At 46.1% G+C, this 115,343-nt stretch carries 76 protein-coding genes (1 of these 76 only partly in view); 39 read left to right on the top strand and 37 right to left on the bottom strand.

Annotated elements, in window-relative coordinates; translation table 11 throughout:
* Both FN124_RS20500 and FN124_RS20495 read right to left on the bottom strand, forming a co-directional pair.
* On the bottom strand, nt 1-2,982 hold the 5' portion of the coding sequence (locus tag FN124_RS20500) for a hypothetical protein (RefSeq protein WP_142686613.1). It extends 225 nt beyond the left edge of the window; only the first 2,982 of its 3,207 coding nucleotides appear in the window; it begins with the start codon at nt 2,980-2,982; its stop codon lies beyond the left edge, outside the window.
* A gap of 38 nt (nt 2,983-3,020) precedes the next feature.
* Nucleotides 3,021-4,064, bottom strand: a complete 1,044-nt coding sequence (locus FN124_RS20495; protein ID WP_142686612.1) for a tail fiber protein — start codon at nt 4,062-4,064, stop codon at nt 3,021-3,023.
* Between the two features lie 426 nt (nt 4,065-4,490).
* On the opposite strand from FN124_RS20495, the gene FN124_RS20490 reads away from it, so the two are divergent.
* Nucleotides 4,491-5,939, top strand: a complete 1,449-nt coding sequence (locus tag FN124_RS20490) for an amino acid permease (protein WP_142686611.1) — start codon at nt 4,491-4,493, stop codon at nt 5,937-5,939.
* Here FN124_RS20490 and FN124_RS20485 read toward each other — a convergent pair.
* Both FN124_RS20485 and FN124_RS20480 read right to left on the bottom strand, forming a co-directional pair.
* Complete coding sequence (locus FN124_RS20485) at nt 5,929-7,113, bottom strand: hypothetical protein (protein ID WP_142686610.1); 1,185 nt, start codon at nt 7,111-7,113, stop codon at nt 5,929-5,931. The genes FN124_RS20490 and FN124_RS20485 overlap by 11 nt on opposite strands.
* A gap of 23 nt (nt 7,114-7,136) precedes the next feature.
* Complete coding sequence (locus FN124_RS20480; RefSeq protein WP_142686609.1) at nt 7,137-7,574, bottom strand: hypothetical protein; 438 nt, start codon at nt 7,572-7,574, stop codon at nt 7,137-7,139.
* A 114-nt stretch (nt 7,575-7,688) separates the two neighbouring features.
* Here FN124_RS20480 and FN124_RS20475 point away from each other — a divergent pair, with 114 nt between their 5' ends.
* Nucleotides 7,689-8,087, top strand: coding sequence for a VOC family protein (locus FN124_RS20475; RefSeq protein ID WP_142686608.1), 399 nt, complete (start codon nt 7,689-7,691; stop codon nt 8,085-8,087).
* Nucleotides 8,088-8,091: 4 nt separating this feature from the next.
* Here the strand turns inward: FN124_RS20475 and FN124_RS20470 are convergent, their stop codons facing one another.
* The gene (locus FN124_RS20470; protein WP_142686607.1) at nt 8,092-9,459 is read right to left on the bottom strand and encodes a glycoside hydrolase family 140 protein; all 1,368 of its coding nucleotides are present in this window, start codon (nt 9,457-9,459) and stop codon (nt 8,092-8,094) included.
* Nucleotides 9,460-9,543: 84 nt separating this feature from the next.
* On the bottom strand, nt 9,544-11,136 hold the full coding sequence (locus FN124_RS20465; protein ID WP_142686606.1) for a hypothetical protein: 1,593 nt from the start codon (nt 11,134-11,136) through the stop codon (nt 9,544-9,546).
* Nucleotides 11,137-11,255: 119 nt separating this feature from the next.
* On the opposite strand from FN124_RS20465, the gene FN124_RS20460 reads away from it, so the two are divergent.
* From FN124_RS20460 to FN124_RS20445, 4 genes are all read left to right on the top strand, one after another.
* Nucleotides 11,256-12,383 (top strand): hypothetical protein, encoded by a 1,128-nt coding sequence (locus FN124_RS20460; protein WP_142686605.1) that lies wholly within the window; start codon nt 11,256-11,258, stop codon nt 12,381-12,383.
* Nucleotides 12,384-12,543: 160 nt separating this feature from the next.
* Nucleotides 12,544-13,341, top strand: a complete 798-nt coding sequence (locus FN124_RS20455) for a hypothetical protein (RefSeq protein WP_142686604.1) — start codon at nt 12,544-12,546, stop codon at nt 13,339-13,341.
* A gap of 11 nt (nt 13,342-13,352) precedes the next feature.
* Entirely contained in the window at nt 13,353-14,252 is a 900-nt protein-coding gene (locus FN124_RS20450; RefSeq protein WP_142686603.1) for a LysR substrate-binding domain-containing protein, read from the top strand.
* 79 nt (nt 14,253-14,331) lie between these two features.
* On the top strand, nt 14,332-14,601 hold the full coding sequence (locus FN124_RS20445; RefSeq protein ID WP_142686602.1) for a hypothetical protein: 270 nt from the start codon (nt 14,332-14,334) through the stop codon (nt 14,599-14,601).
* Nucleotides 14,602-14,748: 147 nt separating this feature from the next.
* Here the strand turns inward: FN124_RS20445 and FN124_RS20440 are convergent, their stop codons facing one another.
* From FN124_RS20440 to FN124_RS20415, 6 genes are all read right to left on the bottom strand, one after another.
* Nucleotides 14,749-15,825 carry an oxidoreductase gene (locus FN124_RS20440; RefSeq protein ID WP_142686601.1) on the bottom strand — a complete coding sequence of 359 codons (1,077 nt, stop codon included), beginning with the start codon at nt 15,823-15,825 and terminating at the stop codon, nt 14,749-14,751.
* A 70-nt stretch (nt 15,826-15,895) separates the two neighbouring features.
* A complete protein-coding gene (locus tag FN124_RS20435; protein WP_142686600.1) occupies nt 15,896-16,474 on the bottom strand; it encodes a Crp/Fnr family transcriptional regulator in 579 nt (192 codons plus the stop codon).
* A 72-nt stretch (nt 16,475-16,546) separates the two neighbouring features.
* Nucleotides 16,547-18,154: a tetratricopeptide repeat protein gene (locus tag FN124_RS20430; protein WP_142686599.1), complete on the bottom strand. Its 1,608-nt coding sequence runs from the start codon at nt 18,152-18,154 to the stop codon at nt 16,547-16,549.
* A gap of 27 nt (nt 18,155-18,181) precedes the next feature.
* On the bottom strand, nt 18,182-19,189 hold the full coding sequence (locus FN124_RS20425; RefSeq protein WP_185937284.1) for a PorP/SprF family type IX secretion system membrane protein: 1,008 nt from the start codon (nt 19,187-19,189) through the stop codon (nt 18,182-18,184).
* Between the two features lie 454 nt (nt 19,190-19,643).
* Entirely contained in the window at nt 19,644-20,360 is a 717-nt protein-coding gene (locus FN124_RS20420) for a DUF92 domain-containing protein (RefSeq protein ID WP_142686597.1), read from the bottom strand.
* Between the two features lie 69 nt (nt 20,361-20,429).
* Nucleotides 20,430-21,185, bottom strand: coding sequence for an MBL fold metallo-hydrolase (locus tag FN124_RS20415; RefSeq protein ID WP_142686596.1), 756 nt, complete (start codon nt 21,183-21,185; stop codon nt 20,430-20,432).
* Nucleotides 21,186-21,255: 70 nt separating this feature from the next.
* Between FN124_RS20415 and FN124_RS20410 the strand changes: the two genes are divergently transcribed.
* The 3 genes from FN124_RS20410 (at nt 21,256) to FN124_RS20400 (ending at nt 23,724) form a co-directional block, all read left to right on the top strand.
* Nucleotides 21,256-22,116 carry a phosphatase PAP2 family protein gene (locus FN124_RS20410; protein ID WP_260607532.1) on the top strand — a complete coding sequence of 287 codons (861 nt, stop codon included), beginning with the start codon at nt 21,256-21,258 and terminating at the stop codon, nt 22,114-22,116.
* 68 nt (nt 22,117-22,184) lie between these two features.
* Nucleotides 22,185-22,928, top strand: a complete 744-nt coding sequence (locus FN124_RS20405; RefSeq protein WP_142686595.1) for a hypothetical protein — start codon at nt 22,185-22,187, stop codon at nt 22,926-22,928.
* Complete coding sequence (locus FN124_RS20400; RefSeq protein ID WP_142686594.1) at nt 22,906-23,724, top strand: SUMF1/EgtB/PvdO family nonheme iron enzyme; 819 nt, start codon at nt 22,906-22,908, stop codon at nt 23,722-23,724. The genes FN124_RS20405 and FN124_RS20400 overlap by 23 nt, the downstream gene beginning before the upstream one ends.
* Here the strand turns inward: FN124_RS20400 and FN124_RS20395 are convergent, their stop codons facing one another.
* Together FN124_RS20395 and FN124_RS20390 are read right to left on the bottom strand one after the other, a co-directional pair.
* Nucleotides 23,725-25,551 (bottom strand): alpha-1,3-galactosidase-related protein, encoded by a 1,827-nt coding sequence (locus tag FN124_RS20395; protein ID WP_142686593.1) that lies wholly within the window; start codon nt 25,549-25,551, stop codon nt 23,725-23,727. It abuts the gene before it with no gap.
* Nucleotides 25,552-25,587: 36 nt separating this feature from the next.
* Nucleotides 25,588-26,847 carry an NRAMP family divalent metal transporter gene (locus FN124_RS20390; RefSeq protein ID WP_142686592.1) on the bottom strand — a complete coding sequence of 420 codons (1,260 nt, stop codon included), beginning with the start codon at nt 26,845-26,847 and terminating at the stop codon, nt 25,588-25,590.
* Nucleotides 26,848-27,446: 599 nt separating this feature from the next.
* On the opposite strand from FN124_RS20390, the gene FN124_RS20380 reads away from it, so the two are divergent.
* Together FN124_RS20380 and FN124_RS20375 are read left to right on the top strand one after the other, a co-directional pair.
* A complete protein-coding gene (locus FN124_RS20380) occupies nt 27,447-30,599 on the top strand; it encodes a SusC/RagA family TonB-linked outer membrane protein (RefSeq protein ID WP_142686591.1) in 3,153 nt (1,050 codons plus the stop codon).
* A gap of 26 nt (nt 30,600-30,625) precedes the next feature.
* Nucleotides 30,626-32,104: a RagB/SusD family nutrient uptake outer membrane protein gene (locus FN124_RS20375; RefSeq protein WP_142686590.1), complete on the top strand. Its 1,479-nt coding sequence runs from the start codon at nt 30,626-30,628 to the stop codon at nt 32,102-32,104.
* Nucleotides 32,105-32,729: 625 nt separating this feature from the next.
* On the opposite strand, the gene FN124_RS20370 is transcribed toward FN124_RS20375, so the two are convergent.
* Nucleotides 32,730-35,378: an alpha/beta hydrolase family protein gene (locus FN124_RS20370; RefSeq protein WP_142686589.1), complete on the bottom strand. Its 2,649-nt coding sequence runs from the start codon at nt 35,376-35,378 to the stop codon at nt 32,730-32,732.
* Nucleotides 35,379-35,432: 54 nt separating this feature from the next.
* On the bottom strand, nt 35,433-38,102 hold the full coding sequence (locus tag FN124_RS20365) for an outer membrane beta-barrel protein (RefSeq protein ID WP_142686588.1): 2,670 nt from the start codon (nt 38,100-38,102) through the stop codon (nt 35,433-35,435).
* A 281-nt stretch (nt 38,103-38,383) separates the two neighbouring features.
* Here FN124_RS20365 and FN124_RS20360 point away from each other — a divergent pair, with 281 nt between their 5' ends.
* The 3 genes from FN124_RS20360 (at nt 38,384) to FN124_RS20350 (ending at nt 41,046) form a co-directional block, all read left to right on the top strand.
* Nucleotides 38,384-40,015 carry a hypothetical protein gene (locus FN124_RS20360; protein ID WP_142686587.1) on the top strand — a complete coding sequence of 544 codons (1,632 nt, stop codon included), beginning with the start codon at nt 38,384-38,386 and terminating at the stop codon, nt 40,013-40,015.
* A 47-nt stretch (nt 40,016-40,062) separates the two neighbouring features.
* A complete protein-coding gene (locus tag FN124_RS20355) occupies nt 40,063-40,638 on the top strand; it encodes a TlpA family protein disulfide reductase (protein ID WP_185937283.1) in 576 nt (191 codons plus the stop codon).
* A gap of 135 nt (nt 40,639-40,773) precedes the next feature.
* Entirely contained in the window at nt 40,774-41,046 is a 273-nt protein-coding gene (locus tag FN124_RS20350; RefSeq protein ID WP_142686585.1) for a hypothetical protein, read from the top strand.
* Nucleotides 41,047-42,585: 1,539 nt separating this feature from the next.
* Here FN124_RS20350 and FN124_RS20345 read toward each other — a convergent pair.
* Nucleotides 42,586-45,252 carry an alpha/beta hydrolase family protein gene (locus FN124_RS20345; protein WP_142686584.1) on the bottom strand — a complete coding sequence of 889 codons (2,667 nt, stop codon included), beginning with the start codon at nt 45,250-45,252 and terminating at the stop codon, nt 42,586-42,588.
* 309 nt (nt 45,253-45,561) lie between these two features.
* Between FN124_RS20345 and FN124_RS20340 the strand changes: the two genes are divergently transcribed.
* The 5 genes from FN124_RS20340 to FN124_RS20320 all read left to right on the top strand — a co-directional run bounded on the left by FN124_RS20340 (nt 45,562) and on the right by FN124_RS20320 (nt 55,433).
* The gene (locus tag FN124_RS20340) at nt 45,562-48,903 is read left to right on the top strand and encodes a SusC/RagA family TonB-linked outer membrane protein (RefSeq protein WP_142686583.1); all 3,342 of its coding nucleotides are present in this window, start codon (nt 45,562-45,564) and stop codon (nt 48,901-48,903) included.
* 27 nt (nt 48,904-48,930) lie between these two features.
* Complete coding sequence (locus tag FN124_RS20335) at nt 48,931-50,370, top strand: RagB/SusD family nutrient uptake outer membrane protein (protein WP_142686582.1); 1,440 nt, start codon at nt 48,931-48,933, stop codon at nt 50,368-50,370.
* Nucleotides 50,371-50,466: 96 nt separating this feature from the next.
* On the top strand, nt 50,467-53,163 hold the full coding sequence (locus FN124_RS20330; RefSeq protein ID WP_142686581.1) for a glycoside hydrolase family 2 protein: 2,697 nt from the start codon (nt 50,467-50,469) through the stop codon (nt 53,161-53,163).
* 284 nt (nt 53,164-53,447) lie between these two features.
* A complete protein-coding gene (locus tag FN124_RS20325; protein ID WP_142686580.1) occupies nt 53,448-54,455 on the top strand; it encodes a hypothetical protein in 1,008 nt (335 codons plus the stop codon).
* A gap of 159 nt (nt 54,456-54,614) precedes the next feature.
* Nucleotides 54,615-55,433: an SDR family oxidoreductase gene (locus FN124_RS20320; protein ID WP_142686579.1), complete on the top strand. Its 819-nt coding sequence runs from the start codon at nt 54,615-54,617 to the stop codon at nt 55,431-55,433.
* A gap of 120 nt (nt 55,434-55,553) precedes the next feature.
* Here FN124_RS20320 and FN124_RS20315 read toward each other — a convergent pair whose 3' ends face one another.
* The 3 genes from FN124_RS20315 to FN124_RS20305 all read right to left on the bottom strand — a co-directional run bounded on the left by FN124_RS20315 (nt 55,554) and on the right by FN124_RS20305 (nt 60,837).
* Complete coding sequence (locus FN124_RS20315) at nt 55,554-56,936, bottom strand: tetratricopeptide repeat protein (protein WP_142686578.1); 1,383 nt, start codon at nt 56,934-56,936, stop codon at nt 55,554-55,556.
* A 79-nt stretch (nt 56,937-57,015) separates the two neighbouring features.
* Nucleotides 57,016-59,799: a family 78 glycoside hydrolase catalytic domain gene (locus FN124_RS20310; protein WP_221887840.1), complete on the bottom strand. Its 2,784-nt coding sequence runs from the start codon at nt 59,797-59,799 to the stop codon at nt 57,016-57,018.
* Nucleotides 59,800-59,820: 21 nt separating this feature from the next.
* Nucleotides 59,821-60,837 carry a zinc-binding alcohol dehydrogenase family protein gene (locus FN124_RS20305; protein WP_142686576.1) on the bottom strand — a complete coding sequence of 339 codons (1,017 nt, stop codon included), beginning with the start codon at nt 60,835-60,837 and terminating at the stop codon, nt 59,821-59,823.
* 215 nt (nt 60,838-61,052) lie between these two features.
* Between FN124_RS20305 and FN124_RS20300 the strand changes: the two genes are divergently transcribed.
* From FN124_RS20300 to FN124_RS20265, 8 genes are all read left to right on the top strand, one after another.
* Nucleotides 61,053-61,613 carry an RNA polymerase sigma-70 factor gene (locus tag FN124_RS20300; protein WP_142686575.1) on the top strand — a complete coding sequence of 187 codons (561 nt, stop codon included), beginning with the start codon at nt 61,053-61,055 and terminating at the stop codon, nt 61,611-61,613.
* Between the two features lie 95 nt (nt 61,614-61,708).
* The gene (locus tag FN124_RS20295) at nt 61,709-62,695 is read left to right on the top strand and encodes a FecR family protein (protein ID WP_142686574.1); all 987 of its coding nucleotides are present in this window, start codon (nt 61,709-61,711) and stop codon (nt 62,693-62,695) included.
* 101 nt (nt 62,696-62,796) lie between these two features.
* On the top strand, nt 62,797-66,207 hold the full coding sequence (locus tag FN124_RS20290; RefSeq protein ID WP_142686573.1) for a TonB-dependent receptor: 3,411 nt from the start codon (nt 62,797-62,799) through the stop codon (nt 66,205-66,207).
* Nucleotides 66,208-66,218: 11 nt separating this feature from the next.
* The gene (locus tag FN124_RS20285) at nt 66,219-68,003 is read left to right on the top strand and encodes a RagB/SusD family nutrient uptake outer membrane protein (protein ID WP_142686572.1); all 1,785 of its coding nucleotides are present in this window, start codon (nt 66,219-66,221) and stop codon (nt 68,001-68,003) included.
* An 11-nt stretch (nt 68,004-68,014) separates the two neighbouring features.
* Nucleotides 68,015-69,247, top strand: a complete 1,233-nt coding sequence (locus tag FN124_RS20280) for an acyltransferase family protein (protein ID WP_221887839.1) — start codon at nt 68,015-68,017, stop codon at nt 69,245-69,247.
* A gap of 25 nt (nt 69,248-69,272) precedes the next feature.
* Nucleotides 69,273-70,130 carry an AraC family transcriptional regulator gene (locus FN124_RS20275; protein WP_142686571.1) on the top strand — a complete coding sequence of 286 codons (858 nt, stop codon included), beginning with the start codon at nt 69,273-69,275 and terminating at the stop codon, nt 70,128-70,130.
* A 116-nt stretch (nt 70,131-70,246) separates the two neighbouring features.
* The gene (locus FN124_RS20270; protein ID WP_142686570.1) at nt 70,247-70,882 is read left to right on the top strand and encodes a class I SAM-dependent methyltransferase; all 636 of its coding nucleotides are present in this window, start codon (nt 70,247-70,249) and stop codon (nt 70,880-70,882) included.
* Nucleotides 70,883-71,125: 243 nt separating this feature from the next.
* Nucleotides 71,126-71,722 (top strand): short chain dehydrogenase, encoded by a 597-nt coding sequence (locus tag FN124_RS20265; RefSeq protein ID WP_142686569.1) that lies wholly within the window; start codon nt 71,126-71,128, stop codon nt 71,720-71,722.
* 78 nt (nt 71,723-71,800) lie between these two features.
* Here FN124_RS20265 and FN124_RS20260 read toward each other — a convergent pair whose 3' ends face one another.
* The 10 genes from FN124_RS20260 to FN124_RS20215 all read right to left on the bottom strand — a co-directional run bounded on the left by FN124_RS20260 (nt 71,801) and on the right by FN124_RS20215 (nt 86,847).
* Nucleotides 71,801-72,199: a hypothetical protein gene (locus tag FN124_RS20260; protein WP_142686568.1), complete on the bottom strand. Its 399-nt coding sequence runs from the start codon at nt 72,197-72,199 to the stop codon at nt 71,801-71,803.
* Nucleotides 72,200-72,345: 146 nt separating this feature from the next.
* On the bottom strand, nt 72,346-73,305 hold the full coding sequence (locus tag FN124_RS20255) for an FAD:protein FMN transferase (RefSeq protein ID WP_142686567.1): 960 nt from the start codon (nt 73,303-73,305) through the stop codon (nt 72,346-72,348).
* 2 nt (nt 73,306-73,307) lie between these two features.
* Nucleotides 73,308-75,116, bottom strand: coding sequence for an FAD-dependent oxidoreductase (locus FN124_RS20250; protein ID WP_221887838.1), 1,809 nt, complete (start codon nt 75,114-75,116; stop codon nt 73,308-73,310).
* Nucleotides 75,079-76,236, bottom strand: a complete 1,158-nt coding sequence (locus tag FN124_RS20245) for a hypothetical protein (protein ID WP_142686566.1) — start codon at nt 76,234-76,236, stop codon at nt 75,079-75,081. Before FN124_RS20245 ends, FN124_RS20250 begins: the two co-directional genes overlap by 38 nt.
* Nucleotides 76,237-76,245: 9 nt before the next feature.
* Nucleotides 76,246-78,720, bottom strand: coding sequence for a hypothetical protein (locus tag FN124_RS20240; protein WP_142686565.1), 2,475 nt, complete (start codon nt 78,718-78,720; stop codon nt 76,246-76,248).
* A gap of 8 nt (nt 78,721-78,728) precedes the next feature.
* Nucleotides 78,729-80,411, bottom strand: coding sequence for a RagB/SusD family nutrient uptake outer membrane protein (locus tag FN124_RS20235; protein ID WP_142686564.1), 1,683 nt, complete (start codon nt 80,409-80,411; stop codon nt 78,729-78,731).
* Nucleotides 80,412-80,423: 12 nt separating this feature from the next.
* On the bottom strand, nt 80,424-83,750 hold the full coding sequence (locus tag FN124_RS20230) for a TonB-dependent receptor (protein ID WP_142686563.1): 3,327 nt from the start codon (nt 83,748-83,750) through the stop codon (nt 80,424-80,426).
* A gap of 313 nt (nt 83,751-84,063) precedes the next feature.
* Entirely contained in the window at nt 84,064-85,257 is a 1,194-nt protein-coding gene (locus tag FN124_RS20225; protein ID WP_142686562.1) for a FecR family protein, read from the bottom strand.
* An 82-nt stretch (nt 85,258-85,339) separates the two neighbouring features.
* On the bottom strand, nt 85,340-85,939 hold the full coding sequence (locus FN124_RS20220) for an RNA polymerase sigma factor (RefSeq protein ID WP_142686561.1): 600 nt from the start codon (nt 85,937-85,939) through the stop codon (nt 85,340-85,342).
* A 131-nt stretch (nt 85,940-86,070) separates the two neighbouring features.
* The gene (locus FN124_RS20215; protein ID WP_142686560.1) at nt 86,071-86,847 is read right to left on the bottom strand and encodes a 3-keto-disaccharide hydrolase; all 777 of its coding nucleotides are present in this window, start codon (nt 86,845-86,847) and stop codon (nt 86,071-86,073) included.
* A gap of 238 nt (nt 86,848-87,085) precedes the next feature.
* Between FN124_RS20215 and FN124_RS20210 the strand changes: the two genes are divergently transcribed.
* The 7 genes from FN124_RS20210 to FN124_RS20180 all read left to right on the top strand — a co-directional run bounded on the left by FN124_RS20210 (nt 87,086) and on the right by FN124_RS20180 (nt 98,142).
* Nucleotides 87,086-88,612, top strand: a complete 1,527-nt coding sequence (locus tag FN124_RS20210) for a tetratricopeptide repeat protein (protein ID WP_142686559.1) — start codon at nt 87,086-87,088, stop codon at nt 88,610-88,612.
* A gap of 237 nt (nt 88,613-88,849) precedes the next feature.
* Entirely contained in the window at nt 88,850-91,606 is a 2,757-nt protein-coding gene (locus tag FN124_RS20205; protein ID WP_142686558.1) for a TonB-dependent receptor, read from the top strand.
* 23 nt (nt 91,607-91,629) lie between these two features.
* Nucleotides 91,630-92,895, top strand: coding sequence for a right-handed parallel beta-helix repeat-containing protein (locus FN124_RS20200; protein WP_142686557.1), 1,266 nt, complete (start codon nt 91,630-91,632; stop codon nt 92,893-92,895).
* A gap of 18 nt (nt 92,896-92,913) precedes the next feature.
* The gene (locus tag FN124_RS20195) at nt 92,914-93,999 is read left to right on the top strand and encodes a phytase (RefSeq protein ID WP_142686556.1); all 1,086 of its coding nucleotides are present in this window, start codon (nt 92,914-92,916) and stop codon (nt 93,997-93,999) included.
* Nucleotides 94,000-94,009: 10 nt separating this feature from the next.
* Nucleotides 94,010-95,398, top strand: a complete 1,389-nt coding sequence (locus tag FN124_RS20190) for a purple acid phosphatase family protein (protein ID WP_142686555.1) — start codon at nt 94,010-94,012, stop codon at nt 95,396-95,398.
* Complete coding sequence (locus FN124_RS20185; protein WP_221887837.1) at nt 95,385-97,196, top strand: cytochrome-c peroxidase; 1,812 nt, start codon at nt 95,385-95,387, stop codon at nt 97,194-97,196. Before FN124_RS20190 ends, FN124_RS20185 begins: the two co-directional genes overlap by 14 nt.
* A gap of 94 nt (nt 97,197-97,290) precedes the next feature.
* Entirely contained in the window at nt 97,291-98,142 is an 852-nt protein-coding gene (locus tag FN124_RS20180; protein WP_142686554.1) for an aldo/keto reductase, read from the top strand.
* Between the two features lie 191 nt (nt 98,143-98,333).
* On the opposite strand, the gene FN124_RS20175 is transcribed toward FN124_RS20180, so the two are convergent.
* A complete protein-coding gene (locus tag FN124_RS20175) occupies nt 98,334-99,215 on the bottom strand; it encodes an SDR family oxidoreductase (RefSeq protein ID WP_142686553.1) in 882 nt (293 codons plus the stop codon).
* A gap of 107 nt (nt 99,216-99,322) precedes the next feature.
* On the opposite strand from FN124_RS20175, the gene FN124_RS20170 reads away from it, so the two are divergent.
* Nucleotides 99,323-99,715, top strand: a complete 393-nt coding sequence (locus tag FN124_RS20170) for a winged helix-turn-helix transcriptional regulator (RefSeq protein WP_260607531.1) — start codon at nt 99,323-99,325, stop codon at nt 99,713-99,715.
* On the opposite strand, the gene FN124_RS20165 is transcribed toward FN124_RS20170, so the two are convergent.
* Nucleotides 99,704-100,657: a hypothetical protein gene (locus FN124_RS20165; RefSeq protein WP_142686551.1), complete on the bottom strand. Its 954-nt coding sequence runs from the start codon at nt 100,655-100,657 to the stop codon at nt 99,704-99,706. The genes FN124_RS20170 and FN124_RS20165 overlap by 12 nt on opposite strands.
* 103 nt (nt 100,658-100,760) lie before the next feature.
* Here FN124_RS20165 and FN124_RS20160 point away from each other — a divergent pair, with 103 nt between their 5' ends.
* From FN124_RS20160 to FN124_RS20145, 4 genes are all read left to right on the top strand, one after another.
* Nucleotides 100,761-101,702, top strand: a complete 942-nt coding sequence (locus FN124_RS20160; protein WP_142686550.1) for a helix-turn-helix transcriptional regulator — start codon at nt 100,761-100,763, stop codon at nt 101,700-101,702.
* Nucleotides 101,703-101,755: 53 nt separating this feature from the next.
* Nucleotides 101,756-102,817, top strand: coding sequence for a winged helix DNA-binding domain-containing protein (locus tag FN124_RS20155; RefSeq protein ID WP_142686549.1), 1,062 nt, complete (start codon nt 101,756-101,758; stop codon nt 102,815-102,817).
* Between the two features lie 61 nt (nt 102,818-102,878).
* The gene (locus tag FN124_RS20150) at nt 102,879-103,682 is read left to right on the top strand and encodes a HipA family kinase (protein ID WP_142686548.1); all 804 of its coding nucleotides are present in this window, start codon (nt 102,879-102,881) and stop codon (nt 103,680-103,682) included.
* Nucleotides 103,660-104,046 (top strand): DUF3037 domain-containing protein, encoded by a 387-nt coding sequence (locus tag FN124_RS20145; RefSeq protein ID WP_142686547.1) that lies wholly within the window; start codon nt 103,660-103,662, stop codon nt 104,044-104,046. The genes FN124_RS20150 and FN124_RS20145 overlap by 23 nt, the downstream gene beginning before the upstream one ends.
* A gap of 196 nt (nt 104,047-104,242) precedes the next feature.
* Here FN124_RS20145 and FN124_RS20140 read toward each other — a convergent pair whose 3' ends face one another.
* The 5 genes from FN124_RS20140 to FN124_RS20120 all read right to left on the bottom strand — a co-directional run bounded on the left by FN124_RS20140 (nt 104,243) and on the right by FN124_RS20120 (nt 114,961).
* Entirely contained in the window at nt 104,243-106,714 is a 2,472-nt protein-coding gene (locus tag FN124_RS20140; RefSeq protein ID WP_142686546.1) for a glycoside hydrolase family 95 protein, read from the bottom strand.
* A gap of 328 nt (nt 106,715-107,042) precedes the next feature.
* Nucleotides 107,043-109,301: a DUF7133 domain-containing protein gene (locus FN124_RS20135; protein WP_142686545.1), complete on the bottom strand. Its 2,259-nt coding sequence runs from the start codon at nt 109,299-109,301 to the stop codon at nt 107,043-107,045.
* 12 nt (nt 109,302-109,313) lie between these two features.
* On the bottom strand, nt 109,314-109,727 hold the full coding sequence (locus tag FN124_RS20130) for a c-type cytochrome (RefSeq protein WP_142686544.1): 414 nt from the start codon (nt 109,725-109,727) through the stop codon (nt 109,314-109,316).
* A 192-nt stretch (nt 109,728-109,919) separates the two neighbouring features.
* Nucleotides 109,920-112,439 (bottom strand): AfsR/SARP family transcriptional regulator, encoded by a 2,520-nt coding sequence (locus FN124_RS20125; RefSeq protein ID WP_142686543.1) that lies wholly within the window; start codon nt 112,437-112,439, stop codon nt 109,920-109,922.
* Between the two features lie 143 nt (nt 112,440-112,582).
* Nucleotides 112,583-114,961 carry an ABC transporter permease gene (locus FN124_RS20120; protein ID WP_142686542.1) on the bottom strand — a complete coding sequence of 793 codons (2,379 nt, stop codon included), beginning with the start codon at nt 114,959-114,961 and terminating at the stop codon, nt 112,583-112,585.
* Between the last annotated feature and the right edge of the window lie 382 nt (nt 114,962-115,343).

Raw genomic sequence — 115,343 nt, 5'->3', positions numbered from 1 at the left:
GGTTGCGCCTGCCGGCAATTTATGTTCATAATAGGTCCAGCCTCCGGTTGTCATGCCCGTTACTACCGTTGTTCCACTTATGGTGGCAGCCCCGGCTTTACTCCAATAACTAATGATATGCACATTGGCACTGTTAATACCCGAGGCAGTGATGGCGCCTTTGGTAAGATCATACACCTTTTTCCCTGTTATAGCTGCCGTGTTATTTACCGGTATCCCGCTGAAGTTCCAATTTCCTTTTCCATCTGCCTCAAAACTGGTGTAGGCTATATCGCTCGTGGCTGCATTATTAACCTGCGCTATAGCATTTTGCCTGTTATAATCCCATACAATAGCAACGGATGGCGCATTTCTGGCTGTATATTGTAGTACATTACTATTTGCATCATAAGCATCCAAACTAATCAGCTGGTTATAACGGCTGTCAGTTTGCAAAGTGCCCGCATTAATCTTAACGGGTACAAAATCATTAATCAAACTACCAACCCGTAACTCCTGCCGTTTATCAATTTTAACTGCTTTGTTCGTTAACAGCTTGTAATTAGTTAATTGCGCTCCTTTTACGAAGGTTCCCGACAACCCTTCTGTTCCTGAAATGCTTACCCATTGTTCTAACGGCACCGCCTGCATATTCCTGCGCAACATAGTATCTATTACAGCATTGCCGGTAGTAGTAGCTGTTCCGGTTAACAGGTCGGCTGCATAACGGTCATTCGTTGTTACCGTATTTCCTTTACTATCGGTTGTAATAGTCCGGGAAACCTGCTGATGCTTAAAATTGTCGTACTTGAACAATTTTGTAACGGTTACGGATTTTGTCTGATCATCCGAGTCGTAGGTAGTAGTGGTAGATGATGTAAGATAGTTGTCATCGGATGAGATGGAATAAAAAGAATAGAGATAGCTGTAAGAATCATGATAGTCGGCACAGAAGCCTGTTCTGGCAGCAAGACTTACATCAGAGGCACTTGATTCATCACTGATAATTGTCTTCCCTACGGCAAACCCAACATTATTATAAAACGTTTCAGGGAAGGCCGTATACTGATAGGTATCTTCCTGTACTTTACGGTAAGTAGCCCCCGTTCTCAGGTATTGAGTTTTATTCAGTAACTGGCCCCTGACATAAAAATAACTGTTTAATATCGGCATGCCTGTCATAGAAGCCGTTTGCAAAGCATCCGGGCGATCGCTAAACAAGTATTCCGTTTTCCCTGAATTATTGATCCCATCACCAATGTACTCCCTCACATTTGTATATGCAACTGGTACAGCATCATAAGGCTCAATGTCGATGATTGGAGAAGAAACATATGAAGTTACATTTTTGGTCGCCATTGTTACCGGACAGGCAAAATGCGGGTTAGTCCAAAAATATCGCTGCGTTTGGTTCATTTTGAAAAAATGATTCCTTAAAGTGAAGTTCGGCCGGGCGCTTAAATATTCATATGTCTTTATTACCGGCCTTGCTTTGCCTCCAGCTGCACTCTTTATTGTTTTAACTCTTAATCCCCCTGCAAGTTTCTCTACCCCGGATTCCTCATACCTGTTAGCCTCATACTCAAACTCCGTATAGCCACCGGTAGGATAGTTAATCCTTTTCAAAACGCATGCCTGCATGTATTCATTGTCGGGATCACGGCCGTTGGGAATATTACTCCCAATAGTGATGGTATTCAAATTATATGGGACCGACATCTGTGGTATCAGGGAATTATTTGGTTTCCCATTGTAATAGCCCCAAAAATCCCTACTGGCAGACGTATACTCAGGAAGTATCTTGTTGGTATTATACTCAAACCGATACTTTTGAATTAACTCACCGCTTCCTCCCAACACCGCCAGGGAATCCAGCCTTAATCTTTTAGTTGCGGCGTTTGTTCCCTGAATAAAATAGCTTTTATAAAACTGTATACTTTTAATAAGTTTAAATTGTGATGTAGTATAATCGTAGGAATATACTTTTATTGCATTGAGTGCATATTTACCTGCTGCAGGATCTTCCCTTAGTGTTCCTGATAACTCAAAAACAACTTTACCACCGCTGAAATTGATCTCCTTTAATTGTTCCTGAAAAGTAAGGCTTGTATTGTCTGCACCAGTAACCAATTGAGGGTTAGAATAATATACTGGATTACTTGGCTCATAATTATGTACATTGTCTTCAACCGTCCATATCTCCGTTGCATCCGGTATATCAACCCTGTCTTGCCCTGTATTGTAAGAAAAAGAAATGGTATCCCTGTTATCCTGTGATATCATACTTTCCAACAACCAGGCAGAAGTTGCAGGCAGTGTTCCCCCGCTGGTTGAAACTACCGTGCTTTCTTTGGCTGTTCTGCCAAAGCTGTATTTATTTCCTTGCTCATCCTGTATATCAAAATAAGGTAACCCTGCAATATTTGTATTAATGGCGAGCGGCGAAAATGGCAGCATGGCAATTTTATAGTTATCGTTACCGTTAAAAAAGAATTTGCCATTCCGCCCATTGAAACTATAACTGTAGATATCGGGTTGTGCATCATACAGTTTAGATTTAAGTGAACTAAGGTATTGCAAACTAGCAGTTGACTCGGGATTTACTGTTGCTGCCGGCTGAAGTTTACCGGAAAGATACCCATTAGGAAATTCATCAGCTATGCCCATAATCCTCCGTGTAATTTGCCCCCCGGTAATTACCGACCATCCCAAACCAGCCCATCCTGCTTTTTCATTTACTTTAAAACCTGACGCATGATAGCTCAGGGTAATAGGCATTTTAAAATCGCCGGACACAACTTCATATAATGGAATAGATATATCCGGTAAACCCGAAAACATATTCACAGGATAGTCGCCATACTTATCCATCCCCGCTACATTAGGCGATTTAGGAAAAACAGTAGGAACAAAATACGCATTGGGCGAATTCTGCGCCTGCGAATATCCTATACAACCAATAACATCAACAAGCATTAACAAAACAACTAATAATGATTTCATAAAGGGATTTTAATGTGACGAAAGTACAGGACAGAATATTACTTACTCCGGGACTTCATCCTCTCCATTTCCTGCCATTGTCTTTCATTCTCTTTCTTTAATTCAATGATATATAAAGTAAGTTCTTCTATCTTCTGCAGCAGTTTCTTATTCATATCTCCAACATCCAGCCCATTTTTCTGTACTTCTGTTTCAGATGGAATTTCAGGCAAATGTCCATTCTTCCTAATAAAACGCTCTACTTCCTGCAGAGATGGTAACTGATAGTTGGAATGAAACACAAAATCAGCCCAACTGCCCTGCGTTACCTTCACTTTCCTTGCTCCAATAGTCCCTTCTACGGCCAGCTTATAATTTCCGGGACTGGTAGTGCCGATCCCAACATTTCCCACATTGTTAATAGTCATTCTGATGGTGGTAGCTGCGTTTGTCCGGCCGGTTTCAAAATAAAGATTGCTGGATGCGTTGGCAGCTGAGATATGAAGATCACTATAACTCTCTATTACGTTATCCTTCCGGTAACCTGTTACCGCAAAACCGACGCTTGCTGTTCCCATATATAACAGAGAATTAGGGATACTTTTGTTCTCCAATCTTATCAGGTTATCAAGTGTACTGTCAGCTGATTCTATTGTTAGTTTTGCTATCGGCGTCAATGTTCCTATACCAATGTACCCATTAGGTTTAAAGGTCATCCAGGGAGAAGGATGAGGAGAGTCTGCAGTTGTATTCCCTCCTATATAAGCATAGTTAACTGTTCCATTGTTACTGTTCACACCAAAAGCGGCGAGCTTCCCTGTTCCATTGTAGGAAATACTGAACTCACGGGCCCAAGTGCCAGTGAAATTAACATCCATATTAACACCCCAGGGATAATTTGATGGATTAGTAAGTTTAATAGCCCCCGTATTAACATGTAATAAAGCTGAGGGCGAAGAAGTACCAATGCCAACCTGTCCGCTTGATGGAAAGATATTCTGGGAATAGGCAAAAGGGCTGATAAGAAAAGCAAAGAAAAATAAGAAAAAATACTTCATAGTCGGGCTATTATGGTACAGGGTTGATAAATACTGATTTTCCATCCGTGTTATAGCCTGTCCGCTATAACGCTAAATGGCACCAGGGGTAACGCTTATAATAAACAAAATGACTTCGGCTAAATAACTGATGTATTCTCTTTCACACAAAATACCGGGTTATACTTTCAATTCATTGCTAAATTATAATAAATATTAAAACTCCAAAATCTTTTTTTAATATCCACACCCTTTTGAACTATTTCATTCACATATTAGTGTAATGTATACCATAAAGGCAGCTTCAGCAGGCAAATTTGGCACCATCCATGCAAATCCGTAAAGCAACAGATCTGTCTTTCCGTGAAGAAAAACCAGGTATATTAATGAAAACGACAATTACAGAAAACAGGTGTATACTGATGAAATATATCTGGGTTTCGGTTTGTGCCAAAATTACCTCAAATTGCAGCCTTATCCACCTAACAGACATTGAGCAGCACAAACCAAACAACCGAAGAAAAAAGCCTTAAAAGAGGATTACAGAACAGGCATATCCAGTTGATCGCCCTCGGCGGCGCCATTGGCACCGGCTTATTCCTGGGCATAGGCCCTGCCGCAGTACTGGCAGGCCCCTCTGTAATTTTAGGCTACGCCCTGGCCGGCATTATTGCTTTCTTTATCATGCGCCAGCTGGGCGAAATGGTGGTGGAAGAACCGGTTTCCGGCAGCTTCAGTCACTTTGCCTATAAATACTGGGGCTCATTTGCAGGTTTTTCTTCCGGGTGGAATTACTGGATCCTTTATATCCTGGTGAGCATGTCGGAACTTACAGCCATAGGTGTATATGTACATTTCTGGTGGCCGGAGATTCCCCTATGGTGCTCCAGCCTTTTCTTTTTTGTGGCTATTAATGCGTTAAACCTCAGCTCCGTTAAAGTATATGGAGAAGCCGAGTTCTGGTTTTCGATCATAAAAGTAGTGGCCATAATAGCCATGATCGCTTTTGGTATCTATCTGCTGGTCAGCGGCAGCGGCGGCGAACAAGCCAGTATACAAAACCTGTGGAACGACGGTGGCTTCTTCCCACGGGGATTATTAGCCGCCGATGGCAAGGGCGGCTTCCAGGGATTATTTGCCGCCATTGCGCTCATTATGTTTTCTTTCGGCGGACTGGAATTAATCGGTATCACCGCAGCGGAGGCCGACCGGCCGGAGAAAACCATACCCAAAGCTACTAACCAGGTTATTTACCGCATCCTGATCTTCTATGTGGGCGCTCTCGTCATTCTGTTTTCACTGTCGCCCTGGAAAAGCATTACTACAAACAGCAGCCCGTTTGTAATGGTATTTGAAAGCCTGAAAGGATTTCAGTTCAGCCTCTTTGGCAAAACTGTCTATTTCACCAGCCTTATCGCAAATGTGCTGAACCTGATCGTTCTCACGGCAGCGCTTTCTGTGTACAACAGCTGCGTATACAGCAACAGCAGGATGTTATATGGTTTGTCGAAACAAGGCAATGCTCCCGCTTTCCTGTCTCACCTGAACAAAAATCATGTACCGGTAAAAGCAATTCTGGTATCAGGACTGTTTGCTGCTATCTGCATAGTGATAAATAAAGTGATCCCTGAAAAAGCGCTCGAGATACTAATGTCGCTGGTGGTGTCAACACTCATCATCAACTGGCTGATGATCACCGTAGTGCACCTGAAATTCAGGAAAAGCAAAAAAGCAGATAACATCCGTACTAAGTTCCCTTCTTTTATATACCCTGCCTCTAATTATATTTGCCTGGTATTCCTGGTAGGCATACTGGCGCTGATGTGGATCACCGGCATGAAACTACCGGTGGAACTGATCCCGGTGTGGATGGTGTTTTTGTATGTGTGTTTTTTGTTAGTGAAGAGGAATAAGAGGTCTGCCACGGCTACTACTTCATGACCTGGTTAAATCCATATCTCAAATTAATACTCGCTATAAACGCACTGAAAGGATCTTTCTCTTTCAGGTAGTTATCAATACCCGCTTCCGCCACGATCCAGATGCTTTTAGAGATCCGGAACTCGGTACCAAAATTAAACAACAGGGATTTTTCAAAGCCATCATAATTCTGGTACTTAAACTGCGTTTCGGCAAATCCCCTGAAGCTGGCGGTGCCCAGGTAGTAACGCACATTCACAGTTGCATTGATAGCGGTAGTGTCTTTAAACTCCGACCGGGGCAAACTGAAGCTACCGCCCAATAATAACTGGCTGCTTTTCCCGATACCTAATGCCCAGGTAACCCAGGTGTTGAAAGAAGCAAAGCCGGCGTTCTTAATCAGTGAATCGCGCGACTGCCCCACCCAGGCAATAGCGCCATCCAGGCGGCTGGTGTTCCAATGCTCGCTTTTAAACTTTTCTATAAGACTATCTACAGCAGTGTAGTATTTTTTCTTATCCTTGTCATATCCTTTTTTAAAGGCATCATAACTTGCCTGTAAGGCGGTATCCGGGTTTTCTTTGAGATATTCTTCTGCTTTGTTTTCCGCGAAATCCCAGAATTCGGCATCATGGTCTTTTCCATACTGCGCGCGTTCTACCGGAGGTATTTCTTTGTGAACAATAATGATCCAGTTATTCTTAAACTCCCTTAGCACCAGCTGTTCCTGTTGTTGTGCAATAAATACCTCCTTTCTTCTGGCGGCATTCAATAACAGGTCGTCCCTTTTCCGGACAATAGAAAACCGGTAGCCGACAGCCAGCCTGGAAGATACATTCCCCGAATCAACGATAGCGCCTATACTAAAAGAGGAATTATACCAGAATCTTCTTTTCCCATAATCTTCCAGTGTCCAGTTTTTGCTGGCCAGTTTACCGGGAGAAAATTCCACAGCAAAGTTGCGGGGAATCACGCCCTGTCCGTTTGAATAAAATGGCGATAAGCTAAGGGCAAACTTTTGAATATCTGAAGGGCGTAACAGGTTGGATGGATCAGCGCCCAGCGCCTTAAACGCAGGCATGTCCGGAACGGAAAAGTTCAACAGGTAATACTCTGTACTATCTGTTTTAAACTGCGCGGATGCCTGGAAGGACACAAGCAGCAGTAACAGGCACATCTTTCTAAATGGTAACATACAAGGGTTTTAAGGAAATGGAATCAATTTTTTTTGGCAGACAGCTGCAGCAGGATATCTTCTGTTTTACCGGTAACATCGTCGCCTAAAATAGCGATAGCGCCATAACCAATTTGGTCGCTCCCTATTACTTTCGCAGCATCAAAATCATCTCCCTGTAACACGCTTACCTTTAACTTATACCCGTTATCATCTTTATATCTTCTCACTCTGAAAGAGATATCCAATACTCTTTTGTCAAAATTTATCAACGGTTCTCCGGGTTTATAATCATTTTGCACCAGGTAGTAGTCCGGCTGGGGAAGTTCGTTACTGTTTTGCCGGAGGGGCTTTGTTAAAATGGGCAGTTCATCGGCGGTAGCTGCCCACATCTGGTAGATGTAAGTAATAAAATAGATGCCGGTCATTTCGATCCTTATCCATAGTTTTCCGCCATTCGGGTCATAGGATACCTTTTTCATGATATACAGATTAGGACCTAAAAATAGATATTTAAATTTATTCTTCTTTGCTGCTGACATAGGGTTGTCATCCCCTCATTCTACTTTTACATCACACCATAAAAAAATACAAATATGCTAAGAGGATTTGCCACACAAACGTTTTTTGCCGCCGACCATGAAGCTGCAAAAAAATGGTATACAGCGCTAACCGGTATCCCACCTTACTTTGAAAGGCCCGGCTATGCCGAGTTCCGCCTGGGCGATTACCAGCATGAACTGGGTATCATCGATAGTAAATATGCGCCTGCTCAGGCCGGCAAAGGCCCCGGCGGCGCCATTACTTACTGGCATGTGGATAATATACAGGCAGGATTGGAAAAATTGCTTGGCTTAGGCGCTACCGTATTTGAACCTGTTACGGAACGGGGCCATGGGTTTGTAACGGCTTCTGTTGTAGATCCTTTTGGCAATATCCTGGGCATCATGTACAACCCTCACTATGTGGAAGTGCTGAACGCCAATACCAAATAGCGCCTCAATGTGCTGCTTCTACTACCAGCACCCAGTCGTTCCCTGCACCGGTGGCAGGCGGCGTAAAGGTAACAGCCGGTGACTGTTTTATAACGCCGATACTTGTTTTCTCCGCACTGCGTGGGTTAAACCACCAGCAGTTCAGTGCTGTTGCCTTTATAACAGCGGTGTTTACCTTCAGCGGTGTACCAATGGGCAAATACACCATGAGGTAGGTGCCTGCAGCATCCCTGAAGGCTTCCATATGGGCGGCGCCTTCTCCCTGGCCGGACAGGATCAGCGAAAGATCCGGTACACGGTTTAGTGCGCCGTGGATATTAATAAGCCGGCGAAGATAACCGGCCTGGAAAGCACCGGGCCGATCCAGCGCATTCATCCAGCCCCGGTCGGGATAATTAATGGCGGCTTCACGCGCGCTCATGAATTGCCACACTGCATGATGCCCGTAAGTAACGCCGCAGGCGCCGGCAAATACAGAGCGGTATAATTGCTTGCGTACATCATAGTCCCTGAAATAGCCATTGTCGGGGTCCCACTTGGGCCAGGGATTTACGGGATGGTCCTCGTAATTGGGCTCCGCATCCAGCACAGGCCTCAGCGGCGAACGTTGCCGGTCTTTCCGTACAAATTCCCAGCATGGTACATCATGCCCGCTGCCATGCCCGCTCTGGAACATATGGATGTTCAGCCAGGATTCCTGTTGCAGCCACTGGGAACTGCTGCTGCCCCCGGAAGGATGGTAAGCAATAATACATTGCCCCGCAGTGCCGTCCTGTATACCCTTTGCCATAGCCCGCCATACAGGGCGCCAATCGCTGCTGTCATTTGCAGCCGGGCGGTCGCCTCCAAGTATCCAGATAATGTTTTTATCATCCCGGTACCTGCTGCCTATCCATTTCCCATAGGCGTATGCGTTAGTGCTATCAAATACCACCGGGCCTTCGCCCCATAGCTTTGTAACTTTATCGCCCCAGGTAGGAAGCAGCCCTATATACAGTCCCCTTTGCATTGCCCAGCGGATGGTACTATCGATCAAAGTGAAATAAGCATTATTGGGAGTAGCCGGGTTTTCATCCAGGAAGGGAAGCTGCTCGTAGCGGTTGGGCTTGCGGAGACCATTAAACTCCGCCAGTACCACCGCTTGTATTACAGTGAACCCTTTATTGACGCGGTTATCCAGGTAGTATTTTATTTCAGCGGTATCCAGCCGGTGGAATAATTCCCAACCGGTATCGCCTAACCAGAAAAAGGGTTGTCCGTTTGCATATTGGAGATAATGTCCATCGGGCGATACGCGTAAACGCTCCGGTGTTTGCGCCCGGATGCCAATACAATAAAGAAGGCTGCACAGGAGCAGTAACTTATTTTTCATAACGGGAATATTCCTCAGAAAAATAAAGATTTCCGGGAATAAAAGCAGTAATTAATACTTTTTCGGGAGATAAACCGGCAGCAGTTATTGCTGCAATTCAATCACGCTACCGTTTTTCGTAAAGCGGGTATCCTTTACGGCGCCGGTGCCGGAAAACCGGTATTGTACGCCTACAATGTCGGAAGGTGGATTGGAGAAGGTCAGCTCAGCGGCGGAGCTATCATTCACATAAAACCGCATATGCCTGTTTTGGGTAACCACACGCAGCTTTACCCACTGTGCGAGGTTGGCGCCAAATTTAGAAAGGTCGGTATTCCGGCTGTCGATGGTCGTGCCTGCGGCAAACAGGGAAAGCTCTCCTACACAGCCAGGCGCACACAAGGGAATAAAGATCACATCATTTTTACACAGGATCAGCACTTCCACCCGCTGGCAGGCGGCGGTCCCCTGCCGGAAACCACTTTTCAGTGTAGTTTCAAAAGTAAAGTCATCATTCCGGAGGTCGCCGAACGATTGCACATAAAAAAAACGCAGTGCCGGTGGAACAGGTTGCAGGGGCAGATGGTATTGTGATAACAACGCTTCCTCCACTTCCACACCATTTCCTTTCATCACTTCGTTCTTCCGGAAATACAATGGAGTACCGGATTGCTGCTCTACCAATGCGAGCCATCCACCTGAGCCAATCATCAGGTCATGCTCTTTTACAATTTGTTTATTGACTATTAATTTCGCCCTGAAATAACCTGGTGTGTAGTATATAGTGGTAAAGGTGTTTTCTTTTGCAGGTACCGGTACCTTCCTTCTTATGTCCCAGCTTTGAGAAATGAAAACGGAATCTTTTCCTGCCGCAGCAGCGTTGTAGTTGAAAACAACGGAATTGGGAACTCCCTCTCTCACTATTTTATTGCTGCTGAATGAAAAAGCGGCGGTATTAAGCGGTTTCCCGGGTTTGGTATTGGATAACAGTAAAGCATATACGAGGATGCCCAGTGGTAACAGGGCCAGCAGCCAGTACGTCCATTTGCGGTGTTTTCGCGGTGCTGCAATCGGTAAAATGCCAGCACCGGTTGTTTGGGGGTCATATGCCGCGCGGCTGTTTGTAGTATTCCCTGCCGAAATATGACCGGATGTTGTACCAGCCAACGTATTATTGGCCGATGTGACATCGGTACCTGCTACAATATATGACGTATCAGCCACCTTATTATTAGCGTCAGCACCTGCGGCAATATGCAATGTATTATTAGCCAACGTAGCATCATTACCCGTTGCAATATCACCGGGTAATGGCCCGGCCACCGTATTGACCGTTGCTGCCGCATCGCCTGGCAATGACCTCTGATCACCGGCTCCTCCCGGTGTAGCATCCCCGGTTGCCGGGGAAGCCCCCGGCAACAGCACTATAAGGCGTTTAAACTCCCGCCAGTCGGCATACCCGGCAAACTGCGCCAGCGTATTCAACGTAGTGGTAGCCGGCATATTGGTGTATTTCAGTTTCCCCCACAACCGTTTCAGGGTAGTAACACTCAGCATTACCCCGGTGGCTTCTTCTATCGCCTCGCTTAGTTTTTCAAAATCATAGGTGGTCCACTCGCTGCCGTCACCACGGTTTAACCGGGCTTCTGCCAGCTCCAGGCACTTTCTTATATAATTTATTTCAAAACTATTATTCATTTCCAGGTAATCTGTTACAAGCTTGCACGGATTTGCACATACTTGATGCGCCGATGTTTCGCCCTGAAATTAGTTATTATTCAGATTTGCCGGAGCATTTAAAATAAAAAACAACCGTCATGACAAAAACCCGCACCGCGTGCCTATTCCTGTTGCTCCCTTTATGCGCAGCAGCACAAAAAAAGAAAAACGGTCCCCAGGATGTTATCAAGGTACCACTCCAGGCCGAACATTGGTCGTTCCAACCAGGCACCGTGGAGTTCATCACCTATAAGTCGGTACCGGCCATGAAGCTGCTGAACAGGAACGATACCGCCGTCCTGAAACAGCTGGATTTTACAAACGGTACCATCGAATACGATGTGCAGGCCACATCGCCTTTCACTTCGTTCTACTTCAGGCGCATCAGCCGTAAAGAGAATGAGTGCTTTTATTTCCGTATCCCTTCATCAGGGAAAGGCGATGCCGTACAGTATGCTCCCACCCTGGATGGTATTAACATGTGGGATATGCTGCCACAGTACCAAACCGCCGCATGGATCAATAAGGACGACTGGAACCATGTGAAACTGGTCATTTCCGGCAGGCAGATGCGTGTATATGTTAATGATACCTCGAAGCCGGCGCTGGAAGTACCTTACCTGGAAGGCAATACCCGGCACGGCGGCATCGCATTCGACGGGCAGGCCATTATTGCAAACGTAGTAGTGAAGCCCGACCAAACGGAAGGACTGCCCTCCAGCGAGGGAACAGATATCACCAACAATGATCCCTCCTACCTGCGCACCTGGCAAATCACACAGCCAATGACCACCCCTGAAAAAATAGATTTCAGCAAGGCCTGGATACCAGGTAAGGATACCCCCTGGGAAACCATCCGGGCCGAAAGAAGAGGACTGGTCAATGTGACCCGGAAGTTTGGCAGCGCAGAAAACCGCGCCCGGCGCATCGTGTGGCTGAAAACAAATATCCGTTCCACCGTGGCGCAAACACGGCAGGTACAACTCGGATTTAGTGATGAAGTATGGGTATTTGTAAACGATAAGCCGCTGTATACAGATAAAAACCTCTACGGTTACCCGATACTAAAACAACCGGATGGCCGTTGTTCCGTTGAAAACGCATCCTTTGCGCTGCCGCTGGTTGCCGGCAACAACGAAGTGCTGATTGGCCTGGCCAACGATTTTTACGGCTGGGGAATCATGGCCAAACTGGACAAATTCGAAAATATGACTTTTGATAAATAACCCTCCTCCCGCCAGGCAGCCCCCGTGCCGGCTGCCTGGATCTTCAGGGATTACCGCATCCCCGTCTCCTCCCGGGAAAATAACCGCTCAAAAAAATATCACACAGAAATAAGTACCTGGATAGTGGAAGTTTATTTTGTTTCCAATAACTTTAGGTACCATGAAACAAACATTGGCAGATACTGAGCTCACCGGGCCGGTAAGGCAAATGAAATATGCTACCACAGACCCCGATGGCAAATACTACGGGTATGAGCTTTCCTTTTTTGATGAAAAAGGATTACTGCTCAAATGGGAGGATTATACCGCAAGCCATCAGCTGGATAAAACCCTCTTGTATACTTTTGACGACAATGGCAACCTGCTGGAAAAAACACTGACCTCCGCCACCAAAGGCCCTATCTATAAAAACAGTTACTTCGAAAACGGGGAGCTGAAAGATTGCACAGAGTATTATGGGGAAGATACCTATTATACCCGGTACGATGAATCCGGCAATGTATTGCAACAAATGGAAAACAATGACCCTATACCGCCGGAGGAAGATCCATACAACGAGCAATGGGAAACCAATATCCATACGGATACCGATGGATGCCGGGTAGAAATTACCCGCTATTACTCCTTCGGCGCATTGCAGGAAATCACCAGGTGTAAATACAATACCCGCCAGCAACTGCTGGAGGAATATAAATTCCAGGACACTACCGGTTTTGACGATAATAATGCCGTGGAAACCACTACCTGCCAGTATAATGAACAGGGGCATCTCACAACAAAAATATCCGACAGGATCACTACTGCCGGTACGGTGGAAAGAACGGTATACCGGTATCAATTTACCTACGACCTCCACCACAACTGGATAGAAAAAGTAGAGATCATGAATAATAAGGTAACGGATTATAAAGACAAAGTCCGTTTTATCCGCCGGAGAGAGATCTTATATGCTCCATAAAATTTGCGCACATGCTATCTAACCGTCACCAGATCTTTATGGAAGTAGCCCACCAGAAAAGCTTTTCAAAAGCCAGCCAGGCCTTATTCATTTCCCAGCCTGCTGTAAGTACCCATATTAAAGGACTGGAAGAACAGTATAAAACCAAACTGTTTGAAAGAAAAGGATTACAGATAGAACTGACCGAAGCAGGCCAGCTGCTGTACAACCGCTTGCTTACAGTACGCCATATTCAGCAGGAAACGGAATTCGATATTTCGGTGATCCACGACAAACAACAGGCTACCGGCATGCTCAACCTGGGCGCCAGCACCACCGCCGCGCTGTATATATTACCCAAAGTGATGTCTGCCTTTCACCGGGAATACCCCCTGGTAGATATTTCACTGCTCAACCGGAACAGTGAAATAGTATTGCAGGCGCTGCTCGACAAAGAAATCAATATCGGCGTTACGGAAGAAAAAGGACAACTGAGCAATATCACCTACCAGCCTTTTCTGAAAGACCGGATTGTAGCCGTGTGCAGTCATGATAACCCGCTGGCCCGCAAAAAGAACTACCCACTGAAAGATATCCTGCAAATGCCCGTTGCCATCAGGGAACGTGGCAGCGGCACACTGGAAGCGCTCAAAAAAGGACTTCAGAAAAGCAAGATCCGGCTGAACGATCTCAAAATAAAAGTAAGACTGGGAGGAACCGAAGCCCTGAAAAATTTCCTGCTGGAATCCGGCTGCGTAGGATTCCTCTCTACACGCTCTATTGCAAAAGAACTGCAGCACGGGGAACTGACCATCCTCAGCTTCGATACATTGCGGATAGAACGCAGCTTTTATTTTATACAGCGCAAAGGCGAAACCAGCGATCTCAATAAACGCTTCATCAAAATGGCCAGGTCCATTTATAATTATTAATTATAGGTCATAATATTTTCATATAGCCAGGATTATAAGCTAAGGGCTACATTTGAGCCATACAAAATAACCTGCTGACATGAACATGCTTTTTTATTACGACGAATTATACAAAGCTGCTGTAGAAAGAATTAATAAGCTGGTAGATATTTCTGTTGCCCAGAAAAACGCCCTGATCCAGCGGTTGAAAAGCCAGGCGCCATTTTTGGCTACCACTACAGAAGATATAGATCTCGTAGCCCAGAAGATGATGAACTCCCTGGGCATGGTATTGTGCCCGGATGCCGCTGCAGACTTTGCCGGAGGCAGCAAGCTCCTCGAAATGGAAATGCTGAACAACGGCGAATAACCTATCGCCTCTTTTGTGGTTAAAATTTCCCCTGCCGGGGAAATTTACCAGGTCCCGGGCAACCTGATCAATGTACGGGGAAATTACCCGGCCAGGGGAAGCACCTGTTAATGCACCGGGAATTTACCCTTTCCACGAAAGAACCTATCATTGTACCGGCGGGAAAGGTTCTGCCATGGCGCGCTCAAAAGCAATGAACGGCGTCCCTGCCGCTACACGTGCTGGCCAGTCGGGGTTGGCGAGTGCCGCCTTTCCAAGGGAAATAAGATCAGCATGCCCTTCCGATAATGCCCTTCCGGCCACGGCCAGCTCTTCCATGCCGCCGTTGGCAATTACCGGCACCTGTACTATACGTTTAGCCATTCCCGTAAGCGTTTCCCCGTGCGCATAGGCGCCCAGCTTTTCCCAGGTGCTGCCTTCTCCTGAAATATGCACATAATCCGGCGCCGTTTTTTTCACTTCTTCCAGCAAGGCAGTTGCAGTAACGGCGCCATCCGGCCAGCGATAGCTGAAGTTATTCACTTTGCCTTCCGACAAGCGCAGCCCGATAATAAACTGCGGAGGCACCACCTGCCTGATGGCAGTAATAATTTCAGCGATGATACGGAAACGGTTGGCTACAGATCCACCGTATTCATCCTGCCGCAGGTTGGTGTATGCCGTTAAAAACTGGTCGGGCAGGTACCCATTGGCGGCATGTACCTCTATCCCGTGAAAACCGGCAGCTACCGCGTTAACAGCCGCTGCGGCATATCCTTTCACAGCGGTGGCAATATCAGCATGCGTCATAGCGGCAGGCACCGGGAAAGGGCCATCGCCACCGCCGTAGGAGCGCAGCTTACGGCCCAATGGTATTACTGCAGAAGGCGCCAGCGTATGCTGTAAATGCTGTGATAGGGCGCCGGCATGCATCAGTTGCGCGATAAATAAACTGCCGTGCGCCTTTATTTTCCCTGCCAGCTCCCGCCAGCCTGCCACCTGTTGGGGAGTGGCTAATCCCGGCTGATGCGGATATGCCTGGCTGGCTACTGTATCTGTATATAGTCCCTCCGTGATAATGATCCCAAAGCCACCGGCAGCAAAGCGTTCATAGTAATCGTGCATAGCCGCTGTGGGAATACCCTGCAATGTAGCGCTGGCGCGACTCATAGGCGCCAATACAATCCTGTTCTTAATGGTTTGCTGCGCCAGCGTAAGCGGCGCCAATACCGGATGTGTGCTCATATATAAAACTTTAGGGCAAAGTTGTGCACTTCCTCACCTTTGAAAAATGATAAATGATAAGAAATCGTGGTTATAACGATTCCTTTGCGATCTTATGCCGTAAACGGCTCAATGATTCAGGGGTAATACCCAGGTACGCCGCCACCTGGTGCTGGGGCAGGCGTGTTTCCAGGAAAGGGTACCGGCTTACAAAACTGCGGTACCGTTCTATGGCCGGCTTTTGCAGCGACAGGATACGGCGCTGCAGGGAGACATAGCCACGCTGGGAAATAATGCGGTAATAACGCTCCACTGCGGGTATATCGTCAAACAATTGTTCCAGCTGCTGCCGGTTGATACGCAGTACCTCGCCCCCTTCCAGCACGTCAATATTAAACAGGGAGGGAGCCCCGGTAAGCAGGCTGTCGAGATCAGTGACCCACCAGCCTTCTACACTGAACTGTAATACATTTTCCCTGCCGGCAGCGTCTCTTTCGTATTGACGGCAACAACCTTTCAATACAAAAAACTCGTGCCGGCAAACATCGCCTTCCCGCAACAGGAATTGCCGGCGCCGGGTACGCACAGGCTCAAAATAACCGGGAATACGTTTCATATCCGCTTCGCTCAGCGATACATGTTGAAGGATACTGTTGATCAGCAGGTTCATTTTTCAAAGATAGCCCCGCGCAGGAATGCTTCAAAGAAATAATCCTGCCGCACTTACATCTCCCGTAAATAATTACTGTTGTACCGGGCAAATATCTTTCTTCAATATCTCCCCTTCCTTCATGCCACGTGTAGTGAATGGAATGGTTTCCATGCGCCGGCCACCGGGATAGTGGATACGGATCTCATAGTCGGTATCTTTTTCCAGTGTGAGCGTGATTTCACGGCCGGGCTGCCCGATAAAGCACCAGCCAATTTGCCGTTGTTTGTTATAAATATAAATACACGCTTCGGCCAATGGCGCACAAACTGTACCTGTGAAGGGGATCACCAGGCCGGGGGGTACCTGGTTAAGCGTATACGTATATACGGGAGGCGTGGTAATACTATAGATATCATCACTTCCTTTGCCGCCGGTCCGGTTGGAAGCAAAGTAAGTGTTCCCGTTAGCTTCGGCTACAAAATAAAAATCATCGCCGGGGGAATTGGTCGGGTAACGGAGATTTTCCGGTGCGCTCCACTGTGCTTTACTACCGGAGCTGTGGAAGATATCCAAACCACCCATGCCCGGCCACCCTTTACTGGAAAAGTACAGGCTGCCATCGGGCGCTATAGTGGGAAATTCTTCTGCTTCAGGTGTATTGATGCCGGGTCCGCAGTTGACCGGCGCTCCCCATTTCCCATCTCCCTGTTTTTCGCTGTACCAGATATCCGTAGCTCCTTGTCCGCCGGGCATATCAGCTGCAAAATAAAGCGTGTTGCCATCCTTACTGAGTGCGGCATGGCCTACAGAATATTCATCAGGTTTGTTATAGGGAAAGGGGATCAGTTCTCCCCATTTGCCGTTTGCATCTTTAACCGAGGAAAATAATTCCAGGCGGCGGTAGCCATACTTCACCTTATTTTCCTTTACGGCAGGAATACGGCGGTCGGCGTTTGTCATGGTTACATAAGCAGTGCGGTAATCTTTATCAAAAACAGCCGGCCCTACATGGTATTTCGACCAGTTAAACGCCGGCGAGAAATCATTGATATATACATTCCCGTAATTGGCTGTATCGCCTATATAAAGGCCCTGGTAATCGGCACGGGTACGGCCATATACATTCCTGTTGAAATGGCTGCCATTCTGCAGCTGGTTACGGTACAATGAATCCGATACAAACACAATGCCGCCGGGGTAGCCGGTGGCGCCCCAGTCGGACCCGACAGTGTTGAGCCTTTCCACATTACGGATGGCCACCGGTGTGGGCGACTGTATCCATTCCTGTGCGACGTCGCATCCGGCAATGCGGTTTTTCACCCGTTCCTGGTTACCTGTTTGTGCATACTGTGTGTAAGCGGCTTTTGCTTCGGCGTATTTACCGGTGCTTTTCAGCATATCACCATAATACAGCCCTGCATCGGCCGGGGCATCGGAACGGGTCAGCAGTTTGGCATACCAGCCGGCGGCGGCTTCATATTCATTCATATGCCGGTAGGAATCGGCCAGTCGTTCCAGCACCAGGGTGCTGGTTTTATCCTTTTTCTTTGCGGCAATCCTTTCATACAGGGATGCCGCTTTCGCATAGTCGTATTTATCGTAATAAACAGCCGCCTGCTTATCCAGCGATAATTGTTCCTGTGCCTGTAAAAACTGTATGGAGAAAGTAAGCAGTATTATACCAGCATATTTTTTCATAGCGTCTGTTTAAATGAATAGCCTGTTTTAGAAGTATCTCGGACTGATCACCCTGGCTTTTTTACCGGGGAATAAATAACCGATGGATAGTTCATGTGATCCGCTCTGGAAAGACGACATTTTGCTTACTGTAAGATCATAGGCGTATCCTAACCTGAATTGATTGGTGATATTAAACTGTACCAATATACTGGCCGCGTCCAGCTGTTCAAGGTCTTTATCCAGCGCCGGCTTGCTCCATATTTTCACACCGGTGCGGTAAGAGCCACCCGCCCAAAGCCGGTCGGCGATAAGGAACAACGCGGTAAGATCCACATTGGTAGGTCCTTTAAAGTCTTCTTTTACCAGGATAGATGGCTTGAACTTTACCGTTTCAGACAGGTCGAACATGATACCGGCGTTTACATAGAGGTGCTGTGTTTTACGGATGGTTTTATACTGGTATCCTTTCCAGTAGTAGCGGGACGCATCCGTGTAAAGAGAAAAAAGGTCCATTACGGAGGCACCCACGTAAAATTTAGGGGTGAAGTAATAGATGCCAAACCTTGCATCGGGGATCCAGGTAGATGCCCTGCCCATAGGAATGGTAGGATCGTTGTCGTCGTGGTATACAAGGGCATTGCCATCAATGGCGTATTGGGTAACGCCCGCTCCCACCCCCAGGCATAAACGTTTGTCGCCGTCTTCATTCAGCGGTATACGGTAGGAGTACATCCCGTAAATAGAGGTAGCGTCCTGCGGGCCAAGCTTATCGTACATTACCTGCAGGCCCAGTCCTACCCGGTTATCCCTGGAAGCGTTCAGGGAGCCGTCTAAAGATACACCACCTGTTTGAGGCCCACCCGGGAAATTCACCCATTGTTTCCTGTAAATGGCATTGGCAAACAGGTCTTCCTTGTAACCTGCATAGGCAGGGTTCACGCTCAGCATATTAAAAACATACTGGCTGAACTGTAAGTTCTGCTGCGCCTGGGTTAATACCGGCTTATACAGGAGCCCCGAAAACATCAGCAACAGCATTAACTTTGATCTCATGTTCATGCTCATACGAAATCCTTTAAGATATCAGTAAGTAATAAATGACCCCGGTAACCGGGTGCTGCTAACCAGTGCTGTACATTCTTTCAGTATGAAGAAGTATATCATTATTGAGGTCTTTTCAGTCCGGACATCCTGAAACCGCCATCTTCGTTCGGGGGTATTAATTGGGGACGAAGGTCACTATGCTGCTTTTGGTCGACAGCATCCTTTTCATCAGATCTTTCAGGATAATAGTTATACTTGCTTTTCTTCCATAGAATATGAGCTACCAATCTGTTTTGCGTACAGCAACGCAAGATACCTTCATAGCAACCTGAAGAGTACCTTCCAGCCATTACAACAATAAAACCGGCAAAAGGTTTAGTAAATTTTTTATCCGGGGAAATTAACTTTGCAATTACGCAGGAGTCCTTCCTATAAGTGCCGCCCGGTAAAGAACACTTATCTGTTACAACAGGTACAGCAGCATGGCCGTAATAGCGCCAAACAAAGTATTTCCAAAGTTCACTGTATCATTGCCGATTATGTGTTTCCGCTCCAGCGTAGCACCCAGCAGGGAATCCACCAGGTTGCCCGCAATACCTGCAATGGCTACAAACCATACGCTTTCGTCCATACCAAAACAGATACCGTAAAGCAGTGCCAGGATACCTGCTCCCGCTGCACCCAGCAGGGTGCCTTCCAGGCTAACCACGCCGTCCAGTCCTTTGGCTTCTTTTTCAAAGGTGAGGATATTGTAGAAGTTACGGCCGTACACCATTCCCAATTCTGACGACAACGTATCTGCGGTTGCCGCAGCCAGGCTGGCCGCCAGCATCATCTGGTACATATCGTCGATGTCGGGGTTTATTAATGCCAGCAAAGCCATAATGGCGGCTACTCCTCCATTGGCAAACACCTGGCCGGCGCTCCGTTGCTCCGGGTGGGTTTGCCCGGGTAATATTTTCAGCTGTTTTTTGTGAGAGGTGGCAGCTACGCCCATTATAAAAAAGGCGCCAAGCAATAATAACCCACCATAGCCGGTACCGGCTACCACCAGCAGGCCCACAACGGCCGCCATTACGCCACCGCCGGGAGTGAGCTTACGCTTTTTCACGCACAGCACGGCGATGGCGATAATAACGGCCAGTGTGATAATTGTTTCGAAGAAAAAAGATAAATGCATAATGAGCCGCAAAACTATACAAATATCCTGTAGTTATGCTTTTCGTAGGTACATAAACGATAGTTCCAATTATTTCGCATACCAATCGCGCAGCCTCACATCAATTCCTTTGTTGCCTGCATCCACCAGGCTTTTGAACTTATTTACATCACTGAGCCCGTCTTTACCGCGGTAATGATAAGGATATACTACCTTGGGCGCAAAGGCCAGTACAGCATCTGCCGCTTCTGTTACATCCATTGTATAGGGCAGGTTCATACACACGAAAGCCACGTCAATATTTTTCAGCGCCCTCATTTCAGGAATGCCCTGGGTATCGCCGGAGATATAAATGGATTTGCCGCCTGCTTTCAGCACATACCCGTTACCCCTGCCTTTGGTATGCATGGCAGTGGCGCTTTCAGGAAGATTGTACATCGGGATGGCGTTGATGGAAATTCCTTCCACCTTTTTTGATTCACCATTCTTCAGGGTAATCACCTGGGCAGCAGGTATGCCTTCCAATTTGGCGGTTACCACTGCCGGCGCAATAATAAGTGTGTGGGCCTTTTTCAGGGCATTGATAGTAACCGGGTCGAAATGATCGCCATGAATATCCGTTACCAGGATGATGTCCGGCGCCGCCAGGCCTTTATGTGGTTCAGCGCCACCCGCGGGGTCCACATAAATGGTTTTACCGGCTACTGACAACACCAGATCCGCATGATTAACGGGCTGGATGGTAAGCGGGCCTTTGGAGGTAGAGATCACGTCTGGCGTAACTCTCTGTGCCATAGCATTGCCGGTGGCAAGCAATAATAAAAGCGCGAAGAAACAGTTTTTCATACTACTGATAATTATAGCCCTAAAGTTAAACAATTCCGGCGCTGCTCCTCTTTAAAAAAATACTACATTCGTGCTCTCTGCAAAGTATTCACTGATGGGATTCCGGCTTATTTTCCTTTTACTGTTTGTTTTTTCTTTCCGCGTACAGGCGCAGTCCGACAGCAGCCTGCCCGTTATTCAGGCAGACAGCAACCATACAAATATCAAATCCGGCGATACCCTGATACGGTACCGCATAAACGGCGTTTACCTGGGCAGCATCTGGCAGGATTTAAAATACACAGTGGCAAGGCCTGCGCACTGGCAGAAAAAGGACTATATCCGGCTGGGCGTAGTAGCCGGTGTAACAGGCGTATTGCTGGCAGGGGATTATGGTACGAAGCAATTCTTTGTGCGTCATCAGTCGAATTTTGTTACCAGTGTAACCGACCAGATAGAGCCCTTTGGCAACGCCTATTCCCCCTACCTTGTAGCCGGCATGTATGTAGCGGGCGTTCTTATAAAAGACCGCAACCTGGAGCACGGCGGGCTGATGGCCGCTAAATCGCTGATCATCTCCACCGCCATTTATGCCACCCTGAAAAGTATTATAAGAAGAGGGCGCCCTACCTATTATGATTCTCCGTTCAGCTTTAACGCTCCTTTCAGTAAGGATAAACAACATACCTCCTTTCCTTCAGGTCATAGCCTCACCGTAATGACCGTAGCTACCGCCTTTGCAGAGCTGTATGGAAAAGATCATCCCTGGGTGCCGTGGGTATCTTATGGTATTGCCGGTCTCACCGGCGCCACCCGCCTGTACGAGAACCGGCACTGGAGCAGCGATGTATGGGTAGGCCTGGCATTAGGCCATTTTGTAACAAAAAGCGTTTTCCGGCATCACCGGGAACTGGAGCATAAAAAGGCTATGCAGCTGAGGCTGGCGCCGTGATGCGGATTTTGTCTGAGTCAGACAAAATCCGTGTATCTTTCCATAAGTTTTAATTCCAAAAGTATTGTATGAAGAAGATTGCAGCGGTTCTTTTATCCGTATTTGCCTACAGCGTTTGTTTTTCCCAGGAAGATGGAACATGGGTGGAGCCCAGCAAGGAAAGCCAGGCTTATCACGAATACCGCCTGAAAATAAGCAGGCCACCGGATGGACTGGAAAAAGTGCTGGCCCTGGTGGCCAAAGCCGGATCAGATGAAAACGACAATGTTGCTTTGCCCCAAAAGGAATATATGGCGTTATCCATGCGGGAAAAGCTCACCTATCACCTGATCCATGCTGAATCGTATAGCCAGAACTGTGATGCCATGCCTCCTGTCCCGGATGAACATAAAAAGATCTTTGCGCAACTACCGGATGCCTTCGGCGAATACAGCTGGAGTCAGCGCCAGTCGCGCTTCCTGGCGGCTAACCGCGATTCCGCCATAGCGCTCATCAGCAGTTCCATCCAGCGGAGCAACCGGGTAGGCGTTAATTATAAGAAGGCGATCATTGAAGTCAATGGCCGGGAAATGATCCCGTTGCTCATCAGCACCTATAACAAGGATCATAAAGATCATGATATACTTACCTTGCTGATGATACTGATGAAGAATAATGAATATGCGCCTTTCCTCTCCTCTTCCTCTTACAAAAAACTGTATGCCGATGAAAGTACCAGTTACCAGGCGTTCCTGAACTTCAACACTGCCAATGAAGCGCTGATCATTGAGCGGGCTACTGCATTTTACAATGGGCTTCCTAAAAAAGGTTAGTACTGCATTACTGGTGTTAGGCAGCTACTGCTGCTTTGCGCAAACGCCGGGTGGTTACGTGCTGGTACCTGCCGGCAATTACCATGTTGGCGGGCACCGGCATATGCTCAACCCGGCGCGGCGGGTAACCGTGGATAGCTTTTATATTTCCGTATACGAAACCACCAACCGGCAGTTTGCCGCTTTTGTGGCAGCCACCGGTTATATCACCAATGCAGAGCAACGGCATGATGCATTGGTATTTGCCCCAGGCCTGCGGGAGTTTGAATGGAACAATGATTCTACCGCCTGCTGGCGGTTTCCCAATGGCGTAAGCGCCGGTGGCATTGAAAATAAAATGGAGCATCCCGTTACCTGCATCAGTTACAACGATGCGGTGGCCTATTGCAAATGGGCCGGGGTAAGGCTTCCTACGCTGGATGAATGGGAAATTGCTTCCCGGGCAGGCACTGCCACCACTTATTTTTTTGGAGAGAAAAAAGCGTCTATAGGCCGCTACGCCAACATATGGCATGGGAAAGACCATTTGCAGGCCGACAGTTCAGATGGTTACCTGTACACGGCGCCTGTTGGCAGCTTTCAGCCCAATGCCTGGGGCCTGTATGATATGTACGGGAATGTATTCGAATTTTGTTCCGGTAAAATAAAACCGGATGAAAGCCCAACCCTGGCGCATGCCCGCGGCGGGTCCTGGTGGTGCAGTCAGGCTTCCTGCTCCTTCTTCAACTCCGTGGATATAGGCCGTGTACATAAACGGGCCTCTTTCAGCAACCAGGGTTTCAGAACGGTAAAATAATTATGGCCTTACTTCCACCGGCAAGTCTGTTTTTACCGTTTTAGTTTTCATGTCCTGCAACAACACCATTGGTTTAAAAGGCGCCTGCCATTCATTACCGTTTATTTTTACCCCTTCACAGGCGGTAAGCCGGAAAGCAGGGCGTGGCGCTCCCGGGGGCAGGAAGTTGTTCAGCCAGGTAACACGGTTACGGGTAAACGATGAGTTGCCGGTACTGCGGGCTGTTAACACCGGGTAGTCGTAGATCCTGAATTCATTATCTTCTATCCTGATGTTATGATGCACCATATAGCCCTTCAGTAACTGGTGGTTTTCCGGTGCTATGGCAATCACATAATTGTTATCCGGCGACAGGTTATACCCGCATCCTTCAAAGGTATTACCGCTGATCTCCACATCTGTTACCGGCCCTGATTCAAACCAGCTGGCTGCATCGTCTGCAATGAGGATGGCATGCATGCCTGTCCGGTAAAACCGGTTTCCCGCTATCACCACTTTTTTACGGGTGGTTACCAGCAATCCCCTTGTATTCACCGCCTCAAACAGGCAATTCCGTACCGTGAGCGATGGTACCCAGGTGATATTCTCAAGACAGTCGCCGGCAATGATGCTTTCCGGCAGGTCTTTGTCCAGCGTCACTTCCATTTCCCTTTCACTGATCATGCGGGCTGCGGTCACCCGGCCTTTGGCGTATCCTTCCAACGTAGCCGCATGTACGAAACCGATGCTGTCGCCGGCAAAGAATGCCTGGAACCCATACGTCTGGTGGTGCATAAAACGCAGTTTCAGTACCCGTGGACCAGGTTTGCCGGTAATGACCAGGTGAGTGCCATGCACATTCACCGGATCGTCGTGCAGCCCTTTAAAATGCGAATCTGTAATGGTAATATCTCCTTTGCAGCCGGAGAAGTGCATCCCGTCGGCAAAAGCAGCCATCACGCGGCCGCTGTTTTCACCGGGCATAATCTGTATATGACTGTAGTGAAGATCTTCAGAGAACTGCGATACAATACCAAGACCATGCATATAACGCATGTTGATATGTTCCAGCCGAACGTTACGGCAATGATTGATGAAGGCGCCTACCTGGTCGCGGATACCGTCCCTAACCGTAAATACATTGCCGGGCCCGCCTTTGAAGCCGGAGAAATCACCGTTGAACTGCACCGTATGGGGAGCTATGGTAACGGCTTTACTTTTTTGAAACGGGGCCCAGGAAGAATAGGTGTAGACACCTTTAGCCGTATCGGCCAGTACTGCATGGAATATCTTCATGCCCCAGCGGGGACCATGCCATTCCAGGTGCTGATCAATAATACTGTACCTGGAATCCGGATGTATGGCGGCAATCACCATTTGGGGAGTGACTGTTTTCAGCGTCATCTCCGACATGGAAGGGCGTTCCGCATCTATGGTTACATGCCGCATAGTGATATGTTCGCAATGGTCAAATACCCAGGTGGTCATCTTCCCATGAAAAACAAATTCCGCTCCATTGCCTTCAATGGTAAGATCTTTGAAGTGCTCAAAGAACAACCCGATGGTCTTCGTTTTCTCAGGCACTTCTGTTTCGCTGGAGGTGTTGGAAATAAAATATACTTTCTTCACGGCGCTGTCAGGGTAAAAGTCGTAACGTCCGGGGGCAAACTCCAGTATAGCCCCGGGCTTATCCTTACAGGCTGCAATGGCCTGCTGCACGCGCGTGGTGGCGTCTGTGAAAGTATTCGGCGCAAGACCAAAACTATTTACGTGTATACGTTCCTGTGAGATAACGGTTAAAGAGAACAAGATACCGGTACCGGTAAATACCTTTCTTAAAATATTCATTTCGCTGGCAGTGATTAAAAATATCAAAACGGGAAATCAGAACAGGAACCAGATCATGGCCACCGCGGCGGCAGTCATTAATAACAGGGTAAGTCCGCCCAGGATATTGGACAGCTTCGAATTGGTATGTTCTTTCATGATCTTCTTATTATTACCTATATGCATGATCATCACAATCATTACCGGGGCTGTAAGCCCATAGGCAATAGCGGTGTACAACAACGCCTTTATGGGGCTCACACCCAGGAAATCGAGCGATAGCCCTACTACCAGGGAAATGATGATAGAAATATAAAACGGTTTGGCCTGGGAAAACTTTTTATCCAGGCCGGCCTGCCACCCCAGTGTTTCTGCCAGCATATACGATTGAGAACCTGCCAATACAGGGATGGCCAGGAGCCCCGTACCCAGTACCCCGGTGGCAAAGATCAGGTAAGTAAGCTTACCTGCCAGCGGTTCCAGTGCTTTAGCGGCCTGGTCTACCGTATCTATTTCCCTTACACCGGCGGGAAACAGCACGCTGCCGGCGGTGAGGATAATAAAGAACATAACCATATTGGAGAATAACATCCCGGTATTCACATCTGTTTTCATTTCGCCCAGTATCTTTTTATCTACTACAATGCCTTTACCGTTGTGTGCCTGGTCTTCTGCTTCCATAGTGGTTTGCCAGAAAAAGAGATAAGGCGAGATGGTGGTGCCAAGAATAGCCACGATGATAGAAAAGAAATCCTTGTTATACTGGATAGTGGGAATAAAAGTATGTTTGGCAATATCACCCCAGTCCTGTTTTATCATAAAGGGCACGATAACATACAGGAGCAGCGACAGGCAAAGCCATTTCAGGATCATCGCAATTTTCTCATAGGAAAACTGTATGATCACGAACATCATAACGGCAGTGATCAACACACAAAAAACTGACACCGGCACTGCCGGGAAAATCATGTTGCACACTGCGCCCATGCCCTGGATATCGGCGCCTATGTTCAGCGTAATAGCGGGGAAGCTGAACAGCAGCATAATGTATAGTACCGGCCGGGGATAATTATTTTTAAGCGTAACGGTCAGGCCCTGGCTGGTAACGAGCCCAATGCGGGCGCACATGCCCTGGATAGCCGCCATCAGCGGGAAGGTGAGCAAGGAAGTCCATAAAGTAGCCAGCCCGAATTGTGCGCCGGCCTGCGAATAAGTGGCAATACCGGACGGATCATCGTCACTGGCGCCGGTAATAAGCCCGGGGCCCAGCTTTTTAAAGAATACAGTCAGCTTGTTGGGAGTAGCTTTTTTATCCATACGGCAAGTTAATGGAAATCCATCGTTTTTGCTAACCAGATCCTAAGGCACCCGCTCCCACTGGAAGCCGGAATTGTTGACCACACGGATGCTACCGGTAAAACCCGCTCCATTTACTTCCGGGATCCCAATGGCAACCTGCCGGAGGTAAGTAATTATATTTCAAAATAAACATCCCGCGTAATATTGTTTTTATCCCAAAAACGATATACTTTTATGTTGCGAATGAGAATCATCCAGTTTGTTTGCAGCTTTTACCCGCTGTAACTGAACATGGACCCTATAACCAAAATTTGAACACGCTGTACTGATTGTTTTTGCTGATTAATTTACCGTAGATATCCATGGTGGTGGCGTTGCCAGCTACGGCCGGGTTTCTTTTATTAAATCATTTACATAACAGATCACTGCACTGGTTCCCGTAAGGTTCCGGGAAATATTTCTGTTGAACAACAAGATCATCTTTAAACCAAAATCTGAATAACATGAATAAGGCGGGCGCCCATGCTGCATAATACCCGATGAATTAATAAACCAAAATCTGAGGCAAGGCTGCCCGCCACAATATTTCTTATATATCTAAACCAAATTGAAACCGTATGAAAAAAGGTTTACTACTATGGCTTTTACTAGCCATCGGTGTGGTGCATGCCTATGCCCAGACCCGAACGATTACAGGTAAGGTAACAGATGCATCGGATGGTATGGAACTACCAGGCGTATCTGTTATTATCAAAGGCACCAAAACCGGCGTGGTATCTGGCCCCGACGGTAAATTTTCTATCCAGGCAGATGCCGGTGCCATCTTACAATTTTCTTTCGTGGGTTATGAAACAAGAGAAGAAAAAGCAGGCAACCGCCAGAACATCCAGGTTGCTTTAAGCAGCAGTAATAAAGTACTGAGCGAAATACTGGTAACCGGTTATGGAGAACTGAAAAGAAAAGATGTTACCTCTTCTGTGAGCCATGTATCAGCCGGACTTGTAAATAACCGCCCTGCCACCAGCTTTGACCAGGCCCTCACTGGCCGCGCTGCCGGTGTGAATATCAGCACCAATTCCGGTGTACTGGGCGATAACGTGAACATCCGCATCAGGGGTATCAACTCTATTACTAACAGCTCTCAGCCACTGGTAATAGTAGATGGTATACCGGTGAATTCTGTTACTAACCTGAACGTTTTCAACAGTGGTAACGGTACCCGTTATAACCCGCTGGCAGACATCAACCCGAACGATATCGAGTCTGTAGACGTACTGAAAGATGCCGCCGCCAGTGCCCTGTATGGTTCCCGCGCTGCTGCCGGTGTTATTATCATTACCACCAAAAGAGGTAAGAACGGCACTGTCAATGTAAACTACAACGCATATGTAGGTGCCAGCACCGCAGTACGTTTACCTAAACTGCTGAACGGCGACGATTTTACCATTATCCAGAATGAAAAAGCAAAGAATGCCACCAAAACAGGCGGTACTGCACCTATCCTGGCTAAAGACATTGACCTCAATGGCGATGGTAAAGCAGACCGCACCAACTGGCTGGATGAAGTGTTCCGCACCGGTATTATCCAGAATCACCAGTTATCACTAACAGGCGGTACCGAGAAAGCAAAATTTTATGCTTCCGGTGAATATGCCGACCAGCAAGGTATGGTGCTCGTTAACCGCCTGCGCAGGGGAAGCATCCGTATGAACCTGGATGTTACACCTAAAAAATGGCTGAAATCAGGTATCTCCGTATATAGCTCCAAATCGCTGAACAACGGTGTACTGTCCGACGGATACCTTGCAGGATCTACCTTCTCTGCATACAACGCAATGCCAAACGTACCGGTTTACGACAAAAACGGTAACCTGTATATTAAGTCCAGCAACGGTGACCTTGCAGATGGTAACAACATCACTACCAATAAACTGAACCGCTTCTTCCACCCGCTGTCTAACCTGGAGTTTGGAAGAAACGACAACACTTCCACCCGTGTGCTTTCCAACGCCTACGTGGAAATTGAACCTATTGCCGGTTTAAAGATCACTTCCCGTTTTGGGGTTGACTTACTCCAGAACTTTGAAGACCAATACAGCGGTCCATTACAGGCAGGTCTGGGATTAGGCAACAACGGCCTGGTGCAGGAAAACCTCTTCCGGCAAAACCTCTGGAACTGGTCTAACTTCGCCACCTATACGAAAGCTATCAACAATCTGCACTTCATCAGTGCTACTATAGGCCAGGAATCGCAGCATACCGAGCAGAAACAATTATACACCGGCCAGGGTAACCTGGCAGACTCTTATTTTAAAGAGATCTATGACGGTTTATTTGCCGGTTCAGATAACAGTTATACCGGTGGCGGCAGGAATGCCAACTCCTTCGAATCCTTCTTCGGTAAAGTAGGTTATAACTACGGATCAAAATATTATTTTGATGCAACCCTGAGAGCGGATGCTTATTCCGACTTTGGTTCCAATAACCGCCGTGGTTACTTCCCTGGTGTATCCGTGGGTTGGAGGATTTCTGAAGAAGGTTTCTTCAAAGACAATATTTCCGTGATCAGCGACCTGAAACTCCGGGCCAGCTACGGTATGGTAGGTAACTCCAATATCCGCGCCTATGCTTTCCGTTCCCTGTATGGAGGCGGACAATACGGTGATATAAACGGGTTTGGCGTTGCACAGATCGGTGACCCTAACCTTCAATGGGAAAAATCAAAGAAACTGGATATAGGCGTTGACGTTACCCTGCTGAGAAACAGGATCACTTTTGTGGCAGACTACTTCCACAGCAACATCGACCACCTGATCCTTGATGCGCCTATCCTGGCTACCGTGGGTACTCCATGGGATCCCGTTACCGGCGCTGTTGGTTCTATCCTCACCACCAACATTGGTACCATGTGGAACAAGGGGCTGGAATTAACGCTCAATACCCAGAACATCGCTACAAAGGATTTCACCTGGAACTCCAGCATCAACTTCACCTTTATCAAAAACAGGGTGACTGCCACTGCAGATGGATCTGATATCATCAAAGTAAATAACAGGGTGAGCGTAGGCAAAACCATGGGCGTTTTCAAGCTCATTGAATGGGGCGGCGTAAACCCCGATAACGGCAACCCGATGTACTACAATGCCAAAGGCGAACTGGTGATGTACAACCTGGATCCTAACGTGCCTACCGCCAGGAAATGGACCTCTCCCGACGGCACCAAACAAATGGCTGCTGTTACTGCTTCCGACGCGCAATACATGGATAAATCCGGCTACCCCACCTGGTATGGCGGTTTCAATAACACCTTCAGCTACAAAGGCATTGACCTGAGTATCCTGCTACAATACAGCGGTGGTAACTATGTATACAACGCCACCCGTGCAGCCCTGATGAGCAACTATTTCCAGAACAACCTGGAAGAGATCAAAAACAGGTGGACTCCTGAAAACAAAAACACAGATGTTCCAAAACTGGTACTCTCCGATGCGCCTACCAACCAGGCCTCTACCCGCTGGCTCGAAAAAGGCGACTTCCTGAGAGCGCGTGAGATCAGCCTCGGTTATACCTTCCCTGGTATCAAAGAAAAGATCGGTTTGAACAGTCTCCGTTTATATGCCCTGGTACAGAATGCCTTTATCATCACCAAATATAAAGGTGCAGATCCTGAAATCAATACCAACCGCGAAAGCAATATCAACTACGGTACCGATAACAGGGGTATGCCTTTACCAAGAATATACATGGTGGGCTTAAATGTTGGATTCTAATTGTTAGCGATTAAAAAAACTGAATTATGGAATTAAAATATAAACCGAACCTCCGGAAAAAAACAAACATCAGCCTGGTCATTGGCGCGGCGGCAATAGCTTCCTCAATGCTATTTTCCTGCTCCAAAGTAAATGACCAGATCCCCTTCTCCAAACTAACGCCTGATGAGGCGTTCAGCACACCGGAAAGGATAGAGAAATCGGCTATCGGTATGTATGATGCCCTGCAGAACGCAGAGTTCCTGGGTGGCCGTGTGCTTATTTACTCAGATGTAAGGTCTGTTGATGTAAACATTTCCTCTTACTTTGGTAATGTGCCTACTTTCAATATGCTCTCTAATAACGTGTATGCGTTCAACTGCTGGTCAGGCGGATACCGCACTATTTTTGAAGCGAACTATTTCTCACAAAACCTAAAGGACCATGAAAGCGTAGTGGGTCCCCAGGTAGCTGCCGGCTATTACGCAGAAGCCAAATTTATCCGGGCGCTTACTTATTTCTTCCTGGTAAATACCTATGCGCAAACCTATACTTTCCAGGCAGATGCGGGTCATTTAGGTGTTCCCCTGATCCTTACTGCTGCGAAAGACGGCGGCGAAGCCATAGATCCCAAGAATAAGGTTCCCCGTAATACAGTAAAGGAAGTGTATGACCAGATGATCAAAGACCTCACCGAAGCAGCTGCCGCACTGCCTGTTACTTCCGGTGATGACTACAATGACCGCAGCCGCGCTACCAAAGGAGCCGCGCATGCACTCCTGTCACGCATCTACCTGTATGAAGGCAACTGGGCCAAAGCCCGCGACTATGCAGACAGCGTGCTCCTCTCGTCTTATGGATATGACCTGGATGCTACTCCTGCAGATGTATGGTCTTCCGGCAACTACCAGAGCTCCATGGAACGTATCTTCTCTGTAGCCATGAGCTCCGGCGATAACCCTAACACCAACAATGCGATTGGCCAGCATTATGGCAGTTCCGGCCGTGGTGATATCACCATCAGCCAGGACTACCTGAAGCTTCCTAATTTTGACCGCTTCACCGACCTGCGTGCCAAACCATTGTTCACCTATGCGATCAGTAATGGCGACACCACTGCTTTCTATACAAAGAAATTCTTTGGCGCCAGCACTGTGGATGCCTGGGTACCTATAGTACGCCTGGCAGAAGTGATGCTTACCAAAGCAGAGGCATTGGCCCGGCTGAGCCCAGCTGTTGCAGATCCAGAGGCCATCATCCTGCTGAACAAGATCAGAACAAGGGCTAAGGCTAAAGTACTTGCCCCCCTTACACAGGCAGCACTGATCAATGACATCCTCACAGAGCGCAGGATAGAACTGGCTTTCGAAGGACATGGTGAATTCGACTTCCTGAGAACACACCGGAACATTCCTGCTCACGGTGGTGTTGATGAACAGGCGTGGAATGATAATGCCGTGGTGTTTCCACTGCCTAATGCGGAAGTGGAACGTAATCCGAATATGAAACAGAACCCGGGGTATTAAGGGTTTTGTTATAAGGAAGGGGCCGACCGGAGAGGTTGGCCCCTTTTTTTTGTGGGAGTGTTTTTTTCTCCTATCTACACTAAATCCGGCTAGTTATATTCTTTCAAATATTTCGAAACCACCTTGTGATTGGGAAAAGGCCTGAATATACGAGGTTTCCTATTTGTGGAAATTTAAATAGGTACATAACAGTTTCTTATCTCTATTTAAACATCTATTGGTGATGTCTGTTTTTTGTAGCCATATAATTCTATATAAAAGCGGAAATCACTATAAAAGAGCAGGCGCTTCTTTAGTACTTAAATTCATGATTGAATTGGTCAAAGTGGAAATTGCTGTGGACAGCGCGTCAGCTTACAAAGCCATCTAGGCGAACCTGGTCGGCTGGCGAACCTGCATGCTGCATACTATTTACAATGTGTAGCTAGCGTCATCTGGAACGTACATGAGGTTTAATATTTCAGCGTTGTCATATCCTAGTCCATCTTATACATTATCGGAGTGAGATCCATTTATACAATCGACGAAAAAGCTGGCGATATTCTATTTTATGCTTAGAGATAACAGGAAATGATCGCAAATTTAGTATATGATTAGAGATTGGGGCTACTCCCAATCGATCAGGTCATTTACTGACAAACGTCTCTAAATCCTTTTTGCCACCATACTCTATTTTGCAATTTGGTAACTGATTCCTTCCTGAAACAGACTGACTCATCCATCCTGGCATAGGCTTATCCATCAGATAATGATCAAAAAACTCCTTCATTCGCATACTAAAATCCTTAGCTTCTTCACCGAAAAGAGTGTGATTACCTTTATACTCTAACAACCATGACCTTCTCTTCAATCGATGCAAAGCCATGAAAAGTTCTAAAGCATTCCCAAATGAGCAAAGCTCGTCGTTTCTCGTATGCATCATTAGTAAAGGAGTTGTTATCTTGTCAGCATTAAGGACCGAAGAATTCTTAATGTAAATTTCTCGCTTCTCCCATAAAGTGGCTCCAATTCTCAATTGTCCTTTTTCATACATTTCCTGTGCACTAATTCCATCAGCCATTAGACTACCATAGCCACTAATCCAATCCGATAAGCCAGATGCTGAACACGCTGCAGCAAAAACATCAGTATGAGTTACAAGATAATTTGTTTGTATTGCTCCCCAACTACTTCCCTGAATACCAATTCTCTTAATATCAACATATGGCAGCTCCGACAAATACTTAACCGCAGATATAATTGAGTTATAGGCTCCTTCCATAGGATCGCCAATCTTATAATTAATATCCGGGCAAAATATAAGGTATCCATTACTTACATAATACGGAATATTTATTGTATTTCCACCAGTTAGTGGCTCAGGTAATATATATGCATTCAACCTGTCAGACATCCTCTCATAACAAGAAATAATAAGTGGATACTTTCTTGTAGAGTCAAAGCTTTCAGGTTTATACAGAATCCCCTGAAGCCAACTGCTATCAAGAGATTTCCAAGAGTGTAGGGTTGTCATATACCAGTTGTACTGCTTATGAGGCTCAGCATCTGTTATCTTCAAAAATGACTTAAAATCAACCGTGACATAATAATTAGGCGCCTCCGTGGCACTCATTCTACGCACAATGTACTTCCGGGAACCCCTTGCCTTAATGGGTGAAAAATTCAAATAGGAGGGTATCCACGGATTTTCAGAAATGCAATACAAATGTGCGCCCATTGTTAATGAATCAGGATTCTTTTCTCTACCAACAGTTAACTTATAAAATCCATTCTTCTTCGTCTGGGGAGAAAATGCGGTTAAAATAAGAGATTCCCGTTCACCTATAAATCTATGTCCGTACTCTTCGAGAGCCAGAAAAAATTTAAGCTGATGTCTATTTCCATATCCATTTGTTAACCTAATAGGCCTACCAATACCCGCCGGATCTATCTGCCAGATATCCTCTTGACTGTAAATAAGCAAACCTCTGTCTCCAGTTATCCACCCACAAATGTATTTGTATCCATAAATACCTTTATCTACATTTTTTTCCCACAATACTTTCATTCCAGAAGTAATATTTCTAAGTTTTTCACTAGCGATCTCATAAGAAAAATAACTTTTCACTACTTTATCATAATATATAACATACTTGCCTCCACGAGACAATACAACAAAAGTGGCATTCTTAGCAAACATCAACTGACGCCTAAGACCCGTTTTAGTGTTCATCAATGCCCATCCATTGCTGACCTCATTACTATATCCAACCGAATCATTATCCGATTTATAGACTAAGCAAACAGTATCTACCAACCTATCATACCCACTAAAATAAACGGCCTCATCGGAGAACTCCAATTGATGCAATTGTCGATTCAAAGGATCTATGACAGCCAAAAAACTCTTAGGCTTCAAATCCTGATTGAATTGTGAAGGTAATCTGCTCATAGAATAACTCCATAAATTTAATATCGCCTTTGGGGGAGAAGGGCTCATGCAGCGATTATCTACGATATTTATAAATATCCGTGTTCCATCTCTACTAAAACCAACCAATTTACTTATGAAGTAATCGTCACTCCCAGATACCAATCTTATTGGTAAAGAATCATGCCTATTATATATCCATAATGAATCATTAACAACAAATGCTACTTGTTGGCCAGTATGGTCAACAACAAAGAACTCAAGTGCCTCTCCTTCCCACACCCTCAACATCTTATTTGCATTTAAATCTAACAGCATCAAAGATTGCGTTGAATTATTAATCTGACTCTCTATGACCAACAATTTTCCATCACCACTAAAATGAAAATCGATGACATTAAGGAATGATTTAGAATTTTGGGTAATCAAATCAGTTATCACAAACCTATCAGGTCTTACTGATCTATATATTAGATACTTCTCATGTATCCAAAACACTTTCACATTAGGAATAAAAGACAGCTTAAAATTATCCAAGGCCAATACACCTAAGCTATCAGGTGATAGCTGGAAAAAAAAAAGTTCATTTGATGAAAAAATCGGGGTACCTATACATTTAAACTTTGCCATCCTGTCTCCATTCAATTCCCGTATCATTAAATATCTCTCAAATGGTGGGCTGAAACTCTCATTGATCACATACATATACTTTCCATTCTTGCTAATATCAGCATATGTATGCAAATTCCAATTCTTAAAGGAATCCGAAGATATTACCTTCTTCATTACTGTATCTGCACATGACTGAGAATAACAAACAAAAGAAAAAAAAAGACAGCAAAGTAAAAGTATAATATGTTTCATAAGCAAATATTGATTAGTAAAACTTATAATTTTAAAATGAAACTAAAATCACTGTTACTTATTAACAGAGTTCTGTTTAATGTAATAAATGAAACTCAATGCAAACACTCGCTTTAAAACATTCGTACGCACATCTTCCATACTACCAGGTCCTATAACGCGATAGCTATTAACGTTCTGGTTTAAAATATCAAACCCTTGTAGCTTTATAAGCCCTTTCTTGTTGGCAAATAAACTCTTTGAAACAAAAGCATTAAGTATAAATGCACTAGTATTAAACATTTCTCCTCTTCCTGTATTCAAAGAATATGCAATATTCTCTCCGATGAGTAAACCTAAAGGGAGTCTAAAACTTCCATTAATAGATACCCCACAACTTGAGTATCTTATCATTTTATATGAAGGCATAGTATATGAGACGCTATTAAATCCATAACTCGTAGCTATTGAAAGATTAACCACATCTTTATAAATATAGTTATAAGAGACCGCTTGTGATAAAGACATACCAATATTACTCCCCATAATACTATTCATATAACTTATGTCCCGTCGCAGAAAAGCAGAGGTACTCGTGCTGATTGAAGATTTCGATTTGCCGACAGGGAAGGAAAAATCCATATTCACTCTCATATTGTAAGAACCGCTAACATTTGTCGGCTGAATTATCTGGCGGCCTAAAGTATCTAACCAAACAGCATCTATTATTTGATTACGCATATATCCACCACTTAATCCCGTAGTAAAAAAAAACATCTTTTCTGGATTAAAAGAACTATACGTCACCCAAACACCATGTGTACTTCCAGTTCTCAAATTCGAGTTGCCTTTCTTTATATATAAAGGGTTAGAATTATCAGAAATTGGCCGCAATTCCTCTGGACTGGGTAAAATTGGGTTACCTGTCAATAAAATGCGAAGGCGTTTGTAATCACTAATGCCATAATTCAAGCTACCCTTGGGAATAATCGAGGTCGCGGTATACTTATAATGTCCATTTGAAGTAGTATTGTCCCCAGACAAATTAAAAAACATAGAACTTAATGATATTTTATACTCAATACTCCCCTTCTTATACTCAATTCCTAATCGCGTAAAATTAGCTATAGTTGTATTTTCAAAATCTCCACTTAAAGAGTCTATCAAATCACTGTAATGTCGATCCACTGGATTAAAATCATAAGTAGATCTTGAATAAGGACTCTTATTCACAGTAAGAGAATAAGTAATAGATAAAATACTTTTTCCCAAAAAAGGGAGGCTCTGCGTAGTCGTAATCTGAAAATCTCTCGCTCTATTATCTATTTTAGTATATTGATTTAAAGTATCCAAAACATGGATACCATTTGACCTCATATATAAAGTGCCAGATAAATTATAATTTTGCGCAAGCACATAAGAATTTGAGTAAGCTATATCGACATTCAAATTATATAAATCCCGCCGAAACTTCTTGTTTAAATTGATCTGATTTGAAATAGAAAAGCTTGACTGATAGAGAGAATTATCGAAAGACCCACTATCTATCAACTGGCGATGACTACCATAGGATCCATGTTCATTCATCATCTCCACATGATCTACAACATAGCCGATGCTATTTACATATAATAATGACCAAAAGGGACTAATCTTAAAATTAATTCTAGAGTTAATGCTATGAGAGGCGTTACGTGTATTTTGATTTAAGTTCTGATCATAAAAAAAAATTGAATCTCCAAGAAATGTATTCTTAGAACTGTTTTGAAAATTTTCACGCTTGCTATTTTGCATCGTGTAGCTTCCTACATAAGTAACCTTGTCGTTTAAATCTTTAGTATAATTAATACCTGGCAGCCATATCCTAGATAAACCTGCACCTCCACTCATATCTTCTGTCGCCCCATTAAGATTATCACCATTAACGAATATCGCCAATTGCTCGTGATCTGTAAATCTCGTAACATTAGCCTTAGCGACAAAACGGTGTAACGTTCCATGTCCCCCCCCCAACTCTCCGGACCAGATATTCTTTCTGTTTTTTTTCAACGTAATATTTATTGCTTTCTCCGTTCCCTCTCCGCTAAAACTAGCAGGGTCACGTTCTCTAATTAACCTATCTATTAACTGCACATTCTCGATCATATCTGCCTGAATATTCCTGGTAGCCATGCTAATATTATTGAGAAAAAAGGGGCGGCCATCAACTAAAATCATACTCACGACTTCGCCATTTACTTTAACTACACCATCAACGTCCACCTGCACACCCGGCAGTCTCTTTAGCAATTGTTCAAGTGTTGAGTGCTCCCTTAGTCTATATTTTTCAGCACTAAATGAAATAGTATCCTTAGATATCTTTACTAATGGACGGCTGCCAATTATGTCAATTCCTCTCAAAGCAACTCCCGCTCTATCCAATAAAACATCACCTATATCTAAAATCCCTATAGCATTTATCAACGAAACCACCTTAAAAAGAGGCTTATACCCCATATAAGTAACATGCAAATAATAAGCGTCCCTTGAAATACTATCTATCTCAAAACAACCATTCTTATCTGTCAGTCCAATCTTCACCCTCGCTGAATCCTTGGCTAATAAACAAACAATAGTAGCACCAGGTAAAAACACCCCACTTTCAGCATCACGTACTTTTCCAATCAATCGGATATCATAAGGGGATTGTGCCCCAACATAAAAATGAAAAAAGAACATAATCAAAAAAAAAACAAGTTGCTTCATATTGACAGGTTACCGGTGTTTTCAATTTCCGATATCTTGTTGCAATCAATCTGCAGTGTAAGTGTAAAATGTAGAAAAAAAGAAAAACGCTGAGTGTTAGCTGCAGTGGTGAGCCGTAACTTTAATTAACAACATCAAACCTAAAGTAAAAAACCATGTCACCAAGCATCACCGACTACCCAGGTGGGTATACATAAAACTCAAGCCTACTTGCTGAGTGGATATCGGATAATAAATAGTAAAATACTTAAGGACATTTGACTCAAAATAATCATGTAACAATGAGCGTAGAAAATCCAATCCAGCGCGATTCAAACATTGGCCTAGAAAATGCCGGTTCAAATACTGAACCTCAATATGATATTATTCACAAAAAAGACAATACTGGAAAAAAAACAACAGTATTCAATCCTAATGAACCTCTGTTATCCCCAAGTAAGATTTTATTCAACTATGTTTTCAGAAGTCCTGCTAATAAAGTATATGTATGGATAGCACTATCTGCAATCATTGTTCAGCTATCAATTTTCAAATACTATTACCCCTATGCAAGTTTCATAAACGGCGACTCTTACTCCTATTTAGACACAGCGTATCACAACTTCTCAATAAACATATATCCTATTGGATATTCAATGTTCTTAAGATTACTCAGCATCTTTACAAGATCAGACATTGCTCTTGTTATTGTTCAATATATATTGATTCAAACAAGCATATTGGCATTTCTGTTTACTCTTTTTTATTTCTACAATCCTGAAAAATTAACTAAGCTTATATTATTCTGCTTCATGTTGTTCAATCCTATTTTCTTATACCTAGCAAACTATGTTTCAAGCGATGCTTTCTTTCTTTCTCTTAGTTTAATCTGGTTTACGCAGCTACTATGGATAGTTAACAATCCTACAAAAAAAATAATAGTGATAAATGCTATAACCTTATTCATAACTTTTACGGTCCGTTACAACGCGCTTTTCTATCCCATTATAGCTCTAGTCGCATTATACAAGGGTGGAGGTTCTAAGGTGCTGAAAATAGGAGGTATACTTCTTGGCTTTCTCCTAATTGGTATTTTCATGCTATATACAGGCAACAAATATTATAAGTTAACAGGGCATTGGCAATTCACCCCATTTACAGGATGGCAAACAGCAAACAATGCATTATATGCATACAGATATGTAGACAGCTCCAAACGAAAAGAGTTACCCAAACGATTCCAGGAAGTAGACAATATTGTCCGGACATACTTTGACACAACCCGGGATCTAAAAAAACATCCACAAGAACAACTAATAGCCAGTACAGTTTATATGTGGGCGCCAGATTCACCGTTGAGTATATATATGGAAAATCAATTCAAAAAGGATACTATAGTAGGAATGGTAAAAAAGTGGGCAACCGTAGCTCCATTACTCGAGGACTATGGTAAATTACTTATAAAAGAATATCCAAAAGAATATCTAAAATTCTATTTAATTCCTAATACGTTAAAATACTACGCCCCTCCTGTCGAATTTCTCGGCCAGTATAGCACGGGGATTGATAGTGTTTCATATATTGCCCAAGTGTGGTTCGACTACAAAGGGAACAAGCTTAAAACGCGCTTCAAAGACTACAAAGTAAATACCCTTAATTTCTTTCCCGTACTAATTGGCACCATGAACATCGTTCTGTTATTCACTCTTATTAGCTTTTTAATATTAAAAGGCCACAAACATCATCCTAGGTTAAATCATGGTATGCTGTTGATTATTACACTATGGATAGTAAACTTTTTATTTAGTGTTCTTGCTTCTCCAATAGCCCTTAGATTTCAACTATTTCCAATTTTAGTATCCTTTTCATTTGCGGTCTTCCTACTCGAATTTCTTATAAAATCTGCAATTGGATTAGATGTTTATAAAGTATGACGACAATCCCAATTCAATTACCTAATCTTAATAAGACACATATCTGGATGAACGTACTAATCGATACTGCCATGTTAAAAAAAGAAAGAATACAATATACAATAATAGTACTATCGGGGTTGATTCTATATTTTGGAGTAAACTCAATAATAAAAAAATCATTAATTGGAAGGCAGTCAATATTTGTCCAACCAATACAGACAAGCAAAGAAGGACATATAATGCCGTCATTCAACTTACTACTTTCAGACAGTTTAACAACTTTTAATACTGATAGCATTCCAATAGGGCATCCAATTGTCTTATTCTACTTTAGCCCTTATTGTCCATTTTGCCAAAAAGAAATGAGAGAAATAATAAAGAATATATCAAAATTATCGAACATTCAATTTTACATGCTAACATCATATTCATTTCAGGAAATGAAATTATTCTCAAATGAATTCGACTTAAAAAAGTACAGCAATATAGAAATTGGCATCGACTATTCTTCTTTCTTTGGAAAATATTTCGACACCGCTGTAGTTCCATATATCGCAATATATGGAAAAGACAAAAGACTCAAAGGTGCTTTCGTCGGTGGGATCAGCCCTGAGCAAATAATAGCTGTATCGAAGATCTAAAATGTTGCGCAACAAAGGCTAGTCTAACACTAAGAGATTAGCTGAAATGGGGAAGCCGAAAACCATTATAAACGAGTAGGCATTATTAATTCTTAGTAAAGTTTAGCTTTTTGATTCTAAAAAGCATCTATCATTATGAAACAAGCAAAATTAGCATTAACCGCAGTAGCCGTTTTGGCTGTAGTTGGAGGCGCACTCGCATTCAAAGCTTCTAGAACCACTGATGTAAACCTTTACACAGCAAGTATAGTAGACGGAAAAACTTACTGCAGTGTTCCGGCTATCAGAGAAAATGCTACATTGCAAAGTGGTCCTGGTACAGGTGCAACATTCACCACAGTGGCATCACTGTCTCCTAACACTCTGGTAGCTCCTTGCCCTACCATTACATTAAAGGTTAATCAATAAACTCACGACTATATTGCATATAGTTGGATTTTAACAAATATTAGTTAATATCCATTCAAATGAGTTCAAAGATGAGAGCTATCATTCTGATAGCTCTCATCTAAAACAACTTGTGTCTTGGACTAGTATAACAATATTTAGGAGATCATATTAAGTTAACTGGGTAAAAAAGCTATTAATATCGGATGATTAAAAACTTATATAACTCCATAAAATGACAATTGCACGGTAAGTTTCATTTAGTTCTCAGTTGTACAACAGATATCTAGGAAAATCCAAGACTCCAACTCCCTATACTAAATTAACACTGGCACAATATACAAGACATACTCCTTTCAGACATGTCTTCAATAACATCTTCCTAGTATAAAGCATCTCCGATACCTCTTCAAATATCATACAATGAAACATGCAAAATTAGCGCTAGTCACAATAATCGTTGCAGCCACAATTAGTGGCACATTAGCATTCAAAAGTTCCAGAGGGGAAGATATCAACCTTTACATTGCAACAGTATGGGATGGGAAAAGCTACTGTAGTGTACCAACTATCAGAGAAAATGCAGCCCTACCAGGAACACCTACTCCAGGTCCTACTTTTACCACTAGAGCATCAATTTCTCCGAATACTTTGGTAGCACCATGTCCTGTCATTACATTGAAGGTTCGATTGAATTCCTAAATAAACGGTATGGAAAGTATATATAATATCAATAAAATGTGATTCAAATTTCTACTAGAAAGGAATTAACTTATAAAAACAAAGAGGTGATTGAGCAATAAAAATCAGCGTTCAACTTACCAATTAAAAACTATTAAAATGAAAAAAGCAAAACTATTATTAACCTTAGTCATAGCTCTGACATCCATCTGTAGTACTCTAGCTTACAAAAAAAGAGGTATGGATTCTGTCTTTTATATGCCAACAGTTACTGGCGGGCGAACCTACTGCACAGTTCCAACAATTATTAACTCAATTATAACTGATTCAGGTCGACCAACAGTTCTCTCGACTGCTCCATGGTATGATCCGTGTCCTACAATCCAAATAACATTCTATATGTAATACATTCGACAAAAATATCTAGTTCGGCTGAGGCTAGAAAGTCAGTATCTTAAAAGGGCACCATTGTACAAATCCAGTGACTCTGCCTAACAAGTAGTATTCACTCATTGAATAGTTATGATTTATTTATTCAGATGGTTTGAAATGTAAATCTTAGGTTGTAACACCTTTAAATCACTCTTTCAAACCTTCTGAGTAAATGCAACAGATCAATTACTCAATGGACTTAATCATTATGGAAGCATTCAGTTATGCAATTAACAGAATATAAACTACTCCACATAAAGGCGGGTAGCTTTTGTAGATAAATAATTAAGGAAGGCGTCTATAAATAAATTTCAAACTATGTTCGTAACCAATCAATAACAATTTCTAATTTCATTATCTGGTTTCTAACAAGTTTAGATATGAGATATAATATCTGTAGACAAAATCGAATGGCGCTTATTACTCTTATTATTACTGTATACTAATTCAATTGTCATTGAAGTTTGTCATCCAGTTTGGAATTGGAAACCCCTTTAAATAATAATCAAAAAATTGTCGCATACGTATATCAAAATCAATCGCAGATTTCCCTCGTATAGAATGGCGACCATCAGTATATTCCAAAAGCCAAACTTTTTTACCTAATCGCCTTAGAGCAGTAAAAAATTCCAATGCTTGAGAAAAAGGGCATACTCCATCATTTGTTGTATGCATCATAAGTAACGGGGTTGTTATTTTATTTGCTTTAAATATTGCTGAGTTCTTAACGTACATATCTACGAAATCCCATGGCGCCCCCCCCATACGATTCTGTCCTCCAGTTTCGAAATTAGCTTGCAAACTGCTTCCATCATTTGAGACTGCTCCATATGCACTTATAAAGTCTGACAAGCCAGATCCAGAGCACGCAGCGGCGAAAAGATTAGTATTTGCCACTAAATAATTAGTTTGAATTCCTCCAAAACTAAATCCTTGAATTCCTATTCTATTGACATCGATAAAAGATAGCTTAGATAAAAAATGAGTAGCAGATACGACTGAATTATAGGTCCCCTGCATAGGGTCGCCAATCTTATAATGAATATCTGGCGTAAAAATTAAATACCCGTTGCTTACATAAGTGGGAATATCAATTGCAGCTGAAGAATAATTAGGTACAAAACAGACATTTAGATTAAAAGATAGCTTCTCGTAATAATTTATAATTACAGGATATTTCTTAGTTGAATCAAAATTCTCAGGTTTATATAAAACACCTTGTATGCTCAATCCTTCACTTGTCTTCCAAGTATACATTTTACTGGTATACCAATTATATTTTCTTTCCGGAAACACCTGGCTGACTGGCGTCAAGCTATCAAAATCAGTTGTTACAAAATAATTAAGTGACTCAGTGGCACTCATGCGACTCAATATATAGATATTAGCCCCTCTAGCCTTTATAGGAAAATGCCCAACACTACTTACATATGCATTATCCATAATATGATATACGTAGTCACCATATGCTAAGGGCATAGGATCATCGTTGTCATCTAACGATTTCTTAAAAAAACCATTCTTCTTAGTTAAAAGTCCTGTTGCACTTAATATTAGCTCTTCTCGCTCCGAAACTGGATCGTCAAAATATTCTTGTAAACCTAAACTAAAAATAACATTATGTTTGCGACCATAATAATTAGTAACATTTCGCGCAGGTCGCCTACCCATCGGATCCAGCATCCAAATATCATACTTATCATATACAAGAACACCTATATTGTCCTTAATCCACCCACAGACTCCTCGAATTGAAGAATCTTTATCGCTTGTTTCACAATTGAACCAGTTCAAATTAATACCATTTGAAATATTTCTATATCTCCCAGATGGCACCTCATAACTATAATAATCGCTTCCATCAAAGAAAACAACAAATCTCGCATCAGGTGACAATTTAACTTCATAATTCTTTACCCTATCTAATGGTATCCGTTTCCCATCATTCGTCGAAACAACAAAATAAGTCAATTTAGCAATCTCATTCCACGCATGCTCTCTATAATCTGCATCTGGATTCATATGCGAAATTAAGACTCCATTGTCATTCTTAAAATTGTCCCAAATGAAATCTCCATCAATATTCAATGCGCTAACTTGGTCGTTAGTTAAATTATAGGTACGCATATACGAATAACTATGCTTTGAGTTTTGACGTTCCAATGAATACAATCTTGTATCTAAATAGCTCCAAATGTTAACCTTGTCATAATCACTTCTGATCTTCCGTTGATAAAATGGCTGTTCGCCACCAAAAAAAATCTTCTTCCCATCTCTACTAAATTTCAACAAATATGTAGTTTGAAAATTTCTATCAGAGATAGCCTCCAAACTTTGGTCAAATAACCTACGAGAAGTTTTATAGCCCAATTTATAATACATACATACTCGATTGTTGGGGTTACCAATACTATCCTGTATTAGGAAAGCAATGCTTCTCCCATGACTATCAATTATCATCTGAAAAAAGTTAGTGGTCCCTTTCCATATATTGACCGTCTTACCCTTAGTTACATCTATCCAATTTAGAAATCTAATTTTACTCGTAGCAACTGAATCCGTTAATACAAATAAGTTATTAGCATCAGGGCTTATTTGATACTCCTTTACATTGCGAAAGGTTGATATCCTACCTGTTCTCAAATTAAACAATCTCAATTTCTCATCTTCCATATTATTATTATGTACAACTATAACTTCTCTATCACCGATCCCTTTTATCTCATAAAATTTAACATGGGAAAAGCTGAAAATAACTGATTTACCAAGTTCAACAACGAGTAAACTATCCTCTTCAGTTCTAAAAACAGCAAAATGTCCATCATTTGAAAATAATAGCCGGTCTCCTCCTGATTTGGCCAACTCCCAATTGCCATTGACTGATTTTATTATTAATGTCCGAATATTTCTTGAGCTATTCCTTACAATATAGGAAACAAATAATCCACTTGGGTTAATCAATGGCTCGTTTACGGTCTGCCACTGCTTATATGCATTTGTATCAATTAAAGGCTTATCATCTACCTGAGCTAGTGCTGCCAAGGGTGAACCCATGAAAAGGCAAACTATAAAAAAAAACTTTAAACATTGATTCATTACAGTATACCTATTCATATTTATACACTTTAAATCTTTCTCTTTGATATCTGAAGAGTAAAATACTAAATAATGCTGCTCTCATTTCGCACCTGTCCAATCCAAAGGACACAAGTGCATCTGAAGATAAATACACATAACTGGTTCTTTAGTACTAGTAGGAGGGCAAATCAAAATCCTGGAGATCATCTAATAATAATATGAAGGTCATCTAATAAATTCCTTCTGTCTTTTAGTACTGAAGTTTTATTTACGTGTATTAATAGTAGGGATAACCATAAAAACCGAGAAGCCTTATTATATAAAAAAATACATAATAAATATCGCATGACAAAGAATTACCTTAATAATTCCACTAGTAGATTTGCAATAATCTATCTTATACTATTGAATATCGGTTTTTCTCAAAAAACATATGGGTTTTGCGATACCCAATCAAAACTAATCACCTTTTCTGCCCAAAATATCCCTTTAAGTCATTTTTTCAGTATTATCAACGAACAAACAGGCCTCTTGGTTGTAAACAATGCAAAAGAAACGAACTTGGATGAAGATAAAGTGGTGAGCGTAAATTTTAGCAAGACAAAAATACAGGATGTAATGAACTTCTTGCTAACTGATAAGACTGAACTGGGGTTCTACATAGAAGGAAACGAGATTATTATTTATAGAGATAAACACCATTATAAATTTCCAAACTCCGTTAAAAAAGATACATCCATAAGTGAACAAATAATATCAGGTAAAGTGACTGATCATTCCGGAAATGCGATTCCCGGAGCAACAATAAAAACAAAGAACGGCAAATTCGGAACAATTTCGGATTCCGATGGCACATTTCAGCTTAAACATGTAAAAAGAGGAGATATAATTTCAATTAGTTCTATAGGGTTTGAAACTGAAGACGTCGAAATCCGAAAAGGCCCTATTGTTGCCGCCTTACGATCCTATACAAATAATCTCGATGAAAAAGTTGTCCTGGCATACGGACATACAACTAAAAGATTTAATACCGGGAATATTGGGGCTATTAAAGCTACAGATATAGAAAAGCAACCAGTTAATAATCCTATATTGGCAATAGAGGGACGAATTGCCGGTGTATTTATAGAACAGGCTTCGGGTCTACCAGGAACTGGTGTAAAAATAGCAATACAGGGTCAGAATAGTATAATGAATGGCAATGACCCATTCTATGTGATTGACGGTGTCCCATACATCTCGCAACTTATGCAACCTCCAGTTCCAGGTATCACAGCTGGTTCGTCAGTTCTAACAGGAAATCCTCTAAACTTTATAAATCCATCGGATATTGAAAGCATAGAAATACTAAAAGATGCAGATGCCACTGCAATTTATGGATCCCGTGCAGCTAATGGCGCTGTCCTAATAACTACTAAAAAGGGGAAAAGTGGCTCTATGAGGACCAATTTCAATATACAAAGGGGGTGGGGAGAGGTAGGCCATAAGTTACAAGTACTAAATGCGCAAGAATATCTCGCAATGAGAAGAGAAGCTTTAAAAAATGACGGAATTACTGGTCCTTCAGATGTTGACTATGATCTAAATGGGACATGGGATACCACTCAAGTAAAAGACTGGCAAAATGAGTTAATTGGGGGATCTGCACAATATACTGATATTCAGTTAGGATTCTCAGGTGGTACAGATCAAACACAATATCTCATCAGCGGAGGATATCATAAGGAAACAACAGTATTTCCGGGAGACTTCTCCGATGTAAAGGGAAGCATACATTTTAATATAAGAAGTAGCTCATCAGATCAGAAATTTCGAATACAGATGTCTGGTTCTTACATGCGAGATAAGAATCTACTACCAACTACCGATCTAACACTACCAGCTATTCAACTAGCGCCAGTAGCTCCGAATCCTTTAAACCCCGACGGTAGTTTAAATTGGGCGCCTAGCCCATCGGGAGCAAGCACCTACTTAATAAATCCTCTTACTTATTTAAAAAGGAGATACTCAAATAAAACAAACAACTTAACAAGCCAATCAACTCTTAGCTACGATATCTATTCATGGTTGACCATAAAAAGCAGCTTTGGTTACAACAACCTAACCTCTAACGAAATCTCCATCAACCCCCTCTCTGCAATGGAACCCGAATCAAGAAACTTCAATGTTAGCAGTAGTACCTTCGGCACCACCAATATGTATTCGTGGGTTATAGAGCCTGGAATAGAACTCAATAGGAAAATCTATCAAGGGAAGTTAAATATTTTCTTAGGAGCTACATTCCAGAATAACTATGGGAGAAGAATAGAGTTAAATGCTAGTGGATTCACTAATGATCTTCTATTGGAAGATATAAAATCAGCTCCACAACTCCTGGCAACTCAGTCGGTCGATTACACTTACAAATATAGTGCACTTTACAGCCGTATTAATTACAATTTTGATGATAAATATATTGTCAACTTTACTGCTCGAAGGGATGGAAGTTCTCGTTTTGGGCCACAAAATCAATTTCACAACTTCGGAGCAATTGGAGCTGCTTGGATCTTCTCACAAACCTCTACAATTCAAAAATACCTTCCGTTTATAAGCTTCGGAAAAATAAGAGCAAGCTATGGAGTAACTGGAAACGATCAAATTGGTGACTACAGGTTCCTTGACCTTTACGATATAATACCAGCTGAAGAACCATATCAACAAAGTTCGCTCGGCCTAGCTCCCAATAGACTAACTACGCCTGACCTTCAATGGGAGGAAACTAAAAAAATACAAATTGGACTTGAACTCGGGTTCTTTAAAGATAGAATACTCATCGTATCAAATTACAACCGTAATAGATCGTCAAATCAACTAATAGGCATTTCACTTCCCTATATTACTGGGTTTCCTGGAATTGACAAAAACTTTGATGCTTTGGTCCAAAATAAAGGATGGGAATTTACTCTAAACGCAACAAACATAAGAACAAAATCATTTACCTGGACTAGTAGCATTAATCTAACTATCCCCAAAAACAAATTAGTATCCTATGCCTACAACAACAATGTTTCTTATATCGTTGGCCAATCAATTACATCACGTCCTGTATCGAGGTTAGCAGGTGTAAATGATAGTACTGGAAAATTCGAATTTATAGATAGTAAAGGAAATCTAACTAGTCTTCCAACCGACTTTACTAAGTATATATATATGGATCCAGAATTTTATGGCGGATTTCAGAACAATTTCTCCTTTAAAGAATTCACTTTGGACTTTCTACTTCAATTTGTTAAACGCACCGGTCAAGACTTGACATATGGATATAGCTCTGGAGCTGCTGGCAACTTTAGACTGGGTGCAAACAATCAACCTATAACAATACTGAATCGATGGAAAAAACCAGGAGATAATGCATCTCAGCCAAAATTTACCACTAGCAGATCGAGCACACAAATAGCCTTACTAAATGCAAGACAAAGCGATGCCACTTATGTAGATGCCTCATACATTCGATTAAAAAACATCTCTTTATCGTGGCAAATGCCAGAAACTATGAGTAAGAAATTAAAATTGAAAAACTTAAGATTATATACGTTGGCTCAAAACCTATTTACCATAACGAACTATTTTGGCCTGGATCCGGAATCCAGGGGTGTAGGATTACCGCCTTTAAGAGTAATAACGTTTGGGGCACAAATAGCTTTATAATACGACTTCAATTAAACATCCAAATTTATGAGTTTTATTAATATTATAGGAAAAAAAACTCTAATTCTATTTACTGGATTACTTTCAGTCACTAGCAGCTGTAAAAAATTCATTGATACAGATGGGCCAATAACAAGTATTAGTGGTAAAAATGTATATGATAATGATGCCACATCTATAGCGGTTCTAACTGGCATTTACACCAAAATTAGCCAAAGCTCAGTACAATATGGTGGTTCAGACTTTTCAAGTATTGGATACATTACGGGACTATTATCAGACGAACTAACCTTATACATTGGAAATACAGATCCGACTCTAGCCTCCTACTACGAAAACGCAATGTCCTCCCGCCTGCAAAATTCCAGCTTCTGGAACACTATTTACAATAGAATCTATATTGTTAATTCTGCGATTGAAGGGTTAAACAATGCAAAAAATTTAACCGAATCGATTAGAGTTCAATTAATGGGAGAGGCAAAATTCATAAGAGCACTTTGTTATTTCTACCTTGTAAATTTATATGGAGACATCCCTTTGGTCACCAGCCCGGACTATACCGTAAACATGTCGCTATCCAAATCTCCTCAAGGCAGAGTCTGGGCGCAGATAATCCTAGATCTAACAGATGCAAAAAAACAATTAAGTGCTAATTTCCTAGATGCTACTTTACTTGTTAAAACAGATGAAAGAGTTAGACCTACTCAATGGGCTGCGATAGCTCTCCTTGCTCGATCCTACCTTTATACTAAAGATTGGGATAATGCCGAAAAAGAAGCCAGTATTCTCATTGAACAATCAGACCTCTTTGCAATTGAACCTTTAAATAATGAATTTAAGAAAAACAATAGAGAAGCTATCTGGCAATTACAACCTGTTTTGAGAGGATGGAATACAGAAGATGCTAAAGCATATATCATCCCAAAAGAGTATGGGCCTAATGGAGCATCTGGTGTATATATTAGCACATATCTTCTCAATGCTTACGAGGTAAATGATAAAAGAAAAAGTCAATGGTTAGATTCAATTGAGTTTGCGGGGACTATCTACCCATTCGCATACAAATATCAACTTAATTCATATGGACAAAGCGTAAATGAATACAACACTGTACTTAGGTTAAGCGAACAATATTTAATACGTGCAGAGGCGAGAGCCAATTTGGAGAACTTTCCGGGAGCGCTCGAAGACATAAAAAAGATAAGAGAAAAAGCAGGATTAACAAATATAACTTTTACAACAAAAACAGAAATACTTTCAGCTATTCTACATGAGAGACAAGTTGAATTATTTACAGAGTACGGTCACCGATGGTTTGATCTTAAAAGAACTAATAATATAAACACAGTCATGAATAGAGTAACCGCAGACAAAGGTGGTAACTGGACACCCAATGGGCAATGGTTCCCAATCCCTTTTTATGATACCCAAACAAATACGAACATCCAGCAAAATCCAGGCTATTAATTGTCATCCTTCTATAAATACACATCGTGATACAAATAAGATACTACTTCGATTGAATCCTAAGAAAGAATTAATACGCATAACCAATCAATAAAAATGAAGTTAAGTAAAAAACATCTATTATCGCTGACATTGTTGATAACAGGATCTATCTTCGCTCACGGCCAATCAGATACAACGGCGGAAAATATAGACCTTTATCGTATGCAACCAATTCACATGCAAACACGTTGGAAAGTGAATCCTCTAATAAAATCAAAAGAATATCCCAGGCCCCAACTTGAACGAAATAACTGGCAGAATCTAAATGGTTTATGGGAGTATGCTATTACTGATTCAGCCACAGATTTCCCAAACTCATACAATGGGACAATATTAGTTCCTTACCCAATCGAATCTGCATTGTCCGGGGTAAAGAAAACGCTAAAACCAGACGAACGTCTATGGTACAAAATGGATTTAGAAGCTCCGGTTCTAAAAAAAACTGATAGATTAATTTTAAACTTTGGAGCCGTAGATTGGCAGGCAACAATTTTTATAAACAAGAAAAATGTAGCTATACATACAAATGGTTATGAAGGGTTTTCAATTGACATTACAGATTATCTCAAATCAGGCATCAATGAATTATTGGTAAAAGTATATGACCCCACTGATCAGGGCCCTAATCCGCACGGAAAACAAACTTTAAATCCAGGAAATATCTATTATACCCCAACAAGTGGGATATGGCAGACCGTGTGGCTAGAAAAAGTTCCATTAGCACATATAAAAAAAATCAAAACCAGCCCTGATATAGATCGAAATTTATTATCTGTCTTGATAAATACATGTAATGCTAAAGCCAATATGTTTCTGGAAGTATCAGCTATTTCCTTAGGAAAGGTATTGAGCACTCAACGAGTACGAATAACAAATGATAGCAATCAAACCCGTATAAACTTGCCTATATCCAATACTAGGCTTTGGTCTCCGGACACCCCATTTCTGTATGATCTTTCTGTCAAATTACTAAGTAGCAATAAAGTAAAAGTACTCGATGAAATTAAGAGCTACTTTGGTATGCGAAAAATAAATATCCAAAAAGACGAAAAAGGGAGAGATCGGATTTATTTAAACAATCAATATACTTTTAATTTTGGTGTCTTAGATCAAGGATATTGGCCGGAAGGTTTGTATACAGCACCGACAGATGAAGCCTTATCTTTCGATATTAAAGCAATTAAATTAATGGGGTTTAATACAATTAGAAAACATATCAAAATTGAGCCGGAAAGATGGTATTATTATGCGGACAAAATCGGAGTACTTGTTTGGCAAGATTTTGTGAATCCCCCCCACAGTCTTCCCAATGGGTCAAAAGAAATATTTGAAAAGGAAATAAAGGAAACAATTGAGCAATTATACAATCACCCTAGCATAATTACATGGGTTGTTTTTAACGAACGATGGGGTGCCTATGACCAACAGAGAATCACAGAATGGGTAAAAAAATATGATTCAAGTAGGATTATCAACGGTCATTCAGGCGAATTATTATATGTCAATAATGAATTGAGAGAAGCATCCATTAACCCATGGGTTAGTAGTGACCTTACAGACGTCCACGCATATCCCGAACCACGAAACCCACCAGGTCTGCCAGGAAAAGCAAAAGTACTTGGAGAATTTGGAGGTATAGGAGTAGCGGTACCAAGCCACCAATGGGACGATTTACAAGGATGGGGGTATATCAGCTCGACCGCTGATGAGCTCAAGCAAAAATATGAACAAATGATTTTTACTCTTAAAAGGCTTGAGAAAGAAGGCTTGAGCGGGGCCATTTACACTCAGCCGTTTGATGTAGAAGGAGAAGAAAATGGCCTGCTAACCTATGATAGGGAAATCATTAAAATTCCTCTTAATAATTTAAGGGATATAAATAGAACCCTTATCAAAGGAAATATAGACACAAATCCCAGTTTCACTATTGCCACAAATATTAATTCGGATGACAATGATAACAGATATGAAGAGTTATTACTTCAGTATAAAAAAGGGAAATTGGATTCTTCATTTTTAAGAAGACTTGTACTTACTGCTCTGCGCAAAAAAGATCAATTACATGCTACAGAGGTAGGCAATAGCTATATTGACATTCTAACAACCCCTCTCAGCAAAGAAAATCTGCTCTTTATTAACTACATAACTAACACGACAGATGACAGAGGCTTCTATTTGCTAAGTACGAATGTAGATAAAGTAAATGCAATATTTGGCAAAGTGTATGCACAATATAAAGTTAAGCAAGTAATAGAGAAAAGTGACTTTCCAGGATTTATAGATAAAGTAACCGCTCTTAATTGGGATTCTTTGTATCAGGAAATGAGTCATAAATACGGACAACTGGGAGAAGAATTAGTACTTGGCAAACAAATGATGTACTATCACGATACTCAAGACTGGAAAAATTATGGGAAATATTATAAGTTATACTTTAAAAAGGCATACAAGCATCCTGATTATAAAATCAATAATCTAACATGGTTAATCTTTATAAATGTTGATGATCCGATTATACTTGAGTTTGCTACACAAGTGATTAAATATGATTTGGAAACATGGGACCAGTATAACCCAAGTGCGTATGACACTTATGCAAATTTATTACATAAATTAAATAAATCGAGCGAAGGTATAATTTGGGAAGAAAAAGCACTTAAAATGAAACGAACAGCAGATGAAGAAAGAGTTTTCGCCGAAACCCTCCAAAAAATGAAAGCCGGCCTCCCTACATGGCCTCAAAATAATTAATCTCTACGCGGTGTAAGAGGGTGGATGGTTTACACCCCTTACGCACTCATGCATCCGGTCGCTAGTATTCTTATTAGTGACCCTTTTTTCTCAAAATCCAAAAAAAAATTCATATTCATAGTACGCCGGCAAATCAACCAGTGTACTATAAAGGAGAAAGATTCAAAACTGAAAAGGCCTGATTGAAATAGTTTGTTACTATCCTATAAAAACTCTTCAGTCAGCCCGGTCAGGAGGCAATATAACAGACTTTTTTACACCACCTTTTACAAAAAAACAATGTTATGAAAAGGCCCAGTAATTTACCCCGTATACGATTAAGAATCGATGAAGATGACCAGGTATTCGTTAAAATTGAGAGTTTACCCCAGGAATATCAACACCTGGCCATGCCCGCCGCTAAAATCTCTTTCAGAAGTGATGAATACGTGGATATCGTTAGCCAAACCATAAAACTTGGCCGGTTCACGCTCCGTACACATGAAGTATTTAATAAGGAACAGGATATCATGTTAATACCCTACACCAGGATCGAACTACTGACACTCCACTTTATGGCCGGAGGTGAAGTAGTGGCCGAAATCACAGACCGGGGCCCTTATATGATGGCCAAAAGGGAAATGACCCTGTTCAAACTCGAACCCAGCTCGCATAGAGCGCCTATGAAAGCATGGGACAATATGTTCAGCTTCCATATCGATATTAGACCGGAAGATATGGCCGAAATGGCAAAGGAATATCCTGAGCTCGCCACTATAGCAAAAAAAACATCCAGGAAAGGAAGCGCTCCCGTTAATATAGAGCCCTATCATATTAACATGGCCTGTACAGAGTTGATTGATGCCATCTGTAATTGTAAATTTATAGGTAAACAGGCAGAAGTATTCATGCACAGGTGCTGCCTGGATCTGTACATGAATTTCGCCGCACAGGATGAAATGGAAGACGAACCCATGCGGGTGTTCCCGCTATATGTATCCGAAAAACTGGAAGACTCCATTAAATACCTCGTCAATACTACCAACGAAAAATTCTCAATAGCTAAAATGTCGGTACTGCTCGACCTGGGTATCCAGGAACTGCGGGAAGCCTTCATGGATAGCTTTTATATAGCGCCGGAACGCTTTCACCTGCAACGGCAAATGATGCAGGCATATAGCACGGCCGTAACCACTGCAGAGCCCCTGGAAAAAATTTGTACTTCTATAGCAATGAACAATGTAGAAGAATTCACTACCCTTTTTGAATCCTATTTTAACTGTTCCTTCGCTATCATCCGTAATAGTCAATGAAGAGATTGAATATTCCCCATTTTGATTTTTTAGGTTGTTAATATGCCGGATCAATCCTGGTCCGGCAATTTACTATCCCTCAAAATAACCCTTGCTTTTTGTGGTCAGAGAAAGATTCCTTAAATTCCTCTTTCTTTCTCACCGCTAAAAGCAAGGGTTATGTCATTTCAGCAACGTACCATCTTTATTACCGGCGCAAGCCGTGGCATAGGCAAAGCCATCGCACTACGCCTTGCCTGTAAAGGAGCTAATATTATCATTGCCGCCAAAAGCGTGGAAGAGGATCTAAGACTGGGAGGCACCATCTATTCTGCCGCCGAAGAAGTAGAAGCTGCGGGAGGTAAAGCGCTTGCTGTACAGGTGGATATCCGGGAAGAAGCACAGATAGCCGCTGCCGTACAGCAAGGCGTTGAAAAATTCGGAGGTATAGATGTGGTGATTAACAACGCATCAGCCATACAGCTTACAAACACGGAAGAAACCCCTGCCAAACGTTTCGATCTGATGTATGATATCAACGTACGCGGCACCTTCCTGGTAACACAACATTGCCTTCCTTACCTGAAAAAAGGAAATAATCCGCATATCCTTACGCTGTCTCCACCGGTGAATATGGACCCAAGATGGTTTGGGCCACATCTTGCCTATACCATCAGCAAATACAATATGAGTATGCTGGCAATGGGCTGGGCCAATGAGCTGGAGAAATATAAAATTGCCTCCAATGCCCTGTGGCCGGCTACTACCATCGCCACCGCAGCAGTGAAAAACCTGCTGGGCGGGGATTCCCTGATCAATAAAAGCCGTACCCCTGAAATCATTGCCGATGCCGTGGAATATATCCTGCAGCAACCAGCTTCTTATTCAGGCCATACATTGATTGATGAAGAGGTACTGAAAGCGACGGGCATCACCAATTTTGATAAGTATGCAGTGGTGCCGGGCGGCAAACTGCAGCGGGATCTGTTCCTGTCTTAAAAAAGTTGAGGCTGTATCATAAATAACTTTTACCCGATTTTACTCGGGTACCGGGTGGAGAAAATTTTCGTATCTGCGATTCTCACACCCATTAAGTTAGTTATGATACAGCCTCTTTCTTCATGAAGGAAATATGCGTGGTGTATCCCGGAAAATAAACTGTTTATAAAGTTGCTCCGCCACCGGGTAAATATCTTCAGGAATTTCTACTATCTCCCCAAACTCCGTAGTCTTGTATAAGGCGCACCGTATTGCCCGCCAGCAGTCTGAAACCTGTTCGGTAAGCAGTGCGCCAAGGGTTACCTGCTGATCCTGTATAATGGCTTCCTGGAATACCAGGCTGTAATCGTTCCAGGCTGATTTTACAATATCGTCATCAGAAAGCTCCAACCAGCGCTCAACAAAGGGCGGTATTGCCTCCCACTCTCTTAAACGGGCCATCAGGGCCACTAATGTATGCGCATAATCCCTGGCATACGGGCCCTGTTCAACAGCCCGCCGCGAAAATTTCAGGGCAAGGTCTAAGCGGGTATTCAGCAGGTACAGGCGCCAGGCTACGCGGTTCAGGTCATAAGGGGTAAGCCGGAGATAATTAAAGTTAAGCTGCTGTTCCATAAACTGGAGCAGCGACAATGCATCTCCTGTCTGTCCCTGATCGGCCAGGAAACAGAGATAACATATTTTAGCATGCAGCATATCGTAGCTGCTCCCCTTTTCTTCTACGGCCTGCCGGTACCAGTTATGCGCTATACTATGATCAGTATTGGTTTCCGCATATAACGCAGCAAGTGCGCACATAGGCAGGCATTTAGGGCTGTAAGGTGCTGCCATCGCCGCTTTATACAGCTTTTCCGCCTCTGCATATTCTCCTGTTGCTTTATAGCAATGCCCCGCCAGGAGCTGTAAAAAAGATACCTGTTGCACAGCCGCCGGCGCATGTTTGTAAACTGCAACGGCTGCTTCATAACGATGCAGGCCCAATAAGGTGCTCATCAGTATATGGGAAGTAGTTATACAGTGCGGATCATTCTGCAGATGTTGGGTCCAGAGGGCTACAGCGGTATCATTATCCTTTGCCTGGTAATAGATGGCTGCAAGCTCCTTGTGTACATTCAACGTGATAAACTCAAATTTCTCTGCCCATTCCAGGCCATTACTCAGCAGGGACACATCGCCGGTTTGTGCCACCACGGTATGCAATGCCTCCAGGTAAACTTTTGCCAGTAAAGCACCTTGCGGGAAATAGTCGTCGGATAGTGTAAAGGCTTGTTCAAAATAATGAATCGCCGCCCTGGGTTCACCTATCTCACAATTACTGTATGCCAGTACCAGGTAAAGCGATACCTGCTCCTGCCGTTGCCAGTTATTGTCTTGTAAGGTTTCCAGGTAAGCAATATCTGTTCTTTCCAGGGTAGTTTCCGGGTGAGGAATACGTTTTTTATCCAGCTGTTGCAGGAATGCGGGTAAATCCTTTTGAATCACATTAAGCAATGTTTCATTCATAATGATTATTTGGGGGATGAGTGACTTCTCTGCGTGCTATGCAAATAGTATATACACGCACAGCAGCATGGAAGTACCATCACCTCACCGCATAATTATCCGCCGACGTAGTCACCGGCCTGCGGTTCACCACATGCAGCACATAATCTCCGGAACCGGTTTCCATTATATACCGGCCTTCTTTATACCCCTTCTCTATTGCCATTGCCACACCGTTCACTGTAATATCCGACGTCGACTCCGCGGGCATATAAATAGTAGCACGCGCATTTGCCGGTATGTGCACACGTAATGTGAAAGTATTATCTTCCTTTTTCCAGTCGCTCACAATTTCACCATAGGGAGAAAGATAACTGGCTTTAGCAGCAGTAACATCTCCAACGGGTTCCGGCCTTATTACAATATCACGGAAAGCAATACTGCCTGCTGCTGGCCGTATACCGGCTAACCCGCTGTAGAACCATTCCATCAGGTGACCCAGCATGAAATGATTATTGGAAGCATCGCGGTATCCCTGCCAGGATTCGGTGAGCGCAGTGGCCCCTTTGGCTAATTGCAGGCCGTAGCCGGGTACATCGGTGCGACTGTTCATATCATAAATCACATCCGAACGGCCTTCATCGTCCAGCACACGGAGCAGGTAACGGTAACCGATATCACCGGCGGTAATACCGTTGTTGTGCCGGCGGATATCTGCCACAATGTTCTCCACGATATCGGCTTTATAACGGGGATCTGCCAGCTGCATGTATACAGACATGGCATTGGCTGTCTGGCTTCCGGTAGCATATTGTTTGGTGCTGTCGTTGAAAAAAGCACGGTTATACGCTTGCTTTACCGCTTCGCTTTGGGAAAGGTATTTTTGCGCGTCTGCTGTTTTTCCTAACAACGCAGCCACTTTAGATAAGATACTGAGATCATAATAGTATATAGCCGTTGCCGTAATACCCTTGGGAGTGAGCTGCGCTTCCCCGGGGAATTTCGGGCCAATATCGTACCAGTCGCCCAGCCCATGCGAAAGGATATGATGATCTGATTTTTGCGCCAGGTAGTTCACATAACGGGTCATCATCGGGTAGCTTTCTTCCAGTACTGATTTATCTCCATACCACTGGTACATATACCAGGGTAAAATGATACCGTTGCTTCCCCATTCCGGTGAATCGCGAAAACCATCTTCAAAATGCACATACTCTGGCGCTATGTCGGGAATAAGCCCTTCTGCTGTTTGCGCATGGATCATATCACGTACTACTTTCCGGCAAAGCGCGGCAATATCATAGTTGTACCTTATGGAGCTGCCCACCAGGTGCGCTTCTTCCAGCCATCCCAGTTTTTCACGGTGCGGGCAGTCGGTGAATATGCTGGCGGTGTTACTGCGGATGGCCCAGTCGATCAGCTTAAAAGTTTTATTAAACAATTCATTGGAGCAGGTAAATTGCCCGATAGTAGCTGCTGCATTACGGGTGTGCAAACTTTGCAGCGTTTGTATTTCAGGCAGTCCTTCAGGATTGCTTTTGCCTGCTGGCACGGCGCCGTCAATTTGTATGTACCGGAAGCCGTAGTACATAAACTGCGGTTGCCAGTACGCTGTATCCTCTCCTTTGAGTGTATAATTAAAAAATACCGGGCTGCCTACGGCAGATTGATCTGCCAGGCCTTTGTCTGTAATAAGTTCTGCGGGCGTAATACGTACTACCATTCCTTTTTTCCCTTTCAGGGAGATGGCAGGAATGGCGGAGGCATTCTGGCCCATATCGTACACCCAGGTAGCAGGCCCGGTTTGTGTGACCTTAACAGGGGTAAAGCGGTCAAATATTTTCAGTGGTGCCGCAGTTTGTGCATCCAGTTGCGGCGGACCGGTTACAGCTACCGCATTTTTCCAGCCTGCATCATCAAAAGAAGGTGTATCCCATCCGGGTTGTTCCAGGTTGGCATCATAATCTTCCCCGCCGTAGATGCTGGAAAAAGTAACAGGGCCGGGCGCAGCTTTCCAGCTGGTATCGCTGATAATATTTTCTGTGCTGCCATCGTGGTATTGCAGGTATAACCTGCAAATCAGCTGTGGATAACCAAACGCACCGGTGAGTTTGCGGTACCTTTCTCCCGGCACATAAAAAAAACCGTTGCCCAGCATTACGCCAATGGCATTATCGCCGCTGTGTAACTGCTCCGTTACATCAAACGTAACATAGAGGGCATGCTGATCGTATTTTGTCCAGCCGGGATCCAGGAAATGATCTCCTGTTTTTTTTCCGTTGAGATGAAGATCAAACTGACCCAGTCCGCTGATGTAAACAGTGGCCCTTTGCAGTGGCTTGGCGATATGAAATACTTTTCTCAGCAGGGGCAGTATATCTTTCCGCAGGCCATAATTTTTATCGTTGGTAACCGCCGGCACAATGCGGGCGCTGTCCGGCATTTTCTCATACCCTATCCATTGCGCCTGCTGCCAGTCGCCCCGGGAAAATAAGCCCGTATGCCACTGTGCTGTTTCGCTCCAACCAGATGGCCTTCCCTGCTGGTCCCATACCATTACTTTCCAGTAATAGGTAGTAGCGGGCAACAGTGGTTTGCCGCTGTAAAGCACCTGTACAGACTGGTCTGACAATACCTTCTTTGAATCCCATATCCGTCCGCGGTTACGCTCCAGTGCAGCAGGATTATCTGCCACCAGTACACGGTACGCAGTCTGACGAACATTGGTTCCTTTGCTTTGCAGTTGCCAGCTGAGTGCGGGCCGGGCGGCATCAATGCCTGCAGGGTTTTGCCGGTATCCACATAACAGGTGTTGCAGCGAAACCTGTTGCGCCACACCGGCATGGGCGATACACAGCAATAGCAAGAATAGCCATGATCTCATCATTCAACTGTTTTTGATAGGTCAAATATCTATGATCGCTTTTATCACTTCATTGCGGGGGTCCAGCCAGGAAGGGAATGTATGTTTCACTTCCCCGAATTTCACGCGGTGTGTAATATATTTTTCAGGCTGCACCTTCCCTTCCCTGATATAGCGGATCACCTGTTCAAAATCTTCGCGGGTGGCGTTACGGCTGCTCATCAGCGTAGATTCCCTTTTGTGAAATTCAGGATGGGGAAACTGCAGCAGGTCCTTTTGCAATCCTATCAGCACATACCGGCCCCCATGCGCCAGGAAATAAATTCCGTTGTTGATAGCTTTCTGGTTACCGGTGGCGTCAATCACTACAGTGGGCATATCGCCGCCGGTGATCCCGCGCAGCCTGCCGGCTACATCCGTAGCAGCGTTAATGGTAAAGGGAATGCCCAGCGTTTCGCGTGCAAACTGCAGCCGTTTATCCTGTATATCAGTAGCAATTACATTTGCACCGGCAATGCGGGCCAGTTCCATGGCTGCCAGCCCTATAGGCCCCGCTCCCATTACCATTACAAATTCACCGGGTTGTACATCCGCCCTGCGGATACCGTGAGCGCTTACAGACAATGGCTCCACCAATGCCAATTGTTCAGCGCTAAGCCCGTTCCCATGCACCAGCAACCGCTCCGGAACGGAAAGAAATTCAACCATTCCTCCATCTTTATGTACGCCCAGCACCGCTATCTGCTCACAGCAGTTAGGTTTGCCGTTGCGGCAGGCAATACAAACGCCGCAATTTTCATAGGGGATCACGGTTACCAGCTCACCTGCACGGAAAGTGCTGCTATCCGCAGCATCCAGCGCTACTATTTCTCCTGCCAGCTCATGGCCCAGGATACGCGGGTAATTAAAATAGGGCTGCGTACCTTCAAAAGCGTGGAGGTCGGTGCCACAAACCCCTATTTTCCGGATACGGATAATAGCCTGGCCAGCCTGCAACGCAGGCATCGCCTGCAGGCCATATTCAAAATTGCCGGGAGTGGTACAGATAAGCGTTTTCACACCAATTAATTTAGAAAAAAATATCGGTACCCGCATGTTTTATTTTTCCGGGCTGGTACCAGTATAATCATCAAAACGGAAGATGAACGAAAATTTTGTCGCCCACCTGGTAAAACGCACTACCTGTTCAGGGCAAATATCCTTGATAAATCATATTTTTGTCATGCCGACACTTATTATCTGCACATTTATATAATTTGGGTATTTTTACTTTTATGCACGACGATATCCCCGAATTGCAACGCAGAATATATACCGGTGATACACAGGCATTTAAAGAATTATATGATAGTTGCTGCACGTCATTGCTGCAACTGGCAATGGCAATTGTTCATACAAGGGAAATGGCCGAAGAAATTGTAGCGGATGTATTTATTTCGGTATGGAAAAAAAGGAATGACCTTAACCAGGTAGCCAACCTGAAATGGTATCTCTATGCGGCTACCCGCAACATCTCCCTTAATTATCTCCGTAAATACGCACATAAAAAAACGGTCCATCTCGATGAAGCGCAAATGCCCGAATACGAAACAGATCCCGAAGCGCAACTCATCAGCAACGAAATGATGCGGCATATTAACACCGCTATCAGCGAGCTTCCCCCGCAATGCCGGCTGATTTTCAGGCTGGTAAAGGAAGACGGCCTCAAATACCGGGAAGTAGCCGCACTGCTCAACGTATCCATCAAAACCGTGGAAAACCAGGTAGGCATCGCCCTGAAAAAACTTACCAAAATGAAATCGCTCCTGGTTTCCCCCCTCCCCGGAAATCAGTAATTCCCTCTCAAAAAAAATTCCATTCCTCTTGGGGGTATTATCATCTTCCTGTTGTCTTATACGCCGGAAGCGACCTTCATTCAAATTATTCTGCCATGAACAACGACCGTATATGGGTATTACTCGGGAAACAGGCCAGCGGTGAAATTTCCCGGGAAGAACTGTCGGAACTGGATGCCCTGCTGAAAGAACACCCGGAGGAAACCGCCTCACCTGAAATGGTGGCGGCCATCTGGCATACCCCGTTGCAGGAAACAGCCGCCTCCGCTAACAGTAAAACCCGTATATGGAACAAAGTAAGCCCTCAGCTTACTTCCTCCACATCCCATGGTATGATACGCAGGATGGTGGCGGTGGCGGCAGCAGCTTCCTTGCTGATCGCCGCATGGGGCGTATGGCAGTTTGTACGGCCAACTGCACCTGTATTGCAGCAACTCAGCTCCGCCCCCGGCGGAAAATCAAAGGTGATACTTCCCGACGGTTCCATCGTTTGGCTCAACCACGGCACACAACTCAACTACGAAAAAAATAAATTCGGCAAACTACACCGCGAAGTAACCCTTACCGGTGAAGCATTTTTTGATATCGCGAAAAACGAAGGGCTTCCTTTTATTATCCATGCAGGAAAGGTAAACATCCGTGTGCTGGGCACTGCCTTTAACGTGAAAGCCTATACGGGCGACAGCACCGTTTCCGCTACGCTGGTAAGCGGGAAAATTGCAGTGTCGTTCCATGAACAAACCGTAGTGCTGCAACCCAAAGAAAAACTTACCATACCACTCACCAGGGTTATACCGGTATTCCGGCAACAACACCTGGAAACAGACAGCAGCGGCCAACTTCCCGGCATATCCTGGCTCAATAATAAACTGGCATTCGACAACGAAACCTTTGGAGAACTGGCCGTTAAAATGCATAACTGGTACGGCGTTACTTTCCATTTTGAATCGCCCGGCCTGGAACAACTACGGTTCTCCGGCATCATCGATACGGAATCACTGGAGGAAGCATTGAAAATGTTACAGCTATCGCGCCCCTTTAATTTCCGGATCAATGGGAAAGAAGTCCTGGTTAGTAATTAACGCCGCATTATCCATCTTCCAAAAAACAATTGTTATGACCTAAAAAAAACCTACAAAAAACGCACTCATTTACTTTCCATCACCCTCTTACATTCCATGTTATGAAAATTAAGTTCCAACGGGCTTTTAGTAAAAGTCTGCATGGCAAGTTACCGGCCATACTTGCTCTGGCGCTGCTGATAACCGGGTTCATACCGGCAGGCGCCGCTTCCTTCACCCAGGAAAAGATCAGCATCTCACTGGAAAAAGTCAGCATAAAAACAGTGCTGAAAACCATTCAACAGAAAACACGTTGCCGGCTTATCTACAACGACGATATTCTCCCGGAAAAACCACCCGTGTCTGTTCATGCACAAAATGCCACGGTAGAACAACTGCTTACACAGGTATTAACCGGCACCACTCTCCGTTACACGGTAATGGATAACAATGCCATTGTAATAGCGCCGGAAAATGTACGCGTAGCTAAACTTACCGGCACCGTAAAAAATGAGCACGGCGATCCGCTGATCGGCGTTTCCGTAAAAGTAAAAGGCAGCAATATTGGTACCGTTACCAATGAAAACGGCCGCTTTGAACTGCAGGCTACCGCAGGCGCAATACTGGTGTTCAGCTATGTAGGATATGAACAAACCGAAATAGTAAGTTCTGCCAGCCCGCTCAATGTGGTGCTGAAAGAAAGCGCCAGCGGCCTGAACGAAGTAGTGGTAGTGGGTTACGGCACGCAGAAGAAAACATCTTCCACTGCTGCGGTAGCAGCCGTACAGGGAAAGGAACTGGCTAAATCGCCGGTTACCAATATCTCCAATTCACTGGCAGGAAATGTGTCTGGTATCAGTATGCGCCCTAATGGCGGCCAACCGGGCAGGGATAACCCCGATATCCACATCCGCGGTATCGCTACCACCGGTAATAACTCACCGCTTATTGTAGTTGATGGTATCATCCGTAATAATATCAACGAAATTGCGCCCAGCTCCATTGCCTCTGTAACAGTGCTGAAAGACGCCGCCGCCGTGGCTCCCTACGGGTTAGGCGGCGCCAACGGCGTTATCCTCATCACCACCAAACGCGGGCAAACCGGTGTGCCCACCCTCTCGCTGAATGCCTATTACGGACTGCAAACGCCTACCTATTATCCTAAAATGCTGAATGCACAGGATTATATGCGCCTGCGTAATGAAGCGTATATGAATGAAAACCCGGGCGGCACCCAACAGCCTTTCAGCGAAGATCTTATCAGCAACTACGCCAGCCTGAACGCAAAAGATCCCGACAAATATCCCATCAGCAATACAAAAGACCTGGTACGCATGCATGCGCCTATCCAGAACTATAACCTGCAATTAAGCGGCGGTACCAATACCATACGCTATTATGCAGGGATGGGCTACCTGCAGCAGGATGGTATGTTTGACCCGATCAACTACAAACGCTACGATTACAACGTAAATATGGAGATAAGCGCTACGCCTACTACCACGGTGTCTTTAGCGCTTATCGGCGCCATCGAAAAAACCAACAGTGTAGATGCCGCCACCACGCCCGGCCAGTTATTCCGCAGCGCGTATAAGCTCATCCCCATCACCAACCTGTACTACAGTAATGGCCTCTGGGGCGAGTTTGCAGGCAATACCCCGGTAGGGATCCTCAAAGCAGGCTACTCCCACCGCGATGCCACCTCCCTGCTAACCACCCTGGGAGTAGAACAGCAACTGCCGTTTATCAAAGGGCTTAGTGTGAAAGGTACTTTCAGCTATGACCCTAACGACTATACGATCAAAGGATGGCATACGCCGTTTTACTTTTACTCACAGAATACATCCACTAACCCTTACACCTATACGAAACAGATCTCTACATCTGAAGGAAGTGCGGCGCCTTACACCTGGCTGAACCAGGAGTACTCGAAAAACCAGTACTATACCTTCCAGGGGTTCCTCAACTATCATAACACATTTGGCAAACACGACTTTACAGGGCTGCTGGTAGCGGAAGCGCGTAAGAACGACTCCACCGGGTTCTCTGCAAGGCGCAATAATTTCGCGGTAGGCATCGACGAGCTGGGTATGGGCAGCTCCAACAAAAATGACTTTGATAACAACGGCTCCACTTCCACCGGTAGCCAGCTGGGTTTTGTATACCGCGTTGGCTATATCTACGATCACAAATACCTGCTGGAAGCAGCCGGCCGGTATGATGGTCACTACTACTTTGCGCCGGGCAAACGCTGGGGCTATTTCCCCGCCTTCTCCGCAGGATGGATCATTTCTGAAGAGAACTTTATGAAAGATCATCCCTCCGCGCTGAACTATCTTAAGCTGAGAGGATCCTGGGGTAAATCCGGTAATCTTGCCGGCACCGCATTTCAATACCTGAACGGGTATAATTTATACGGTAATGCCTATGCCTTCGGCAACGGATCTATGGTACAGGGCTCCAACATCATCAGGGAAGCCAATCCCAATATTACCTGGGAAATATCCACCAAAACAGATATCGGGGTAGATGCTACCTTATGGAAAGGCTTACTTACACTGGAAGTGGATTATTTCCATGAAAGAAGAACGGGCATGCTGCTGCCACCCGCAGTAACCGTACCGGTAGAATATGGACTGGGCCTCTCCGATGAAAACCAGGGCATCATGGAAAACCGGGGGATCGATATTTCTGCAGGAACCTCCCACCGTTTTTCCAACGGGCTGCAGGTGAGTATGAACGGCAACTTCAGCTACGCCAAAAATAAAATGGTGCAGGTATTTGAAACGGCTGCCACACGCAATAATCCCAACCGTAGCAGAACAGGCCGGCCCACTGGTACACAGTTCGGTTATCATGCACTGGGATTGTTTTCCCTGTCGGACGATAAGAACAACGATGGCATCATCAACACCGACGACGGATATAATGTAACCCAGTTTGGCGTACTGCATCCCGGCGATATCCGCTATGCAGATATAGGCGGACCTGATGGCAAGCCCGATGGCAAAATAGACTCCTATGATGAAACAGTGATCGGTAATCCCGTATACCCGTTCATCACGTATGGCTTCACTCCCAGCGCCTCCTGGAAAGGATTTGATCTGAGCCTCTTCTTCCAGGGATCCGCGCTGGCCAGCCTGAACATCCGCGGCTTCCAGACAGTACCGTTTAACAACAACAACAGTAACCCTGCATACGAATACTATAACAATCACTGGACACCCAATACACCGGATGCAAAGTATCCACGTGCTAACCAGTCGCCCTACGCAAATAACACCCAGAACTCTGATTTCTGGATGATGAAAACGGGCTATCTCCGCTTAAAAACAGCGGTGCTGGGATACACGCTACCCGCCCATATTTCCAAGGCAATGAAGATGCAGAGCGTTCGCTGCTACTTCTCCGGCCAAAACCTGCTCACGTTCAGCAAAATGAAGTTCATGGACCCGGAAGTAGGATACACCGACCTGGAAACAGCCTATCCCAACCAGAAAGTAATGGTGCTCGGGATAAACGTAACCTTTTAAAACAAACTGCTATGACCCGCTTTATATTATCATTGCTCGCCGGTACACTTCTATTAGGTATCCTGTCATGCAAAAAAGAATTCCTGGAAAACACCGACAAGGCAAAGCTCACCGATGATTTGCAATGGGGCTCGGAAGGCAATGCCGATCTTTTCCTCAACGATATCTACAGCGCTTTACCCAACTACTGGAACCAGCCGGAAAACCTGGATAATTTCACTGACGATAACGACGCTGGTTTTTACTACACCTCCTACAACTGGAAACAGGGTATCGTGGAAGCATCTTCCAACGACTATACCATATGGGGAGGCATTACCGGTTCAGGCGACCTCACCAACTGGACCACCATCTATACCAACATCCGTAAATGCAATACCTTCATCGCGGAAGTGCGTAAAAATGCGGCCAACTTTTCACCGGAATGGATAAACAAACGCATCGATGAAGCCCGGTTTATCCGCGCGTTCTTTTACAGCGAACTGTGGATGCATATCGGTGGGCTTCCCATCATCACCATTGCGGCCGACCGCCGTACTATGGACAGCTCCATGATCTATGCGCCAAGGAACACCTTTGCCGAAACTGTGACCTTTATTACCACGCAGCTAGACTCTGTTGCCAAAGATGGATACCTGCAGCCTAAATATAACAAAGGCGATGCAGATGCAGGCCGCGCTACCCTGGGCGCCGCGCTGGCCCTGAAAGGATGGGTGGAACTGTACGCCGCCAGCCCTGCTTTCAATGCCGCACAACCCGCCGCCGGCAATGATCCGCACAAAATAGCCGGCTACAATAACTTCGACGGCGGCCGCTGGGCCACTGCCGCTGCTACTTTCAAACAGTTCATCGACCTTTATGGCAACGGTAAAGTATATGAGCTGTTTCCTGATCCTTCCGCTATCTGGTATGAAGCCAATGAATACCATTCGGAAGTGGTGTGGGACCGGCAGGTAGTAGCCAACATCATGGGATCATCTTTTGAGCAGTACGGCGGTCCTGTGTGGATCAACGGCGCCTACTATACCTGGGGCAACTACTGCCCTACACAGGAACTGGTAGACCAGTTCAACATGGCGAACGGCAAACCCATTACTGATCCCACATCCGGTTATGATCCGCAGCATCCGTACATAGGCCGCGAAAGGCGTTTCTACGACTGGATCGTATATGACGGCGCTCCCTATAAAATGGCCTGGATGGATAAAGGCGATACCATTTACACCCGCATCGATAAAGTACGCCCCTCCAAAAACCAGATCGATTTTGGTACCGATGATGTGAGCAACACCGGCTATTACTTCAAAAAACGCCTTAATCCCCTGGTACGCCCCGGCGGCGGTGCAGTAAGCGGCGCCAACTTCATCTACTACCGCTATGCGGAAGTGCTGCTGGGATATGCGGAAGCGCAGAATGAAGCAGCAGGTCCGGATGCCACTGTATACAAGGCTATCAACCAGATACGCAGAAGGGCGGGCCTGCCGGACCTGGCGCCAGGCTTATCACAGGCGGAAATGCGAAACGCGGTTCATCATGAAAGAAGGGTGGAGCTGTGTTTTGAAAATAAACGCTTCTATGATATCATACGCTGGAAAACCGCCAGTACCGTCATGAATGTGGATAAGCATGCCATGAAGATCTCCAATACTTCTCCCAACAACAATGCAGGCGTATGGAAATATGAAATTGTGCCGCTCAATCATCCACATGTGTTCACTCCAAAAATGTTCCTGAACCCGGTACCACAGGATGTGATAGACCGTAACCCGAAAATTGTGCAGAACCCAGGGTATTAAAACCAGAAAAGTTGCAGGGCCTTCCCCCTGCAACTTTTACTTTATCTTCGCCGGCAAAGCAATATACGCATATGCCCACGGTCAGGAACAGCTGGATAGATAACCTGCGCTCATTTATTACGCTATTGGTGGTGGCCCATCATTCGTCGCTGGCATATACTACGTTTGCATCTTTCAATAAAAGCGCCTATATCCTTTCTACCAATCCTGTTGTGGATACTGCCCGGTGGAAGGGACTGGATATCTTCGAAGACTTTAACGATATCTTTTTTATGTCGCTGATGTTCCTGATCAGCGGCATTTTTATGATGAGCAGTCTGCAAAACAAAACCATCGCTATATTTATCCGCGACCGGTTTTACCGGCTGTTCATTCCCTTTATGGCTGGCGTTACCCTGCTGATGCTGATTGCCTACTACCCTTCTTTCCTGCTGGCTACCGGGCAATATAACGTAAAGGCCTATGTGATAGATTTTTTTACGGTAGAAGCATGGCCGGTAGGACCGCCCTGGTTCATCTGGGTACTGTTCGTCTTTAACCTCATTTTCGCTGCATGCTACCCATTTGTAAAGAACGCCGTTACCAAGGCAGGTAATTTCCTTGCAGCGCAAAAACAGTTGCCGGTGAAAATATGCCTGTTATGGTATGTATATACCCTGCTGCTTTATATCCCCATCATACAATTTGTATCGCCCTATGCATGGACCGGCATCGGCCCATTCGATTTCCAGGTGAGCAGGGCACTGTTATACGCAGGCTACTTCCTGCTGGGAATAGTGATTGGCGCCCCGGGGCTTGCCAATGGCATATTTGCAGACGGCGCGGCTTTTGTAAAAAAATGGCCGCTCTGGATGATCAGCTGTTTAGCGATATATGCCTTATTGAAGTGCAGCGAAGCGCCCCTGCTGCAAATGATCCAACGGCAACAGCTTACTGAACAACAGGCCAACCTTATTTACAGGCCGGTATGGATACTGTCGTGCACTATGAGCTGCATTGCTTTCCTTACCACCTTCAAAAGCCTGCTGAATAAAACAAACAACTGGTGGAAATCCCTTTCCGCCAATGCCTATGGTATTTACCTGGTGCATTATATTTTCATTGTTTGGTGCCAGTATTATTTGCTGGATATACCCCTGCCTGCTATCGCCAAGTTCCTGGTTACATTTATAGTATCGGCAGTGCTGGGCTGGGGAACGGTATCCCTGCTGAGACGCATCCCGGTGCTGAAAAGGTATTTGTAGTACCTTTGATGAATATAGTTTTTGTATGGAAGGGATACCAGTCAGGCATATTAACACCACCGGGAGAGCCCCGGAGCTGTCAGCCAGTTTCCACATCCGCGATGTGGAAAGCATGCTTGCAGGGAAAGATATGATACAGGCGCTTCACCGCCACGACTTCTTTTACCTGCTTGCCTTAAAAAAAGGCAAAGGCGTCCATGAAATTGACTTCACCTCCTACCAGGTGAGCGATCATTCCGTTTTCTTCATGCACCCGGGGCAGGTGCATCAACTGGCGCTGAAAGCGGGAAGCACGGGCTACCTGATGCAGTTTCACGGCGCATTCTATACTTCCCCGGATAAGGCCTCTAATAAGCTGTTGTGCAAAGCAAGTCATATTAACCACTACCAGTTTAACGCCGCTAAATTCCAGAAACTGTTTACCATACTAACATCCATTTTCCAGGAATACACCGCCAAACAGGAACGGCACCTGGAAGTGATGAAAGCAAGTATGTACATCCTGTTTGTGGAATTGCTGCGCGACAATAACAGCGCCGCATCCCGGAATAATAACCTTTATGCACAGGAGCGGCTGGATGATTTCCTGTCGCTACTGGAAGTACATGTCTTTGAGCACAAGCAGGTGTCTGAATATGCAGGTATGCTAAACCTTTCGCCCTACCAGCTCAATGCCATCACGAAAGCTACTCTGGGAAAAACCTGTTCGGATGTTATCAATGAACATATCATACTGGAAGCCAAAAGATCCCTGCTGGCAACATCCGACCAGGTGAACCAGGTAGCCTGGCGCCTGGGATACGAAGACGTTTCCTATTTTATCAGGTTCTTTAAAAAGCACACCGGGCACTCCCCCGAAGCATTCAGGCACAATTTCAGATAAGTCCTGTATAACTGTATTTTTGTCCTATCCCTGCATTTACTTACCGGCTTACCTTTGTGAAGATGAAAGCAGCCAGCGGGAAGGCTTGTTTCATTTAACATAAAAAACAAAGGAACATGAATCAATCCTGGGATGAGGAATACAAAAACATGTGGGATAACCGGTATAAAAATACGGAGTATGCCTATGGCAAAACACCTAACCTGTTCTTCAAAGAATGGCTGGAGAAATTTGAGCCGGGCTCCATTTTGCTCCCGGCCGACGGCGAAGGTCGCAACGGTGTATTTGCAGCGCAGCTGGGATGGAAGGTTACCTCTACCGACCTGAGTGCGGAAGGGCGTTCCAAGGCATTGCTGCTGGCTGAAGAACAGCATGTTACAATAGATTATATCGTGGGCGACCTGGAACAGCTAACTTTTCCGCCAGCATCCTTTGATGCCGTTGCCCTTATTTATGCACATTTCGCCGCAGGCAAAAAATCCCTACTCCACAGGAAGCTAAATAACTTTCTTAAACCAGGAGGAATAGTTATCTTCGAAGCCTTCAGCAAAACGCACATCCACCTGAAGCTTGCAGACCCAAAGGTTGGCGGTCCAAAAGATGTTGATATGTTGTTCTCCAAGGCAGAACTAACAGCCGATTTTGAGAATTATGACATCATCATGCTGGAAGAAGCTGAAACCTTACTGGAAGAAGGTATTCATCATACAGGAAAAGGCGCCGTAGTGAGGTTTGTGGGACGGAAGCGGTGATGGCTGAAAATACGGGCTTATGGTATGGTCACAGTATAGCTACAGTATGGATACTCCCCGTTTCCCCCATAGTTCCCCCATAGTTCCCCCATAGTTCCCCCATATATAAGCCATATATAAGCCGCCTTTAAAGAAATACGGCTTAAGTCCGGAAGATCATTCCGTTAGTTTCTGGTTAAGGGAGGATATACCAGGAAGATCAGTATAATGTACTTTCTCTTAATAAATAAAAAAGCAAGGCATATGAAAATTATCATCGTAGGGGCTTCCGGTACAATCGGAAAACGTGTGGTAAACGCCCTCGAAAAAGACCACGAAATAATTAAGGTAGGCTCTAAAAGTGGCGATATCCAGGCAAATCTTACCTCGCCCGCTTCCATAGAAAACCTGTTCAAACAGGCCGGTTCATTTGATGCACTGGTATCTATGGCGGGAGATGCTTATTTCGGTCCGCTGAAAACGGCCACCGAAAAAGAATTCAGTATTGGTATCCAGAGCAAACTAATGGGGCAGATCGACCTGGTGCTCATCGGGCAGCATTACATCAATCCCAGGGGCTCATTCACCTTAACCTCCGGCTCACTTACAGAAGATCCGGTGCTGAGCGGGGCCAATGCCTCCGTAGCCAACGGAGGGATCGACGCTTTTGCACGCGCAGCCGCCATTGAGCTGGAAAACGGGGTCCGCATTAATGCCGTGAGCCCGACTGTAGTGGAAGACTCTCCGGGGTATTTCCCTTACTTTCCGGGGCAGATCCCCGTATCCATGGAGCGGGTGGTTAATGGGTATATTAAAAGTGTATTGGGAGCGGGTACAGGACAGGTGATCAAAATACATTAAAGCTATTTGATGAATATGCTGGTATCAGCAGGTTATTATCCTGAGGGATATTGACCTGCTGATATTGAACGGAAACGGCTATTTCTTTGCAATCGTTTTATGCACATTTTTTTTCTCCTTTTTTCTCAGCTCCTTATTGGTACTGATATTACAGGCCTTTTCTTTCTCCGCCAGCAGAAACCAGCTAAGTGCAGGTATGGTGTTATTTGAATGCAGCTCCAGCCGGATAAAGAGCTCATCATTGGGAATCTCTTTATTGTGAATAATGCGGCTTAAACGGGTTTCGTCAATGCTGATCTCCGCAGCAAATTCTTTTTGTTTCTTTTGTACAGCGCGGATGTAGGCGGCAAGGAAATAGCCGGAATGCTTGGATTCCTGGTACTCTAATGATTTAATAACACTGGCCATCTGGTACTTAACCTGTAATAAATCTGCCCTGAGATGATCTTCTTTGGTCATCTTTTTCAGTAATTCCATATGATAGGCCACCAATATTTTTATCTTCGGCCGCTTTCTCTTCTTTGGAAAGCCCATGAGGATAGATATTCTCTATCGGAACATATGGCAGGCCCATAAAGAGCCGCCATTACCTGGCAGCCCTTCATAAAAATCTGGTACTATCGTTATTTAATAAGCTCCCTTACTCCCTCCGTCATCCACACCTTCACTTCCCCGTCTGCGCCTATGTACACAAGATACGCATCCAGGTCTTTCCGCTGCTGCAGGAACTCTTTTGTTCCGGCTACGCCCATTACCATAAAAGCAGTATCATATCCATCGGCAGTAATGGCATCAGCTGAAAACACTGTAACGCTCAATAGGGAATCCGGTGTGGAATAACCCGTTTTGGGATGAATGATATGCCCTGATACAGCGCCGTTCAGCGCATAATGATCGCGGTAATTACCGGCAGTGGTAGCGGCCATATTATGCAGCTGCACCGTGGCCAGTTTCACTGACGGATACAAAGGGTTATCGATTCCGATGGTCCACGGAGCGCCATTTTTAAGCCCTTTACAGCGCACTTCTCCTCCCACTTCTACCATGTAGTTGCTGATGCCGTTGCTATCCAGCAACGCGGCTAAAACGTCTACGGTATAGCCCTGGGCAATACCGTCAAAGTCAAGGCTCACACCTTCCTTTAGTTTGCTTACACCGGTTTCATCAAAGCGGATACGGGAAAAACCTACATATTGCAACAGGGAATCGGCCTTTTCCCACCAGGGGGTATGCGTACGTTTTCCCTGGCGATAAGCAGCGCTGAGCGGCATCACCGTAGGATCAAAAGCACCGTTTGTAGCGCTGTATACTTCTGCCGATTTTTTCAGCACCGGGTAAAAATAAGGCAGCTGGAATTCGATGGAAAGGGAGTTGTTGAATAAAGAGATCTCTGAATCCTTCCGGTAAACGGATAAACACTGATCGATATCCTGAAGAATATGGGTGATCTGCGACGTAAAATCCCGCTGCTGTGCATCTTCATATTGAATATGCCAGGTGGTCCCCTGCGCGCTGCCTTCCAGGTGTATCATGGAAGGCGCTACGCTAATATGCAACAGCAGCAGGAAATAAACGGCGTACATGTTTAATTTTTAAGCAGATTCATTAATTCATCCAGGTGATCGGTGTATACGCTCCTCGGGCTGCCGTGATACTTATTAGCCACATAGGCAGCAAAGCCTACCACTTCTCCCATCATACCGCAGGTACGCATCACACGGGTACTTCCAAAAGCTACGTGCGTAGTGCTGATATTCCTTCCTGCCATGAACAGGTTGCTGATATTTTTTGAATAAAGGCAACGGTATGGAATAGTGTACGGTGCTACCCTGATATGTTTGGTGCCGGCAAAAAATTCCTGTCCTTCAAAATATTTTTTATTAACAGGATCCGGGAAATGCAAATCAATAGTCCAGGTAGCGGTTACGGCGCCATCCGGATACATTTTACCTTCCTGGATATCCATTTGCGTGAGGATATGATCCCCGATAAGCCGCCGGGATTCCCGTTTACCGCCGATATAGGCAACCCACGCCAGCTGCTGCTTCCCGTATTTTTCGGGTTTACTGTTCTTAAGATACGACCAGTTGCCATAAATGGCCCGCAGGTTATGATCGCGGATCTGCTCCGCCTCGGTGATAGTGTTGAAGTTACCAAACCCGGTTTCCCACTCCCAGTCGGCTTTAGATGCGTCAATATGGTATTCGTCTGAAAACTGCAGCGCCCATGGCGTGGCGGGGAAGCTGGTTATGGTATCCGTTGGCAGGGATGCCCAAAGGTTGGAGGTACCCAGCGTAAAGCTGTCGGGTTTCTCGGCTGCCAGCGATTCGCCTGTTTCTGCCTTACTTTCCCGTCCCATCCTGAAAGCCGCGCCGGCCAGGTATCCCAGGGTGCCATCGCCGGTACAATCAGAGAAATAAGTACCCGTAAAACGCGTTTCCTGGCTGGTGGCAATATCGCGGCCTGTAACTGCTATGATACGGTCTTTCTCTTTTTCTGCTTTGAATACATGGGTATTGAGAAACAGGGTGAGATTTTTTTCTGCCTTAACGATCTCAATCTTCCGGGCATCGCCATATTCCTGGGCATCGGGATTACCGTTACCGGGATCGCCGTTATCCATTTCCCTTACAATGCGGCCCAGCTTGGGATAATAATTTTTGTCGATATCGCCCTTCAGGTGCACACGTATTTCTGAACTGTTGTTTCCACCCAGCACAGGCCTGTCCTGTATCAGCGCTACCTTCAACCCCATGCGGGAAGCGGAAATAGCAGCGCAGGTGCCGGCAATGCCGCCTCCTACTACTACCAGATCGAAAGGCCCTGCCTCTTTAGGTGCAGCCGTTAAACGCAACAGTTCACGACGCAATGCGCCCAGCGCAGCCGCATCATCGGGCGGGGTAAATTTACCGGTGGTAAACATCAGTGCATCACAACGGCCGTTAAAACCGGTAAGGTCATGCAATGCTATTTTCGCGGGGCCGGCAGGAAGTGTGATCTCGCCTCCATCGTACCATTTCCATTTATCATTGCCGCTTTCGCCAAACACTGTTTTAACCGGTGTGTCATTCACCACCAGCCTGAACTTCCCCGGTCCTTTCGGGAAAGGCGCCCAGTCTTTGGTACGCACCCATACATGATACGTGCCTTTCTCCGGGAAATTAACAGTGGTAACGGCGTCTTTCACGGGCCGGCCCATACCATGGGCCATCAGGTAGGAAGAACCGATAACGGGAAACGACTGCTGGTCAATTACCCAGCCTCCTTTTTCTGCAAAGGATTCTGTTTCCACAAATATCCGCTGCTGCGCCTGCAGCCATTGTGTGCATACGCATAGCAGCAACAAGGGCAACCAGCTATTTTTCAGCTGAAGGATGCGTTTGTTCATATTCATAGATCATTGTTTTTATAGTATGATTTACCGGTTGGTGCTGTAACAGGAAAGCATGGATAGCAGCCGCTTTGCCGGTATCGGGACTTTTCAGCTGGGCCGCCAGCTGCTGCATAACAGTTTCCGGCAGCCCCGGCGTTGCCTGCAAGGCAGTTATGATCAGGCGGAACTGTTCTTCATTGGCGGTAGTGCAGGCTGTTGCAAGATGTTTTGCCATGGCGTCGCTCAGCGGTACAGTGGATAACTTCCGCAGTACTGTTAGCTGCAATGGATAACTGCTACGGCTATACGTATCCCATAACCATGCCTGTGCCTTGGCGCCGGTAATAAAACCGGGATGTACCTGTTGCAATGTGTGCCGTGCAATAAAAATATTCTTACCATTAATCAGTGCGCGGATATCGTCTTCAAAACCGGGCTTTATTTTCCCGCTTTTATCCATTACCCGTTCCAGCGCCTTATACTGGTATGCATAATTCCCTGAACTCAAAAAGCGATGCAGCAATGCGGGGTTGATATACGTATCTGTGATACGCATTATTTCATCTGTTACCGGTCCGTGTGCCATGTGCCATAACGTATAACAGGTATACACCGCTCCGGAGATCACTTCATTCTTAATTGTTTTCAGGGTGGCGCCGGTATGGGCATCCACTGAGTCGGTAAGGTTTTCTGTTCCGGGTACAATAAGGTCGGTAATGGCCAGATCTGCGAGCAATGAATTAGGCTTCAGCAATATCTCCTGCAATTTTGCGTAATCTTCCGGTTTAAATTCTTTGTGATTCAGCTTGGTCAGCACTTCCCCTGCAGGCAGATCATAGCGGATATAATTGCCCAGCAGGTCCCAGTAAAGATTGATGTATACCGGTTTACATTCTCCCGTATAACAAACCGGTGTAAAAATATGACGATAGTAATACAGTGGCCTGTTATCCTGGTCCAGCGCCAGCTGTAGCTCGTAAGCCGCCGTATCGCTCACGCGATAGGCTTTATACGTGGCCGCCGGCGGCAATAATGCCCCGTTACCCAGCACGTCTTTCACGGCGCCGGTATCGGCAACAAAAGCCATCCCGTTGGTTACCTGCCAACACCATATCAGTAAACAAGCCACTGCGTATTTCATGTTCGCTGTTTATTTATAGTCCAGCCATGCAGTGGCACGGCAGTTTTTATTGACGGTGAAACGGATCCAGCGTGATTCAAAGCCATCGGGGAACTGCCACTTAAACGTTTCGCCCGGCCCTACCGTTACGGTTTTATAGTTCATCCAGGCGCCGGTGCCTACAGGGTCTATATCAATGGTGAATTCAACCGGCATACCGGCATCATGTGATAGCTGCAACTGCCGTTGTGAATAAAACCCGGTGAGATAAGGATCTGAAGGCTTACCGGCTTCCACGGCCGCATCTTTCCATGGTCCCCCTTGTCCTGTAGGCCGGCCCAGCTGCCAGAGGTCATCAATAGCGCCTGCCCATACCATAGCTTTTTTATCGTCCGATACAATGATATGTGCCCCGGCTTTTGTTTCCGGCACAATGCCCGTCATTACCAGCATGCCGCGGTAAGCAGCGTAATCGTTGATCCGGAAAGGGTGCGACGCCACGGGTCTTATTTTTGCATACCCGTCTGCATTCTCCGCAGGTAACTCGTAAAAAGTGCCCATGCAGTTAAACAGGTCTCTTTCGGTAGATACCTCGCGGCAAATGCGCAAGGCGGCTTTGCCTGTAAGCCCTGTAAAGGCGTCATCGCCCAGGGGCAGCCGCCACCTGCGGCCTTTGTCGTCTACAATCAGCACGCTGCCGGGCTCAATGGTCACGGCCTGTTGAGGGATGGCAAATTTCTGCCGGATAAAATCCGCTGTGGCAGGATCTTCTTTTTTCACGAGGCGCATATCGCCATCCAGCTCATAATAGCCTTCCACAGTGGCATCCGCGTTTTTATAGGATTGTGCCAGTATGCCAAGTGCGCGGCGATCGTTGCCCAGGCCATATAATAAACCGCCGTTGGAGTTGACGTCCGTTACTTTGCTCAGACCGTTGAAAATAGCAGCTGGCGCAGTTTTGCGGGTATCGCTGCCTGCGTAAGAGAAATGCGCTGTGGCCACCACCTGTTGTGCGGCAGTAATACGGATCCATTCTCCGGGCATATTTTCAGGAAAAACAATATCGCCGGTTTTACCAGGTAATACGGTTACCTTTTGCGCCACGCTCCAGTTGCCATCGCCCTTATCTGTTTCGAAAGTGAATTCTACAGGTTGTTTGCCGTTATGCGTGATCCGTGCGCTGCGGTGGGGCCAGCCGGCAAAAAGAAAGGGTTCCGATGGTTGTGATGCCGCTACTGTTTCATTGAGCCATACGGCGCCTTCAGCGGTATTGGGCCCCAGTGCATCCGGCTGCTGCAGGGAAGTGAACCAGAGGTTGGAATTGGATTGGCCAGGGCCTTCAATGCTTCCTTTAGCGGTGCGCTTATTGAGAAATTCCTTCTGGGCAGCATCGTCGCAGCCAAATACCAGCTGGTTCTGCCAGCGGGTAAAGTCGCCGATCACTTTCAGGTAAGCACTACGGGGACGGATACCCGCAGTATGCCCGGTAGAGAAAGTGCCTGGGAAATGCCAGAACATGCCGTGCATGGTCATGAGGTAATCCGGGTTATTTTCAGTGCCTACATCGCGGATACGCGGCCATTCTGTATTCCAGCCGTGCGCGCCATCGTAGCTATGACTGGCTTTGGGCAACCGGAAAAAGCTCCATTTCCTCTGGTCGCGCAAGCCGAGTAACACAGATTTATGATCCCACCCGGTAGCCCATATAGGATCAGTGGCCGGGTTTTTATTTCCGGAGATGCCCCCCGGGCCGGTGATTTCCGTAAACTGATTCCGGCGCACTACTTTCCAGTCTTTTCCATTCCACTCCGATAATGATCCCGCTTCAATATCAAACTGTGTAAGCGCTTTAGGCCCGGGCTCTCCATTGTTGGAATAGATCAGTACCCCCTGGCCGGAGTACAGGCCTTTACCATGCGCTCCCGGCAATAAGGCGGAAGCTGTGTTGGCGGTAGTATCTGCGCCTTTCCTGCTCTTTACATTTCCATCTTCATATAATAAAGTGGGCTGAAGGGTTTTTACATCTACTTCATAAAAACCTTCTTCCATAGTGCCGTAATAAATTTTTCCGGCAGGATCGGTAAGGTGGCGCGCATTTCCTGTATGCCGGCCGGGCATGGCAGTGTAGGGTATTACACGCACGTCCCCGTTTTCACCTATGGCATAAGGGCCTATGAATAACTGGTGACTTTCCGGGTGAATCATGCGATTGGCCGGTGTGCCGCCTATGCTTTCTTTCCTTACCACCTGTTTCAGGTCCGGTGTAATTTCATATAATTTGTCTGACGATCCGAAAGGCAGATGGGGACCATACGTAATCACCCAAAGTTTTCCGGCCCAGGGGACTACAGCACCCGTACCGCATTCGCCTTCCCTGTTATACATGGCAAGCTGCGGGTAAATGCCGCTGAACGAACGTGGTGCGGTTGCTTTCTCACTTCTGCAGGCAGCGCCCATCATACCAATTGTAACCAGTGCTGCTGCCAGATAATTCCTTTGTTTCATGCTATCGCTTAATAGTTTGGATTCTGGGTTAAATGACTGGTGAGTACTTCGGTTGAGGGAATGGGCCACAGGTACTGGCGGGTGGCGTCGAACTTGCGCACAGTGATCTGCTTTACCAGGCCCGCGTTATACATCGCCGTAAAGTCAGCAATACCATCTTCATCAACCGCGGGGGTTTGCGGGAAGAACCACAATCCCGGCTGCACTATTTTTGTACGTAAATCCGCAGGCTCCAGTAAACCATAGTTGGCTTTATTCAGCACTTTCTCTGCCAGCTTCCAGCGGATGATATCCATATAACGGATGCCTTCCATGGCAAATTCCATTCTTCTTTCCGTACGGATAATTTTACGCAGCGCAGCCTGATCGGTAGCAGTTACTGCAGGATAGGCAGCCGTATTCGTATATACGGTACCGTATGCCCGCGCCCTCACTTTGTTGATGGCATCGCGCACGGTCTGATCAGTTTCACCCAGTTCTGTTTTTGCTTCTGCATAGATAAGCAGTACATCAGCAAAACGGATAATGATATTATCCGGTTCTATCTTCCAGGAGTTGAGGAGCCAGTCGCCATCCACTCCTTTCTTCCACAACAGCCCGTTAAAGGATGCATACTGCGCAACGGAGCGGGTGTCTTTATTCTCCACATATTTATTCTCTGCTACAGACAGTACCCTCACGGAATCCGGGTGCGGCTGGAAGATGTATCCAAGGTGCGGCGTCTGGAACTCAACGATGGTAGCGGCACAGCGGGGATCGCGGTTATCGAACGGACGGCGGGGATTGAATAAAGGTGATTCATCTACCGGTAATCCGTCTTTACATAAAAAACTACAGAACAGGTCCCACGACGGATCCTTGGCAGCCCAGCCACCGGCATTACGCGACACATAATTCTGGCAGTCGTCGAAAGTAACTTTCAATGTAACTGATCTTGGTAAGCCAAAAACAGTTTCCACGGAGTTCTTTGTTTTCGGGAGGAACAGGTTACCAAAATTATCGTGCAGCTTATACACATCCAGGTCCATACAGGCTTTGGCTGCATCGCGGGCTACGGCCCAATCGCCCATATACAGGGCAATACGTGCTTTCATGGCCAGTGCAGCGCCTTTGGTGGCACGTTTTAATTCTGATGTGCTATAGGTTGGCTTCAGGATATCAGCGGCAAAGTCAAAGTCTTCATAGATCTTTTTCAGTACAGTAGCTTTGTCTGTTTGTTTCAGCTGTAATGCCTGTTCAATGTCGAGCATGGAATCCGTATAAATAATATTACCGTAGTGCGACAACAAACGGGAATACATACACGCTCTTACAAATCTTGCTTCACCGGTATACCTGGCGATCTGGTCGGCCGACAATACCTTATCTGCCCTTGAGATGCTTTGCAGGATATTGTTAGCGCGGGCTACGGCTTTATAGGTATCTGTCCACCAGCTTTTCACAAAATCTGTTTCACCATTGATAGTAGCGCCGGTAACAGGGGTAGTAACATCGCGGTATACCCAGTCGTCGGTCCAGTCGTCGCTGTCCTTCATCCAAAAATTATTTTTATACAATCCGTTGAGCGACATTTCTATTTCTTCCGCATTGGAATTCCAGGTTTCACTGGAGCCGTCTGACAGCGGATTAAGATCCAGGCTGCCACAGGCGCTGAAAAGTATAATACCGGCTATAAGCGTTAGTTGTTTCATGTTCATGGAATTTTAGAATTTAACTGATGCGCCAATAACATAACTGGTGGTGATAGGATAACCTAATCTTGGTTGTTCGGGGTCCCATCCTTTCGGGAAGTTGTGCACCGACAACAGGTCGCTAACGCTGCCGTATATACGAACACCTTGTATATGGATCCGCTTTACCCAGTCGTTAGGCATGGAATAGCCTATACTGATATTTTTCAGGCGGAAATAGGCGCCGTTGATCAGCCAGAAGTCGGACATAGCGTAGTTATTACCCGCGGAGGTATTGGTATAGCGCGGAAACCTGGCGGCTTTGTTCTGTTCGGGTGTATTGTATTTGCTCCAGGAGTTGCCATCCAGTATGGCCGGGAAGTTGCCGAAGTTTTCAAGGAGCGGCCGTACCATATCAGTGGTGAGGCGGGAGTTTTGTTTGCCTACGCCCTGGAATACGATACCAAAATCCCAGTTGCGGAATCCGCCGTTCAGGCTAATACCGTACTGGTAGCGGGGCAGTGAGCCTCCCAGCAGTACACGGTCATATTCAGGTGAGATTTTACCATCAGGTACGCCATCGGGGCCGCTGATATCCCGGTAGCGGATATCGCCTGGCTTCACGTTGGCGTTGAGTTTGGCTGATTTATCCACTTCCTCCTGGGTTTGATAAATGCCATCAGATACGTATCCGTACCATTCGTTAAATTCGCTGCCTTGTCTTTTAATGGAATCGCCAATAAACTGCGTTCCGCCCAGGTCGCCCATTTTTGATACGAAATCGGATACATTCACAGATACGCTATAACGGAAATCACCGATGCGATCACTCCATCCTACCTGTGCTTCCCAGCCGGTGGTATACATTTTACCGGTATTCTGGTAAGGGTTATCGAAACCTATATAATCGGGAATTTCCAGTTCCAGCAGGATATCATTGGTGGTTTTCTTAAAATAATCGCCGGTAAAGCGCAGCCGGTTATCGAGGAAGTCCAGGTCTGCCCCCAGATCCCAGGAATGCGTGGTTTCCCAGGAGATATCGCGGATGGCGTATTGCCATTGTGCGGCAGATTGTGCAGATACCGCGGTATTGCCTTTATAGAACAGGGAATTATTTTCAAACCGCAGCAATGCCTGGTAGGGGTAATTACCGATACGTTCATTACCCAATGAGCCCCAGGAAGCACGCAGCTTTGCAAAGGATAGCCAGGGAGCGGTTGACTTCATAAACTTTTCTTCTGATATCACCCAGCCGGCAGAAAATGAGGGAAATGAGCCCCAGCGGTAACCTGCTGCGAAACGGGAAGAGGCGTCATAGCGGATATTCCCCTGGAACAGGTACCTGTCTTTATAGCTGTATGTAATCCTTCCGAACCAGGAGCGGTAAGCATTTTCATAAGCGCTGCCGCTGTTGTCACGAAACTCCAGCGGGCCCAGGTTCAGGTAAGGATAGTTGGTGAGGGCATACTGGCCGCGGGAAGCGCCCAGGTCTTCATTGAATGCCTTAAAATACTCATAGCCGCCCATGAGGCTGAAGCTGTGATCTTTGATCTGTTTATTGTAATTGACGATGAACTGGGTAGTGTAACGGTAGCTGTCGTTGCGTCCTTCTTCCAGCTTAGTTTCCGTCAGGCCTTCGATATAACCTGAAATGGCATTAGGATTATTGAAAGAAGTATAAGGTACTTTGCGGGTGAAGCGTTTGCCTTTATCAAAGTTAAGGAAAGGCGCTACCACGCCGGAGATCTTCAATCCTTCTATTGGAGTGAAGTCGAGCCCTACTTTTCCTCCCAGCTGGTTAAACCAGTCGTTGTCGAACCCGCCATATTTGGTTTGCACATAAATATTGGCGCCATCTTTTCCTGCGCCGATGCGCCCGTCCGACCACATAGCCGCATAAATAGGTGGCATGATGCCCATTTTATACATCGGGTCAATGGTAGGTTGTTTAACGATGGTGCGTTTGTAGTTCACATCCACACTGGCGGTGAGGTATTTATTGATAGTGATATCGTTGTTAATGCGGGTAGTAAGTCGGTCGTAGGAGCGGTCGTCGTACAGTGCGCCTACTTTATCGTACACCAGCGAAACCCTGGAGCGCAGGGCTTTACCGGCGCCGGAAATACTGAGCGCATGGCTCTCGCGCGGAGCGCTGTTATTAAGGATCAAACCTCTCCAGTCGGTGTTGGGGTATTGGTCAGGATTTTCTGCATGGAGTGATGCGTAGTTATCCACAATATCTTTGGTATAGGTAGGATATTCGTTGGCGTTATTGCCATTATCATTCCAGCGCAGCTCATTGGTGAGTTGCATATAACGTACGGCATTGGCATAATCCGGCAGTTTGGTCGGTTTTTCCGCACCATATTCGTAGGTATAGTTCAGATCCAGCTGCCCGTTTTTGGCGCGCTTGGTGGTTACCAGGATTACGCCGGCAGCAGCGCGGGAGCCGTAAATGGAGGCAGACGCCGCATCTTTCAGCACCGAAATATTATCGATATCATTTGGGTTGATGGAGTTGATGTCATCTACAGGTACGCCGTCGAGGATGATGAGCGGTGTAGCGCCTGCATCTGTAATAGTGGTAATCCCTCTCACGCGGATCTGCGCAGTGGCGCCCGGTGCGTTATTGGTGCGGGTTACCATTACACCCGGAACTGCGCCCTGCAATGCCTGCGATACCTGGGTGGTTTTACGGGCGGCAAGGCCATCGCCTTTTACGGTGGATACGGCGCCGGTAAGATCACTTTTCTTCATGGTACCGTAACCAACTACCACCAGTTCGTCCAGTGCAGTGTTGGCGGCTTTGCTGAGGCGGATATTCAGGTTATACTGGCGGTTTACCGTCACTTCTTCCTTATTGAATCCTATGTAGGAAAAAACGATCACGGCGCCATCGTTCACATTGGCAAGCCGGAACTCTCCTGCTTCGTTGGTAACGGTAGCGTTGCTGGTACCTTTCTGCAATACGGTAACACCGGGCAATGGTGTATTGGATTCGTCGGTAACGCGGCCGGTGACCGTCCACCCGGGTACCAGCAGCTTCAGGATGGGGGGTAATGTCAGCAGCTCCTGCTTTCTGATCGCGATGGTTCTGTCGAGGATCGTAAAGGTCATCCCCTGGTCTTTCAGCGCAGCTTTCAATAAAACCTCCAGCGGCGCATCTTCCACGGAAAGTGTTACCGGCCTGCTGCTTTTCAGCAGCTGGTTGTCATAAAACACAACGTATCCCGTTTGCTTCTGGATAGCGGCAAAAACGGATTTCAGTGACACAGATTTACCCGAAAAACTAACTGTTTGTGAAAGGCTGGTGGCGCTTACGTTCAGTAGTAGTAAGGTGAACAGGATCGTTAACTTCATAGCTAACAGCGTTTTGGTTGAGCATAGCGTGCGATGCCGGGAAGTTTTGCTGCCAGCCGGGGAAATAGCCCACGGGGTAATGGCAGCAGTAGTCCGGCTGCAAAGAGCGATACAATTAATTTGCATACATTTGCAGTGTTTGGTTGAATGAATAAGGAGTCTTCGCCGATTTTTTGTTTATGTTATCCAGACGCCGCCGGAAATGTTATCAGCGTTTCCGGCTTTGTTTTGCATAACAATCAATAACTATAAACTACAGGAGTTTATACAGTGGAATTAGTGTTCATTTTAGCAGTGAATCAGTAACGTGGTTTTATTTTAAAACAATAATTTTTTTCCCTTCTATCTTAAATTTCACCCCATTTTCTTCCAGTATTCCCAACACTTTGGTTAGAGGTAAGGAGCGCTGTATACCGCCGCCAAAGCTCTTTTCAGGAATAGCCCCTTCGTAGGAAACATTGACGTCGTACCATTTCTCTATTTGCCGCATTACAGTTGGCATATCTGCATCAGTAAACTGGAAGAAGCCGTTTTTCCAGGCGATGGTTTCATCGGTATCTATATTTTCAGTAACGTGTAATACATTATCCTTTCCTACTCTCGCCTGCATGCGCGGGCGGAGCATCATACTAATTTTCCCCACAGCTACGCTCACGGTGCCATCCACCAGGGTGGTGCGTATGGCTGGTTCCTCCGTATAGGCATTTACGTTAAAGCGTGTGCCCAGCACCGTTATTTCCGTGTTCCCTGCAGCTACCCGGAAAGGCATATGGGCATTGGGGGTTACTTCGAAATAGGCCTCCCCTTTTACGGTTACTTTTCTTTCCTTGCCGGTAAATGCAGCAGGATATGTGATGGAAGAAGCAGCATTGAGCCATACCTGTGTGCCATCCGGCAAAGTGAGGTGATATTGCCCGCCCCGTGGGGTGCTCATGGTATTGTACATGGCTTCGCTGTTGCCGTTGCCTATATAAGCCAGTTCACCATTTGCCTGCTTGATGATTTTTACTGCACCCTGCCGGCCCAGCAGGCCGTTGCCGGCGCTGTCAAGCGCAATTGTACTGCCATCGGCCAGGGTGAGTATAGCGCGGTTACTGCCGGGCATTACTTCATTTTTGTAACGCTGTTGCCTGCTTTCCGCCACAGGCGCCGGCGCCGGCTGGTGCTGCCAGGCCCACATGCCAATGCCGCCCATTAGAAACAGACCTGCAGCTGCCCACCATATTTTGCGGCGGTTGCGCATAGGAACCACCTCTGCTCCGGATGTTCCGGTTACTGCAACTGTTCCCGTTGTGCGGCCAAACATGCCTGCTACAATACGATCCGACATTTCATCAGGCATCTGTATCAACGGTACATGCGACTCCCAGGCATCGCCCAATACCTGCTGCAGCACGGCATCATCCGTTTGTCTGCTGATCCATTCTGCCAGTTCCAGCTTTTCTGCCGGTGTACAGGTATTATCGAAGTAGCGTGTTGCCAGGTAGTTGATCCTTGCTGAAATCATGCGGTTTTTACTTTATACAGGAAGCTGTACTATTATAGACACATGGGCCAAAGGATATAACTAGTGGGAGGGAAAATATTTTTTACAGGAAGCTATCCACCACCAGCAGCAGGCAGGAAGCGCCTGTAATAGATTGCAAATGTGGCCCCAGCTGCTGGCGTATGCTGCGCAGCGCGGCAATCATATGATTATTGACGGTAGAGGGGGATATATTAAGCTGCCGGGCAATTTCTTCGTGTTTCAGCCCCTGCTCCCGGCTCAGGGTGTACACGAGTTTTTGTTTTGGTGGCAGATGATCCAGCGCGTATTGCAGCTTTTCCCGTACCTCGCGGATACGTAACTGTTCCCCTGCATCCGCCGATGCGGCTTCGGTGGTCCGGGTCAGCTCGGCCATGATCAGGGCTTCCTTTGCCATCCGCCGGAATGCATTTAGCACGTGGTGCTGCGCCATCCGGTAGATATACCCACCAAACTGTTCAATGTCCGCTAATTGCTCCCGGTTTTTCCACAATTTCAGGAATACATCCTGTATCACATCTTCTGTCATTTCCGGGGATTCCGTTAACCGCAAAAGAAAGCTGTACAATTTATGCCTGTATAGGAAAAACAGCTGCGTAAATGACTCCTCATGGCCTGCCGCAGCCTTTAGCAACAATTTCTTTTCAATGTGTACCTGCTCCATGAAACCGCGTAAAGTGGAATTGTTTTACATAACGTCGTTGTATTAAAAGTAAAGAAAATGATGGAACAGCGGGAAAAATAAATAAAAAAGGGCCGCCATTACCGGCGGCCCTTCCAGGAAATTCGTTTTTATTATTGTAACTCTCTTACCCAGATATTGCGGAAACTCAAAGGTTCACTCTTATCGCCATGTGCCTGGAGCTTGATAGGGCTTGCACCATGCGCCTGGCGGTAAGCTGCCTGGCCAATGTACTGGGTAGGGCCTTTCAGCTCAAAGCCATTCTGCACCACTACGCCGTTAAAGGTAACAGTTACTTTTGCGGGAGATACCAATGCCCCGTCTGCACCAAATACGGGCGCAGTCCAGATTACATCATAGGTATTCCATTCCCCCGGTTTCAGGGTAGGGTTGGCCAACGGCACCGACTGTTTATAAATACTTCCGGCCTGCCCGTTGGTATATGTTTTATTATTATAGGAATCCAGCACCTGTAATTCGTAGCCGGCATCGCCTTTACCTATAGACGCCAGGAAAACGCCGCTGTTGCCCCGGCCCTGGCCTGTACCGGTGATATTGGCAGGAACACGCCATTCAATATGCAGCTGGTAATTTTTAAAAGCTTTCTTCGTTTCAATATTTCCTACTTTCTTATTTACAGTGAGCACTCCTTTACTCACCAGCCATTCCGCAGGTTTTTCCCGGTCGTCGGTCATTACCCACTGATCCAGGTTGGTACCGTCGAACAGGATGATGGCATCCGAAGGAGCATCCCCACATTTCTTTCCGGGCTTCACTTCAGGCGGCACCGGGGTATACACTTCTGTATCTTCAGGCTTTGCTTTTTCCTGGGCGTTGGCAGCGAAGCATCCGCCAGCCAGCAGCATGGTAACTAAAAATCTCTTTTTCATAATCAATATTTAACTGGAACTAATTTATGGGTCATAAAATGTAACCGGCGACACAATAATATATAAAATAGTATCGGTAAGCAAGCATTTTTATACCAACGGCAGGCAATCTGGTAACATACAGTTAATACTAAAAAACATTCTTTGCGGATTGATTATGCTTAATTAACAGGTGCTGTTATTGAAAATGAAACGTTTTTCCCAGTTCTTAGTACTCAGCTTAACCGTTTTCCAGGTAATGACCACAACAGCGCAGGACTCGCTGGAAACGCAGCTGGTCGCCGCCGGGAAGCTTAGCCAGGAATTGCCGGATGCCGCTTTCCTCGCCCTTCGCAAAATGCACGATACGGCTATCGCCAACAAAGATGAAGCTACCGCCGGCAAGTGCCTGCGCCAGATGGGCCGGATCTGCTTCACCCTGGGCCACTATGCCAAATCACTGGAGTATTACCAGCAGGCGGCTACCCTGTTTACCAGTAACGGCCATAAAGCAGCGGAAGCCGCCGTGCACAATGATATGGGCCAGCTGTATTACCGCAATATCAATAAGCCCGGCGCTAAAATGCAGTACGATAAAGCCCTTGCGCTTTACCGGCAGGTAAACGATCCGGCCGGTATGGCAGCCACTTACGGCAACATAGGGCACTACTACGAAAAGCAACAGCAATACGACAGCGCCCGTTACTTCCAGACAATGGCCCTGGCACAATACGAAGGCGCCCACGATACCCTGGGCATAGCCGGCATCTATGAAAACCTCGGCACTATTTACGAAGACCTTGCAAAATACGATACCGCCCTCTCCTGCTTCCGCACCGCGCTCCGGTTTTATGAGGTGCGCCATGAACGGATAGCCGCCATAGAGGTGCTCAATAATATAGGAGACGTGCTGCGTAAAACCGGCGATATCAAAAACAGTATGCCTTATTCAAGAGAAGCACTGGCCATTGCACAACAAACCAATAATAAATACCAGGAAGCCGCTGCCTGTAAAGACATTGCCAAGGCCTTCCATCTGCAGGGCAGGAACGACAGCGCCTATTATTATATGGAATACAGCCGTAAATGCCTGCTCGATATCTACTCTGCCCAAAACAACCAGCAGATGAATTTCCTGCAGATCCTGTACGATACCAACAAAAAGAATGATGAGATCCTCCAGCTGGAAAACAGTCATAAAATAAACCGCATCATTTATACCGCGGTAGTGATTGTGGTAGTACTGCTGGTAATTCTCTGCCTGCTCACCATTTCCCGTCAGAAACTCAAGATCAGCCAGGCACAAACTGTATCTGAACGGAATGCGGAAATAAACCGCGTACAAAAAGACCAGCTGGAACTTAAAAGCAGGCAACTGGCTACCCACACACTGGATGTGATCCAGCGGAACCAGTTCCTCGATGAGCTGCGTAATACCCTTTCCGAAATGGTGCAGGAGGATAAACGTGACCAGAAAAAACAACTGCAGCAACTGGTATTGAAAATAAACCAGAATGTGAATCACGAAAAACAATGGAAAGAATTCACAGGCATCTTTGAGCAGGTGCACCAGGTGTTCTTCGATAAACTCAATGCATTATACAGTGATCTTACCAACAACGACATCAAATTACTGGCGCTCCATAAAATGAATATGGACTCAAAAGATATGGCCACCATTCTTGGTATTTCACCTGATAGTTTACGTGTGGCAAGATACCGTTTACGGAAGAAACTAAACATCCCGGAAGGCGATACGCTCAACACTTTTGTACAAAGCCTGTAATGCATAACGTTCCGGTAATATTGCCGTAACATAATGGTAATGGCGTTTCCTGTTACAACCAATCAATTAATTACCAACAACTTACATCCTGTTTGTATACGCTGATCACGCTTTGTTTACGGTGCTGTTAACGCTGTTTACGTTTTGCTTACGCTGCTTCTTTGCATTTTTTTTCACAGCAGCACACATTTGCAATGCCATTCGACACAAAGTCAAACGGTATCAAATTCACCAAAGATGAAGACACTTTTAACAACGCTTTTATGTTTGCTACTGGGCCCCACATTTGCCAGCGCCGGCAGTCTGAAAGGGCACGTGTATGACCAGAAAACGGGCGAACCACTGGTAGGCGTCACCGTTGTATTGGACCAAACCAAACTGGTAGCCCTTACCGGCCTTGACGGATCCTTCGAATTTAAAAAGATCACAGCGGGAAAATTTACCCTGCACATTTCCCATCTTACCTACAAAACATTAACAAAAGAAGTTACCGTACAGGAAAGTGATAATCCCGCCCTCAATATCTACCTCAGTGAGCGCAGCAGCAAAAACCTGAGTGAAGTGGTGATTGCCGGCGGCACCAAAGCCTCCTCCGAAAGTACCGCCCGCAAACTGGAACAGAAGTCTGTACAGGTAATGAACGTAGTATCAGGACAGGCCATAGAAGTATCGCCGGACCTCACCGTGGCCAACGTGATCCAGCGCGTTTCCGGCATTTCCATAGAACGCAGCAGCAATGGCGACGGACAATATGCTATTCTCCGCGGTATGGATAAAAGATATAACTACACCCTCATCAACGGGGTGAAGATCCCCAGCCCGGATAATAAATTCCGTTATGTGCCGCTGGACATTTTCCCATCCGAACTGCTGGATCGCCTTGAGGTATACAAATCATTAACGCCTAACATGGAAGGCGATGCCGTAGGCGGCGTGGTGAATATGGTAATGAAAGATGCCCCCGGCAGGTTTTCCCTCAACGCCAATGTAGCTACCGGTTACAGCCAGATGGTACTGGACAAGGGCTTCACCTCCTTTGACGCGGGTGATATTCACTCTAAATCACCTTATGAAGCCAATGGCAAAAACTTCAAGGCCACCCCGGCAGATTTTGCCACTGGTACACTGGACTATAAAAACAAGAACTTCGCTCCCAACCTGGTGGCGGGATTATCCATAGGCCAGCGTTTCCTCCATAATAAACTGGGCGTGATCCTGGCGGGCAGCTTCCAGAATAACTATCGCGGTACTACCAGCACCTTCTACAAAAATGATATGGATACCGGCAGGTACGCAGTGCTCACCAGCATGCAAAACAGGCAATACAGCGAGCAACAGCAACGCAGCGGTATTCACGGGAAAATCGACTACGTGTTCAATGAAAACAATAAGCTGTCGCTCTACAATGCCTACATGAACCTGCAAAGCTACCAGACCCGCGAAGGCATTACTACCAACTTCTCCGATGGTATTTTCAACCCTGTAGCCGGGAATGCACAACTTACCCATGAAAGCCGTTCCAGGAAAACCACGCAGCAGATCTATAATTCCACCCTGCATGGCGATCATCATATCGTTCCGGGCAAATTAAAATTGCAATGGTCTGCCGTATTCTCTTCTGCTAAAAATGAAGTCCCGGATAATACCAGTATCTCCTTAAACGGAGTGCGCAACAACTTCCAGGAAACGCGCACTACGATCGATGGAAGCAGCCGCCGCTGGGAACGTAACACCGACGATGACATTGCTGGTTATATAGACCTTACCTATAACGCGAGGATTGCCGGTACAAAGGTAGACTTCTCCGCAGGTGGTTTGTACCGCGACAAACAGCGCAGCAGCTTCTATAATAACTATACCTTCCGGCCTGCCAATGTAAATGCATTGTATGGCAAGGACTTTACCAGTTATACAGATATTGTATGGGATATCCAGAATCCCGGCGGTGCAGTAGGCAACCCGCTTACCTACGACGCATCCGAAAAAACAAGCGCCGGGTATGGCATGTTCAAATTTAAAGTATCCGAACTGGAAGTAACCGGCGGCGTACGCGTGGAACATACCAACCAGGGCTATCATATGTTTTTCCCTCAGGGGGAAGACCGCCCCACCGGCAGCCAGGTATATACCGATGTATTGCCCAGCCTGAACCTGAAGTATGAATTAACTGAACACCAGAACTTACGGGGCTCTTATTTCCGCTCCCTGAACCGCCCGGGCTTCTTTGAAATTGTACCTTCCAAAATTGTACTGGAAGATTACCAGGAACGCGGTAACCCGGACCTGAAACGGGCCATCGCCGATAACTTCGACCTGCGCTATGAACTGTTCCCTAATCACTCCGACCAGTTATTGTTTGGCGTATTTTACAAAAGGATCCAGGATCCTATTGAAAATACCATCCGTGCTGATGCTACCCGTCCGCAGGACCAGTACTATTCTGCCGGTAACTTTGGAACCGCCCGTAACTACGGCCTGGAAATAGACTATATCAAATTTTTCAGCAAAATAGGCTTCAAGGCCAACTATACTTATACACATTCATCTATCACTACTTCCAAAAGCCTGAAGATCAGGGACGACAAGGGAGACATCAAAACCATTGCGGTGGATCAAACCCGCCCGCTGTACGGGCAATCAGAGCATATCGGTAACCTCTCCATCCTGTACAAGGATATACAGCATGGCTGGGATGCGCAGCTGGCCGGCGCTTATACCGGGCCGCGTATCGTTACCGTTGCCCAGTACATCGACAATGATCTCTGGCAGAAAGGATTTGTACAGATGGATATCTCTGTAGAAAAAAGATTCAAAAATAACTTCAGCATCTTCGCCAAAGCAGGGAACCTGCTGAACACGCCTGCTGAAATATTTATCAAAGGTACCAACCCTGAAAACGACAACATGCCCGGGCAGGGTAAAGCAGGCGAAACACTGATCAGGAAAGAATATTACAAACAAACCTACCTGCTCGGCCTGCGCTACAAATTATAAGCTCATTCTAAAATATTCATCTCATGAAATATAAAAACATTCTCTTTTACGCTGCATTGATCCTGACCATCATCAGCGGTTGTAAAAAAGCAAACAGCGATGTAGACCTCAGTGAGGGCATCATTGGTTCCGGCGACGTGCATGGCGAAGTTTGGGGCATCTGGCCCAAAGGCAGTATACAGCGGGTTTCCGGCGATATCATAATACCTGAAGGCAAAACACTAGTGATTGAAGAAGGTGTACTGGTGATCATGGATACCCTTGTAAAACCGGAAGTGATTGTAAAAGGTAATCTCTATTCAATGGGAACGCCTGAACAACCGGTACGGTTTACCATTGAAGAAAACCTTCGTACCGAAAGCCGCAAATTCGGTAAGCAATGGGGCGGTATCCTGGCAGCACAATCATGTGCAGAACTTCTGCTCGACAATACCATCCTGGAATACGGCGGCGCTGTTACCACCGAATCTTCCACATCTGTAAAAATGGGCCTGTATAAGGCAGAGAGCGGAGAAGCCGTGCCTGCCTTATGGTATAGCAATGTAAACGGGAAACTGGTGGTGAACAATTCTGTTGTAAGATATTTTAATGAAGACTGTACCTATATTGAAGGCGGTAAGATCATCTTCTCCAATAATAAATTTTATACAACCGGTATCACCGGTGGGGAAGGTATCAACATTAAATCCGGTTGTATTGCAGACGTGAGTTATAATCTCTTTTACTCCACCAATACCAACGCTCTTAAATTATCCAACTCAGGTGAGCGCAGTCCGCAGGCGCATGTGATTGCCTATAATAATACCATGCTCAACACCGGCTGGAGAAGACCTACAGTAAAAGGCGGTTCCATCTGGCTGGAAGCCACCGTGTTTGCAGAGCTGCACAACAACCTGTTTGCCAATGCACGTTTTGGCATCAAGAGAGATACCAAGAAAGCGGAAGATGTCCGCTCTGTTGTAAGCAACAATCTTTATTATGGCTTTAACCAGGTAACGGTAGACCAGTTCCAGCCCGCAAAAGATATTGTAAGTGGCACTCATGATGTGATCGGTACCAAAGCCGGTGAAAATGATCCGAAATTCGTAAATTATCCATTGAATACACCCATGGATAATCCCGATTTCAACAGCAGCTGGGATTTCCGTTTACAGGCCGGTTCACCTGCGCTGGGCGCCGGTACTACGGCCTTTACACGTAACTTCCCCAACGGCCTGGAGCTGAACGGCATTAACTATGCCTCTCCCGCTCCGTCTTCCTTCATTGGCGCATTTGGCGCTAAAAACTAAAACAGCGATCTCACAGTAATGACTACACGTAATATATTATTCTCCACAGCAGTTCTTGCGGGACTGCTGTGTTTTACCGCCTGCGCACAGCAATCCGCACCTGCTAACGGGCAGGCATATACGGATACTGCCGCCATCCGGCCCGTGGTGATCACCGAACAGGTAAAGTTCGATTCCGATGATCCGGCCATATGGGTTAATCCGCAGGACCCTTCCCAAAGCCTTGTAATAGGTACCGATAAATCGGCGGAAGGCGCCCTGTATGTGTTTGACCTCCAGGGGAAGATCAAACAGGTAGTGCCCAACCTGCAACGTCCTAATAACGTAGACATCGCCTACGGCTTGCTCCTCAACGGAAAACGTATAGACTATGCCGTTACCACCGAGCGTATCACACATAAGCTTCGCTTTTTTTCGTTGCCTGATATGCAGCCCATCGACGATGGCGGTATCCCTGCATTTGAAGGCGAAACCGGCACACAGTTCCGCGACCTTATGGGCGTAGCTGTATACACCAGTAAAAGCGGGGAACAATACGTGATTGCAGGCCGTAAAACCGGTCCGCAGGATGGCACTTACCTGTGGCAATACCGCCTGTCCGACAACGGCGCAGGAAAAATAAAAGCCACCCTGGTGCGTAAGTTTGGCCACTACAGCGGTAAAAAAGAAATTGAATCCATTGCAGTTGATAATGAAGCCGGCTACGTATATTATTCCGATGAGCAATATGGCGTAAGGCAATATTATGCTGACCCGGAAAAAGGTAATGAAGAATTATCCGTTTTCGGTACCACCGGTTTTACAGAAGATCATGAAGGCATCTCTGTCTATAAAACAACAGCCGGCAAAGGTTATATATTGGTTTCCGACCAGGGAGCCAACATATTTCATATCTTCAGCAGGGAAGGCACTTCCCATAAACTGCTGAAAGTGGTGAAAGTAAGCGCCGGTCACAGCGACGGCTCCGACATAGTGAACGTGCCACTGAATAATACTTTTCAACATGGATTATTTGTAGTGATGAGCGATGACCGCACCTTCCATTATTACCGTTGGGAAGATATTGCGGGGAAAGAGCTGGAATCAGCGCCAACAAAAAAATAGTATCTCATATATGAAATCCATCCTTCTCGCATCCCTGTGCCTGTTCGCCGGTTTTTACCCGGCGCTGGCACAGGATGCCGCCGTTAAGAAAGCACCTATCGCTGCAAAGCTGATCCGGGGCCCATACCTGCAGGCCGCCGGCACACAGCAAATGATGATCCGCTGGCGTACCGATGTTTCTGCCCGCAGCCGTGTGAAATATGGTACCTCGCCGGATAAACTGGATCAACAGGCAGACGATGCCAGCCTGGTAACAGAGCATAAAATACTGCTCACCCGCCTGCAACCCAACACCCGCTATTATTATTCCATTGGTGGCTACAAGGATGTATTGCAGGGCAACACCGATAACTACTTTATGACCCTGCCTGAAGCCGGCAAAACAGACATGTACCGCATTGCAGCATTAGGCGATTGCGGCGACGGCTCCCCCAACCAGCAACTGGTAAAGGAACAGCTGATAAAATATATTGGCGACAACTACCTGAACGCATGGCTGCTGCTGGGAGACAATGCTTATCCTGACGGTACGGATGCGGAGTATCAAAGCAAGTTTTTTAATGTTTATAAAGATGACCTGCTGAAGAAATATCCCCTGTTCCCCGCACCGGGCAACCACGATTATCATGATACCGATATCTCTGCCGCCATGGCGCAGCAAACCCATCAAACCAACTACTACCAGAACTTTTCCATGCCCTCAGAAGGTGAGTCCGGCGGAGTGCCCTCCCATACCGCTGCATTCTATTCTTTTGATATAGGGAACATCCATTTCCTGTCGCTCGACAGCTACGGCAAAGAAGACAGCGCTTACCGCCTGTATGATACCACCGGTCCGCAGGTTACCTGGATAAAAAAAGACCTGGCCGCCAATAAAAATAAAGGCTGGGTAATTGCCTACTGGCATCATCCGCCGTACACGATGGGCTCTCATAATTCCGACAAAGAAGATGAGCTGGTGCATATCCGCGAGAACTTTATCCGTATACTGGAACGCAACGGGGTTGACCTGGTCCTGAACGGGCATAGCCACGATTATGAAAGGTCCAGGATGATCAGCGGTCACTATGGCCCCGCCAATAGTTTTGATCCTGCCAAACACAACGTCAGCAACTCTTCCGGCCGAAACGACGGCAGCAGGAATTCAGCGCCGTATATCAAGAACAGCGTAAATTCCATTGGTACCGTATACGTAGTGAGCGGCTCCGCCGGCAAGCTGGGAGGTAAACAAACCGTTTACCCGCACAATGCCATGTACTTTGCAGATGCCGATCATGGCGGCTCCAGCATCCTTGAAATACAAGGCAACCGCCTCGATCTGAAATGGATCTGCGCAGATGGTGTGATCCGCGACCAGTTTACCATGATGAAGAATGTAAAAGCAAATGCATCGAAATAAGGTCATCTGGCTGTTATTCAGCCTGCTGCTGGTTGCGTACAGCTTTACGCCCTCCACCGATGACCGCGGTGTTGCTCATACCATTGCCATTTTCAGGGAAGGCGCCGCCGGCTTTGCGGCAGCCTCCCTGGAGCTGGAAAAGGCGGTACAAGCCATTCAGAAAAATGATACCGCCAGCATTAACATTGCAAAAACAGCCCTGAAAAAATGCCGTCTGCAATATAAACGGATCGAGTTTTTCCTCGATTACTTTTTCTTCTCTTCGTCGATGGTATATAACCGCCCCGCCAAAACAGAGATAGACGAGCCTTACATGGAATACCAGGCCCCATCAGGGTTACAGCAGATAGCCGTGCTCCTGTCAGAGAAAGATCCTTTCTCCCGGAAAAAAGAACTGGCAACAGAAGCACTGGTGATCCGCACGGCTGCCGCCGACCTGCCTTCGCTGCTTTACCAGTTCAATACCAGCGACAAAGCCATTATGGAAAGTATCCGTCTTGAACTGGTACGCCTGTATGCCGGCGGTATTACCGGCTATGATGCACCGGAACTAAAAACGGGTATCATAGAAACGGCACAATCCATGCGTACCATCCGTACAGTACTAAGGCCCTGGATCAGCAATACTTCTCCCGTAGCCCGTTACCTGGATCAATGTATACAATACCTGGAAGCGCATCCCGGCTTCGACGATTTCAACCGGCTGGAATTCCTTACCACCTGCGGCCTCCCGCTGCAGGAAAGCATGGGCGCGCTTATCCACGATCTGCAACTGGACCTGCATACCCGCAGCGCCCTGAATTACAATGCCCCTCACCTGTTCAGTAAAGATGCCATCTCCCTTAAAGCATTTACTAACGGCGCCGTATATACGGAAAATCAAAAATTACTGGGCAGGCAGTTATTCTTTGAAAAAGCGCTTTCCGGCAACAACACGCGCAACTGCGCTACCTGCCACCGCCCGGAATTATACTTCAGCGACGGGCTCCGTACAAGCATGGCGCTGGATAATAAAACACCGGTAAGAAGAAATGCACCGGGGCTCACCTATGCTGCTTTCCAATACGCACAATTCTGGGATGGCAGGGCCGGTACACTGGCCAAACAAATACTGACCGTGATCAGTAATCCACAGGAAATGGATGGTGATCATGAAGTGATCATCCACCGGTTAAATGACAGCGCTTATTACCGCAGGGCTTTTGCCAACGCTTTCCCCGGCGATACCGGCGCGGCAGTAACCATGCCCCACCTGGCTTCCGCCATCGCCGCTTACCTAAGCACCCTGGCGCCTATGAACAGCGCTATGGACGAATACTTTGCCGGCAACAAAAACGCCATGACACCCGCACAGATCCGTGGCTTCAATTTATTTACCGGCAAAGCGCAATGCGCCACCTGCCATTTCGCACCTTTGTTCAACGGGCTTACACCACCCCTGTACCAGTTCACCGAGTTTGAAAACCTTGGGGTCACTGCCAGTGACGACCTCCTTCATCCAACGCCCGATACCGATGCCGGCAGGTATGAGTTTTTCCCCATCCCGTATTACCAGCGGGCCTTTAAAACGCCTACCGTGCGCAACACTGCCATGACCGCTCCTTACATGCACAACGGCGCTTTCCGGGATCTTGAAAAAGTAATGGAATTCTATAATGCAGGCGGCGGCAACGGGCTGGGTATGAATGATCCGTATCAAACCCTTTCTTCCACACCGCTGAACCTGAGCAATACGGAGATGCAGGACATTATTGCATTTATTCATGCGTTGACGGATAAGGAGGAAAAAGGAAGATAACAGTCCCATTCTTTGATTTATACAACTCTTCCTGTTATTTTCACAACTCCGGATATCCTGCTTGCCCTACCTTTGATCCATCAAATTATAAAACATGGAAACAACACAAATATCCCCTGCATCCACCTTTACTTTAGGTGGCGACATCACTGTTAACCGCGTTGGTTACGGCGCCATGCAATTAACCGGCAACGGCGTTTTCGGAGAAGCGGCCGACCGCCCCAACGCGATCAGGGTATTACAACATGCGGTAGATGCCGGTGTAAACTTTATTGACACCGCCGCTGCATATGGCCCTGGTTTTAACGAACGCCTTATTGCCGATGCGCTGCATCCTTACAAAAAGGGCCTCATTATAGCTACCAAAGGCGGCTTCCAGCGTCCCGGCCCCAACCAGTGGGTGCCCGATGGCCGCCCGGAATGGATTGCCCAGGACATTGACAACAGCCTTAAATTCCTGAAAACAGACGTGATAGACCTCTGGCAGTTGCACCGCATTGATCCCAACATACCGGTGGAAGAAACCCTGGCGCCGGTGGTAGCGGCGGTGAAAGCCGGTAAGATCAAACATGTAGGGCTTTCTGAAGTAACCATAGAGCAAATTCAGCAGGCGGAAAAAATATTGCCCATTGTATCTGTACAAAACCTGTACAACCTGGGCAACCGCCAGTGGGAATCTGTGCTGGATTACACGGTGGAAAAAGGTATTGCATTTATTCCCTGGTTCCCGCTGGCTTCCGGTCCGCAGGCACTGGAAGAAAAGATCAGCAGAATCGCTGCGCGTCACAACGCTACTACCGCCCAGATCGCCCTGGCGTGGCTGCTGAAACGCGCCGGCAACATCCTCCTCATCCCAGGCACCAAAAGCATTGCCCATCTTGAGGAAAACCTCAAAGCCGGAGCCATCGATCTGTCTGATGATGACTTCACCGCGCTGAGCGCGTAATGGTCGCCTTCGGCGACTCGGAGTTTGTCTGACTCAGGATTATGATGATTTCGATGATCTTATTTTTATATTTTTTAAAATATACTTAAGGGAGATAAAAGCGAATATATGTTCGTTTTTATCTCCCTTAATCTTTACTCAAATTCCCTAAATAAAATCAGCGTAATCATCGAAATCATCATAATCCTGAGTCAGACAAACTCTGCATAAGCCGTTTTGAGGAACGCTTTCAGCGATTCCGGTTTTCTGCCGAGAAGCTGCTCCAGTGTGGTGTCGGGGAAATCGAACTCGCCCTGTGCTATTGCTTCACTGAAACCTGCCAGAATATGGATGCCTTCCGCCGGTACGCCCGCCTGGGTTAACTGTGCGGTAAAATCAGCTATGGAGGCGGGGATGTACTTTATTGGCTTACCCGACAGTTCGCTCAGCTGCTGTGCAATATCGCCGAAAGAATAACTGGTATCTGCCGCCAGGTTGTATGTTTTATTTTCATGACCCGTGCCAAGCAGCAGGATGGCTCCTGCCACCCCCATGTCGTAACGGGTGGCATACGGCGCTTTTCCATCGCCGGCAGGCAGGAAAATGATGCCGGACTCCAATACCTTTTCTCCCAGGAACATAGGCAGTACATCCGCATACAGTGCATGTGCAAGAATGGTATAAGCCAAACCGGAGGCCTTCAGGATCTTTTCCGTTGCCAGGTGCGCTTCTGCAACAATGCCCACCGCTGAAGCGCCCGGTTCCGCTTCGTGCTGGTAGCTGGTATAGAATACATGTTTCACTTGAGCCGCTACCGCTGCATTCACCACGTTTTCATGCTGGGAAATACGGCCCGTTACATCGTTACCCGAAATAAAATACAGTTTATCAGTACCCTGGAAAGCAGTTACCAGGGAGTTGTAATCATTATAATCGCCTTTGAACACCTTTACCCCCTTTGCCTGCCAGGCAGCCGCCTTTTCCGGATCCCTTACCAATACGGCGATATTGGCCGCATCCGTTCTTTTCAGTAATTCTTCCGTTACCACTTTGCCAAGCTGGCCCGTGGCTCCTGTTATCAATATTCTACCCATGTTACATTTCAGTTTTAATTTTCCAAAACTACTTACCTTTGGTAACTATTAGTTCAACCTTACTTTTTTGTTACTGCTAACCTTTTGGTAAGTTAAAATTGTTAAACGTGAATAAACATCAACGTCCTTCGGCGGAGGCTTGCGCAGCCTCCCTTACGGCAGTGGGAGATGCGCTGTATGCCATCGGTGGTAAATGGAAGCTGAAGATCATTGTAGGGCTTATAGGCAATAGAAGACGCTTTAATGAATTACAGCGTATAGTAACAGGTATTTCTGCCAAGGTGCTCTCTAATGAGCTGAAAGAAATGGAGCTGAATGGTTTTGTGAGAAGAATACCGGTGGAAGATGCCGGCCATATCATGGAATATGAGCTGACGGATTACAGCGACACCCTGGGGGATGTGCTTCATTCATTAACCGTATGGGGAAAAATGCACCGGCAGAAAATTACAGGGCGCAGTATGGATATACCCGCCCTGCAACCGGCATCAGTTGAGTAAAGTGGCCTTTACGGGCAACTGCAGCTGGTAACCTTTACTGCCCATGTATACATATCTTTCCACGGCAGTGAACCGTATTTTATTTTTGCCTTTCAGCAGGCTTTTCACTTCCTCCGGAAGCCCCTCTGTATCCTTGGCGGTAGCGGTTCCTTTCAGCGTGATCACAATATCGCGGAAGTATTTTTTGTCACCCGCTGGTACCGTATACTCGCTGGTCCAGCTGGATAATCCTTCTTCCGCTCCTACTTCAGTTCTTTCTGTACCATAAGCGGCCATTACCTGCTGGTAGCCGCCATTAATGCCGGCCACCAGGAAAAGGGCGCCGTCGAACGGGCCACCGCCAGGTCCGTTGCTATGCCTGATCATAAACGCATACTGGTCATTTCCTATCAGTAAGGGCTTAGGTGCCGGGCAATTTGAAAACGCGCCATAAGCTTTAATAGCTGGCTGGAACATGCGCAGTTTCCAGCCTCCGTCTGTAAGCACAAACTTGGCCAGGCCCAGTAGTCCGCCGGTAAAGCGCGATGTCTGGAGCCCTTCCTCATCAAATACAGAATGGTTAAAGCTGATCACCTTGTACTGTAAACCTGTAGCATCTTTAAAATCCATTTCATTGATCAGCCGGGTGGCTACTCCTTCGGAATAAGGGAATACCGCATCTCCGTCGCCGTTTACATCCGGGTAGGATTTGGGCTTACAGGTTTTGCATTCCCAGTTGATCAGTTCATTGCGGTATTTTTCCTTGCTGAGATGATAGTACTTGCCGGGAAACAATTGGAGCAGGGCTTTCTGGGCGTTAAAAGTTCCTGCCAGCACCAGGTTGCGGGGCTGCAAAATGGTATCGGGCACATTTTTCTTTTGCAGGTATTCATCGGATTGGGCGTAACAGGCGGCTGCCAGCCCTGTTTGCAGCAATGCCATCACAAACAAACGTTTCATCATAAAGTGTAAGCTGTTATCTGTGTCAAAGGTAATACGCACAACGTAATAACGATATGCAGGGAAAACATTAAATTAGTTACCTGAATCCTGCTAACTGTTTACTATGATGAACCGCTTCGACCGATTAACCGCTATTCTGATACATCTGCAATCCAAAAAACTGGTACTGGCACAGGAAATTGCCGACCGCTTTGATGTTAGCCTGCGTACCGTATACCGCGATGTGCGCTCGCTGGAACAGGCCGGGGTGCCCGTTATTGGTGAAAAAGGTTTGGGCTATTCCATCATGGAAGGTTATCGCCTGCCGCCGGTAATGTTCACCGAAGAAGAAGTGATTGCTTTCCTGATGGCGGAGAAAATGCTGGAACAGCATGCCGACCTGCAAAACAGCGAACGTTTTAAAGGCGCTATGTTCAAGGTAAAAGCTGTATTGCGTAACGCGCAGAAAAAAGTGCTGGAAGACCTGGAAGAAACTATCGTTACCCATAAGGTATCTGAACATAATTACCTGCTCAACGATACGCTGCCACTGCTCATCAGGGCAATAGGCGAAAAGAAGATACTCCATATCCAATACGCTACCGAAACCGGTGTTAATGAGCGGGATATAGAGCCGATAGGCATCCTACGGGAAAACGGTACCTGGAATGCGATCGCCTTTTGCAATACTTCGAAAAAATATCATCCCTTCAGAACAGAACGGATGCTGTCTGTAAAAGATACGAACCGGCCATTTCTGCAGGAGCACATCTCCCTTAACGAATACCTGGCAAACAAACCTAAAGATAAGGGGCAATCGTTCCCGGTGGTGATCAATGTACACAACAATATGGCCCGCTATCTTACAGAGCAGAAATATAACTATGGCTTTATTACGGAAAAGCCGGGGAAAACGCATACCCGGATGGAGTTTGAAGCGCCCTGTATACAAGCCTTTTCCCGCTGGTATATTACTTTTGCGGACCAGGCCGATATTGTTATGCCTGTTTCCCTCAAAACACTGGTAAAGGACCGGCTGAAGGAAATGCTGAAAAAAGTTTCGTGAGCGGGTTTTCCAACTGACATACGGTTGTCACATACCACCGGTAATTTTGAAATATGAACAGTCAGCAGATCGCACAACACCGGCTGCAACAACAGCAGCTCCTCCATTCCAGCTTTACACAGCCGGCAGCGCTGGTACGCTGGATGGGCTGTATACAGGCGCAGGATTACGCCGGCGCCAAATGGGCCATTGGCAACCGTATCAAAGGCGGCACCGATGCTTCCATTGAAAAGGATTTTAATGATGGGAAAATCCTGCGTACCCATGTTCTGCGCCCCACCTGGCACTTTGTAGCGCCGGAAGATATCCGCTGGATGCTGCAGCTCACCGGCCCTAAAATAAAAGCCTTTAATAAAAGACTGCATACTAAACTGGGCATCACGGATAAAGACCTGAAACGCAGCAATACTATTATTACCAATGCGCTCAGCGATCATAAATTCCTTACCCGTACAGCCATCCTGGCGTTGCTGGCTAAAGCAAAGATCAATACCGACGATATCCGCCTTGGCTTTTTCCTGATGGAAGCTGAACTGGAAGGGCTTATCTGCAGCGGGCCACGGCAGGGAAAGCAATTCACTTACGCATTGCTTTCAGAACGTGCGCCTGCAGCGCCACTGCCCGGCCGGGACGAAGCCATTGCCCGGCTCACGCTTTGCTACTTCAGCAGCCGGGGCCCCGCCACCCTGCAGGATTTCCAGTGGTGGAGCGGGCTGAATATGGCAGACATCAAAAAAGGATTACATCTCAACAGCCAACATCTTACCCACACCGTTACTAACGGTAACGCCTATTGGTTTGCTGCAGCGGCCACGGTAAGTAAACGCAGCATCTCTTCCACTTTCCTCCTCCCCTGCTATGATGAATATGCCGTGGCCTATAAAGACCGCAGCGACATCCTCCCGGCCGGGCATCCCGCGGCTGCCGGTTATGGTATCTTTAAGCCTGTAATTGTGGTTAACGGGCAGATAAGCGGTACCTGGAGCCGGAAAGAAAGCAGCCGGTACATCACTGTTACCACGGAGCTGATGAGCCCCGGTAAAAAAATAAACCCCGCCGCTGCCGCCTACGCGGCTTTTATGGGCAAACCCCTGCAGGAGATCGTCTCCGTATAAAAGATATTTGGTTACTTTGCCCAGGTATAGATCCATATTAAGCAAACGAACCAGATATCAGATGACAGAAGATATACAGCTTCAGCTCAGAACGGTGAATGTAACCCGCTACGTAACGCCGTTACGTGAGGGAGGCTCGCTGCCGGCTATTGCCGAGGCAGACGACGGGTTCCTGTATGCCCTGAAGTTCAGGGGCGCAGGCCAGGGCGTAAAAGCGCTCATCGCAGAATTAATTGGCGGCGAACTGGCCAGGATACTCAAACTCAAAATACCGGAGCTGGTATTTGCCAACCTGGATGCTGCCTTTGGCCGCACAGAGCCCGATGAGGAAATACAGGACCTGCTGAAGAAAAGCGTGGGGCTCAATCTTGCCCTTCACTATTTATCCGGCGCTACTACATACGATCCAACGGTAAACACCATTGATGCGTTAACAGCATCTAAGATCGTGTGGCTCGATTGTCTCCTTACCAATGTAGACCGCACCGCGCGTAATACCAATATGCTGATGTGGCGCAATGAGCTGTGGCTGATCGATCATGGCGCATCGCTTTACTTTCACCACTCCTGGCAAAACTGGCGCGAACAATCGCTACGCCCTTTTGTACAGGTAAAAGATCATGTGCTGCTGCCACAGGCCGGTGAACTGGAACAGGTGGATGCCGCCTTCCGCTTAATACTCACACCCGAACGCATTCGCGCCGTGGTAAACATCATCCCGGAAACATGGCTGCAAAGTGAAGACAGCAACGATGTTACACCGGAAGAAAGGCGCCAGGTATATTTTGAATTTTTAACTACCCGGATCAGCCACTCCGGGATATTTGTAAAAGAAGCACAACATGCAAGAGAATCACTTATATGAGTACGCGGTAATACGGGTGGTACCAAGCGTGGAGCGGGAAGAGTTTCTGAATGTTGGTGTCATTCTTTATTGCAGGCAACAAAAATTTTTACGGGCAGTGTATACATTAAACGAAGAAAAATTACATGCCTTGTCTCCACAGGCAGATGTTAATACCATCCGCCCCTACCTGGATGCCTTCGTGGAAATTTCCAAAGGCAGTAAAGCCGGCGGCCCTATCGGGGCGCTGGATATGGCCAGCCGTTTCCGCTGGCTCACCGCCATGCGCAGCAGCGTGGTGCAAACCTCCAGGGTACACCCGGGCTTTTGCAGCGCCAACCCGGAAGACACGCTGATGCGGTTGCATGAGCAGCTGGTGCTCTAAGCGGATTTTGTCTGACTCAGGATTAAACTGATTACACTGATTACGCTGATTGGATTACCTTGGATTTTAAATGATTTGGGGAGATTTAAGCGGATATTTTCGCTTCTATCTCCCCGAATCTTTTTTAATCATTGACAAAATCAAATCAGCGTAATCAGTGTAATCAGTTTAATCCTGAGTCAGACAAAAACCGCGCTTACTTCTTCACAAACGTATAAGTTTTACCCGCCTGCGTTTCCAGGTCATACAATATCGTATTGGGCAGCGGCAGCTCCTCCACTTTTGCTTTTTCACTTACCAGGGCAGGCGCTGTTGGCTCCAGCTGGAAGAAAGGATTGGTTTGCTCGCCTGCAGCCGCTTTCAGCTGGCCATTTTCCTTCAGTGCGTTGGGTACGCGCAAACGGCATTTGCCTCCGAGCGTGGAGCGGATAGTGACCTTACTCAACTGGCCATTTTCCCACACCATTTCTCTGATCTCGAAACCACCACGCGCACGCAGGCCGCTTACACGGCCGTTCTTCCAGTCGCCCGGCAGCGCCGGCAACAGGTGAACAGCGCCATCCTGGCTTTGCAGCAGCATTTCACAAATACCTGCTGTACAGCCGTAGTTCCCATCGATCTGGAAAGGAGGATGCGCATCAAATAAATTTGGATAGGTACCGCCACCACTGTTCTCTCCTTTGTTTACACCTGCAGGCGTAAGCTGGTCTTTGATCAGTTTCCATGCGTGGTTGCCATCCAGCAAACGCGCCCAGAGATTCACTTTCCAGCCCATAGACCAACCCGTGGAAATATCGCCGCGCTGCAGCAGCGAGGTACGGGCGGCGCTGAATAATGCAGGCGTGCGGTAAGGAGAGATCTGGTTTGCCGGGTACAACCCGAATAAATGAGATACGTGGCGGTGTTTGTCGTTAGGGTTATCCAGGTCCTGCAGCCATTCCTGTAACTGGTTGTATTGGCCTATCTGCATAGGTGGCAGGCGTTTGCGCGCAGCTTTCATTTTTTCTATTAATGCTTCATCAGTATGTAATATTTCTGCTGCATGAATAGTATTGGTAAAGAGATCAAATACAAGTTGATTATCCATAGTGGCGCCTGCCGCGATAGATATGCCAGGATAGGCTTTGGGGTTATTCTCCGGCGACATGGACGGGGATACTACCAGCCATTTATGTACCGGCTCTTCTACCAGGAAATCAAGGTAAAACTGTGCAGCGCCTTTCAATGCAGGATATACCGTTTGCAGGTATTGCTTATCGCCGTTAAACAGGTACCTCTCCCAGGTATGCCGGCTTAACCATGCGCCTCCCATGGGCCACATGGCAGAGTATATACCGTCTACCGGCCCTGTGATACGCCACAGGTCCGTATTGTGATGGGCTACCCATCCACCGGCGCCATACATTACCTTTGCGGTTTCCCGGCCGGTAACAGACAGGTCCTTCACCATTTGTATCAGCGGCTCGTGCATCTCAGAAAGATTCGTTTCTTCCGCAGGCCAGTAATTCATTTCCGTATTAATGTTGATCGTATACTTGCTGCCCCAGGGCGGGTTCATAAGCGGGTTCCAGATGCCCTGCAGGTTGGCTGGCTGGCCTCCCGGCTGTGATGCGGCGATGAGCAGGTACCTGCCAAACTGGAAATACAATGTTACCAGCTGCGGGTCATTACCTTCCCTGAAATCCCTTACACGGATATCTGTTGGATTTTTGATGGAATCAGTAGTACCAAGATCCAGTTGTACCCGGTTAAAGAAATGCTGGTAAGCGGCAATATGATCTTTCAGTAAACCAGCGAAATGCTTTGGCCATACCTTTTGCATATACGCGGTGGTGCGCTTTACTTCATCGCCGCTTATATCTGCATAGTTTACAAAGTTGGTGGCGATGGAAACATAGATGGTCACTGCATCTGCGTTGGTAACGCTGATAGTGCTTCCATCAGCGGCAGTTTTACCGCCGCTGGTTTTAAATCTTACCTGCGACTGGAACTTCACCTTGCCGGGCACGCCTTCTTTATCGCCGCTGGTACCGGATAATACCAGTTCGTTATTACCGCTGGTAACCACATTCGATTTCTGCGGGCTTTTCATGCCGGCGTTAAAAGTAATGCTGCCGGGTTTACTGGCAGTAAGCTGTATAATGATCGCCTGGTCTGGTATGGATGCAAATACCTGGCGGGTGTATTTTACGCCGTTTACCGTGTAGCTGGTGGCAGCTACGGCAGTTTGCAGATCCAGTTCCCTTGCATAGCCGGTATACTGGTTGTGCCCCGGGAAATCCAGCTGCAGGTCTCCAACCGGCTGATAGCACATACCGTTGATCTTTTCCGCCTGGATATTCTTTGCTGCCATCTGGCTGGCTTCTTTCATTTTGCCGTCAAATATCAGCTGCCTGATTTCCGGTAACGCCGCCAGCGCATGCGGATTATCGTTGCGGTTAGGGCTTCCGCTCCATACCGTATTTTCGTTTAGCCGTATCAGTTCGCTTTCCGGGTTGCCATACACCATGGCGGCCAGGCGGCCATTGCCTACCGGCAGAGCGGCTTCCCACACCTTGCCTGAGGGCTGGTTGTACTTTAGCTTCAGCTCCGTGCGCTGCGCCAATGCAGGAAGAGATGTGAAGAATGCTATAACGCAAACGGTTATACTGTGTGTGTTCCTTCGCATGAGTTTTTTACAGTTAAGTGGAATATAATTCTCCGGGGTTTCTTTTAAAACGCCGGACTGGTTATGGGTTTTACCGCTATCATTATTTCCGGGACGCCTTCTTTTAAGATGCCGGGACGAAGCGGTAAATTTTCCTGAGTGTTATGATGATCTGGGATCCGGTGTATGACGGCATCAAAATACAATTTATAATTGGCTGTTCATAACTGAAAATCGGGATTGTTTTATAATACCTGCAGGCAAAAGGCGGGTATCCGGTATACATCCCGCATTAATAGCGTGATCCCCTGCCAGATAGCAGGGGATCACTGCGGTATTGTCAATGGGCTTACCGGGCAGACTGCTCCAGCTCTTCCATTGTCCAGAATTTATCACGGCCGGCGGTGGCGGCTCTCATCTTCTTTACGCTTTCCACATCTACCACCGGTGATTTTCCTTTCTCTGCTTTTCCGAAATTATAACGTACATAACTTAATATGGATGCTACCCATTCATCGGTATTGGTAGCGCCGAAAGGAGCCATCACATCGGTATAGGTTTTACCATCAATAGGGCCGGACAATCCATTGAGCAGTATTTTCATCATCAGCGCTTTGTCGCCGTTAACCCGTTTGGACCCTACAAATGGCGGTGCAGCCGCGCTGCCGCCTCCTACCACGATACCTTTGCCATCCGGCCCATGACAGGTGGAGCAAAGCTGTTTGTAGATGTTGGCGCCATTCAGGATAAGATTTCGGTGGGCTGCCGGCATATTGGCAAGGCGGCTGCCAAACAGTTTGGTATTGTTGTTCACTTCCACGCTACCGGCAACGCTGTTCAGCATTTTCGTATAGGCGGAATGGCTCACCATGGCGGTTTGCAGGGCTTTTGCCTTTTCAGATCTGCTCACGGACAATGACAGTACCAACTGTACCTGCACTGCTGCGGCGGGGTCATTTTGCAGCGAAGCCAGTTTGCCGATCACTTCTTCATCGTCTTCTTTCAGGTAGGCTTCACTGATCCATACAGCGGCTTTTCTCACCTGGGCATCCGTATCGCCGAGGGCGGCGAACAGGGTTGCTTTATCAATAGCATGCAGCCCTTCCAGTGTCCACAGTGCATGGATCCGCGCCAGTGCGCCGTTATTTTTACCGATAGTGGCATGTTTGCCGGTGGCAATGAGTTTGAGATCGGGCACTACCGACCTGTCGCCGTTGGCAATTATTTCCTTTTGTGCATTATCTCTCCACCAACCGTTGGCATGATCCAGGTAAGTGATGAGGGTGCTGCCGGGAGCGTCCAGCAGTTTGGGTTTGGCGTCAGGTTTATAACCATCGTGCACCAGGCGGTAGATGCGGCCATGGCCAATATTTTTCTCCAGTCCCTTTTGCAGGATGCGGGGGCGCAGGAAGCTGCCTTCGGCTGTCCAGGTGGCTTCCTGGATAATGCCGCGGTACATATCTACTATGTACAGGCATCCATCCGGGCCGGTGGCAGTGTTCACCGGGCGGAAGTTCATATCATAGGAAGTGATGAATTCTTTCTGACCATCGTAAGCATTCTTCAGCGTGATCTTCCCATCCACATCGGTTACTTTAGCGCGGCGGATCAAACGGCCTACCGGCTCACAGATCAGCAGGTCGCCTTTAAGATCTGCGGGCAACGCATCTCCCCTGAAAACCGACTGTCCGCAGCTGGCTGTAAAATGATTAAGCGTGGTATCGGGGCGGAGCCGGTTCATACCTCCCTGTACATCGGGGGTGGCAATGATAGGCCATACCGCCAGGAAATCGCGGTTGTACTGGTCGTTGGGATTCAGGAAACCATAAGCAGGATTGATCTGGAAGCCCAGCGCCGGAATTTCGGCGCCTGCGCTGGAGAAAAACAATCTCCCGTAATCATCATTCCCTAATCCCCATTGCCCGCCGGGGGAATTGGTTAAACTATCCGGCACCAGTTTACCATCTACATACCGGTAACGCACAGGGTCGCAGCTTACGTAGATCCAGTTGTCTATATTCCACACCAGGCCGCTCTTCTGATGTTCCAGGTTACGGGTATCGGGCCTGTCGTTCTTATATACCAGTTCTTTCACATCTGCTACACCGTCGCCGTTGGTATCTTCATAACTCCTGATGTTATAGGTAAAGGTTTCATTTACCAGCAGTTTATGTCCGATGCACAGCATCATACGGGGCAACACAAGGCTGTCGATAAACGTGGAGCTTTTATCCATGGTACCATCGCCGTTGGTATCTTCCAGTAACGAGATGCGGCAGATGGGCAGGTTTTCGCCGGTGCCATTGATATCCTGCATATAGGTACGCATTTCCGCCACGTACATCCTGGCGTTGCCATCCCATACAATAGCCACGGGCTCCTTGATCATCGGTTCGCTGGCCACCAGCTGCAGGTGATAACCATCCGGCACCTGGATGGACTTCATACTTTCCTTTACCGTTTGATAAGCGGGAGAAGGATGGGGGTTGACAATAATATTCCCGGCCGCATCTTTTTTTATGCCGCTTGTTTTGCTGGATACTTTACATTGATAGATAAACAGGCTGAACCCGGCGAGTGCCAGTAGCAGTAATGAGTTTCTTTTCATGAACGCGGAACTTTATTTAGCATTTAAAGAGAGAATATACGTCACCATTTTTTTTGCATCTGCGGCCGCCAGCGAAGGATGCGCTGCCATGGGCACTGCACCCCAGCTACCGGAGCCGCCGTTGATGATCTTGGACGACAACAGTTCCACATTAGCTGCGGAATACGGGTATTTCTTTGCCACATCGGCGTAAGCAGGGCCTACCACTTTGGTATCCACTTTATGACAGGCCAGGCAATCGGATTTGGTGAGCAACATTTTGCCTTCTTCAATATCCTGTGGTTTAATGGCCGGCGCCACTGTTGCTTTGGTTTTGGCGGAAGGAGCGGTTTTTACAGGCGACTTTTTGGCAGCCGGTTTCGTTTGGGCATTAACGGTACCCATCACATACATCATTAAAAAAAACGGAATAGCTAAACGTTTCATATCGTCATACAGTTTTTATAAAATACAACCAGTTGATTGATTTTTGGTAATGCCAATGCAAGTAAAGCGGGAAGCGATAATAAATGATTAATAAAAGATTAATCCGGCCGTTTCCGGAAAAAAAAGACAAAAAAAGCGGTTAACACATTAATAAGCGCACTAATTCCCTTTCAGGAAAAGATCAGGATAAGTTCAGGAAATGGTTTGCTGGAAGTCCGGCTGGTAATCTTCCCCATACAATTTCCGGTAATCCCGGGTAAAATTTGTAAAGGCTGTACGAGCCAGGGAGTGTTTTCCCAGCGCTACCAGCGCCTTGCATTTTACGCGCATCACATCTTCATTCACCGGATCAAATGCATAGAGGTAGTCGGCCACCTGCACCAGGAAGGCGGGATCTTCTTTAAGGTCGGTGATGGCCACATAACGGAGGAAGCGATCGATGATATCATTGGAAATATCGGATTTGAAGGGATCCAGCCATTCATGCTCTTCAGCTGGTAAAAAACTGCCACGCCGGATAATGCCGGTCATTGCCGTAATGTCAGCACGGTCTGGTTTCACTGTCTGCCGGGTGTCTGCCAGGTAAGCCAGGTAATCGATATACAATACCCCGCTGGTTTTTATTTTCCAGTATCCGGTGTCTTTGGAGATCTCACAGCCACCGGTTTTATCAAGGATACTTTTGAGCTTGGCAATATTCACCGCCAGGTTATTGCGCGCGCTTTCCGGCGACTTATCAAACCAGAGCAGTTCTTTCAGCTTTTCCGCGCTGATGCCTCTTTCCCATTTCAAGGTATACAGCAGGGTCACCAGGAATAATTCCCTGATCAGTGGGGTGAATAACTTCGTGATCTCTGCGCCGCTGGCATCAAATACCTGGAAATCGCCAAAGAGGTATACTGCGCTTGCTTGCGGAGGGGCAGCCTCTATGTGAGAATTGTTTTCCGGCACTGTGGTAACGCCTGTAACAGGTGGTGTTTTCTTTTTGCGGAACCTGGCGCCAATACTTATCAGTAATAAAGTAACGGTAAGCAGGGCAATGGCCAGCCACCACTTTTTCTCTACACCGGCAGCCGGCGCAGCAGGCGGTGTAACCGGGAATGGCGGATCGTACAATGAGAAAATACCTACCCTGGTATGGCTATGATCATCCGGGCTGTAGAGGGTTACCGCCACAAAACGTTTGTCGGCCGGGCTATAAAACAGGTCCGCAAAGGCGTCTACATCCAGGAACTCATAGGGGATACTGTCTCCTACCGGCTGAAGCTCCGGTTGGGTCAGTGATCCTTTGACCATCTGCAGCGTTGTGTTGAATTTATTTTTCGGGAATATCAATCCATAAAAGGCATTGTCTTCTTTACGGATCACCAGGGAATTGGCAAACACAAATTCCTCTGTATCTTTTCTAAGCGTATACAATTTCTTAAAGGTATGCCGGAAGGCGTCATAGTAATGGAGGTCGTATAAATTTTTAGGGTTCAGCACCTGCCTGCCGGAAGTGTTGCCGTACCCGCCAATGATGTATACCCCGTTACTGTCGCCCCCCGCTGCCGCCAGGTACCGTGGCGTGATGGTACCACCGGTGGAATCGCGGTGGTAGTTGCCGGTAAACGGCCATCGTGCACTGAAAACATCGTTCTGATATACAAAGAAACCATAGCCGTTAAAAGTATAAAGAACACTATCGCCCTGCAGGTATTTATTAAAGTGGCTATAGCCCGGAGAGCGGCCGGGATTATCAAGGTATTTATTCCAGGAGAGCGAGTCAGGCTGCAGGCTTCCCAGTACCAGCAGGTCGCGGGAAAAGGTAAGGATACTGTTGGTGCGTTGATTATATACCGATTGATAGGCGCTGAATATATGCTGTGGCCCGGTAGTATAAGCGGCCGGCGTTATTTTATTGGAGGCTACGGAGTAGCTGAATAAGGAATCGCGGGTAACGATATAAAGCATACCTTTCTGCTGGTTAAAAGCTACTGTGGCGGGGCCGTTCACAAAAAAATGCTGTAACGGCTGCCAGTTGCGGTGCATCTTTTTTATCCAGAGCGGGTTTATTACAACGCCAGGGCGATTACCATGAGCACTTGCCGCAACCGTACCATTTTCTTCATTCAGCGGCCAGGTATACCGGAGGGCGCCATTTTGTTTTACCTGCACGTTGCGGATCTTCATGGGTGGCACATCCGCGTTACGGAACGACTGGTAATCGTTTGCGCCAAAGAAAATCTTATAGCAGGCTTTCTCCGGAAAATTTACTTTTTCACTAACGATCTCCCGGTCACGCACAACCGTGAGCATTCCCCGCTGCTGGTCAAATTTTAACCGGATGGTGTGCCATTCGTCGTTTATGCCAAGCCCCGGGATGCTGAAGGAGATATGCGAATAGCTATCGCCCAGGACCACGCGAAAATGTTTATCTCCAAATTTAGGGTCGTAGTCGTACAGGATATCTATGTTCTGTGTTTCGTCACGGATGATCCTGACCACATAGCCGAAATAATTTTTTTGCTGGGGGATAAAAGAGATCTCGAAAGATAATTCAAAGCTGCCGGTAAAGCAGAGAGCGTTTGTGGTACCCAATGCCAGGCCTGTCCTTTTTTCCTGTATTACTTCATGACTGTAAAAGCCCAGTCCGTCCGTTTGGCCGGAAGCGTTACAGGCGCAGCATAGCAACAGGAAGATACATAGACAAAGGTGGTGGAATTTTATCATTACCGGTGTTACTTAAATAGATTCCCTTTTTGATGGTACTAACGGGTAAAATACAAAATTCTGCGCCGTAAGCACTATTTACCGGGGAAATCAAAAGTAACAGGAATAATATTTATTCCAAAACCGCTTACAACATTTTAAGGCTATTCTGCCCGCATACTTTTCACGGGATCTGCCAATGCGGCTTTCAATGCCTGGTAGCTGATAGTGCCGATAGCAATAACAAGGGCAATGAAACCGGATAAGGCAAATACCCACCAGCCAATACTGATCCGGTAAGCAAATTCCTGTAGCCATTTGTGCATAAAATACCAGGCGACGGGAGTAGCTATTACAAAGGAGATAAGCACCAGTTTAAGGAAATCTTTGGATAAGAGGTTTACGATATCTGTTACAGATGCGCCCATTACCTTACGGATACCTATTTCCCGGGTACGCTGCAAGGCACTGTAGGAGGCCAGTCCGAGTAAACCGAGGCATGAAATGATAATTGCCAGCACGGCGAAGTTGAGAAAGAGTTTACCAAAACGTTCTTCAGAACGGTATTGCCTGTCGAAGAATTCATCCAGGAAAAAATAATTGAACGGGCGGTTAGGCATCAGCGTTTTCCACTTACGTTCGATGGCGGCAATAGTGCCAGACAGGTTGCCGGGCGCCACGTTCACCGATACCATATCGCAATCCTGCGGTTCCATGCGCATAGTGAGCGGTTTAATATTTTCCTGGAGAGAGCGGAAATGAAAATCTTTCACCACGCCGATAATGGTACCGGTGTGGCCCCATTGGCGGTAACTTCTGCCGACGGCTTCCGCCGGGGTAGCATAACCAAATAGTTTTGCCGCGGCCTCGTTGATCACCAGTGCATGCGAGGAATCGCTGCCGAAATCACGTGAAAATCCGCGGCCGGCCACTATCTTCATTTTATACTGTTGTAAAAAATTATAATCCACAGAATACAGGTCCAGGTTAGCTACCTGCATATCTCCCTGTTTATTCTGAATCTCTGAATAAGCCCCATTTATTTGGCCACCGGGAATACCTGAAGAAACGGATACCGAGGTCACTTTCGGTATATCCGTGATCGCTTCGCTGAAGCTATGCTTTGCCGGATCGCCGTGGGTGTCTATCACCAGCACCTGTTCTTTATTAAAGCCCAGATCTTTATTATGCACATAGTGCATTTGAAGATACACCACGATAGTGCCTGTAATTAATGCAATGGAAATAGCAAACTGCGTTATCACCAATCCTTTGCGCAGGAAGATGCCCCTGGTACTGGTAGAGAAACGGCCTTTCAGCACTCTTGCGGGCCTGAAAGCCGACAACACCAGCGCCGGGTACGCGCCTGCCAGCAATCCTATGCCTATGGCGGCTACCAGTAAAACCCCAATGTACCAGGCATTGGCAAACAAGCCGGTACTAATGGTTTTACCCGCCAGCAGGTTAAATGCGGGCAACAGGGCTACAAACAATATCACTGTAAACACAAAAGCCATCAGGCAGAGTAATATACATTCTCCTATAAATTGCCGGATCAGTTCCACACGGGTGGCGCCCACAACTTTACGAATACCGATCTCCTTTGCCCGTTCCACCGATCTTGCCGTAGTAAGATTGATAAAGTTAATGCAGGCAATAAACAGGATAAAGATGGCTATAACGGAAAAAATGTACACATTGGTCATGCTGCCATTTTCAAAAGCGGGCCTGTCGGAATGCAGGTATATCTGCTCCAGCGGCTGTAGCGTAATAGTATAAAACATCTTTGCCTTTCTTCTTTCGTCGCCGTTATGACGTTCTACAAAATCCGGGAATTTGGCCGCTAGCGCAGCAGGATCCGTATTGGGCTTCAGCAGCAGGAAAGTAATTGCGCCAAAATTGCCCCATGACTTATCTAAGCCTGGGTTTAGCTTTGTCAGTGTGCACATTGACACCAGCATATCTGCCTTGATCTGTGAATTCTGCGGCATATCTTCCATCACCCCGGTAATTGTTGCAGGCATCAGATCACCGGTAAGCAACACGGTTTCTCCAACCGGATCTTTGTCCCCGAAATATTTCTTTGCTGCTGTTTTACTCATCACTATACTGTTCAGCTCTTTCAGCGCAGTAGCGGGATTGCCGTATACCAGTTTGAAATCAAATACACGGAAGATGGATGAATCGGCAAATAATGAGCGCTCTTCCTGGAAGCTCAGGTTCCCTTTCTTCACCAGCAGGTTGGCGTTACTAAAGCGGGTAAAGGTTTCTATCTCCGGGAAATCGCGTTGCATATTCGGAGCAAACGGCCAGGGTGTAATACCTCCCCTGATGGTTTCACTGGGTGTTTTTACATCACAGGCGACCTGGTAAATACGGTTTCCTTTGCTATGAAATTTATCATAGCTCAGTTCAAAATGAACATAAAGGAAAATGAAGAAGCAGGCAGTAAGGCCAATGGTGAGGCCCATTACATTGATAAAAGAAAAAACTTTATTTCTCCAGAGATTGCGCCAGGCAATTTTGAGATAGTTTTTAAGCATGGGCAGAAAGTTGGAAGTTGGGAATACCGGTCACACAAGCCGGGGAAATGCAGCGAACAAAATGCCAGCGGGGCGAAGCATTAAAATCAGGGGGAATTGAATAAGGGGAATTTATAATTTGTCCGGATTTAATACAGGGGATGTCCGGAAATGGACATGGGAAAGCTATCTTCTTTCATGTTGCTCAACCTAACCGGGAAGACAAACGCCTTTATCCCATCCCTCCCGGATACCCTTCCGTTTATCAGCACTTTCCCGCCACCGCGTGATATCTACGCATTCCTGAATTTGCGCAGTTATCCTCTTGATGGCGAATGAATTTAGGTGGAGCTTTGCTAAAGCAGCAGGCGCCATTACAACTGTACCAACAGCTCCAAAATTT

The organism is Chitinophaga polysaccharea, from assembly GCF_902150045.1.
In the GTDB taxonomy this organism is placed as follows: domain Bacteria; phylum Bacteroidota; class Bacteroidia; order Chitinophagales; family Chitinophagaceae; genus Chitinophaga; species Chitinophaga polysaccharea_A.
Note: the sequence above shows the minus strand (reverse complement) of the source record. Positions and strands in the feature narration are given on the sequence as shown.

Excerpts from the sequence above, each read along its gene's own strand:
- FN124_RS20495 (WP_142686612.1), bottom strand. The coding sequence starts at position 4,064 with ATGGAAAATCAGTATTTATCAACCCTGTACCATAATAGCCCGACTATG.
- FN124_RS20485 (WP_142686610.1), bottom strand. The coding sequence starts at position 7,113 with ATGTTACCATTTAGAAAGATGTGCCTGTTACTGCTGCTTGTGTCCTTC.
- FN124_RS20480 (WP_142686609.1), bottom strand. The coding sequence starts at position 7,574 with ATGAAAAAGGTATCCTATGACCCGAATGGCGGAAAACTATGGATAAGG.
- FN124_RS20475 (WP_142686608.1), top strand. The coding sequence starts at position 7,689 with ATGCTAAGAGGATTTGCCACACAAACGTTTTTTGCCGCCGACCATGAA.
- FN124_RS20470 (WP_142686607.1), bottom strand. The coding sequence starts at position 9,459 with ATGAAAAATAAGTTACTGCTCCTGTGCAGCCTTCTTTATTGTATTGGC.
- FN124_RS20465 (WP_142686606.1), bottom strand. The coding sequence starts at position 11,136 with ATGAATAATAGTTTTGAAATAAATTATATAAGAAAGTGCCTGGAGCTG.
- FN124_RS20460 (WP_142686605.1), top strand. The coding sequence starts at position 11,256 with ATGACAAAAACCCGCACCGCGTGCCTATTCCTGTTGCTCCCTTTATGC.
- FN124_RS20455 (WP_142686604.1), top strand. The coding sequence starts at position 12,544 with ATGAAACAAACATTGGCAGATACTGAGCTCACCGGGCCGGTAAGGCAA.
- FN124_RS20450 (WP_142686603.1), top strand. The coding sequence starts at position 13,353 with ATGCTATCTAACCGTCACCAGATCTTTATGGAAGTAGCCCACCAGAAA.
- FN124_RS20445 (WP_142686602.1), top strand. The coding sequence starts at position 14,332 with ATGAACATGCTTTTTTATTACGACGAATTATACAAAGCTGCTGTAGAA.
- FN124_RS20440 (WP_142686601.1), bottom strand. The coding sequence starts at position 15,825 with ATGAGCACACATCCGGTATTGGCGCCGCTTACGCTGGCGCAGCAAACC.
- FN124_RS20435 (WP_142686600.1), bottom strand. The coding sequence starts at position 16,474 with ATGAACCTGCTGATCAACAGTATCCTTCAACATGTATCGCTGAGCGAA.
- FN124_RS20430 (WP_142686599.1), bottom strand. The coding sequence starts at position 18,154 with ATGAAAAAATATGCTGGTATAATACTGCTTACTTTCTCCATACAGTTT.
- FN124_RS20425 (WP_185937284.1), bottom strand. The coding sequence starts at position 19,189 with ATGAGATCAAAGTTAATGCTGTTGCTGATGTTTTCGGGGCTCCTGTAT.
- FN124_RS20420 (WP_142686597.1), bottom strand. The coding sequence starts at position 20,360 with ATGCATTTATCTTTTTTCTTCGAAACAATTATCACACTGGCCGTTATT.
- FN124_RS20415 (WP_142686596.1), bottom strand. The coding sequence starts at position 21,185 with ATGAAAAACTGTTTCTTCGCGCTTTTATTATTGCTTGCCACCGGCAAT.
- FN124_RS20405 (WP_142686595.1), top strand. The coding sequence starts at position 22,185 with ATGAAGAAGATTGCAGCGGTTCTTTTATCCGTATTTGCCTACAGCGTT.
- FN124_RS20400 (WP_142686594.1), top strand. The coding sequence starts at position 22,906 with ATGGGCTTCCTAAAAAAGGTTAGTACTGCATTACTGGTGTTAGGCAGC.
- FN124_RS20395 (WP_142686593.1), bottom strand. The coding sequence starts at position 25,551 with ATGAATATTTTAAGAAAGGTATTTACCGGTACCGGTATCTTGTTCTCT.
- FN124_RS20390 (WP_142686592.1), bottom strand. The coding sequence starts at position 26,847 with ATGGATAAAAAAGCTACTCCCAACAAGCTGACTGTATTCTTTAAAAAG.
- FN124_RS20380 (WP_142686591.1), top strand. The coding sequence starts at position 27,447 with ATGAAAAAAGGTTTACTACTATGGCTTTTACTAGCCATCGGTGTGGTG.
- FN124_RS20375 (WP_142686590.1), top strand. The coding sequence starts at position 30,626 with ATGGAATTAAAATATAAACCGAACCTCCGGAAAAAAACAAACATCAGC.
- FN124_RS20370 (WP_142686589.1), bottom strand. The coding sequence starts at position 35,378 with ATGAAACATATTATACTTTTACTTTGCTGTCTTTTTTTTTCTTTTGTT.
- FN124_RS20365 (WP_142686588.1), bottom strand. The coding sequence starts at position 38,102 with ATGAAGCAACTTGTTTTTTTTTTGATTATGTTCTTTTTTCATTTTTAT.
- FN124_RS20360 (WP_142686587.1), top strand. The coding sequence starts at position 38,384 with ATGAGCGTAGAAAATCCAATCCAGCGCGATTCAAACATTGGCCTAGAA.
- FN124_RS20355 (WP_185937283.1), top strand. The coding sequence starts at position 40,063 with ATGAACGTACTAATCGATACTGCCATGTTAAAAAAAGAAAGAATACAA.
- FN124_RS20350 (WP_142686585.1), top strand. The coding sequence starts at position 40,774 with ATGAAACAAGCAAAATTAGCATTAACCGCAGTAGCCGTTTTGGCTGTA.
- FN124_RS20345 (WP_142686584.1), bottom strand. The coding sequence starts at position 45,252 with ATGAATAGGTATACTGTAATGAATCAATGTTTAAAGTTTTTTTTTATA.
- FN124_RS20340 (WP_142686583.1), top strand. The coding sequence starts at position 45,562 with ATGACAAAGAATTACCTTAATAATTCCACTAGTAGATTTGCAATAATC.
- FN124_RS20335 (WP_142686582.1), top strand. The coding sequence starts at position 48,931 with ATGAGTTTTATTAATATTATAGGAAAAAAAACTCTAATTCTATTTACT.
- FN124_RS20330 (WP_142686581.1), top strand. The coding sequence starts at position 50,467 with ATGAAGTTAAGTAAAAAACATCTATTATCGCTGACATTGTTGATAACA.
- FN124_RS20325 (WP_142686580.1), top strand. The coding sequence starts at position 53,448 with ATGAAAAGGCCCAGTAATTTACCCCGTATACGATTAAGAATCGATGAA.
- FN124_RS20320 (WP_142686579.1), top strand. The coding sequence starts at position 54,615 with ATGTCATTTCAGCAACGTACCATCTTTATTACCGGCGCAAGCCGTGGC.
- FN124_RS20315 (WP_142686578.1), bottom strand. The coding sequence starts at position 56,936 with ATGAATGAAACATTGCTTAATGTGATTCAAAAGGATTTACCCGCATTC.
- FN124_RS20310 (WP_221887840.1), bottom strand. The coding sequence starts at position 59,799 with ATGAGATCATGGCTATTCTTGCTATTGCTGTGTATCGCCCATGCCGGT.
- FN124_RS20300 (WP_142686575.1), top strand. The coding sequence starts at position 61,053 with ATGCACGACGATATCCCCGAATTGCAACGCAGAATATATACCGGTGAT.
- FN124_RS20295 (WP_142686574.1), top strand. The coding sequence starts at position 61,709 with ATGAACAACGACCGTATATGGGTATTACTCGGGAAACAGGCCAGCGGT.
- FN124_RS20290 (WP_142686573.1), top strand. The coding sequence starts at position 62,797 with ATGAAAATTAAGTTCCAACGGGCTTTTAGTAAAAGTCTGCATGGCAAG.
- FN124_RS20285 (WP_142686572.1), top strand. The coding sequence starts at position 66,219 with ATGACCCGCTTTATATTATCATTGCTCGCCGGTACACTTCTATTAGGT.
- FN124_RS20275 (WP_142686571.1), top strand. The coding sequence starts at position 69,273 with ATGGAAGGGATACCAGTCAGGCATATTAACACCACCGGGAGAGCCCCG.
- FN124_RS20270 (WP_142686570.1), top strand. The coding sequence starts at position 70,247 with ATGAATCAATCCTGGGATGAGGAATACAAAAACATGTGGGATAACCGG.
- FN124_RS20265 (WP_142686569.1), top strand. The coding sequence starts at position 71,126 with ATGAAAATTATCATCGTAGGGGCTTCCGGTACAATCGGAAAACGTGTG.
- FN124_RS20260 (WP_142686568.1), bottom strand. The coding sequence starts at position 72,199 with ATGGAATTACTGAAAAAGATGACCAAAGAAGATCATCTCAGGGCAGAT.
- FN124_RS20255 (WP_142686567.1), bottom strand. The coding sequence starts at position 73,305 with ATGTACGCCGTTTATTTCCTGCTGCTGTTGCATATTAGCGTAGCGCCT.
- FN124_RS20250 (WP_221887838.1), bottom strand. The coding sequence starts at position 75,116 with ATGAATATGAACAAACGCATCCTTCAGCTGAAAAATAGCTGGTTGCCC.
- FN124_RS20245 (WP_142686566.1), bottom strand. The coding sequence starts at position 76,236 with ATGAAATACGCAGTGGCTTGTTTACTGATATGGTGTTGGCAGGTAACC.
- FN124_RS20240 (WP_142686565.1), bottom strand. The coding sequence starts at position 78,720 with ATGAAACAAAGGAATTATCTGGCAGCAGCACTGGTTACAATTGGTATG.
- FN124_RS20235 (WP_142686564.1), bottom strand. The coding sequence starts at position 80,411 with ATGAAACAACTAACGCTTATAGCCGGTATTATACTTTTCAGCGCCTGT.
- FN124_RS20230 (WP_142686563.1), bottom strand. The coding sequence starts at position 83,750 with ATGAAGTTAACGATCCTGTTCACCTTACTACTACTGAACGTAAGCGCC.
- FN124_RS20225 (WP_142686562.1), bottom strand. The coding sequence starts at position 85,257 with ATGATTTCAGCAAGGATCAACTACCTGGCAACACGCTACTTCGATAAT.
- FN124_RS20220 (WP_142686561.1), bottom strand. The coding sequence starts at position 85,939 with ATGGAGCAGGTACACATTGAAAAGAAATTGTTGCTAAAGGCTGCGGCA.
- FN124_RS20215 (WP_142686560.1), bottom strand. The coding sequence starts at position 86,847 with ATGAAAAAGAGATTTTTAGTTACCATGCTGCTGGCTGGCGGATGCTTC.
- FN124_RS20210 (WP_142686559.1), top strand. The coding sequence starts at position 87,086 with ATGACCACAACAGCGCAGGACTCGCTGGAAACGCAGCTGGTCGCCGCC.
- FN124_RS20205 (WP_142686558.1), top strand. The coding sequence starts at position 88,850 with ATGAAGACACTTTTAACAACGCTTTTATGTTTGCTACTGGGCCCCACA.
- FN124_RS20200 (WP_142686557.1), top strand. The coding sequence starts at position 91,630 with ATGAAATATAAAAACATTCTCTTTTACGCTGCATTGATCCTGACCATC.
- FN124_RS20195 (WP_142686556.1), top strand. The coding sequence starts at position 92,914 with ATGACTACACGTAATATATTATTCTCCACAGCAGTTCTTGCGGGACTG.
- FN124_RS20190 (WP_142686555.1), top strand. The coding sequence starts at position 94,010 with ATGAAATCCATCCTTCTCGCATCCCTGTGCCTGTTCGCCGGTTTTTAC.
- FN124_RS20185 (WP_221887837.1), top strand. The coding sequence starts at position 95,385 with ATGCATCGAAATAAGGTCATCTGGCTGTTATTCAGCCTGCTGCTGGTT.
- FN124_RS20180 (WP_142686554.1), top strand. The coding sequence starts at position 97,291 with ATGGAAACAACACAAATATCCCCTGCATCCACCTTTACTTTAGGTGGC.
- FN124_RS20175 (WP_142686553.1), bottom strand. The coding sequence starts at position 99,215 with ATGGGTAGAATATTGATAACAGGAGCCACGGGCCAGCTTGGCAAAGTG.
- FN124_RS20165 (WP_142686551.1), bottom strand. The coding sequence starts at position 100,657 with ATGATGAAACGTTTGTTTGTGATGGCATTGCTGCAAACAGGGCTGGCA.
- FN124_RS20160 (WP_142686550.1), top strand. The coding sequence starts at position 100,761 with ATGATGAACCGCTTCGACCGATTAACCGCTATTCTGATACATCTGCAA.
- FN124_RS20155 (WP_142686549.1), top strand. The coding sequence starts at position 101,756 with ATGAACAGTCAGCAGATCGCACAACACCGGCTGCAACAACAGCAGCTC.
- FN124_RS20150 (WP_142686548.1), top strand. The coding sequence starts at position 102,879 with ATGACAGAAGATATACAGCTTCAGCTCAGAACGGTGAATGTAACCCGC.
- FN124_RS20145 (WP_142686547.1), top strand. The coding sequence starts at position 103,660 with ATGCAAGAGAATCACTTATATGAGTACGCGGTAATACGGGTGGTACCA.
- FN124_RS20140 (WP_142686546.1), bottom strand. The coding sequence starts at position 106,714 with ATGCGAAGGAACACACACAGTATAACCGTTTGCGTTATAGCATTCTTC.
- FN124_RS20135 (WP_142686545.1), bottom strand. The coding sequence starts at position 109,301 with ATGAAAAGAAACTCATTACTGCTACTGGCACTCGCCGGGTTCAGCCTG.
- FN124_RS20130 (WP_142686544.1), bottom strand. The coding sequence starts at position 109,727 with ATGAAACGTTTAGCTATTCCGTTTTTTTTAATGATGTATGTGATGGGT.
- FN124_RS20125 (WP_142686543.1), bottom strand. The coding sequence starts at position 112,439 with ATGATAAAATTCCACCACCTTTGTCTATGTATCTTCCTGTTGCTATGC.
- FN124_RS20120 (WP_142686542.1), bottom strand. The coding sequence starts at position 114,961 with ATGCTTAAAAACTATCTCAAAATTGCCTGGCGCAATCTCTGGAGAAAT.